107 protein-coding genes and 1 pseudogene (2 of these 108 only partly in view) are annotated in these 115,343 nt (G+C 49.5%); 40 read left to right on the forward strand and 68 right to left on the reverse strand.

Annotated features, from left to right (window positions below; genetic code table 11):
* The 5 genes from SIC45_RS13020 to SIC45_RS13040 form a co-directional block, all read left to right on the forward strand.
* A protein-coding gene (locus SIC45_RS13020; RefSeq protein ID WP_319632459.1) for an NAD(P)-dependent oxidoreductase crosses the window boundary here: on the forward strand, positions 1-1,207 show its 3' portion. It extends 167 nt beyond the left edge of the window; the window shows 1,207 of its 1,374 coding nt (coding positions 168-1,374); its start codon lies beyond the left edge, outside the window; it ends in the stop codon at positions 1,205-1,207.
* A gap of 25 nt (positions 1,208-1,232) precedes the next feature.
* A complete protein-coding gene (gene preA / locus SIC45_RS13025) occupies positions 1,233-2,510 on the forward strand; it encodes an NAD-dependent dihydropyrimidine dehydrogenase subunit PreA (RefSeq protein WP_319632460.1) in 1,278 nt (425 codons plus the stop codon).
* Positions 2,511-2,522: 12 nt separating this feature from the next.
* The gene (gene hydA / locus SIC45_RS13030) at positions 2,523-3,947 is read left to right on the forward strand and encodes a dihydropyrimidinase (RefSeq protein WP_413645950.1); all 1,425 of its coding nucleotides are present in this window, start codon (positions 2,523-2,525) and stop codon (positions 3,945-3,947) included.
* A 125-nt stretch (positions 3,948-4,072) separates the two neighbouring features.
* A complete protein-coding gene (locus tag SIC45_RS13035) occupies positions 4,073-5,542 on the forward strand; it encodes an NCS1 family transporter (protein ID WP_319632462.1) in 1,470 nt (489 codons plus the stop codon).
* Between the two features lie 14 nt (positions 5,543-5,556).
* A complete protein-coding gene (locus SIC45_RS13040) occupies positions 5,557-5,784 on the forward strand; it encodes a hypothetical protein (protein ID WP_319632463.1) in 228 nt (75 codons plus the stop codon).
* Positions 5,785-5,824: 40 nt separating this feature from the next.
* Here the strand turns inward: SIC45_RS13040 and SIC45_RS13045 are convergent, their stop codons facing one another.
* Complete coding sequence (locus tag SIC45_RS13045; RefSeq protein ID WP_319632464.1) at positions 5,825-7,447, reverse strand: PucR family transcriptional regulator; 1,623 nt, start codon at positions 7,445-7,447, stop codon at positions 5,825-5,827.
* A 220-nt stretch (positions 7,448-7,667) separates the two neighbouring features.
* Here SIC45_RS13045 and SIC45_RS13050 point away from each other — a divergent pair, with 220 nt between their 5' ends.
* From SIC45_RS13050 to SIC45_RS13060, 3 genes are read left to right on the forward strand one after another with little or no spacing between them, the layout of a single operon-like run.
* The gene (locus SIC45_RS13050) at positions 7,668-8,204 is read left to right on the forward strand and encodes a biotin transporter BioY (RefSeq protein WP_298787335.1); all 537 of its coding nucleotides are present in this window, start codon (positions 7,668-7,670) and stop codon (positions 8,202-8,204) included.
* A gap of 19 nt (positions 8,205-8,223) precedes the next feature.
* A complete protein-coding gene (locus tag SIC45_RS13055; RefSeq protein ID WP_319632465.1) occupies positions 8,224-9,642 on the forward strand; it encodes an AMP-binding protein in 1,419 nt (472 codons plus the stop codon).
* Positions 9,632-10,780 carry an acetyl-CoA C-acyltransferase gene (locus tag SIC45_RS13060; protein ID WP_319632466.1) on the forward strand — a complete coding sequence of 383 codons (1,149 nt, stop codon included), beginning with the start codon at positions 9,632-9,634 and terminating at the stop codon, positions 10,778-10,780. Before SIC45_RS13055 ends, SIC45_RS13060 begins: the two co-directional genes overlap by 11 nt.
* Before the next feature lie 44 nt (positions 10,781-10,824).
* On the opposite strand, the gene SIC45_RS13065 is transcribed toward SIC45_RS13060, so the two are convergent.
* From SIC45_RS13065 to SIC45_RS13100, 8 genes are all read right to left on the reverse strand, one after another.
* Entirely contained in the window at positions 10,825-11,991 is a 1,167-nt protein-coding gene (locus SIC45_RS13065) for a mandelate racemase/muconate lactonizing enzyme family protein (RefSeq protein WP_319632467.1), read from the reverse strand.
* Between the two features lie 12 nt (positions 11,992-12,003).
* Positions 12,004-13,710 (reverse strand): SLC13 family permease, encoded by a 1,707-nt coding sequence (locus SIC45_RS13070; RefSeq protein ID WP_319632468.1) that lies wholly within the window; start codon positions 13,708-13,710, stop codon positions 12,004-12,006.
* A gap of 134 nt (positions 13,711-13,844) precedes the next feature.
* On the reverse strand, positions 13,845-14,555 hold the full coding sequence (locus SIC45_RS13075; protein WP_319632469.1) for a response regulator: 711 nt from the start codon (positions 14,553-14,555) through the stop codon (positions 13,845-13,847).
* Position 14,556: 1 nt separating this feature from the next.
* Positions 14,557-16,158 carry a DcuS/MalK family sensor histidine kinase gene (gene dcuS / locus SIC45_RS13080; RefSeq protein ID WP_319632470.1) on the reverse strand — a complete coding sequence of 534 codons (1,602 nt, stop codon included), beginning with the start codon at positions 16,156-16,158 and terminating at the stop codon, positions 14,557-14,559.
* A 98-nt stretch (positions 16,159-16,256) separates the two neighbouring features.
* Entirely contained in the window at positions 16,257-17,078 is an 822-nt protein-coding gene (gene nei / locus SIC45_RS13085) for an endonuclease VIII (RefSeq protein WP_319632471.1), read from the reverse strand.
* Positions 17,079-17,093: 15 nt separating this feature from the next.
* Positions 17,094-18,368, reverse strand: a complete 1,275-nt coding sequence (locus tag SIC45_RS13090) for a PrsW family glutamic-type intramembrane protease (RefSeq protein WP_319632472.1) — start codon at positions 18,366-18,368, stop codon at positions 17,094-17,096.
* A 118-nt stretch (positions 18,369-18,486) separates the two neighbouring features.
* Positions 18,487-19,083, reverse strand: a complete 597-nt coding sequence (locus SIC45_RS13095) for a transglutaminase family protein (protein WP_319632473.1) — start codon at positions 19,081-19,083, stop codon at positions 18,487-18,489.
* Between the two features lie 89 nt (positions 19,084-19,172).
* Positions 19,173-20,567, reverse strand: coding sequence for an NCS1 family transporter (locus SIC45_RS13100; protein ID WP_319632474.1), 1,395 nt, complete (start codon positions 20,565-20,567; stop codon positions 19,173-19,175).
* Positions 20,568-20,873: 306 nt separating this feature from the next.
* On the opposite strand from SIC45_RS13100, the gene SIC45_RS13105 reads away from it, so the two are divergent.
* Both SIC45_RS13105 and SIC45_RS13110 read left to right on the forward strand, forming a co-directional pair.
* The gene (locus SIC45_RS13105; protein WP_319632475.1) at positions 20,874-21,641 is read left to right on the forward strand and encodes an SDR family NAD(P)-dependent oxidoreductase; all 768 of its coding nucleotides are present in this window, start codon (positions 20,874-20,876) and stop codon (positions 21,639-21,641) included.
* Positions 21,642-21,751: 110 nt separating this feature from the next.
* Positions 21,752-22,327 carry a UbiX family flavin prenyltransferase gene (locus tag SIC45_RS13110; protein WP_319632476.1) on the forward strand — a complete coding sequence of 192 codons (576 nt, stop codon included), beginning with the start codon at positions 21,752-21,754 and terminating at the stop codon, positions 22,325-22,327.
* 63 nt (positions 22,328-22,390) lie between these two features.
* Here SIC45_RS13110 and SIC45_RS13115 read toward each other — a convergent pair whose 3' ends face one another.
* From SIC45_RS13115 to SIC45_RS13140, 6 genes are all read right to left on the reverse strand, one after another.
* Positions 22,391-23,185 carry a PhzF family phenazine biosynthesis protein gene (locus SIC45_RS13115; protein ID WP_319632477.1) on the reverse strand — a complete coding sequence of 265 codons (795 nt, stop codon included), beginning with the start codon at positions 23,183-23,185 and terminating at the stop codon, positions 22,391-22,393.
* Positions 23,186-23,280: 95 nt separating this feature from the next.
* The gene (locus SIC45_RS13120) at positions 23,281-24,774 is read right to left on the reverse strand and encodes a tripartite tricarboxylate transporter permease (protein WP_319632478.1); all 1,494 of its coding nucleotides are present in this window, start codon (positions 24,772-24,774) and stop codon (positions 23,281-23,283) included.
* Between the two features lie 18 nt (positions 24,775-24,792).
* On the reverse strand, positions 24,793-25,251 hold the full coding sequence (locus SIC45_RS13125; RefSeq protein WP_319632479.1) for a tripartite tricarboxylate transporter TctB family protein: 459 nt from the start codon (positions 25,249-25,251) through the stop codon (positions 24,793-24,795).
* A gap of 15 nt (positions 25,252-25,266) precedes the next feature.
* Positions 25,267-26,244: a tripartite tricarboxylate transporter substrate binding protein gene (locus SIC45_RS13130; RefSeq protein WP_319632480.1), complete on the reverse strand. Its 978-nt coding sequence runs from the start codon at positions 26,242-26,244 to the stop codon at positions 25,267-25,269.
* A gap of 151 nt (positions 26,245-26,395) precedes the next feature.
* Complete coding sequence (locus SIC45_RS13135) at positions 26,396-27,076, reverse strand: response regulator (protein WP_298787372.1); 681 nt, start codon at positions 27,074-27,076, stop codon at positions 26,396-26,398.
* A complete protein-coding gene (locus SIC45_RS13140) occupies positions 27,069-28,670 on the reverse strand; it encodes a sensor histidine kinase (RefSeq protein ID WP_319632481.1) in 1,602 nt (533 codons plus the stop codon). Before SIC45_RS13140 ends, SIC45_RS13135 begins: the two co-directional genes overlap by 8 nt.
* A gap of 181 nt (positions 28,671-28,851) precedes the next feature.
* Here SIC45_RS13140 and SIC45_RS13145 point away from each other — a divergent pair, with 181 nt between their 5' ends.
* Together SIC45_RS13145 and SIC45_RS13150 are read left to right on the forward strand one after the other, a co-directional pair.
* The gene (locus tag SIC45_RS13145; RefSeq protein ID WP_319632482.1) at positions 28,852-30,345 is read left to right on the forward strand and encodes a UDP-N-acetylmuramoyl-L-alanyl-D-glutamate--2,6-diaminopimelate ligase; all 1,494 of its coding nucleotides are present in this window, start codon (positions 28,852-28,854) and stop codon (positions 30,343-30,345) included.
* 305 nt (positions 30,346-30,650) lie between these two features.
* On the forward strand, positions 30,651-31,868 hold the full coding sequence (locus tag SIC45_RS13150) for an AraC family transcriptional regulator (RefSeq protein WP_319632483.1): 1,218 nt from the start codon (positions 30,651-30,653) through the stop codon (positions 31,866-31,868).
* A 63-nt stretch (positions 31,869-31,931) separates the two neighbouring features.
* Here SIC45_RS13150 and SIC45_RS13155 read toward each other — a convergent pair whose 3' ends face one another.
* Together SIC45_RS13155 and SIC45_RS13160 are read right to left on the reverse strand one after the other, a co-directional pair.
* Positions 31,932-33,629 carry a hypothetical protein gene (locus SIC45_RS13155; RefSeq protein WP_319632484.1) on the reverse strand — a complete coding sequence of 566 codons (1,698 nt, stop codon included), beginning with the start codon at positions 33,627-33,629 and terminating at the stop codon, positions 31,932-31,934.
* Between the two features lie 73 nt (positions 33,630-33,702).
* A complete protein-coding gene (locus SIC45_RS13160; RefSeq protein ID WP_319632485.1) occupies positions 33,703-37,296 on the reverse strand; it encodes an Ig-like domain-containing protein in 3,594 nt (1,197 codons plus the stop codon).
* Positions 37,297-37,518: 222 nt separating this feature from the next.
* Here SIC45_RS13160 and SIC45_RS13165 point away from each other — a divergent pair, with 222 nt between their 5' ends.
* Positions 37,519-37,809 (forward strand): DUF3892 domain-containing protein, encoded by a 291-nt coding sequence (locus tag SIC45_RS13165; RefSeq protein ID WP_319632486.1) that lies wholly within the window; start codon positions 37,519-37,521, stop codon positions 37,807-37,809.
* 47 nt (positions 37,810-37,856) lie between these two features.
* Here the strand turns inward: SIC45_RS13165 and SIC45_RS13170 are convergent, their stop codons facing one another.
* The 5 genes from SIC45_RS13170 to SIC45_RS13190 form a co-directional block, all read right to left on the reverse strand.
* Positions 37,857-38,285, reverse strand: a complete 429-nt coding sequence (locus SIC45_RS13170) for a hypothetical protein (RefSeq protein WP_319632487.1) — start codon at positions 38,283-38,285, stop codon at positions 37,857-37,859.
* Positions 38,286-38,371: 86 nt separating this feature from the next.
* Complete coding sequence (locus SIC45_RS13175) at positions 38,372-39,847, reverse strand: ATP-binding protein (RefSeq protein ID WP_319632488.1); 1,476 nt, start codon at positions 39,845-39,847, stop codon at positions 38,372-38,374.
* Positions 39,831-40,529, reverse strand: a complete 699-nt coding sequence (locus SIC45_RS13180; RefSeq protein ID WP_298787383.1) for a response regulator transcription factor — start codon at positions 40,527-40,529, stop codon at positions 39,831-39,833. Before SIC45_RS13180 ends, SIC45_RS13175 begins: the two co-directional genes overlap by 17 nt.
* Positions 40,530-41,286: 757 nt before the next feature.
* The gene (locus SIC45_RS13185) at positions 41,287-42,117 is read right to left on the reverse strand and encodes an ABC transporter permease (protein WP_319632489.1); all 831 of its coding nucleotides are present in this window, start codon (positions 42,115-42,117) and stop codon (positions 41,287-41,289) included.
* The gene (locus SIC45_RS13190) at positions 42,114-43,097 is read right to left on the reverse strand and encodes an ATP-binding cassette domain-containing protein (protein WP_319632490.1); all 984 of its coding nucleotides are present in this window, start codon (positions 43,095-43,097) and stop codon (positions 42,114-42,116) included. The genes SIC45_RS13185 and SIC45_RS13190 overlap by 4 nt, the downstream gene beginning before the upstream one ends.
* Before the next feature lie 395 nt (positions 43,098-43,492).
* On the opposite strand from SIC45_RS13190, the gene manA reads away from it, so the two are divergent.
* Both manA and SIC45_RS13200 read left to right on the forward strand, forming a co-directional pair.
* On the forward strand, positions 43,493-44,461 hold the full coding sequence (manA, locus tag SIC45_RS13195; RefSeq protein ID WP_319632491.1) for a mannose-6-phosphate isomerase, class I: 969 nt from the start codon (positions 43,493-43,495) through the stop codon (positions 44,459-44,461).
* 77 nt (positions 44,462-44,538) lie between these two features.
* On the forward strand, positions 44,539-45,141 hold the full coding sequence (locus tag SIC45_RS13200) for a class I SAM-dependent methyltransferase (RefSeq protein WP_319632492.1): 603 nt from the start codon (positions 44,539-44,541) through the stop codon (positions 45,139-45,141).
* Here the strand turns inward: SIC45_RS13200 and SIC45_RS13205 are convergent.
* The 5 genes from SIC45_RS13205 to SIC45_RS13225 are packed head-to-tail and all read right to left on the reverse strand — an operon-like array spanning position 45,133 to position 49,720.
* On the reverse strand, positions 45,133-45,663 hold the full coding sequence (locus SIC45_RS13205; RefSeq protein ID WP_298787389.1) for a chromate transporter: 531 nt from the start codon (positions 45,661-45,663) through the stop codon (positions 45,133-45,135). The two genes, SIC45_RS13200 and SIC45_RS13205, sit on opposite strands and share 9 nt — an antisense overlap.
* Positions 45,660-46,217, reverse strand: coding sequence for a chromate transporter (locus tag SIC45_RS13210; RefSeq protein WP_319632493.1), 558 nt, complete (start codon positions 46,215-46,217; stop codon positions 45,660-45,662). Before SIC45_RS13210 ends, SIC45_RS13205 begins: the two co-directional genes overlap by 4 nt.
* Positions 46,218-46,240: 23 nt before the next feature.
* Positions 46,241-47,854 (reverse strand): gamma-glutamyltransferase family protein, encoded by a 1,614-nt coding sequence (locus tag SIC45_RS13215; RefSeq protein WP_319632494.1) that lies wholly within the window; start codon positions 47,852-47,854, stop codon positions 46,241-46,243.
* A gap of 14 nt (positions 47,855-47,868) precedes the next feature.
* The gene (locus tag SIC45_RS13220; protein ID WP_319632495.1) at positions 47,869-49,053 is read right to left on the reverse strand and encodes an amidase; all 1,185 of its coding nucleotides are present in this window, start codon (positions 49,051-49,053) and stop codon (positions 47,869-47,871) included.
* Positions 49,046-49,720 carry a GntR family transcriptional regulator gene (locus tag SIC45_RS13225; protein ID WP_319632496.1) on the reverse strand — a complete coding sequence of 225 codons (675 nt, stop codon included), beginning with the start codon at positions 49,718-49,720 and terminating at the stop codon, positions 49,046-49,048. The genes SIC45_RS13220 and SIC45_RS13225 overlap by 8 nt, the downstream gene beginning before the upstream one ends.
* Before the next feature lie 146 nt (positions 49,721-49,866).
* On the opposite strand from SIC45_RS13225, the gene SIC45_RS13230 reads away from it, so the two are divergent.
* A complete protein-coding gene (locus tag SIC45_RS13230) occupies positions 49,867-50,601 on the forward strand; it encodes an SDR family oxidoreductase (protein ID WP_319632497.1) in 735 nt (244 codons plus the stop codon).
* 17 nt (positions 50,602-50,618) lie between these two features.
* Here the strand turns inward: SIC45_RS13230 and SIC45_RS13235 are convergent, their stop codons facing one another.
* The gene (locus SIC45_RS13235) at positions 50,619-50,909 is read right to left on the reverse strand and encodes a hypothetical protein (RefSeq protein ID WP_319632498.1); all 291 of its coding nucleotides are present in this window, start codon (positions 50,907-50,909) and stop codon (positions 50,619-50,621) included.
* Between the two features lie 139 nt (positions 50,910-51,048).
* On the opposite strand from SIC45_RS13235, the gene SIC45_RS13240 reads away from it, so the two are divergent.
* Together SIC45_RS13240 and SIC45_RS13245 are read left to right on the forward strand one after the other, a co-directional pair.
* Positions 51,049-52,173, forward strand: coding sequence for a sn-glycerol-3-phosphate ABC transporter ATP-binding protein UgpC (locus tag SIC45_RS13240; RefSeq protein ID WP_319632499.1), 1,125 nt, complete (start codon positions 51,049-51,051; stop codon positions 52,171-52,173).
* A 175-nt stretch (positions 52,174-52,348) separates the two neighbouring features.
* Complete coding sequence (locus SIC45_RS13245) at positions 52,349-53,455, forward strand: AI-2E family transporter (RefSeq protein WP_319632500.1); 1,107 nt, start codon at positions 52,349-52,351, stop codon at positions 53,453-53,455.
* A gap of 62 nt (positions 53,456-53,517) precedes the next feature.
* Here the strand turns inward: SIC45_RS13245 and SIC45_RS13250 are convergent, their stop codons facing one another.
* Positions 53,518-53,946, reverse strand: coding sequence for a small multi-drug export protein (locus tag SIC45_RS13250; protein WP_319632501.1), 429 nt, complete (start codon positions 53,944-53,946; stop codon positions 53,518-53,520).
* 778 nt (positions 53,947-54,724) lie between these two features.
* Between SIC45_RS13250 and SIC45_RS13255 the strand changes: the two genes are divergently transcribed.
* Positions 54,725-54,931, forward strand: a complete 207-nt coding sequence (locus SIC45_RS13255) for a hypothetical protein (RefSeq protein WP_091612753.1) — start codon at positions 54,725-54,727, stop codon at positions 54,929-54,931.
* A gap of 113 nt (positions 54,932-55,044) precedes the next feature.
* On the opposite strand, the gene SIC45_RS13260 is transcribed toward SIC45_RS13255, so the two are convergent.
* The 6 genes from SIC45_RS13260 to SIC45_RS13285 form a co-directional block, all read right to left on the reverse strand.
* Positions 55,045-55,527 (reverse strand): (2Fe-2S)-binding protein, encoded by a 483-nt coding sequence (locus tag SIC45_RS13260; protein WP_413645952.1) that lies wholly within the window; start codon positions 55,525-55,527, stop codon positions 55,045-55,047.
* Positions 55,524-57,800 carry a xanthine dehydrogenase subunit D gene (gene pucD, locus SIC45_RS13265; RefSeq protein ID WP_319632503.1) on the reverse strand — a complete coding sequence of 759 codons (2,277 nt, stop codon included), beginning with the start codon at positions 57,798-57,800 and terminating at the stop codon, positions 55,524-55,526. The genes SIC45_RS13260 and pucD overlap by 4 nt, the downstream gene beginning before the upstream one ends.
* Positions 57,797-58,663 (reverse strand): FAD binding domain-containing protein, encoded by an 867-nt coding sequence (locus tag SIC45_RS13270; RefSeq protein WP_319632504.1) that lies wholly within the window; start codon positions 58,661-58,663, stop codon positions 57,797-57,799. The genes pucD and SIC45_RS13270 overlap by 4 nt, the downstream gene beginning before the upstream one ends.
* A complete protein-coding gene (locus SIC45_RS13275) occupies positions 58,639-59,241 on the reverse strand; it encodes a nucleotidyltransferase family protein (RefSeq protein WP_319632505.1) in 603 nt (200 codons plus the stop codon). Before SIC45_RS13275 ends, SIC45_RS13270 begins: the two co-directional genes overlap by 25 nt.
* Complete coding sequence (locus tag SIC45_RS13280) at positions 59,238-60,239, reverse strand: XdhC family protein (RefSeq protein ID WP_319632506.1); 1,002 nt, start codon at positions 60,237-60,239, stop codon at positions 59,238-59,240. The genes SIC45_RS13275 and SIC45_RS13280 overlap by 4 nt, the downstream gene beginning before the upstream one ends.
* Before the next feature lie 210 nt (positions 60,240-60,449).
* Positions 60,450-60,809 (reverse strand): Na-translocating system protein MpsC family protein, encoded by a 360-nt coding sequence (locus tag SIC45_RS13285; RefSeq protein ID WP_319632507.1) that lies wholly within the window; start codon positions 60,807-60,809, stop codon positions 60,450-60,452.
* Positions 60,810-61,102: 293 nt separating this feature from the next.
* Between SIC45_RS13285 and SIC45_RS13290 the strand changes: the two genes are divergently transcribed.
* Positions 61,103-61,471 carry a DUF485 domain-containing protein gene (locus tag SIC45_RS13290; RefSeq protein ID WP_413645797.1) on the forward strand — a complete coding sequence of 123 codons (369 nt, stop codon included), beginning with the start codon at positions 61,103-61,105 and terminating at the stop codon, positions 61,469-61,471.
* Positions 61,468-63,030 carry a sodium:solute symporter family transporter gene (locus tag SIC45_RS13295; protein ID WP_319632508.1) on the forward strand — a complete coding sequence of 521 codons (1,563 nt, stop codon included), beginning with the start codon at positions 61,468-61,470 and terminating at the stop codon, positions 63,028-63,030. The genes SIC45_RS13290 and SIC45_RS13295 overlap by 4 nt, the downstream gene beginning before the upstream one ends.
* A 58-nt stretch (positions 63,031-63,088) precedes the next feature.
* Here the strand turns inward: SIC45_RS13295 and SIC45_RS13300 are convergent, their stop codons facing one another.
* Together SIC45_RS13300 and SIC45_RS13305 are read right to left on the reverse strand one after the other, a co-directional pair.
* Entirely contained in the window at positions 63,089-64,150 is a 1,062-nt protein-coding gene (locus SIC45_RS13300; protein ID WP_319632509.1) for an AEC family transporter, read from the reverse strand.
* 59 nt (positions 64,151-64,209) lie between these two features.
* Positions 64,210-65,703 (reverse strand): potassium/proton antiporter, encoded by a 1,494-nt coding sequence (locus tag SIC45_RS13305; protein ID WP_413645800.1) that lies wholly within the window; start codon positions 65,701-65,703, stop codon positions 64,210-64,212.
* A 326-nt stretch (positions 65,704-66,029) separates the two neighbouring features.
* Here SIC45_RS13305 and SIC45_RS13310 point away from each other — a divergent pair, with 326 nt between their 5' ends.
* The 4 genes from SIC45_RS13310 to SIC45_RS13325 all read left to right on the forward strand — a co-directional run bounded on the left by SIC45_RS13310 (position 66,030) and on the right by SIC45_RS13325 (position 70,167).
* Positions 66,030-66,332, forward strand: coding sequence for a hypothetical protein (locus tag SIC45_RS13310; RefSeq protein ID WP_319632510.1), 303 nt, complete (start codon positions 66,030-66,032; stop codon positions 66,330-66,332).
* Between the two features lie 95 nt (positions 66,333-66,427).
* Positions 66,428-67,318, forward strand: a complete 891-nt coding sequence (locus SIC45_RS13315) for an alpha/beta hydrolase (protein WP_319632511.1) — start codon at positions 66,428-66,430, stop codon at positions 67,316-67,318.
* Between the two features lie 233 nt (positions 67,319-67,551).
* Complete coding sequence (locus SIC45_RS13320) at positions 67,552-68,895, forward strand: hypothetical protein (protein WP_319632512.1); 1,344 nt, start codon at positions 67,552-67,554, stop codon at positions 68,893-68,895.
* Positions 68,896-69,007: 112 nt separating this feature from the next.
* A protein-coding gene (locus tag SIC45_RS13325; protein ID WP_319632513.1) for an IS3 family transposase occupies positions 69,008-70,167 on the forward strand; the annotation gives its coding sequence in 2 pieces (ribosomal slippage) (positions 69,008-69,287 and positions 69,287-70,167; 1,161 coding nt in all).
* A 59-nt stretch (positions 70,168-70,226) separates the two neighbouring features.
* Here SIC45_RS13325 and SIC45_RS13330 read toward each other — a convergent pair.
* The 4 genes from SIC45_RS13330 to SIC45_RS13345 all read right to left on the reverse strand — a co-directional run bounded on the left by SIC45_RS13330 (position 70,227) and on the right by SIC45_RS13345 (position 75,145).
* Entirely contained in the window at positions 70,227-71,393 is a 1,167-nt protein-coding gene (locus SIC45_RS13330; protein WP_319632514.1) for a DnaJ domain-containing protein, read from the reverse strand.
* A gap of 21 nt (positions 71,394-71,414) precedes the next feature.
* Entirely contained in the window at positions 71,415-73,151 is a 1,737-nt protein-coding gene (locus tag SIC45_RS13335; protein WP_319632515.1) for an Hsp70 family protein, read from the reverse strand.
* Positions 73,152-73,164: 13 nt separating this feature from the next.
* On the reverse strand, positions 73,165-74,025 hold the full coding sequence (locus SIC45_RS13340; RefSeq protein ID WP_319632516.1) for a hypothetical protein: 861 nt from the start codon (positions 74,023-74,025) through the stop codon (positions 73,165-73,167).
* 217 nt (positions 74,026-74,242) lie between these two features.
* Positions 74,243-75,145: a cation diffusion facilitator family transporter gene (locus SIC45_RS13345; protein ID WP_319632517.1), complete on the reverse strand. Its 903-nt coding sequence runs from the start codon at positions 75,143-75,145 to the stop codon at positions 74,243-74,245.
* A 184-nt stretch (positions 75,146-75,329) separates the two neighbouring features.
* Between SIC45_RS13345 and SIC45_RS13350 the strand changes: the two genes are divergently transcribed.
* On the forward strand, positions 75,330-76,322 hold the full coding sequence (locus SIC45_RS13350) for an alpha/beta hydrolase (protein ID WP_298787430.1): 993 nt from the start codon (positions 75,330-75,332) through the stop codon (positions 76,320-76,322).
* 60 nt (positions 76,323-76,382) lie between these two features.
* On the opposite strand, the gene SIC45_RS13355 is transcribed toward SIC45_RS13350, so the two are convergent.
* Positions 76,383-77,474, reverse strand: a complete 1,092-nt coding sequence (locus SIC45_RS13355) for a Xaa-Pro peptidase family protein (protein ID WP_319632518.1) — start codon at positions 77,472-77,474, stop codon at positions 76,383-76,385.
* Between the two features lie 203 nt (positions 77,475-77,677).
* Between SIC45_RS13355 and SIC45_RS13360 the strand changes: the two genes are divergently transcribed.
* Both SIC45_RS13360 and SIC45_RS13365 read left to right on the forward strand, forming a co-directional pair.
* A complete protein-coding gene (locus tag SIC45_RS13360) occupies positions 77,678-78,238 on the forward strand; it encodes a hypothetical protein (protein ID WP_319632519.1) in 561 nt (186 codons plus the stop codon).
* A gap of 54 nt (positions 78,239-78,292) precedes the next feature.
* Positions 78,293-78,505, forward strand: a complete 213-nt coding sequence (locus tag SIC45_RS13365; RefSeq protein ID WP_319632520.1) for a KTSC domain-containing protein — start codon at positions 78,293-78,295, stop codon at positions 78,503-78,505.
* Positions 78,506-78,598: 93 nt separating this feature from the next.
* On the opposite strand, the gene SIC45_RS13370 is transcribed toward SIC45_RS13365, so the two are convergent.
* The 6 genes from SIC45_RS13370 to SIC45_RS13395 form a co-directional block, all read right to left on the reverse strand.
* The gene (locus tag SIC45_RS13370; protein ID WP_319632521.1) at positions 78,599-79,285 is read right to left on the reverse strand and encodes a peptidoglycan-binding protein; all 687 of its coding nucleotides are present in this window, start codon (positions 79,283-79,285) and stop codon (positions 78,599-78,601) included.
* A gap of 355 nt (positions 79,286-79,640) precedes the next feature.
* Positions 79,641-80,687, reverse strand: coding sequence for an HD-GYP domain-containing protein (locus SIC45_RS13375; RefSeq protein ID WP_319632522.1), 1,047 nt, complete (start codon positions 80,685-80,687; stop codon positions 79,641-79,643).
* A gap of 152 nt (positions 80,688-80,839) precedes the next feature.
* Positions 80,840-81,292, reverse strand: a complete 453-nt coding sequence (locus SIC45_RS13380) for a universal stress protein (RefSeq protein ID WP_319632523.1) — start codon at positions 81,290-81,292, stop codon at positions 80,840-80,842.
* A 72-nt stretch (positions 81,293-81,364) separates the two neighbouring features.
* Entirely contained in the window at positions 81,365-82,909 is a 1,545-nt protein-coding gene (locus SIC45_RS13385; RefSeq protein WP_319632524.1) for a CocE/NonD family hydrolase, read from the reverse strand.
* Between the two features lies 1 nt (position 82,910).
* On the reverse strand, positions 82,911-83,750 hold the full coding sequence (locus SIC45_RS13390) for a YitT family protein (RefSeq protein ID WP_298787444.1): 840 nt from the start codon (positions 83,748-83,750) through the stop codon (positions 82,911-82,913).
* Between the two features lie 91 nt (positions 83,751-83,841).
* The gene (locus SIC45_RS13395) at positions 83,842-85,323 is read right to left on the reverse strand and encodes a BCCT family transporter (RefSeq protein WP_319632525.1); all 1,482 of its coding nucleotides are present in this window, start codon (positions 85,321-85,323) and stop codon (positions 83,842-83,844) included.
* Between the two features lie 273 nt (positions 85,324-85,596).
* On the opposite strand from SIC45_RS13395, the gene SIC45_RS13400 reads away from it, so the two are divergent.
* The 5 genes from SIC45_RS13400 to SIC45_RS13420 all read left to right on the forward strand — a co-directional run bounded on the left by SIC45_RS13400 (position 85,597) and on the right by SIC45_RS13420 (position 89,514).
* A complete protein-coding gene (locus tag SIC45_RS13400) occupies positions 85,597-86,172 on the forward strand; it encodes a GbsR/MarR family transcriptional regulator (RefSeq protein ID WP_319632526.1) in 576 nt (191 codons plus the stop codon).
* Positions 86,172-87,053: a 3-keto-5-aminohexanoate cleavage protein gene (locus SIC45_RS13405; RefSeq protein ID WP_319632527.1), complete on the forward strand. Its 882-nt coding sequence runs from the start codon at positions 86,172-86,174 to the stop codon at positions 87,051-87,053. Before SIC45_RS13400 ends, SIC45_RS13405 begins: the two co-directional genes overlap by 1 nt.
* Positions 87,054-87,070: 17 nt before the next feature.
* Positions 87,071-88,042: a 3-hydroxyacyl-CoA dehydrogenase NAD-binding domain-containing protein gene (locus tag SIC45_RS13410; RefSeq protein WP_319632528.1), complete on the forward strand. Its 972-nt coding sequence runs from the start codon at positions 87,071-87,073 to the stop codon at positions 88,040-88,042.
* Complete coding sequence (locus SIC45_RS13415) at positions 88,032-88,502, forward strand: thioesterase family protein (RefSeq protein ID WP_319632529.1); 471 nt, start codon at positions 88,032-88,034, stop codon at positions 88,500-88,502. The genes SIC45_RS13410 and SIC45_RS13415 overlap by 11 nt, the downstream gene beginning before the upstream one ends.
* A gap of 121 nt (positions 88,503-88,623) precedes the next feature.
* Entirely contained in the window at positions 88,624-89,514 is an 891-nt protein-coding gene (locus SIC45_RS13420; RefSeq protein WP_319632530.1) for an alpha/beta hydrolase, read from the forward strand.
* A 13-nt stretch (positions 89,515-89,527) separates the two neighbouring features.
* On the opposite strand, the gene SIC45_RS13425 is transcribed toward SIC45_RS13420, so the two are convergent.
* Complete coding sequence (locus tag SIC45_RS13425; protein WP_319632531.1) at positions 89,528-89,908, reverse strand: DUF488 domain-containing protein; 381 nt, start codon at positions 89,906-89,908, stop codon at positions 89,528-89,530.
* Positions 89,909-90,100: 192 nt separating this feature from the next.
* Between SIC45_RS13425 and SIC45_RS13430 the strand changes: the two genes are divergently transcribed.
* Positions 90,101-90,259 (forward strand): hypothetical protein, encoded by a 159-nt coding sequence (locus tag SIC45_RS13430; protein WP_319632532.1) that lies wholly within the window; start codon positions 90,101-90,103, stop codon positions 90,257-90,259.
* 235 nt (positions 90,260-90,494) lie between these two features.
* Positions 90,495-90,719, forward strand: a complete 225-nt coding sequence (locus SIC45_RS13435; RefSeq protein ID WP_319632533.1) for a helix-turn-helix domain-containing protein — start codon at positions 90,495-90,497, stop codon at positions 90,717-90,719.
* Positions 90,720-90,901: 182 nt separating this feature from the next.
* Here SIC45_RS13435 and SIC45_RS13440 read toward each other — a convergent pair whose 3' ends face one another.
* The 4 genes from SIC45_RS13440 to SIC45_RS13455 all read right to left on the reverse strand — a co-directional run bounded on the left by SIC45_RS13440 (position 90,902) and on the right by SIC45_RS13455 (position 93,912).
* Positions 90,902-91,078, reverse strand: a complete 177-nt coding sequence (locus SIC45_RS13440) for a hypothetical protein (protein WP_319632534.1) — start codon at positions 91,076-91,078, stop codon at positions 90,902-90,904.
* A gap of 83 nt (positions 91,079-91,161) precedes the next feature.
* Positions 91,162-92,382: an NRAMP family divalent metal transporter gene (locus SIC45_RS13445; protein WP_413645805.1), complete on the reverse strand. Its 1,221-nt coding sequence runs from the start codon at positions 92,380-92,382 to the stop codon at positions 91,162-91,164.
* Positions 92,383-92,402: 20 nt separating this feature from the next.
* A complete protein-coding gene (locus SIC45_RS13450) occupies positions 92,403-93,092 on the reverse strand; it encodes a DUF2848 domain-containing protein (protein ID WP_319632536.1) in 690 nt (229 codons plus the stop codon).
* Positions 93,093-93,123: 31 nt separating this feature from the next.
* A complete protein-coding gene (locus SIC45_RS13455; RefSeq protein WP_319632537.1) occupies positions 93,124-93,912 on the reverse strand; it encodes a carbon-nitrogen family hydrolase in 789 nt (262 codons plus the stop codon).
* A 152-nt stretch (positions 93,913-94,064) separates the two neighbouring features.
* Here SIC45_RS13455 and SIC45_RS13460 point away from each other — a divergent pair, with 152 nt between their 5' ends.
* Positions 94,065-94,550, forward strand: a complete 486-nt coding sequence (locus SIC45_RS13460; protein ID WP_319632538.1) for a cupin domain-containing protein — start codon at positions 94,065-94,067, stop codon at positions 94,548-94,550.
* Positions 94,551-94,603: 53 nt separating this feature from the next.
* On the opposite strand, the gene SIC45_RS13465 is transcribed toward SIC45_RS13460, so the two are convergent.
* Positions 94,604-97,030 carry an EAL domain-containing protein gene (locus SIC45_RS13465; RefSeq protein ID WP_319632539.1) on the reverse strand — a complete coding sequence of 809 codons (2,427 nt, stop codon included), beginning with the start codon at positions 97,028-97,030 and terminating at the stop codon, positions 94,604-94,606.
* Between the two features lie 321 nt (positions 97,031-97,351).
* On the opposite strand from SIC45_RS13465, the gene SIC45_RS13470 reads away from it, so the two are divergent.
* Positions 97,352-98,455 carry a diguanylate cyclase gene (locus SIC45_RS13470; protein WP_319632540.1) on the forward strand — a complete coding sequence of 368 codons (1,104 nt, stop codon included), beginning with the start codon at positions 97,352-97,354 and terminating at the stop codon, positions 98,453-98,455.
* Here the strand turns inward: SIC45_RS13470 and SIC45_RS13475 are convergent.
* The 8 genes from SIC45_RS13475 to SIC45_RS13510 all read right to left on the reverse strand — a co-directional run bounded on the left by SIC45_RS13475 (position 98,452) and on the right by SIC45_RS13510 (position 105,568).
* Complete coding sequence (locus tag SIC45_RS13475; protein ID WP_319632541.1) at positions 98,452-98,640, reverse strand: hypothetical protein; 189 nt, start codon at positions 98,638-98,640, stop codon at positions 98,452-98,454. The two genes, SIC45_RS13470 and SIC45_RS13475, sit on opposite strands and share 4 nt — an antisense overlap.
* 170 nt (positions 98,641-98,810) lie before the next feature.
* Positions 98,811-99,662: a class II fructose-bisphosphate aldolase gene (locus SIC45_RS13480; RefSeq protein WP_319632542.1), complete on the reverse strand. Its 852-nt coding sequence runs from the start codon at positions 99,660-99,662 to the stop codon at positions 98,811-98,813.
* Between the two features lie 22 nt (positions 99,663-99,684).
* The gene (locus SIC45_RS13485) at positions 99,685-100,071 is read right to left on the reverse strand and encodes a hypothetical protein (RefSeq protein ID WP_319632543.1); all 387 of its coding nucleotides are present in this window, start codon (positions 100,069-100,071) and stop codon (positions 99,685-99,687) included.
* A 14-nt stretch (positions 100,072-100,085) separates the two neighbouring features.
* The gene (locus SIC45_RS13490) at positions 100,086-101,351 is read right to left on the reverse strand and encodes a PTS sugar transporter subunit IIC (protein WP_319632544.1); all 1,266 of its coding nucleotides are present in this window, start codon (positions 101,349-101,351) and stop codon (positions 100,086-100,088) included.
* 28 nt (positions 101,352-101,379) lie between these two features.
* A complete protein-coding gene (locus tag SIC45_RS13495; protein ID WP_319632545.1) occupies positions 101,380-101,670 on the reverse strand; it encodes a PTS sugar transporter subunit IIB in 291 nt (96 codons plus the stop codon).
* Positions 101,670-102,677 (reverse strand): 6-phosphofructokinase, encoded by a 1,008-nt coding sequence (locus SIC45_RS13500; RefSeq protein ID WP_319632546.1) that lies wholly within the window; start codon positions 102,675-102,677, stop codon positions 101,670-101,672. The genes SIC45_RS13495 and SIC45_RS13500 overlap by 1 nt, the downstream gene beginning before the upstream one ends.
* Positions 102,678-102,692: 15 nt before the next feature.
* Positions 102,693-104,621 carry a BglG family transcription antiterminator gene (locus SIC45_RS13505; protein WP_319632547.1) on the reverse strand — a complete coding sequence of 643 codons (1,929 nt, stop codon included), beginning with the start codon at positions 104,619-104,621 and terminating at the stop codon, positions 102,693-102,695.
* A gap of 254 nt (positions 104,622-104,875) precedes the next feature.
* Complete coding sequence (locus SIC45_RS13510) at positions 104,876-105,568, reverse strand: FadR/GntR family transcriptional regulator (protein ID WP_319632548.1); 693 nt, start codon at positions 105,566-105,568, stop codon at positions 104,876-104,878.
* Positions 105,569-105,727: 159 nt separating this feature from the next.
* On the opposite strand from SIC45_RS13510, the gene SIC45_RS13515 reads away from it, so the two are divergent.
* Together SIC45_RS13515 and nhaC are read left to right on the forward strand one after the other, a co-directional pair.
* A complete protein-coding gene (locus tag SIC45_RS13515) occupies positions 105,728-106,903 on the forward strand; it encodes an aminotransferase class I/II-fold pyridoxal phosphate-dependent enzyme (RefSeq protein ID WP_319632549.1) in 1,176 nt (391 codons plus the stop codon).
* 35 nt (positions 106,904-106,938) lie between these two features.
* Entirely contained in the window at positions 106,939-108,423 is a 1,485-nt protein-coding gene (nhaC, locus tag SIC45_RS13520) for a Na+/H+ antiporter NhaC (protein WP_319632550.1), read from the forward strand.
* Between the two features lie 68 nt (positions 108,424-108,491).
* Here the strand turns inward: nhaC and SIC45_RS13525 are convergent.
* A pseudogene (locus tag SIC45_RS13525) lies at positions 108,492-109,385 on the reverse strand (IS3 family transposase); the annotation flags it as partial.
* Entirely contained in the window at positions 109,385-109,813 is a 429-nt protein-coding gene (locus SIC45_RS13530; RefSeq protein WP_319632363.1) for an HTH domain-containing protein, read from the reverse strand. The gene SIC45_RS13530 and the pseudogene SIC45_RS13525, both read right to left, overlap by 1 nt.
* Positions 109,814-110,080: 267 nt before the next feature.
* Here SIC45_RS13530 and SIC45_RS13535 point away from each other — a divergent pair, with 267 nt between their 5' ends.
* The gene (locus SIC45_RS13535; protein ID WP_319632551.1) at positions 110,081-111,481 is read left to right on the forward strand and encodes a cell wall-binding repeat-containing protein; all 1,401 of its coding nucleotides are present in this window, start codon (positions 110,081-110,083) and stop codon (positions 111,479-111,481) included.
* 70 nt (positions 111,482-111,551) lie between these two features.
* Here the strand turns inward: SIC45_RS13535 and SIC45_RS13540 are convergent, their stop codons facing one another.
* From SIC45_RS13540 to SIC45_RS13555, 4 genes are all read right to left on the reverse strand, one after another.
* Entirely contained in the window at positions 111,552-112,715 is a 1,164-nt protein-coding gene (locus SIC45_RS13540) for an MFS transporter (protein ID WP_319632552.1), read from the reverse strand.
* 148 nt (positions 112,716-112,863) lie between these two features.
* Positions 112,864-113,217, reverse strand: a complete 354-nt coding sequence (locus tag SIC45_RS13545; RefSeq protein ID WP_319632553.1) for a hypothetical protein — start codon at positions 113,215-113,217, stop codon at positions 112,864-112,866.
* An 86-nt stretch (positions 113,218-113,303) separates the two neighbouring features.
* Positions 113,304-114,503, reverse strand: coding sequence for an ROK family transcriptional regulator (locus SIC45_RS13550; RefSeq protein ID WP_319632554.1), 1,200 nt, complete (start codon positions 114,501-114,503; stop codon positions 113,304-113,306).
* An 85-nt stretch (positions 114,504-114,588) separates the two neighbouring features.
* Positions 114,589-115,343, reverse strand: the end of a protein-coding gene (locus tag SIC45_RS13555) for a glycoside hydrolase family 2 TIM barrel-domain containing protein (RefSeq protein ID WP_319632555.1). Its footprint extends 2,290 nt past the window's final position; 755 of the gene's 3,045 nt are visible here — the last part of the coding sequence; its start codon lies beyond the right edge, outside the window; its stop codon occupies positions 114,589-114,591.

Here is a 115,343-nt window from a genome sequence, read left to right on the forward strand (position 1 = left end):
TCCTTCTTTTATTAAAAAAATAGCCTCCGGCAATTTAAAAGGCTCCGCAGTCACTATTATGGATGCAAATCCCGTCGGAGCGAGCTGTGCACGTGTCTGCCCGACCGAGGAATTATGCGAGGGAGCCTGTGTATTAAACGGCGAATCAGAGCCGATCATGATTGGCGATCTGCAGCGCTACGCCACGGATTGGGCTATCCGCAATGAGCAGGTGCTGTTTGAAGCAGGCCCTTCGACATCCAAACATGTCGCAATCGTCGGGAGCGGTCCCGCCGGTCTGGCAGCGGCCCGGGAGCTCGCCCGGTTTGGCCATCAGGTGACCATTTTTGAAGCCGACGACGAACCCGGGGGGTTGAACCGTTACGGTATTGTTTCCTTCCGCCTCCCGGTTGATATCGTGCAATGGGAAATCAACCAGATTGTGAATATGGGCGTAACCATCCGCACGAACACCGCAGTCGGAAAAGACATTTCCCCGGAAGAGCTCCGGGAGCAGTTTGATTCCATCATTATCGCTGTCGGTATGGGAAGCGTTCCGGAGCTTCATATGGAAGGAGAGGACGCTTCCGGCGTATATGACGCTGTTGATTTTGTACGCTCCACCAAGGACGGCACGTTTTCCAATAATCTTGCCGGTAAGCGGGTGGCCGTCATCGGTGCCGGCAACACGGCCGTTGACGCAGCCACCTGCTCCACCCGCCTCGGTGCTGAACACGTCAGTATCGTTTACAGACGGACGAAAAATGAAATGACCGCCTACCCGTTCGAATTTGAATTTGCCAAGCAGGACGGCATCGCCTTTCAATGGCTTACTTCCCCGGTGAAAATCGAAAAAAATGACCAGGGGGAAGTCAACGGTCTTGAATGCGTCCAGATGGAGCTTGGCGAAGCAGACCAGGACGGACGGCAGCGACCAGTACCCATCCAGAATTCCAATTTTATGATGGATGTGGATGTCGTTATACGAGCCATCGGCCAGGAGCGGCTGCAGGATACAATTGCCATGTTCGGCCTTGATCACACGGACGGCGTTGTGACTGTCGACGCCTCCTACGCCGCTTCTGAACCAAACCATTTTGCCGTCGGGGACGTCGTATTTGGCAGCGGCCAGGGAGAAGCGATGGTTGTCAGTGCCGCGGAGCAGGGAAAGCAGGCAGCCTATACGATTCACCAGCAGCTTTCGGCAGGCACTCAGGCAGCAGGCTGAACCATAATCTGAAAGGAGTGTTTTTATGGCAGATTTAACGACCAACGTCGCCGGCATCCGTTCCCCGAATCCCTTCTGGCTTGCCTCCGCGCCTCCAACCAACAGCGGGTACCAGGTACAGCGCGCTTTCGAAGCAGGCTGGGGCGGTGCTGTATGGAAAACGATGGGAGACCCTATCCTGAACGTTTCCTCCCGTTTTTCCGCTGTGTCCTTTGGCGGAAACCAGGTGGCCGGCTTCAACAATATTGAGTTGATTTCCGACCGGCCGCTTGAAGTGAACCTGCGGGAAATTGAAGAAACGAAACGACTTTACCCGGAGCATGCGATTATCGGTTCATTAATGGTGGAACCAGACCGGGACAAGTGGCATGAAATCGTCAAAAGAGTCGAAGCAGCTGGGATCGACGGCCTCGAGCTCAACTTTGGCTGTCCGCACGGGATGGCCGAGCGGGGAATGGGCTCAGCGTCCGGCCAGGTGCCGGAGCTCGTCCGCCAGCAGACGGCCTGGGTGAAGGAGGTGGCCCGGACGCCGGTGATTGTCAAATTAACGCCGAACATTACAGACATTACGTTCACGGCTAAAGCCGCCGTCGAGGGCGGAGCCGATGCCGTCAGCATGATCAATACAATTAACAGCCTTTCCGGCGTCGATCTTGATTCCTGGAATACTATTCCGAATGTGGATGGCAAGGGTGCCCACGGCGGCTACTGCGGTCCCGCCGTCAAGCCGATCGCTTTGAATATGGTCGGGGAATGCGCCAGAACACCCGGAATCGACGTGCCAATTTCCGGCATGGGCGGCGTGTCCAGCTGGCAGGAAGCCGCGGAGTTTATGCTGATGGGCGCTTCGAACGTCCAGGTTTGTACGGCGGCGATGCATCACGGCTTCCGTATTGTTGAAGATATGATCGACGGCCTCAGCAACTACATGGACGAAAAAGGTCTTGCCTCTCTCGACCAGCTGATCGGGCAGACCGTGCCGAAGTATTCCGACTGGGGCGACCTCGATCTTACCTACCGTGTTGCCGCTAAAATCAATAATGATGTCTGTATTAACTGCAACAAGTGCTACATTGCCTGTGAAGATACGTCCCATCAGTGCATCGATATGCTAAAGGATGAGGACGGCAACGATATACTGCGGGTGCGCGAGGATGACTGCGTTGGCTGTAATCTGTGCTCTATCGTCTGTCCGGTGGACGGCGCCATCGACATGGTCGAAGTCGCTAGAAAGGTCGGCGACGAACCGATGACATGGAACGAACGCCAGCAGCTGATGGCAGGTGCCGGATCTAATCAATAACAGGAGGAGATTATTTTGGCAAAAACGATTATCAAAAACGGAACCGTTGTAACAGCGAGCGATGAATACAAGGCAGATATTCTGATCGAAGATGAAAAAATCACAACTATCGGCAAGGATCTCCAGGAAGACGGGGCAGAAACTGTCGACGCCTCCGGCCAGTACATTTTCCCGGGAGGAGTGGATCCGCACACCCACCTCGAAATGCCGTTTGGGGGGACCGTCTCCAAGGATGATTTCGAAAGCGGATCCATCGCTGCCGCTTTTGGCGGGACAACGAGCGTGATCGACTTCTGCCTGACAAGCAAGGACAGGCCGCTCAGCTCCTCCATTCAGGAATGGCACGATAAATCCCAGGGACGTTCCGTGATTGATTACGGCTTTCATTTGATGATTACTCAAATGAATGACGACGTGCTTGATCAGCTTCCTTCAATCATTCAAAACGACGGCATTACTTCCTTCAAGGTATTTATGGCCTATAAAAATGTATTCCAGGCCGATGACGAAACGCTTTACCGCACGCTGCTTGCTGCCAAAGAGCTCGGGGCTCTCGTCATGGTCCATGCTGAAAACGGCGACGTGATTCAGCACTTAACAGAAGAAGCACTTGCTGCCGGAAACACCGAGCCTATTTACCACGCCCGCACCCGACCATCCGAAATCGAAGGGGAAGCGACCGGCCGCGCGGCCCGCTTTACCGGGCTTGCCGACTCTCAGCTGTATGTTGTGCATGTTTCCTGCGCCGATGCCGCGGAAGAAATCCGCAAAGCCCGCCGTAAAGGTGCCAACGTCTGGGGTGAAACGTGCCCGCAGTACCTCGTGCTTGATGAAAGCTACATGGACCAGCCTGGATTTGAAGGCGCCAAGTATGTATGGAGCCCGCCGCTTCGTGAAAAATGGAATCAGGAGGAGCTTTGGACGGCAATTAAAAACGGAGATCTTTCGACCATCGGATCCGATCAGTGCTCGTTTGACTTTAACGGCCAAAAGGACCTCGGCAAAGATGACTTCACAAAAATTCCAAACGGCGGCCCGATGATTGAAGACCGGATGAGTATTCTCTACTCGGAAGGAGTGGCCAAAGGAAGAATTTCGCGCCAGCAGTTTGTTGATATTACCTCGACGAAAAGCGCCAAGCTGTTCGGTCTCTATCCGGATAAAGGAACAATCTCCGTTGGCGCAGACGCCGACCTTGTGCTTTTCAATCCGGACGAAAGCCGGACCATTTCGGCTAAAACGCAGCACATGGCGGTTGACTATAACGCCTTTGAAGGCATGGAGGTGCAGGGCGTGATTGAGTCTACCATGGTACGCGGCCAGTTTGTTGTCCGCGACCGGAAGCTGGAGGCTGAACCTGGCTACGGGAAATACATGAAACGCAAGCCCTTCGCTTTAGGAAGCAGCCCTAAAACTGCTGCCTCCACGTCCGTTTAATGTAATCTGAGAACTCTTTTCCCTCTCGTCCTCTGTTTCTTTAGGACTGGTGATCGTCCATGACGCTGGTATGTTGTTTACCCGCAGGTAAAAATTTTAAGAAGCAGAAAGGATGACAATGACTCATGAAAGATAACAGCTACTTAAAATCTCCGGACCTGATGCCGGTGGGTCATGATAAACGAAAAATCAGCACCTTCGGCTTTGCCGTTATGTGGGTCGGGATGGCGGTCGTCCTGGCTGCCTTCGCCATTGGCGGAGAAGGCGTTTCCTCCCTTCCACTCGGCTGGGTCATCTTCGCTTCCCTGATCGGGTGTGTGGCTATCGGATTGTTTATTACAATCGTCGGGGATATTGGCATTGAACACGGGCTGTCCTTTCCTGTCTATATGAGGGCCCCCTTCGGTACGATCGGTACCCATCTGCCTTCTGTGACCAGGGGGATTGCCGCCTCCTTCTGGTTTGGTATCAACACATACTTCGGTTCTACCGCGATGAACGGCATTTTAAATATATTGACCGGCTTTGATAACTGGGCCGTCTGTTACGCTCTGTTTGCCGGCGCCCAGCTGGTCAATACGGCTATCGGCATTAAGGCCGTAGAACGATTTGCTGACTTTGCCGCTCCCGCGATCATCCTGATTTCGATATGGATGTACATTGTGCTTACCGGAGAGGCCTCCGCCCAGGGAACAAATGTATGGAACTGGGACGGCATCGAGGCCGGGGCCGGCTCTGCCGTAACTGCTTTTGTAATTGTTATTTTTGCCAACATGGGATTTTGGAGTACGCTCGCGACAGACATCCCTTCGCTGAGCCGTTTTATTAAAGCCCCGAAATATGAACGTAACTGGTTTAAAAGAAACCGCGGCACGATGGTTGGAAGCATGATCGCCCTTCCACTCGTGCAGACCTTCATGGTAGTCATCGGCGCCATCTGCTTTATTGCTCTCGGCAATTTTGATCCGGTCGTCGCTCTTCAACAGACAGCCGGCGGGCTCGTGCTCGCGGTGCTTCTGCTTATGATCGTGCTCGCCCAGTGGTCCACCAACACCAGTGCAAACGTTATTCCCGCAGCGACGATTTTTTCCAACGTCGGCGGGCCGAAAATTCCCTTCTTTGTTGGTGTGTTTATGGCAGGCATTATCGGGACTGCCGCTCAGCCGTGGCTGATTTTCAGTGTGCTTGATACCGTCCTTCTTGTAGTAGGCGGCGTCCTCTCCGCCGTCGTCGGTATTTTAGTATCAGACTACTATGTTCTGCGAAAACGCCGGGTGAACGTGCCGGACCTTTACAAGCATACCGGCCAGTATCGTTACTTTAAAGGAATCAACGCAGCCGGCCTGATTTCCTGGGCCGTCGGAGGTGCCGTCGCTATCTTCTTCATCAACTTTTCCTTTATTGCCGGGTTTGTTACCGGCGGTGTCTGCTATTACTTCCTCGCCAAATACTGGTGGTTCAAAAAGTATAAGCAGGTGGAAATTGAAGATCCAAGCGACGATAAATACCTCGGCATCACCGTTGGAAGAGACTGGGAGGTCCACGCAGACGAAGCAGAAGAAGAAGCCAGACCAGAAGTTGCCAGCATGAAATAGGAGGGGAGCTGCTCATGAAAGAACACGATCACTTTTTAATCGAAAAAGATCAGATTGACGGACTGCTGGACGACGGTTTTTCCATTGGAGGTGTAACGGAAAACCTTGAAGGCACGTTCGTCCGCTTTACAAAGGAAGCGGAAACCTTTACTCTTCATCTCGAAAGTCCGGATGCCCGCAAGTACTTTGCCTTTTTGTTAAAGCAGCGGGTCGCCAGTGCTTCATCGGAAAGTTTATCTTAGCAGGATCAAAAAGAAGGAAGCCGCGGCTTCCTTCTTTACGTTATTCAACACTTCCGTATTTGTATTCATACGCATGGATGGCCAGTTCAATCGACAGCCGCTTCGGTGCTTCCAGGATGTCCTCCCCGAGCAGCTCCTGAATTTTATCCAGCCGATGATACAGCGTCTGACGGACGACAAACAGCCGCTTCGCTGTCGCCTGCTTTGATCCGAAGCATTCCAGATATACTTTTAATGTCTGCAGCAGCCGAACATTTTTTTGAGCATCGTATGAGATCACCTCACCAAGATAATCCTGAATATAATCCTCAAGATCTCCCTGCTCCTCCATGTAATGTACTGTCCGGAGAAGATGAAGGTTTTCATAAAATGGCATCGGCAGCCGGCCGATTTTCCGCTGAATCGCCATCGTTTCCTTCGCCGTCTCAAAGCTCCGCCATATTTGAGATGTTTGTTTTAAACACTTCCCGAACGCTGCAAAATCATACAGCTGTTTTTCTTCCTGTGCCTCTGTTTTCCGCAGCTGCTCAAACGCTTTATACATCCGTTTGGAAAATGATTCCTGTTTTGATTTGGCGGTATCAAGCAGCACGTACACCGGCCCCTGCGGCAGAACGGTGGACAAAAACAATATCTGTTTTTCCTCAAAGGCCGCTCTTGCCACCATCGCTTTTTGGACGTACCAGGCTTCAAGTGCTGACGAAGAGAGTGACAGATGCGACGTTTCCATCACACATACACAGGCCTCGGAGAACTCTTCGCGGCCGTAATGGCTGATCAGATGACGGCGCAGCTTTTCCTCATGGTGATCGCCGCTCAGCCATTCGTGGATCCACATCTCATCGCGGTACCGCTTGCGCTCCTCCATATAAGCTGTACGCATTACCTCCTGGGCCACTGCTGTCGCACACCGGTCCACGGCCAGTTCTTCAAACGACGTAAGCTCCCGGCCGTTTCCGCACACAACAATATCAGCAAAATACTGATCGAGTACCATGATCGGCTTGTGTAAAACAAATTCCCTGTCCTCTGTTTTGCTCTCAAGCCAACGGCGGACGAACTGCTGCTCGCGTGCCGCTGTTACTTCCGGAACGAATTCACTTTCCCCCTGCACCGGAAGATAAAATAAATCCAGCCCGGTCTGGGCGCGAAGCTCCTGCAGAAGGGCCCTCACCCCGCGTCCATGCAAAAGCATCTGGTTAAATGTCTGGGACAATATTTCCAAGTCCCGCATCAGCGTATACTGCCTATGAATAAAAAATGCATGCAGTTCCTGCGTAATGTCTACATAACGCACCTGCTCATGAAATAAAATCAGGGGGAAATCCCAGGCCTTTGCTGTTTGGACCATCGCTTCCGGCAGCCGGTTCGTATATGTACCCAGCTCGATACAAAGTCCTGCAGCACCGCTTTCAATCAGCTGATTTAAAAAAGACAGGGAGAGCCCCTCATCGTTATGCCAGCCCACCCCAGTCGTTAAAATCAATTCCCTTCCGTTCAGCAGCTGCTCTACCTCAGCTACTTCAATGACATGTACCCAGTCAACTGTGCGTTTTAAAGCCTCTTCGCTTCCAATAAACGTAATATTCTGAAATATTGGCCGCTGCAATATTTCTTTTAACGTAATCTGTTTGGCGGCAGTCGCTTCATATACTTGCTGCACAGCGATTCCTCCTGCTAAAAGTGTATTTTTTCTTTATTATAATTGTTTTGCTGACACTACAACGGCTTAGTGTGACATTTTGTTACACTGTTTCTTCTTTCCTTCATCGCCTGCCAGTACCGATTTAACAAATTGACCATACTTCGTAAACCTTTTTTGAAATAAAGTTGACAAATAACTGATTTCTTTTTATTCTTAGAAATCAGTGAGGTGAACATTGATGCGTATACAAAAAATTATTTATACGGCTTTATTTGCAGCAATCATGGCAGCTTTAGGCATTGTTCCGCCCATCCCGCTTCCATTCAGTCCGGTCCCAATCACCCTGCAGACCCTGGGTGTTATGCTGGCGGGCTCTCTGCTCGGCGCGAGATACGGCGGTCTCAGCATACTTTTGTTTGTCGTGCTCGTGATGATAGGCCTTCCTCTGCTCGCCGGCGGACGCGGCGGAGCCGGTGTATTATTCGGCGCAGGCGGCGGCTACATTCTGAGCTGGCCGGTCGGGGCATTTATTATTGGCTGGATCGCCCATTCTTTTAAAAAACCATCGGTTCCAAAGTATCTGTTTGCTAATATTATCGGCGGAATTCTCGTCATTTATGCCGGCGGTGTTACTTATTTATCGTTTTTAATAAACATACCGTGGACCACTGCCGCTATTCAGGCACTCGCTTTTCTGCCGGGAGATATTTTTAAAGCGGTCGTTGCCGGCTTTGTAGCAGTCCGGCTGAACAAGCAGCACAAAATCAGGCTATAGCACCGAAAGGGGGATTTCCATGATCGGCCAGTCTATCGCCCGGTACGCTGCTTCCCGTCCAGCGCAGACGGCGGTCGAATACTCGGATCGTTCGATCAGCTGGCAGGAGCTGCATGAATCCATTAACCTCCGGCGGAAACAGCTGCATGCAGCTGCCGGTCCGTTTTTTCAAAAGCAGATTGCTTTAGCGCTTCAGGATCCCCTCGAGCAGCTGTATATGTTCTTTGCGGTCGTGTCTGGAGGCGGCATTGCTGTTCCGGTGGATGAAACGCTGGACAACGATTCGATAGCTTCTTTTCTTTTCTCTTCCAGGCCCGCGCTTTTTATCGCAGACACTGACGCAGCCGGACTAGCGGTGCCTTCATTGACGCTTGCAGATATTATCGGAGCTGGGGCGCAGGCGTCTGTGCCTGCGGCATTCTGCGAGGAAACCGAGTTGTTTTACGGGGCCTGCACGTCAGGCTCCTCCGGAACACCAAAGGCATGTCTGCGAAGCCACCGTTCCTGGCTGAAAAGCTTTGAGGCGGATAAGCAGCTTTTTCCATTTCAGGAGAAGGAACGCGTCCTGATCACCGGAAGGCTGTCCCACTCCCTCTTTTTATACGGGGCCGTCCGCATGCTCGAATACGGCCACACCGTTATTCTGCCCGTAAGGCACTCACCACGGGTGTTTGCCCGGATGGTGGTTAAACAGCAGGTCACCGTATTGTACGCTGTGCCTACAACGCTCCGCTGGCTTCTCCGCCACTCTTCTTCCCCCTCTCCCTCGGTCAGACTAATCATTACGGGAGGAGAAAAATGGTTCCCTGCTGATAACCAAAAAATATTCGCCCGTTTTCCCACGGCTGCGCTGTATGAATTTTATGGCAGTGCGGAAACCAGCTTTATCAGCGCCCTGAACCACCGCGCAGAACAGGTCAGCCCATCCTGCACCGGCCGCCTGTTTCCCATGGTAGAAGCCGAGAGCTCACCAGATACCGGGGAATTAGTCGTAACAAGTCCATTTTTATTCAGCGGCTATGCTGAAGACGAGTCTTTATCCTACCCGCGGTCGGTTGCCACCGGAGATATTGGCTTTGTCGATGAGGAAGGCTTCCTTTATATTACCGGCCGCCGGAGCGGAAAAATTGTCAGCCGCGGACGCAATATTTATTCCGAAGAAATTGAACAGGTGCTCATGAGCCATCCCAATGTTGAACAGGCAGTTGTATTTGGCGTGCCTGATGCTTTCGAGGGGGAAAAGATTGCTGCGCTTTATACTGGAAACGTTATTGCACACGACTTGCATGTACATTGCCGCCAATGGCTGCCCGCTTATAAACTACCTGTATGCCTGCAGATAGACCTTCTGCCGGTTCTTGGCAACGGAAAAATCAACCGGCTGCGCGTACAGAAGTATTACGAAGCCTTATCAAAGGAGAACGGTAATGATGACTGAGCCTGTCTATATCATTGATGCCAAAAGAAGTCCTGTCCACCATGTGAACGGGACATTTTCAAAGCTGGAGCCGGAACAGCTGACGGCGCCGCTGTACAAGCACTTTCAGCGCCATCACGGGATAAACGACCGGGTACCGGCTGACGAAGTATTTATGGGAAATGCAGTTGGCCCGGGCGGTAACCTCGCCCGCCTCAGCCTGCTTGAAGCCGGATATGATACATCTGTGCCCGGTGTAACGGTGGACCGCCAGTGCGGCTCCGGACTTGAAGCTGTGCATCAGGGGTTCCGGCACCTGCAGGCCGGCGCGGCGGAGACCGTTCTTGCCGGCGGGGTTGAAAGCATAAGCCGGACCCCGCAACGCTCCTTTTTCGCCTCGGAAGCCTACCCGGTTTCCTCCACGCAGGAAAGAGCCCGCTTTTCTCCAAGGTTTATCGGAGATCCTGATATGGGAGAAGCTGCGGAAACGGTGGCGAAAGCCTACAGCATATCCCGGGCAGATCAGGACGCCTTTGCCGAACGCAGCTACAGGCTTTCGTGGGAGGAAGCAGCAAAACCGGATATTTCCCGGGAAATTGTTCCGGTGAGCACCATCCAGGCAGACGCTGAGCTTCGTTCTCCAGATAAAATGAACAAAATCATCCGCCGGGCACCCTCTGTTTTCCAGGAGCATGGGACTGTCACCGCCGCCAACTCCTCCCGGATCAGCGATGGAGCGGCACTCACACTGATGGCCAGTCAATCCTCCTGCCGGCAGCACGGGTTCGTGCCTGTTCTTGAAATCGTCGATGCCGTATCCGTTGGCGTTGATCCGACGATGCCAGGGGTTGGCCCGGTGCCTGCTGTACGCCGGCTGCTTGCACGGAACCGCTTGTCTGTACAGGACATTTTCGTGTGGGAATGCAATGAAGCATTCGCCTCTCAGGTGCTTGCTTCGGCCTATCAGCTCGGCATTCCGCCGGAGCGGCTGAATACAGCCGGCGGCGCCATCGCCCAGGGGCATCCGTACGGTGCTTCGGGAGCAATTCTTTTAGCAAGGCTGATGCGGCTGATGCAAAACGGTGACCTGCCACTCGGCGTAGCCACGATCGAAATCGGGGGCGGGCTCGGGCTCGCCAGCCTGTACCGGCTCCTGTAATAGAAACAGCCTGCGCTCATCAAAGGATGAATGCAGGCTATTCTTTACTGCAGCACGGATCGCAGCAGCGTATAAAGATTATTTTTAGCTTCAAAGCCGATGCCGGGAACCTCCGGCAGCTGCACATAGCCGTTTTTCACCGGATAGTCATCGGCAAATCCGCCGAATGGCTCAAAGACACCCGGATAGGATTCATTGCCGCCAAGACCGAGTCCGGCTGCAATATTGAGTGACATCTGATGCCCGCCGTGCGGAATGCACCTTCTTGACGACCATCCGTTTGCTTCCAGCATATCAAGCGTACGCATATATTCCACCAGACCGTAGCTGAGGGCACAGTCAAACTGCAGGTAATCCCGGTCCGGCCGCATACCGCCATAGCTGATTAAATTCCGTGCATCCTGCATGGAAAACAGGTTTTCGCCAGTGGCCATCGGATGGGAATAGTAGCGGCTCAATGTATTTTGCAGCGCGTAATCAAGCGGGTCACCCGCTTCCTCGTACCAAAACAGCCCGTATGGTTCGAGCGCTTTCGCATAGGCAATCGCTTCATCCAGATCAAAGCGCCCGTTTGCATCCACTGCAAGCTTTCCAGGATCGCCGGTCACCTCAATGACTGCTTCAATGCGCTGAATGTCCTCCTCAATCGATGATCCTCCTATTTTCATCTTCACCACCGAATAGCCGGAGTCCAAATACGTGCGCATCTCCTGCTGAAGGGCATCGAGTCCTTTCCCGGGCTGGTAATAACCCCCGGCAGCATATACAAACACACTGCTGTCTGCACTCCCCTCTCTATACCTCTCGGCAAGCAGCTGATACAGCGGCTTTTCCTCAATTTTTGCCACCGCGTCCCATATCGCCATATCAATGACCCCGACAGCCACAGAGCGTTCCCCGTGACCGCCGGGTTTTTCACCGGTCATCAATATGCTCCAAATTTTAAAGGGATCCAGATTGGCGCCGTCATCACTTGTAATCTCCTGTTTAGATGCTTCAAGCAGACGCGGGATAAACCGCTCGCGCAAAAGCCCGCTCGGTGCATACCGGCCGTTGGAATTAAACCCATAGCCTACAACCGGTTTGCCGTTTTTTATGACATCGGTTTTGACCGCGACGACAGAGACATTCATTTTACTGAAATCAATAAACGCGTTACGGATGTCCGATTTGATCGGCACCGCCTGCTCTTCTACCTGTACAATTTTCACCACGGATCCTCCTTAGTTGTTACGGAACGAGTCGGGTACGGTAGTCAAATCGATGCCCCAAAGCGCCGGCAGAACCAGGTAGACTAATGCCGTAATTAGTATTATCGCAAATATATTCAGGAAGAAACCGTTTTTCACCATGTCGATGATCCGTATTTTCCCACTCCCGAAAATAATGGCGTTTGGCGGTGTACCAACCGGCAGCATAAACGCACAGTTTGCAGCCATGGCACATGGCACCATCAGTGCGAACGGGTGAACCTGAATCGCAAGTGCCAAAGAGGCCACCAGCGGAATAATCATGGTGCCTGTCGCTGTGTTGGACGTAATTTCCGTTAAGAACAATACGAGCGCAGCAGACACAAGAATCACAAGAATGATATTTACGCCTTCAAGTATAGTTAAGCTGTTACCGATCCATTCGGCAAGGTCGGTGTTACTAAAGCCGGCTGCAATCGCGAGACCGCCCCCGAACAACAGCAGAATGCCCCACGGAATTTCTCGGGAATCTTTCCAGACGAGTACCCGCGGGTCCTCCTGTTCTTTTGTGGCAGGTACCAAAAACAACAGCACGGTGGCGATCATGGCAATTCCTCCGTCACTGAGACCAGTAATCCCAACCACATTTTCCCAGAAGAAGGAACGTGTAATCCACATCACAGCGGCAAATACGAATACGGCCATTACAATTTTTTCTTCGTATTTCATCGCACCGAGCTTTGTTCTCTCGGACTGAATCATGTCCCGGCCGCCCGGTATAGTGGAAAAGCCGACATTATATACAAAACGGGTCAGATAGAACCATACAATCAGTAAGAAGACAGCTACAATCGGCGCACCGAACATAATCCACTGGGCAAAGGAAATCTGCTGTCCGAACAGCTCCTCCGACTGCGCGGCCAGAATACTGAGTGGCGGCGTTCCGATCAGTGTACCGAGCCCGCCGACCGTTCCGGCGTAACCAACACCGAAAATAAGCGCCTTTTCAAATTTTTTCACTTCTTTTTCGGAATCCTTTTCTTCCTTGAGGGCTTCCGATACCTGATACGTAATCGCAAGCGCAATTGGTAGCATCATCATGGTTGACGCTGTATTGGAGACCCACATGGATAAAAAGCCTGTGGCAACCATAAAGCCGAGGATAATCCGGTTCGTGCTTGTCCCGATAACCGCGATAATAAACAGCGCGATCCTCTTATGTAGGTTCCATTTTTCCATCGCATAGGCAATAAAGAAACCACCTAAGAACAAGAAGATAATATCGTTACCGTAGGAAGAAACGACCGTGTCGCCGTCCAGTGCCCCGGTAATAGGCAGAAGGACAATCGGCAAAAGCGAGGTCGCCGGAATTGGGATAGCTTCTGTAATCCACCAGGTGGCGATCCAAAGCGTGGTGGCAAGGACTGCTTTTCCTTCATAGCTGAGCCCCGAAGGATCCAAAAATAGCATGGTAATGAGAAATAATAATGGCCCTAAAATAAGTCCTACGAGCTGGGGACGTTTGTAGGCTGGGTCCTGCCCGCCACTGTCTCCTCCATTGTTTCCTCCCCCGTTGTCTCCGCCACGATTGGTCTTGCGTCCTGCAGTAGAAGGATCCTGGATCTCTTCTTCCGTATGACGCGTTGGTGACCGGTCCGTCTGGAACACATTCAGTAGTTTTTTGGTCTGCCTGTGGGAATTCCACAATGATTTCCAGCCGGAAGCAACCGTATTCTTCATCCTTCTCACCTCTTTTTTCAGATTATTGAAAGCGCTTGCTGATTAATATAATAGAGTTTTGATTCCTTGTATACATTTTGTAAGTGAGCACATACTTTTGTAAACAAAATAACCAAAACTTTCAGCCTTTTTCCTTACTTTTCCATCCAGTCTTTAAGTATTTCCACCTGCTCCGGAGGCATCGTGTACTGCTGCAGCGGCCTGCCGCTTCCCGCATAGTTCATCGTTATTTTAAGCACCCCTTCTCCCTCCAGAAAAGCGAGGTACTTCCGTACGGACACTCTCGATATGCCCGTGCTTTCTGCGAGCCCCTGCGTCGTAAAGGTACTTCCCGCATGCTGCAGAATTTCTTCGCCGACAATCCGGAAGGTTTCTGTCGTAAGACCCTTGGGCAGCTCGTGCTCCTCCTGTGTGCCCTTGTTGGCTAAAAACAGCTGATCCACATCCTCCTGACCCCATTCCTTTTTCGTCCCGGACGCCTTCTGCCATTCTTTGACATTGATTAACGCTTCCCGGAAACGCTCAAAATGAAACGGTTTAATCAGGTAATCTGTACAGCCAAGCCGTTTGGCCCGCTGCAGAGACGAGGTGTCGTTCGCCGACGTAATCGCAATCACGTCCACCGGGATCTGTTCTCTTCGCAGCTCCTCTAAAAGATCAAGGCCGTTTTCTTTATTTAAATATACGTCCAAAAGCACAATATCGACCGCTTCTGCATGAAGCATTTCTTTTGCCCTCGTCAGGTTTTCCGCATGCCCCGCTACGTCAAACCCGGGAACACGTTCGACATACATGCGGTTAAATTTAGCTACCATTGGGTCATCTTCGACCATTAATACTCTCATTTCAGTTCTCCTTCTTTATTGGTATCTGCACGTCAAAGGCCGTTCCTTCCCCTGGCTGGGAATCGATGAACACGTCTGCCTGCAGCGTCTCAAGCGATCGCTTCGTATTGTACATGCCAAAGCCCCGGCCCTCGCCCTTCGTCGAGTACCCCCGTTCAAACAGTTCTGCTTGGGTCTTCTCATCCATCCCCCGCCCATTATCTTCGATTTGAAAGCCGAGATAGCTATTTTCTACGTAAATATGCATAAACAAATGAGGGGACGGCGTTTGCTTCATCGCGTCACGGGCATTGTCGATCAGATTGCCGATAATTGTGATCATATGGTCGGTCCATTCAGGATCAGCCATCGCCGGCCACATCCCGCTTCCCGAGAGCTCCACTTCAATACCGTTTTCCTGCAGGTTGGATATTTTATTCATTAAATAGCCGGCAAGCACCGGATCCTTCACATAAGCGGTCACCCATCCGACCTCCTGGCGGTAGTTGCTTGAAATGCTCATCACATAGTCATCGAGCTCTTCATATGATTCTGTCTGAATCATGGCCGAAATGACGTGAAGCTTGTTCATAAACTCGTGGGACTGGGCCCTGAGCGTTTCCGCGTAGGTTCTGGCGCCGGACAGCTGCTCGACGAGCCGCGTCAGCTCATCTTTTTTGCGAAAGGTTGCCACAGCACCGAGCAGGGTTGTGTTTGAAACGACCGGCATGCAGCTCACGATAATTTCTACGTCGTTCAGCTGCTGGATCTGGTCGAGTTCCTGCTCTTTTGTCTGCAGCACTCTTTTCAGAAGGGAATCAGCAAAGAAATGAGATATATCCTTTCCCATCGGATCTTCTTCGGCGCCGGCTTCCGCGAACAGCTCCCTGGTCGCATCGTTGGCCAGAATTACTGTGCCGCTGCTGTTGACGGCAAGCACGCCTTCCCGTACAGAGGACATAATTGCCTCCCGCTGTTCAAGCACCTGCGATATTTCAAGCGGCTCGAGGCCGTGCATCGTTTTTTTGATCCGGCGGGCCAGCCAGAAGGCGCCAATTACGCCGGCGGCCAGACCGATACCACTGCCGAGCACCAGAGTTTTCTGGTCTGCCCAGATATCCTCCTGAATGCTGTCGGTCAGAATGCCCACGGAGGTGACGCCGATCTGCTCCCCTCCGGCCATCACCGGTACAAACGCCCGCATGGAAACACCGAGCGTTCCTTCAGCCGTGGATACATACGTACGGCCGTTCAAGGCCTCTGTCTCGTCTCCCCCGGCGAATCTCTTTCCGATCCGGTCCTCGCGCGGATGCGTATACCTCACGCTGTTCATATCCATAACGACAATGTATTCCATATTCGTTGCTTCCTGTACTTCTTTTGTATATTCCTGCAGGCTGCCTCCCTGGCCGCCTGCCTGCAGCGCTTGTGCTGCTTCCGGTGAACGGCTGACAGCCTGGGCAATATTCAGTGCTTTTTCTGCCTGCTGATCCCGGACATCGTCAGCTGTATCCACGGCAACGATAATGCCGGTAATGCAAAGCGCAATCAGCATCACTGCAGAAATTAACAAGGTAATCCATGTTACGAGCTTTAACGGTTTAGTTCGCTTTTTCCCCACCATATCCCCCATCACTGCTGCAAATACTTATGTTTAGTAACATGTTTATTATGCAGGGAGCTGTCCGTTTTTTCAAACGAAGGTGACAGGGGCTCTGGCGTTTATTTTGGCTGGCAGGTCGGGCAGTAGTAGCATCGTCTTGAACCGGCAGTGAAGCGGATAATTTCCGTGCCGTCCACCCGGCAGGGCTCGCCGCCGCGGTTAAACACCCAGTGCCGGTACTCGCTGTAAGTTTTCCCCTCTGCCCTTGCACGCTCGACGACTGACTCATCCGTTGTTATTCCTTTTTGTTTATAGGAACGCTCCATCAATACAAGCAGTACTTCAGCCATCTGCCGGACCTGTCCGTTATCCAGATCAGCGGGCCGTTGATCCGGATAAACGCCGGCAGCAAACAGTATTTCGCTGCGAAGGTAATTACCGATGCCCCCAATAAAATGCTGATCAAGCAAAAGTGATGTCAGGCGCCGGTTCCGGAACTTTTTATCCAGGGCGCGCTCCACAATCATATCCACTGTTACTTTCTCGCTGAGCGGATCCGGACCAACCTTGGAGACAAATGGGTGGTCCCAGATTTCTTCAGTCGGCATAATCTCCACATCCGAGGCGTTGTACAGCAGGGCGGATTTCTTTTCATTATGCAGGGCCAGACGGAGCTTGCGGTTTGTCTTCGGGTACGTGTAGCTGTTTTTAACATACCATCTTCCGTAAAGCTGATTATGGGAATAGATGGTATAGCCGCTATTCAAATGAATGAGCATCGCCTTGCCTTTTGTAGCCACCTCATTGACCTCTGAGCCCGAAAGCAGATTTTCGTAAGTCTTTAATCGCTCAAATGCCGTGTATATCTCGCTGATCGGCCCTTTTTGCAGGGCTTTTTCCACTTTATCGGCTTCCCGCCGTATTTCTGGTCCTTCAGGCATGTCGCTGTTCGCTCCTTATTCCTTGTTATCTTTCCGACCCATGCGTGACATCGTCTGTCCCCGCGAGACCGTTTGAACCTCCAGTTCGTCTTCGCCGGCCTGCTCCGGCTTCTTTCCATTTGTATGCAAAGCTGCAATCTGACGCAGACCAGCCTGGATCATCGTCAAAATCAAATACCAGGCCACAGCGATCAAAATCAGCTGCACGAAACGGCTGTCAGGAAACAATGCAATCGGCATATCCCATACTGCATGAAGCAGCACTGGAATAATAAAGATTTTCAAAAACTGCCGGTCCGTCAAATGCTTTTTCCGCAGCGGCCCGCCGCGCTTTACGAGCAGTAAAGCAGCACCTATGATGGCGCCCCATACAACGTGCCCGCCAATCGACAGCCAGCCGCGTTCGAAAATAACGTCGATCATTACGCCGGTTCCATACTGCAGACCGAAATTAAGCGCATAGCCGGCGGACTCAAAGGCAGCGAAGCCTGCGCCGACAGCAGCACCGATCAAGAGCCCGTTCAGAATATACTTCACCTGCGTTTTCTTTATTAAGTACGCAATAATAATCAGCTTTCCCACTTCTTCGACAACACCAATAACGATAGCGCTGAAGAACCCGATTTCACCGATGGGGATAAAGGAATACAAAATCAGCGTGACAAAAATTGATGCCACCCCGCCGACGAAAAACATCTGCAGCACGCGAAGCATACTGATATTTCTCGGGGCATTCAGTTCATAAAAAAACACCACAAGTGCAAACGGCGCAGCAAATGAACCGATGGCGATCATGCCGGGGATTGTCAGCACATTGCCGAAAAACAGCGTGCACCCGTATAAAATTAAATATGTTATCACAAGCACCAGAAGCACGCGCGAAAACAGCCATGGCTTGGGCCATGAAAGCGGAATCTCCTGCTCGTTTGGCGTAGTAAGAGATGTGCCGGAAATAAACACCAGCTCTGCTTCATCCCTCGTGTGACGCTTGAACACGTCAGAAAACAGATTTTTTAAATGAAAATCTGCTGACCCTTCCTCACCGACATATTGGTTAATCCGGGTCGAAGCACGGATAAAGGCACTTCTCGCCTGATCACCCGGATGCTCCTCTTCTATAAGCGCTTCGGCAAGGACGGTGCGGCTGAGCGAGAGCCAGCGCCCCCCGGTGGCTTCCGACCACACCAGTGTTTTAGCACCAATTTGCTTTTCATCGATTAACGCCCGCATCTGTGCACTCGACAGCGGACCATGCTCTTTTTCGTTCTGTCTGTAGTACCAGTAATCCATAGACTCTACCCCCCTGCTTCTCCAACTACTTTCATTTTACCCGAATGGCCGGAATCATAAGCCACCGCCTTCTCATAATACAAAAACCAGCCTGTTTTTTCCCAGGACTGGTTTCTCTTTAATTCACTTTAACAGACAGCGACTCCGGCAGCGCGTACCGGTACATATACACCGGATCCCCGTAACGATCCAGGATGTCCAGAAGCTCTGCCGGGGTCTCCGCGTATATCGCCGGGTAATTCCACTCGTCCTTTGCCTCCTCCACGTTAAAGGCCAGCTGCTCTTTATCGGTAAAAAATTGAGCATCAATGCCGGGCTTATTGCCCCTTGCGTCCAGCCGCACCCATCTGTCTTCCCCATTAAGATAGACGGCATTTAATGCGTGGATACAATAGCCGCCTGCCGGTTCCACGAAGAGCGTTAACCGCTGGTAGCAGAAGCCGCAGGGTATCCCTTCCGAGCGGAGAAGTGCCGCCAGAAGGTGCGATTTGGCCCAGCAGATCCCCTCGCGGTATTTCAGCACCTCAGAGGCTCTCCGGGTGACCGTCTCTCCCTGAATATCCCACGAGTGACTGACTTCATCACGCACAAATATATAGGCGGATTCTATTTTTTCTTTCTCATTCATTTCTGGAAAAAACAATTCCGTCGCTTTCTGCTGAATGCTCTCCGCTTCATAATTAACATCATAGGTTGCCTGTAAATATTTTTTCATACACTACTCCTCTCTATATTGTATAATTATACTAAAAAAAGCATTTAAATACAAAAAGAACAGGCGAGTGCCTGTTCTTTTTACACGTATTACGACTCCTTTATCCATTGAGGGACCGGTTTTTCTCCTCCCGTTCCTTCCTCGCTGAAGCTCTGATTCATCCCTTCCTGCACGTAAGGTTCGTGCTTTGCAATCCAGAATTTCATTAATACAGCATAAAGCAAAAGCGCTGGCACTCCGCCGATAAACCAGGACCCATCGATATTAATAAAGGAAACGGCAGTACCCACGGCAATGGAAATAATAGCGGCCGGATTCCATCCTTTAAAAGCCTGAAACAGCTTATTCTGTTCATACAGCGCTGCCACGTTGTAGTTGCGTTTATGCACAAAGAAGAAGTCTGCAATCATCACGCCGAAAACCGGCCCTAAAAAGGCGGAGACAATCGCAATAAAGGTGGTGAAATAAGCAGCGTTCATCAGCCACCACGGGCATGTGAACGTAGCGAGTATGCCGATAATAATACATGACTTTGCCCACGAAATTTTGAACAGGTCCATCGCCACGAGCGCCGGGGGCATGATATTGGCCATTAAGTTCGTGGTCACCTGGGCAATCGCGATAAAAACCAAAACAATAATGCTTGCGACAGTGGAAGGAATATACCCGGAAATCACATCAATCGGATTCCAGATGCCAACCGCGGCCGCCCCGAGCATCCCGATAAAGGGAAGCAGAATGCTTGGCGGCACCATGCCGATAAGATGGGCATTAATATAGGTGGAGGTCCTTGTCTTTTTCGGTAAGTACCTTGTGTAGTCCGAGACGTTGATCAAAAGAGCCGCAAACTGTCCCACCAGGACGGTCATTGCCAGCCAGAGCGGAATCCCCCAGGAGCCGTCCACGTTTGCGGCTGCCTGCACTTCAAATCCAAACGTCGTTAAAAACAGGAAAATTAAGTAGATGATACCGCCCATTATAATTACAGAGCCGACAATTTCGACCCATTTGATAGATTCAATGCCTTTAGCTGAAAGAAAAATCTGCAGGGCCTGAAAGCCGAAAAACCATACCCATACGTTTTCAAAGCCTATAAAGCCCGAGGCAATCTGATTCAACGCCTGCGCCCCGAGCCACGTCTGGATCCCGAACCAGAACAAAGCCGGAATGCTGCGTAAAAGGGCAGGAATTCTTGACCCGATCGGGCCGAAGGACGAACGAAGCTGGACCACCATCGGAATTCCGTGCTTCCATCCTACATATCCATTTAATGAAAACAACAGAGCAGCCATAATATTTGCGAGAAGCAGGGCCGCGCCCGCCTGGTAAAGATTCAGATCGCCAAACGGCGGAATCAGGCTTGAACCAAGCATAAAGGTACCGATCATGATCGTATCGCCCCACCACATCGCCACGTAAGCTTTCGGGCCGAGGATTCTTTCTTTTTCATTAGTGATTGGTCTTAGATCCTGCCGTGCCTGCATGATATTTCCCTCCTAAATAAAAAAACGAACAATTCACGATTACATAATTAATTCATTCGTTTTATGATTAATTTTATTTTATCGGAGAAGCACGCACCGGATCATTGTTTATCATCACACAAATTTATTATGTTCTCTGTGCATTATTGCTAAAAACGGCTGATTTATTTCTTTCGAAATGTATATTTTCTTACATTGGAATAATTTAGTCATTTGGTTTGATTTTTGGAAACGTTATCATTATACTGTAGGTATATCTTCTTACTTCACTACCGAACGTATTTTAATACTATTAGGAGGGTTTCGATGCTGGAGGGTAAAACAGCTTTAATCACAGGTGGCGCCGGCGGTATTGGCAAAGAGACAGCTCAGCTGTTTCTCGATAACGGAGCGGACGTTGTTCTTGTGGATGTGAATGAAGAAGCTTTAACGAACGCTAAAAATGATTTAACGAGCGGGGAAAAGACAATTACTGTTATCCAGGCAGACGTAACAAAGGTAGAGGACGTCGAAAATTATGTTAAACAAGCAGCAGAGACCTTCGGAAAAATAGACATTTTCTTTAATAATGCAGGTATTAACGGCCCTGTCACTCCTATCAGGGATCTGGATAAGGAACAATTTGACTTAATCATGAATATAAATACGACTGGCATTTTCCTTGGGCTGAAGCATATGATCCGGCAAATGGAAAAACAGCAATACGGGGTGATCATCAATACCGCTTCCAACGCTGCCTATATCGGGTCAGCGGGAATGGCTGGATATATTGCCTCCAAGCATGCTGTGGCCGGCCTGACGAAAACGGCCGCTTTGGAAGCCGCTTCAGCCAATATCCGGGTAAACGCTGTAGCACCGGCTGCCATTGACACACAAATGCTTACCAGTATTCAGCGCAACCTTTCGCCGGACGATCCGGAACAGGCGGCAGCGGCAATTCGCGAAGGAATACCGGCTGAACGCTTTGGCACTCCAAAAGAAGTCGCGGAAGTCGTACTTTTTCTCGCTTCCGACCGGGCCTCCTTCGTTACCGGTTCCTTGTATAACGTTGACGGAGGCATGCAGGCCGATTAATTTGCCCTCTCTGTATAACCTCCTCCTTCATGCGCGTTCGCTCTCACTCGTGATACAATCAAACGAGCGAACAGGGTCTTCCGACGGCCTGCATGAAGGAGGTTCTTTTTTTGAAATTAATTATTGGTATAACCGGCGCAACGGGCGCCATTTTTGGCATCCGCCTGCTCGAAATATTAAAATCCACCGACATCGAAACCCATCTGATTTTATCCTCCTGGGCAAAGGCTACGATTCCGCTTGAAACAGCGTACACCGTGGCCCAGGTGGAGGCGCTGGCCGACGTTTCGTATTCCTCGAAGGATCAGGCCGCCCGCATATCCAGTGGCTCCTTTCGTACCGAGGGCATGATTATCGCTCCGTGCAGCATGAAAACGACCGCCTCTATCCGTCACGGCTTTGCGGACAATCTTATTGCCCGCGCGGCGGATGTCGTTTTAAAAGAGCGCAAGCACCTGCTGCTGATGACACGGGAAACGCCTCTTAACACCATTCACCTGGAAAACATGCTCGCCCTTTCCAGACTCGGTGTAACTATTGCTCCGCCGATGCCTGCCTTTTACAATCAGCCGGCAGATATCAATGAACTGGTCGACCATATTGCCTACCGCACGCTCGACCAGTTCGGCATTCATATGGAAGAAGCTGATCGATGGGAAGGCATCCCATCTTCGAAACCCAAATAAAAGCGGACGCCCGGTCAAAAGGCGTCCGCTTTTATTTCTGAATTCGATTCTCTTAAGATACTATCAGGCGAGCCAGTCGCCCTTCATAACGGTCACTGCCCGCCCGCCGATATGACAGCGGCTGCGGTGCATTTCCACCTCCACAATCCCTTCCCGTTTACTGGCCTGTTTGGCCGTGAAGCTCTGCTTTGCCATCCGTTTTGCCCAATACGGGCCGAGGGCACAGTGCGCCGAGCCCGTCACCGGGTCCTCCTCCACACCAATGGCTGGAAAGAAGCAGCGTGACACAAAGTCGATTCCTTCCTCTTCCGATAAAGATGTAACTATGCATCCGCGTGTTGTATGCTCCGCTAATGCTTCCATATCCGGTACGATATTTCGAAGCGCCGCCTCGGAGTCGACCTCTACAACAACATCCATCCGATTCTGCTCCACGGCAGGCGCCTTTATCCCAAGAGCCTGCAGAAGCCCTTCATTTAAAGGCGCAGGCTCGGGCGGCTCTGACGGAAAATCAAGCCAGATGGATCCTTCTTTTAGAAAGGCAGCCAAAGGCCCGCTCGCGCTTTGAAACGTAATCGTCTGCGTTTTGGCCACTTCCTTCTCTTCCCACAGCACGTGTGCGGAGGCAAGTGTCGCATGACCGCATAAATCCACTTCAGCGGAAGGGGTAAACCAGCGTATGCCGTATTCGCCTTCTTCCTTTTTGAACAAAAAAGCCGTTTCGGAAAGATTCATTTCTGCAGCTGTCTGCTGCATCCACGCCTCGGACTTCTGCTCCGTTCCCTCCAGCAGGCACACGCCTGCCGGATTACCGTAAAAAGCCTCATTCGTAAAAGCGTCCACCGTATATATCTTCATGTTTTTTCTCCTTATCACTATTATTCTGCCTGCATTGTAGCACAGGTTGAAAAAAAGGGCATCGAACTCCTCTGAGTCCGTGCCCTTTACGTGAATTATGCCTGCTTTGCTTTATTATTTTTTACTGCGGTCAAAATGAACGGAACACTGATCGATAAAATAATCATAATAATCAACACGATACTGATCGGCGAAGAAAAGAACACCGAAGGACTGCCATCGGACACAATTAAACTCTTACGGAAATTCTGCTCCATATCGTGTCCGACAATCAACGCCAGAATTAAAGGAGCGATCGGGAAGCGCAGCAGTTTAAAGGCCAGTCCGAGCACGCCAAATGCCAGTAGGATGTAAAAATCGATCGTGCTGTAGCTGAGTGTATAGGCACCGACAAAGCCAAGCATCAGTATCAATGGATACAGAATATGGGACGGCGTATCAAGCACTTTAATTAATAGGCCGACTAAAAGGATGTTAATCACTACCAGAAACAGATTTCCGATAAACATACTGTTGATCAGTGTCCAAATAGTTGTTGGTTCACTTTCAAACAACAGCGGGCCGGGCTGGATGCCAAGCATAACCAATGCCCCCAGTAATACAGCTGTCGTTCCGGATCCGGGTATGCCCATGCTTAACAGCGGGATCAACGCCCCTACAGAAGCGCTGTTGTTTGCTGATTCAGGAGCAGCTACTCCTTCAGCCGTTCCCTGGCCGAATCTTTCCGGAGTCTTAGATAACTGCCGCTCCGTAGTATAGCCAAGCATCGAAGCGATAGATCCGCCAGCGCCAGGCAGTACTCCAATTAAAAAACCGAGCGGAGCACTTCGAATGATTGGCATTCTGGAGGCCTTCCACTGTTCTTTGGTAAACCACAGGCTTTCCACCTTGTTTTTCTTTTCCGGCGGCCGGTTAATAGCAATAAAATTATACAATACTTCCCCGACAGCATAGATGCCAATGATAACGATAAGAAAATCAATGCCCTCGGTCAGCTGCGGCAGTCCCATTGTAAAACGGTACACACTGCTTTGTGCGTCCACCCCGATCGTAATCAGCACTAAGCCGAACAGCATAGAAATAAACCCCTTCAGCATATCCCCCCGGGAGAGGGACACAATCGCTGAAAGCGTAAAAAGCATCAGCAGAAAGTATTCGGCCGGGCCAAAGCGTATGGCGAAATCAGCCAACGGCCCGGCAAGGAAAGTAAAGCCTACGACCGCTACTGTTCCTCCAACCAGGGAAGCTATTGTAGCTATCGCTAAGGCCTGGCCGGCCTGGCCGTTTTTGGCCATCGGATATCCATCAAACGAGGCAGCAATCGCTGATGCATCCCCAGGTGTATTTAAAAGAATAGAGCTTCTCGAGCCCCCATACATAGCTCCGTAATAAATGGCAATTAATAAAATCATCGCACTGATCGGTTCCATGCCGAAAGTAACCGGGATCAATACCGCTACGCCTGTAGCCGGCCCCAGTCCAGGAAGCATCCCCACAATCGTACCCAGCAGTCCTCCTAAAAAGACAAAAAGTAAATTAAGGGGGGTTATTGCATTCATTAAACCGTCTATAAAATATCCGTAATCCATTTTTCTTCCCCCTGTTCGTTATGGCAGACTGATATTCAGCATTTCCGCAAAAATGTACCAGGACATAAAAGTGAAAATAAGTGTTGTAAGTATATTGATGAGCCATCTGGATTTACCGTTAATAATGAACATAAGTACTCCCAAATACAGCAGAGTGGCAATAATGTAGCCGGCAAAGTCAAATATAAGCGCATAAACCACTCCGAAAACAAGCGTTCCCACGATAATATAAGGAGTACGGCCCTGAGCAATTGCCTGTATATCTTCGTCTTCCTTGTGCTCCTGATGACGCTCCTTGTAGGAGCGAATGAAATAAAAGACGCTCAAAACGAGAAGCAGCACGGAGGCTCCCATTGGAAAATAATGCGGCCCGAAAGCATTTCCAAGCTGGGCCTGAGCTAAATTTAATGTCGCAATGATAAAAACTACTGCCGTTAGTATAAACACCGCCGGCAGCGATAATTTAACCGCTGTCATGCAAAGCACCTCTTTCTATTCAGTCAAACCAGCGTTCGTCAGAAGCTCTTCATACGTTTGCTCCTGTTCGTCCATGAATTGTTCTGTCTCTTCTGCGTCCATGTAATAATCATCCCACTGGTTGTTTTCAAGGATGGTCTTCCATTCCTCTGTTTCAACCATCTGCTGCAGGCGTTCGTCCCAATAAGCAATCTCTTCCTCTGTCATATCAGGAGGACCCATAACCCCGCGCCAATGGGGGAAGACCAGATCTACACCCTGCTCCTTGAATGTCGGCACCTCCGGCAGTTCATCCAGGCGTTCCTCCGAAGAGACTCCCACAATATCCAGCCGGTCGGCTTTATACTGTTCACTTGCTTCCGAGACTGACATCGTCGCAACATCAATGTGACCACCCAGCAGAGCTGTAACTACTTCGCCACCGCTCTCGTAAACTAGAAAATCCAGCTTTGACGGGTCTATACCATATTCCTGGGCAGCCTGTATAAATGAAAGATGGTCATCGTTGCCAAGCCCGGGCGCCACTCCTATTTTTAATGATTCCGGATCCTTTTTCAGCTGCTCCATCACGGACTCTAAATCTTGATAGTCCGAGTCTGGTCCAACCGCGATGGACTGCCATTCTGTAGCTAAAATCGCCAGTGGTGTGAAATCTTCATGGGATAATTCACTTAGCCCTAACGCATTATTGGTGAATAAAAGGCTCGAGTTTACAGCCAGCGTGTTGCTGTCTCTGTTTTTTAAATACTGAAAACCCACTTCGCCTCCGCCTCCGGGTTTATTCACTACATTAATGTCGGATTCCACCAGATCATTATTATTCAGGGCTCTCTGCATTGACCGGGCCGTCAGATCCCAGCCGCCTCCAGGCGTAGCCGGAGCCACAAATTCAATTAAGTCCGGCGGATAATCACTTTCTTCACCCTGGGACTGCTCTGCGGAACAGCCGCTGATAAAAGCAATGGATAATAACAACAGCACTAATTTTTTCAATGATTCCCCTCCTCACGCTTTTCGTTATACTATCAACAATCTTATAGATTTTTCTGTAAATTGTAATCGTTTTCAAAATTACTCATTTTTAATTCTTTTGGTGCTTTTTGTTCATTTTGTGCACAAAAAAAGAGCTCGGAAAGGAACTCTTTTAAATTTCATAATAATGTCGCTCCGGCCGGCCTACAATGCCGTACTCCAGCCGGGCTTCTGCTTCTCCTTCAGAGATCATAAATTCTAAATATCTTCTCGCCGTGGTTCTGGAAGCACCTATTTTATTCGCCGCCTGCTCCGCAGTAAGTCCTCCGTGAGCCTCGCGTAAAACCTTTTCTACACTTTCAAGGGTCAAGTAGTCAATACCGGTCGGAAGCTTTCGTTTATCTGCAGCAGGCTTCGATTCAACCGGCTGGGACAGATAATCATCAATGAATTGCTGGTTCACATTTTGCACAGCATCCATGGAGTCTCTTTTCGATAAATAATCCTTTATTGTCTGTTCAAATTTTTCAATGGTCACCGGCTTAATCAGATAGTTAACAATACCGCCGCGCAGCGACTTCTCCAGGTATTCCCGGTCCGTGGCTGCCGTAATAATAATAATGTCTGTGCCGGGATAAAAGTGACGAAGGTCCTCAAGTAAATGTATTCCCATACTGTCCGGAAGATATATATCAAGCAGCAGCACGTCAGCTTGTCTTTCCTTGAGCAGCTCCCACATTTCCTTCGCATTCAGAGCGTGACCCGCGGATTCTATACCATTAATATTTTCCAGGTACTTCTCGTGCAGCATGCCTATCCGGTAATCATCCTCCACGATTAACGCCTTACGCATCACGTACCCCCTCCTTATTTCTTTCTTTGGGAATAAACACACTTACAACAGTTCCCTCCTCCGGGTTTGAATATACTTCAATCATTCCGCCCAGCTCGTCGACTTCATTTTTAACGTTTGCCATGCCATAGCCACGGCCCTCTCCCTTCGAAGAAGCACCCTGCTGGAAAAGGTCTGTTTGAAGATCCTCCGGCATCCCAGGCCCATTATCTCTTATCTCCATGACAATGTCATTGCCAATATCCGTTACAAAAAAGCTTACTTCCCGTTTCTTTTGGCCATTCACTGCTTCAATTGCATTATCGATTAAATTCCCGGCAATAATAATTAATGATGTTAAAGTCACATGCTTTGGCATACTGGATAGAAAAGATTCTGAATCAATAATAAAATTGGTTTTTTTCTCTGAAGCGGCGGCGGCTTTTCCGAGGAGCACAGCCTGAAGCTTTTCATCACGGATTTGGTCTACCACCTTCTTCGTATGCTTTTGCTGAGCGTTGGATTCATCCATCAGCATCTGTTCTGCCTCTGTATAATAACCGAGCTGCAAAAGACCCATTAACGCGTAAAGCTTATTCGTGAACTCATGGGACTGGGCCCGCAGATCATCAGAATATTTTTTTACATCAGAGAATGCTTCTATCATCTGCTTCATCTCCGTTTTGTCCCGGAACGTGAATACCCTTCCCACCCTCTGTCCATATTGGGCTATTGGACTTTCATTTACAATTAAGGTTTTTGAAGCCGTTATTATTTCTTCGTTTCGAATCACTGAGCTGTCCTTTAGCATCTTCCTTTCCCGGGAAGAGGGCAATACTTCTTCAATCAGCAGTCCTTCGCGGTTTCGGGGAAGCTGCAGAAGCTCCTCCGCAGCTTTATTAACCATCGTCACCCGATCATCATTATCCACCGCAATAATCCCTTCATGCACAGAGCCAATAATAGCCGCCCGGTCCCGGTACAGATCAGCAATCTGATAAGGCTCCAGTCCCAGCGTATCCGAGCGGATACTTCTGGAGAGCCATACGGTACAAACAGCTCCGATCAGCAGAACAATTAGTGAAATGGCAGCTGTCCGGCCCGTCTGCTTCCACACATCTGCCCTGATGGCAGCTTTGGAATATTCAACAACAGCCGCTCCTTCCACAGAGGTATAATCGCCGTAGTCTATTGAAACAGGCGCATGACTCCGGATGACTTCTTCATTATCTGTGCTGCCCTCTCTCACATAGCTTCCGCCGAATACTAAAGCTGTATACGCATCCCCCGAATCAGGATCAAGCTCTCTGCCATCCCCTGCAATTACCTCGCTGTTTCGATCAATTATGTATACCTGGTCTGCGTTCACCTGCATGCGTATCTGTTCACTAATCACATCTGCTTCCTGCTTTTCCCCATTCTCAAAAGCATCTTCCACTGCCGGGAACCCTGCCACGGATCGACTGGTCTGCAGGGCAAGCTGCCTGGCATCGTTGGTTTCCTGACGGAATTCATTCCAGGCGTAAACACTGTTTGCCAGAACAATCACCAGCAGCAAAAGCAGAAATACCAGGAATCCAATTTTTGTCTGCAACTTGTATTTTTTGCGATTCAATTTGGCCCTCCTTTCCGTCTGCAATTATTTTTTCCAAATGTGAAGTATCTTTTATCCTATCATAGAAAAACATGTATTTAGGAAACAAGGATTAATTATCCATTTGATAGGGAATGGGGTATGACACATACTTCCTGCCCCGGTAGTTGTGACTATAAGCAGAAAGGAGAGAAACTAATAGATGAAATGGAACTGGAAAAAAAATACTTCTCTGCCTTTTCAGGATGTTTTCGGCCCAATTGAATCGACAATCACTCACGTCACTTATGATTCCCGGAAAATCCAGGAAAATGGCTGCTTTGTCTCGATACCGGGCAAAAATATCGATGGGCATACGTTTATTCCGGATGCTGTCCGTAACGGAGCGTCCACCATCGTAGGAAGCGACCGTGATACACTGAGCCACTATGCTGCCTCATTTCCGGCCGTCACATTCGTTCTCGTGGAGGACAGCAAAACGGCGATGGCTGACTACGCAGCACATCTGCACCACCACATTCACAAAAAAATGAACCTCTTCGGCGTAACGGGTACCAACGGAAAAACTACCGTTACGGCTTATATACGGTCAATGCTGAACAATTTAGGAGAGCCTGCGGGCATTATAGGAACAGCTGGAGTATGGTCTAAAAACAACAAGCACCCGTTTAAGCCCACCACCCCTACTACGCCGGAAGCGGCAGACCTTCATGATATTTTCGCCTCCTTTTATGAAGAAGGCACGCGTACAGTAGCGATGGAGGCGACTTCTATTGCCATCGATTTAAAACGGCTGCACGGCCTCGAATTCGAGGTGGGCGTGCATACCAATCTCGTGTCCGAGCATATGGAGTTTCACGGCACGATGGAGAACTATAAACGGGCAAAATTAAAATTATTTCAGCAATCGCGCCAGGCCGTGGTGAACCTAGATGATGACGGCATGGCCGAGGACATTTTAAACATGTTCGACGGCCCGGTCTGGACATACGGTATCCGGCGCCCTGCAGACATTATGGCGAGCAACATCCGCACGGATGCAGGCGGCTCGAGCTTTCTGCTGACTGTGCAGGGACGCTCCTACTTAGCCAGAGCTCCGGTATTTGGTGAATATAATATCTCCAACACGCTGGCAGCGGTGGGATCGTGTCTTGCTGTCGGCTACACGGTATCCGAAATTCTGTCCTCTCTTCCAGGTATTCAGGGCGCGGAAGGACGTTTTCAGATTGTCTCCGATTATCCGGGTAAGCAGATTATCCTTGATTACGCCCATACGCCTGACGCGTTGGAGCTGGTCGTGGAGACGGTCAAAAGCCTTCCCCATAATAGGCTTATCCTCATGATTACCGGGATCGGTCTCCGGGACCCGGCCAAACGTCCGAAAATGGCAGCAGCGGTGGACGGAAAAGCAGATCACATCATTGTTTCCGTCGACCACCCCGGCCCGTATAACCGGCAGCGGATCGTCGATGACGTTGCCTCGGGCTTCCAGGATCCCGAAGCGGAAAATGTATACAAAAGAAAGCACCGCGAGGACGGCATTCATACGGCGCTCTCGCTGGCTGAAACTGGTGACCTGGTCGTGATTACCGGCCTTGGGTTCGGCGGCTATCAGGTGATCAACGATCAGCATGTGCCCTACGATGAACTTAAAGTGATTGATGCTTATTTTCAGGAAGACCGGCAATTATCATAAATATTTTTAAAAGGACCAGGAGAGCTGCAAACTCTCCTGGTCCTTCTTTCATAATAAATGTATTTTTTATCCATAAGTAGTAATTGATGTATTATATTTTCTTTGCTAGAATCGAACTATGTAAGAAAAAAAGCCTATATATATCCCAACTATATACAAGCTTTTTCCCTCTCTGTCTTCTGTTGATGAATAAGTCTTGTGTTCATTCTAATGTTTATAACCAAAAAAACTTTCATTTTCTTAACATTCTTTTCGTTATATTCATATGGCTTGAACAATTAAGCAGCATAGGGAGGAATGAAGGTATGGGAATTTCGAAGGGCAATAGGGATAGAATTATTCATCAGCTTACGCTTTTTTATCATACTACTGGTCTGCCTGCTTCATTTGCCTTTTCTGACGGATATTTATATTACAGCGTTCCCGCCGTTGAAGAAAGCGACAAGCCATGCTTGTACGAAGCGGTAACGCAGACTGCCATGTGGGCCTCGCTTCATGCAGACCAAAGCTTTCTCTTTCATGAGGATAAATATCACCGCTGTTATCTGATTGCCAGCCGGCTTTCATTTATCGAGGGCTTTATCATTGCCGGCCCTTTTGTTACAGAGGAGTTTTCTTCTCATTCTGTACGAAATCTATTAATTGAACTCGAGCTTCCGATGAAACAGGAATCGCATTGGCGCCAGCACCTGAATTCTCTTCCTAAACGAAACAGTCAGCAGATTCATTATTTAATGGAAAGCTTATCTCTTTCAGTTACTGCTTCTCCAGCAAGGGCTTCTTCTTTAGAAAAGCACGAGGAAGAATGGATACCTTCTGTGAATAATTCAGAAGCTTTTCCAGAAGAAATGCCGGTACATTACCCTTATGAGCTGGAGCAGGAATTCCTTTATCACTTAAAAAACGGAGATGAACGTGTTTTTACGCTGTTAACTGAGTTTGATTCATATTCTCCGTACAAGCTGGGTGCCACTTCTACCCGTGCCAATAAAAATTCATTAATTGTTCTGGTTTCCCTATTGGTCCGCGCCTGCATTGAAGCAGGCGCCAAAGCGTGCAAAATGATGAAAACCGGTGAACGGATCGTTCAGGAAATTGAGAGCAGTGCCCGTTTACAGTCTCCTTATATGCTAAAAGAGGAAACCATCGATATTGTCTCCATCTTTTTACGGGAAATTAAAGAAGTACTCGCTAACTCCCACTCTCCAGTAGTAAGACAGATTATCAGCTATATTGAAATGAATATTTGTGAAAATGTTACTTTAAATGACATTGCTGAACAGTGTGGGCGTCACCCTAATTACATTTCAGGCTTGTTTAAAAAAGAAACCGGCCAAACTCTCCAGGAATACCTATTGAATGAACGTATTAAACGTGCCAAATATTTTCTCGCCTATTCCGATCATTCACTTATAGATATAACCCATTACAGTGGGTTTCAGAGCCAGAGCTATTTTGCCTATCAGTTTAAAAAGTGGACGGGGACTACTCCCCGTATCTACCGCCATAAGTATCAGGGGTAACCATTTACTGGTTTTCCCGTGTAAAAAAACGATCCTTCGTCCGAGGATCGTTTTTTCTATTCCTTATACTTCCATTAAACGAACCGGAGCATATTGTTCAGCATAGTTCAAATAGCCGGAAATGTTATGCTCAATGTCATCAATTCGCACCCGGAAGGAATGATGGCGAATAAAGAAGGAGCCGAGAATCGCTTCCGGCTTCCGGAAATACATTGCAAGCTCCGGATAGAAAAACCCATTCAGCTGGTGCACAGCCCGGTGTTCAATTGTCCGGTACACTTTTTCTTCATCGAACCCTTCAAGCAGATACTCCTTTCCCTGGGCTTTCATGTTTTCAATCATTTGATAGCTTGCCATTAACAGCTCCAGGAATGTTGGATAAGCCGTAATGCGGTGATAGATAAAGTCCAGCTTTTTTTCTACGTTTTTCAGTCCGAATTGATAATATTTATCCTCTGGCCTGTATTTGGTCAGTTCGTTCGTACAATAGCTTAACCAGTGATCATGGTGCTTCCAGTGGCGATTTTCGATAAAGTAATCAAACGCACGGGTGACAGTCTGCAGCCATCGTTCATCAGGATCGAGAGCATACAGGCGCATGAGTGCAAAAGCCGCTTCTCCATCATAATATACGATACGGAAACGTTCCTTTTCTGATAAATTCCAGCCGTTCAGCACATGCATAAATTGACCGTTTTCCAGCTGCATCTCACATATTCCCCTGGCCAGACACCTCGCTTCTTCGATATACGTCTCATTATCGCAGACCAAGCTGTATTTCGTGATCGCAAGAATGGCAGCAGCGTTCGCGCCCAGCTTAATTTCTTCATCGTTTTCTTTATCCACCACGTAGAGACATTGCTCTCCCCGGCTATTTTCGCCTGGAACTACAGCTTCACGAAGCACATAGCGAAGCGCCCGTTCACAGCTGAGCTTTAAATCGTGATCTTTTGTGTGCGAATACGCTTCAAGCATCGAGTACAACGTACTGCAGTGGCGCAGAATATTATACCATTTAATTTCTTTATGAAAGCCGGCAAAATAACCATAAACAAATCGTCCGTTTCGTTTCACCTGCTGCTCTAAAAATCGGGAGGATTGCGAAACAACATCGAGCGCCGTTTCCTGATCCACATCATTTATTTTTCTTCTTCCATTATCGACGCCTCCACTTTCAAGCTCATACGTTTTCTCTTCATTTGAATCGTAAAACCAGCTGATGGTGTCAAATAAGATCATATGCTGCATATGGTTCGGGCGGACCGGATACCTTTGATCACGATAATTTTTAACATAGAGGTTTAAATTTTTCATGTTCCATTCATCGCCTTCTCCATTGTCGCTCTTATGAAGAAAACCGTTCGCATGAATTTCCTGTTCCAGAAACGCCAGGTGGAACTGATCATCAAAGGAGATGCCTTTACGCAGATAATTTTTCTTTGTCTCCGCCGAAAGGGCAAGCAGGTCGTTCCATGTACAGCGTTCCAGACGGATGGGCACGTCCACCTTCACCCACTCGATATTCTGCTGCTTTAGTACACTCATTCCTTTTTGATGAACTTTTTTCAAAGCAGTCTCCAGTGTATTTCCATGTAAAGGATACACACGCGCCCGCTGTTTTCGATGACCCAGGGTTAAAAATAAAGGCACAGGAGCTTCGGTCCCATAAAAAGAATTATGTGTTTTTTGAATGAAGGTTTCCTGCTTCGAAAGATATGTTCGTATATCCTGAACGGCCTGCTTCCATTGTTCTTTATTCATCGAAAGCTCCCCCTCTTTACTTAAGTATAGAAAGAAAAGCCCCCTGAAACGGGCACAGGGGGCTTTTCATCAATTATTGGTGACGTCTTCTTCTTGTGAAGAGCAGGAATCCAACACCAAGAGCTGCCGCGGCTGCGCCGGCAAGACCAATAGTCAGGGTATTCGTTGCTGTAACTGGAAGCATACCGCCATCTTCATCGCTGCTGCTTCCTTCACCCATACCATTCTGACTGGAATCGTCATCCATGCCGTCTTCACTGCCAGTGCTGTCTTCGTCAGAAGCCTCCTGCACTGTAATTGTTTCTGGATTGCTTTCGTTGCCTTCATCGTCCTCAAGCACTGCGGTGATTTCCGTTCCTGCCGCCTGAGGTGTAATAGCAACGGACCATGATCCATCTTGATTAACCGTTCCAGTGCCAATCATTTCTTCGTCTACCATGAGCATTACTGTCGCTCCTGGAGTTCCACTTCCGCTTACTGACTGACTTTCGTCTGTTACAGGATCGATAGACGGAGCATCCAGAGTCATATCGCTGTCAGCGTCAGCGTCTCCATCAGCATCCGCGTCTCCATCAGCATCCGCGTCTCCATCAGCGTCCGCATCGCCATCAGCATCCGCATCTCCGTCGGCATCCGCGTCTCCATCAGCATCCGCATCTCCATCAGCATCCGCATCTCCGTCGGCATCCGCGTCTCCGTCAGCATCCGCGTCTCCGTCAGCATCCGCGTCTCCATCAGCATCCGCGTCTCCGTCAGCATCCGCGTCTCCATCGGCATCCGCATCTCCGTCGGCATCCGCATCTCCATCAGCATCCGCGTCTCCATCAGCATCCGCGTCTCCATCGGCGTCCGCATCTCCATCGGCGTCCGCATCTCCATCGGCATCCGCGTCTCCGTCAGCATCCGCATCTCCATCGGCATCCGCATCTCCGTCGGCGTCCGTATCTCCATCGGCATCCGCATCTCCATCGGCATCCGCATCTCCGTCAGCATCCGCATCTCCGTCAGCATCCGCATCGCCATCGGCATCCGCATCTCCATCGGCATCCGCATCTCCATCGGCATCCGCATCTCCATCGGCATCCGCGTCTCCGTCCGCATCCGCATCGCCATCGGCATCCGCGTCTCCATCGGCATCCGCATCTCCATCCGCGTCCGCGTCTCCGTCTCCATCATCAAGAGCTGGAACGGTTACATCTACCGAAGCTTCTGAATTTGCGAGAACGTCCGCATCTACTAGAGCCTCCTCCAGCTGTACTCCATTGATCGTGTAATCACCAGCTTCTGGACGCTCGTTATAAGCGACGGAAACATTAATGCTTTCTTCACCAAGCACGCCAAGGTTTAACAGACTTTCTGTCGAAACAAAGATACTGTCACCTTCGACAAAAGCGTTCCCGTCCTGCTCATTGAGATCTAATGAAATAGTGTCTCCGCCTTCAGCGCTGATCGTGATTTCCTGAACATCTGCTTCTGATAGAAGCTCCGGCGGGAGATCAAATCTGTAATAATCTTCATCGAGCAGTCCAAGATCTGCGGCGTAATCAACTGTATACTCGAAATCCAATGCTTCAGGATCGGCTGTTTCGTCATAAGCACCGGTCATTGCTGCATCTTCGATGACGTCAACATCAACATCTGCATCGCCGTCGGCATCCGCATCTCCGTCACCCTCATCAACAGCTGTGACTGTAACAGTCTCAGGATCACTTTCGTTCCCGGCTTCATCCGTCTGGGTGGCAGTGATATCAGTGCCTGCTTCCTGCGGATCAATATCTACTGTCCAGGTGCCATCTTCATTTACCGTTCCTGTACCGATCGTTTCATCATCAACAGTTAAATTAACCTCTGCTCCTGCTTCCCCGTCACCTGTAACTTCCGTATCGTCACTATCCACCGGATCAACCTCAGGTGCCGGCGGTGCTTCCTCATCTACTTCATCAGCGGCAGTTACGGTCACACTGTCCGGATCGCTGGTGTTACCATCGTCATCAGTTTGTACGGCAGTAATTTGCGTGCCTTCATCCTGTGGATCAATATCAAGGGACCAGTTCCCTTCTTCATCCACCGTTGTTTCCCCTAATTCTTCATCATCGGCAGAAACCGTTACATCGTTACCAGGGTCTCCGGTGCCCGTGACTTCTTCGTCATCACTGTCCACAGGATCGATCTCTGGAGCATCCGGCACCACTGCCTCTTCTGCAGGAATACTGACGGAAGTTGTTGCTTCAGAGTCTGCCAGCACTTCAGCATCTGCCAGATCACCGTCGAGCTGCGAGCCGGTGATCTCATAATCTCCTGCTGCCGGCCGTTCGTTGTAAACTACTTCAACACCTATAGATTCACTGCCAAGTACATCAACGTCTAAAAGGCTCGAGGATGAAACGTAAATGGAATCGCCGCTGACAAATGCGTCTCCGCTTTCATCATTCAAATTGACCTCTACGAGATTTCCATCTGCACCCGTTACATTAATTGCTGAATAATTTGCTTCTGACAAAAGCTCTGATGGCAGTTCAAACTGGTAATACCCATCTTCAAAAAGAGCTGCTTCAGCCAAGTATTCTACATCGTAGTTAAAGTTCAGTGTTTCTTCTTCTTCCGAATAGCTGCTTCCCATTGAAGCCTCGGAAATGACGTCTGCATCGACATCTGCATCTCCGTCATCCGCAGCCGTAACTTCTACGTTCTCTTCCGGACTTTCAACGCCGTCATCATTCGTTTGTACAGCACTGATGACTGTGCCTTCGTCCTGTGGATCAATATCAAAACTCCAGTTTCCATCGTCATCAACGGTAGTTCCTCCTAATTCTTCTCCATTAGCGGAAATTGTTACGTCGTTACCCGGATCGCCGGTGCCTGTTACAACTGTGTCATCGCTGTCAATGCCATCAATACCCGGGGCTCCCGGAGCCTCTGCTTCAGCATCATCTACTGTAATTTCAGCATTTCCTGAATCACTTATTTCCAGTAACTCTAGATCAACTAAGTTATCTGTGTCTACAGCTGCTGCGGATAAAGGATAAGTTCCAGGCTCTAAAGGTTCGTCAAAGGCAAGGTCAAAACTGACATTAAGACTGTCAGTAATACCTAAATCATCAAGTAATTCATTCAACCCTACTAATCCGGTTATGCCATCCAGCCCGCTTAACAGTTCAGCATTCACTAAACTTGTATAATCTACAATAATTTTATTACCATCAACAACAGCACTTGCAGAGCCTTCATTCACTTCCAATAGCCCGCCATCTACAGAGAGCCCAGATATATTATCTTCACTTAATTGCCCCGCTAATTCCTCCGGAAAAGCAAATACTACTCTTCCATCTTCAAGCAGATCCACATCAGCGATATTATCTGCCGTATAGTTCAAACTCAGGCTTTGATTATCTTCAGAAAGTTCAGCGTCCAGTTCATTGTTTTCAAATACCCCGACTTCAGCAACCGCCGCCTCCGCAGTCTGTGCCGCAAATGGATTGCTGAGTGTATTTATATAGGATGATATGCCTTCCTTAGTGGAGTCAGAGACACTGCTTCCAAAGGTTGGTACTGTAGTTCCTAAGAGTAGAGCAGCCGCTGCCACCATGCTTCTTGTACGATAGTTTCTCCGCCTTCTGTTGCGGTTCATTTTCGCCGCATAGTCGATCGGCTTCCTATGTTTGCGCATATATTCACCCTCCTAGATTAAGGCCTTCTCGGCCCTTACTACTTGTAGTCTAGGAGGTATTAAAATCAGAAAATTTCAATATTTTAACATTTTTATCAACATATAAACACATATTAAATATAAACATTTCTTTCGTACTAACCCTGAAGAAAACACCACTGGATTAAAAATTTATATTTCGGGAAACACGCATAATATACGAATAATATAAGGAGGCTTTTCATGGATTATCAAATTACTGCCATTCATATAGGCGGCAGCCGGGAAAAGGAAGAGCACATTACGCATATACAGCTGGTGGACGGTACCGAGGAAACAATTGAAAAAGCGATCGCAAGCATTGATGAAGGCAAGGATTACTATTACCGCGTAGACGGCGGGGATAAAGTACGCGTGGATACCATCCATCCGGAAGATCCAAACACTCCGGCCTATCTCCGGACCCATCCGGATCAGTCAACAACAGACAATTTGTTAAAGCTTCCGACGTTTGACCCAACGTACACCCCGTAACCGCATTAAAGCAGCGTCCTCCTTCGGGAGAACGCTGCTTTTTACATTTATAGCTCCTGTTCAAACGGATACAGTCCCTCTGCTTCAGCTTCATCGGCATAGTTGTTTAAAATTTCTTCAAGTATATCCTCTGCATCTTTTCCTTCTGCATCAATACCGAGCGCCTGAGCGGCCTGGGTAATTTCTACTTCCCTTACGTCCGCCATCATCTGCGACACATCTTCAGTAACATCCACGCCGTAAGCGGCTGCTTTTTCCTTCCATTCCGACAGAAGCACTTCATCAATTACGGTCTGTTCATCCTTATCCTTAATAGCTATGCCATAACGCTCTGCTTTTTCCATTAAATCATTCTCCCGGATATCTGTGCCCATCCGTTCTATTTCGGCTTCACTTTTTTGCGCCGATACATTGGCCGGCAGGGCCACACTCGACAGTATACAGGCGGTAATGATGGCATACATCCATTTTTTCATCAGTTCAACCTCTTTTTTATCCATAGAGTGAATTCTCACTTCATCTTATAAGTGAAACATGTCAGGAAGAAGTCAGGCAGAGGATTTTACATTACATCTGTTTGTTGTTCATGATTCGTTTCCTCGTCCGGGAAGTCCTGCGGCAGTTCAAATACAAACACTGTTTCTTCCGGCCTGCTCGACTGCAGATACAGATCACCGCCAAGCCCCTGGGCGATGAGTTTACTGAAAGGCAGCCCGAGTCCGAGGCCGTGCACGCTGTATTTTTTATTTTCTCCCCGGTAGAAGCGCTCAAACACCAGCAGCTGTTCCTCCTCGTCAATCCCCATACCGCTGTCTATTACTTCAATTGCCACCATGTGATCGTCTTTTTCTCTACACTGAATAGTTAAAGTCCCTTCTTTATTCATTGCCTGGTTTGCGTTATTTAAAAGATTGACCATAATCTGCTGAAAGCGCATGGGATCAGTATAAACCGCATGTGTCTGTTCGCCGTACAGCTTTTGGATATCCAGCCGGTCTGTGTCATTTGAAATCGACCACTGGTGAATAACTTCGTTCAACAGCGACTCCAGCGTCAACGGCTGCATGTCTGTGGGCACACCCTGAGAGGAAAAGGTATTAAATTCCAGCAGGTCAGCGATCATATTGCGCATTCTGCCCGTTTCAGCCAGCGTCACGCTCAGGAATTCCTTTGCCTCATCTCCCGTCACTACATCGTCTTTGACTGCCTGGACCATCCCGCTGATGGAAGTGACCGGCGTTTTCAACTCATGCGTAACACCGGCAAGCAGCTCCGTCCGCATGCTCTCGAGCTGGCCCAGCCTCGTAGTCATATCATTAAAGCCGGTAACCAGTTCATCAACCTCCCGTTCCTTCGCTTCAGTATCGATGCGTATCGCGTACTTTTCTTCTTTCACACGCTGAAAGGCTTCAGCAATCTGCTTGATCGGGCGCAGCATCCGCTTGGAAAGGATGTAAATCGTAAGCCATCCCAATATGGCCAGGCTCACCAGCAGAATGCCGACCAATTGGTACTGGCCGCCAACTTTAATTAATGAATCAGCCGGCTGGACAATGACCACCCATCCTTCAAAGGAACCGTTGTCGTTCTGGATACGTGATTTTACCAGGTACTGCTCCAGACTCCCCTGCTGCACCTTCACCGTCTGCGGGCCGGACTCGAGAAATGAATCCGGAAATACAACAGGATCCTGATAGAGGGAATTTCCGAACAACGAGTTGGACACGATGTTTCCGTTATTATCCACGACATAAACAAGCGGCTCTGTTTCAATATCGAATGCCTGCTGGCGCTCGCGCACGTAGGCGGCAAGGTCGGCATTTAAGCCAATCGAATTATCTTCTGCACCTGCTAAATCCTCTGAAATTTCATCCGCCAGAAACGAGGTAACATTCAGTCCCCGTTCAAGATTGTAGGAGCGGAGCCAGAAAAATGAAATCAGGCCGATAATAATTAAACCGATGCACAGCGTAATAAAATAGCGTGTCGTCCAGTAGCGGAGCAGCGAAACTTTTTTATCTTTATTCCTCTTTAACACTGAGCTGATACCCCACTCCCCGGAGCGTTCTGATTTCTCCTTCTTCCACCGGCCAGTTTTTCAGCGACCGGCGGATCCGCTTGATGGCCAGGTCCACTGCGCGGTCGCTCCCTTCGTAATCGATGCCCCATACATGGGAAATTAGCTGCTCCCGGTCAAAGAACTGATTTGGATGATTGCCCAGAAAAATAAGCAATGAGAGGTCCCGCGGTGTCAGGTCCAGCTGCAGGCCGTTCAGTGTCACGGCGTACGCCTTTTCATCAATGACCAGGCTTCCGAACCGTTTAAGGTACTGCTCCTCTTCCGCTGAAGAAGCTGTTTTACCGCTGCGCCGAAGTACAGCCTGGACGCGGGCCACCACTTCATCTCCTTCAAACGGCTTCGGAATGTAGTCATCCGCCCCGCCGTCGAATCCTTTTAAACGATAGTCCACATCTCCGAGAGCAGTCAGCATTATACACGGGCAGTCGCTCGTGTTCCGGATATGTTCAAGCACCGCCCAGCCGTCCCGGCCCGGAAGCATGACATCAATTAAGGCCAAATCAAATGCTCCACGGTCGAACGTCTCCACGGCTTCGTTTCCCTCATATATTTGAGTCACTTCAAAGCCCGCCTTCTGAAGATAGGCCCGAAGCACCTGACTGATTGATGTTTCGTCTTCAATTACAAGAATCGAGCTCATAGATGCTCTCTCCTTTCTCTATGTACTTTCATTATAAATCAACGAAGCGCAGGAACAAACGGGTTTTCCCTGCGGTCCGGTACAAAAAAAAGACCCTCGCGGGGGAACGAGGGCGTACAGCTATATGAATCTAGGGGGTAATTCCATGAAGAGTGCACTACCCGAGTGAGTGCAGCTCTTAAGCCGAGCAATAATACCCAGCTAAAACACAATTGGATTGTTTGCATAGGGCCATCGTATCCACATGGCTTTTCGACTTATTCTGCAGTTACAGGACGATCAATCGTTGTTCTAGGGGGGTCAACATATTTAAGGTCCTGGTAACCAGTAAGCTGCATATCCTCACCTTTTCTTCAAGTGTGCCAGCCATTTGTTGCACTTTCCCTTTCGACAATGCAGCAAATATAGGGCGGAAGAAAATGATGATTCGATGCCGTTTACGTGGCAACTGTATCAGAAGCCGGCTTTCACTCCGCTTTCTAAGAAGTTAATCATGGTGCGGCGCGGAAGTGTTATAAGCCGTGGCGGCCTCTACATTTATTACTATAAGTGGTTTGTGTGTCAGCAAAATGTCAAAAGAAATTTTTTTAAAAGAAAAGCGTAGAATGTTTGATCAACGGCTCGGACGGCTCGAAATTCAGCCTGGCTTGAGACGAAGTCGCAAACGGGATGAATCTTGAACGGACCGCAGCCGGTAACATTTGGAGCTGAACAATAAAAAGTGCAGACAAACGTTACTGAGTCAGGAAAAGTTCAATTATTTCCTATAGTACAAATACATAGTCAGCGGCGCAAACACAAGCACTAATAAAAATGAACCGAAGAGCACCCACCCGACCTCAGCGAAGGCCGGTTCTCCACCCATAAATCCGCGGACAGCTACTACAAGAAACGATACCGGGTTGATCTCCACAATCGGCTGAAGCCAGCTGGGCATTGTTTCAGGATCGACAAATACGTTGCTGATAAACGTTAACGGAAACAAAACCATCATGCTTGCTCCCATTAGTGACTTTTCCGACCTCATCACAATGCCAAGTGTCGTCCAAATCCAGGAAATACTGAAGGCAAACACGAGCAGTAAGCCTACTCCCAGCAGCACACCGACCAGCCCTCCCTCCGGCCGGAATCCAAGAATAAAGCCAAGTGTAATCATAATCACAGAAGCAATCGAATACCTGACAAGATCCACGAGCAGCGCCCCGACAAGAACAGAGGGTCTCCAGACCGGCAGTGTCCGGAAGCGGTCGAATACTCCCTTGGTAATATCGTTGTTTAATTCAATACCTGTATACATCGTAATACTAACCACGGTCAATACCAGTACCCCCGGCAGCACAAACTGCAAATAGGCTTCTGTGGATCCGGCAAGGGCGCCGCCAAATAAATAGGTGAACATAAGCAGAAAGATAATTGGAAAAGCAGTAATATCAAAAAGCTGCTCGGGCACATATTTGATTTTCAGAAGCATTCTGCCTCCAAAGGTAAGGGACGCTGAGACCGGGCCTGCGTTTTTCGGACGTTCGCTGGACGACACTGCGGCTCTTAGTGCATCCTGCTGACTGAGGGGAACCTGTTTTTTGTTCATGCTTCCGCCTCCATTTCTTCCTCTTCGGCTGAACGTCCAGTCAGCGTAAGAAATACTTCATCCAGGCTCGGTTTGCCTACAGAAAAGTCTGAAACAGCGATACCGGCTTTATTTAATTCATCGAGTATTTGTACCGCCAGGTCGTTCTCTGCCACCTGGGCCGTCAATCCCGTCGCGTTAGAGGAATAATTCACAGCTGTTCCCAGCTTTTGCTGCAGCAGCCGGGCAGCGAGCGGCCGCTGCCCGGGATCCTGAAGACGGACATGCAGCTTGCCCACACCCACCGACGCTTTCAGTTCGCCGCTTGTGCCTTCTGCAATCACTTTTCCCTGGTCAATTACTGCGATCCGGTCTGCCAGCTGGTCTGCTTCATCTAAATATTGAGTCGTTAAAAGCACCGTTGTGCCTGTATCCACCAGCATCCGTATAATATCCCACACCTGGTTGCGGCTTCTTGGATCAAGGCCTGTGGTCGGCTCATCCAGAAACAGCAGATCCGGCGTTACCACAATGCTTGACGCGATGTCGAGCCGGCGCTGCATCCCACCGGAATACTGCTTCACCTGTTTTTTTGCGGATTCTTCCAGCCCAAAGGCGTAAAGCAGCTCGTGCGCTCTGGCTTTTGCCTGGGCCCTCGTGAAGCCCATCAGGCGACCAATTAAATGAAGATTTTCCAACCCTGACAAGTCTTTATCCACGGAAGCAAACTGTCCCGTCATACTGATCCGCTTTCGTATGAACGCCGCCCCTTCCACCACGTCATGTCCAAATACACTTGCCTGGCCTTCGCTTGGCTTTAGAAGAGTCGCAAGTATGCGAAGAACCGTCGTCTTGCCCGCTCCGTTTGGACCGAGCACGCCACATACCGTGCCTGCCGGCATCTCCAGGTCAATGCCATCTACTGCCCGGGTCGTTCCAAATGTTTTTACCAGACCTTTAACGACCACGGCCGGTCTCTGTTCCTCCGCATTGTCAGCCATCGCTTGAGCCCTCCTTATTTATTTTATACCAGCCGTTCCCTTTCTTTTTATCATAGCACTGCCATGCGGCCCGGACTTCTTCTCGATTGCTATAAAAACATACGTTCGTATTTTTGCGGCTGATTCTTTAAAAAAACTTAACACTGCTATGGTATATTCCATCTGTATACCGTCTTTCTGGTTCCACATGCCAAGTCTCAGATTCACGCGCTGCCCCTTCCCGTTTTCTATACCTTAACTATATCCTATAATAGGGTGGTCCGCCGGTCGTATTTCCGCTGAAACCGGAAAAAATTTACGTACGGATTTTCATAAACATTCACACAGGAATTGCAAAGCATTCTGCTCTTTGTCATATTAAATAAGAGAGACACAACTATAAACGGAGGCTGAACATGGATCAATTTATCTTTTTTAAACCAATCTTTCAGGAACGCATCTGGGGAGGCGATAAACTACATACTCATTTTCATTACGATATCCCGTCGGCCTCGACTGGAGAGGCCTGGGTCTTTGCCGCCCACCAGAACGGTTCAAGCGTCGTAGCGAATGGCTCTTATGCGGGCAAAACGCTCATGGACCTCTGGCAGGATAAACGGGAGTGGTTCGGTTCGTTAAAAGGCGACCGTTTCCCGCTGCTGACCAAAATTCTTGATGCGGCCAGGGATCTTTCGGTACAGGTGCATCCGGACAATCAGTACGCCGCCGCTAACGAAAACGGCGAATACGGCAAGACCGAATGCTGGTACGTGATTGACTGCGATGAAGACGCGGAGCTCGTAATCGGGCACAACGCCGACAGCCGGTCGGAGGCTACAGAGCTTATTGCTGCCGGCGAATGGGACGCCTTTTTACGGAAAGTACCGGTAAAACCAGGCGACTTTGTTTACGTACCTAGCGGCACGATGCACGCCATTGGCGAGAGCGTGCTCATTCTGGAAACCCAGCAGAACTCGGACGTCACCTACCGAGTATATGACTACGACCGGACCGATAATGAAGGGAACAAGCGGGAGCTTCATCTGCAGCAGGCCCTCGACGTGACTCATTTCCCTCATGAAGATGCGAAAGTGGAACCCTCCGTCGAATCCGACGGTGAGGCAGAAGTCACCACCTTTGTGGAGGAAGACTACTTTTCCGTCTACAAATGGGAGGTGCACGGCACAGCTTCGTTTACGTGCGAAGCACCGTTTCTGCTCTGCAGCGTTATTGAGGGCAGCGGAACGGTCGATAATCTGACCGACAGCGCCCCAATTCAAAAAGGGGACCATTTTCTCGTCCCGAATCACGTAACCGATTTTACGATCGATGGCCATGTGACCTGCATTGTGTCCCATCCGAATGCTTCCCTTCACTCCTCCTAAATACAGAAAACCACCTTCTGCACGGCAGAGGGTGGTTTTGTTATACTATAAAAAAAACAAAGATTGGCGGCGGTACGATGAACATCTTTCCTCTATTGTATACTCCGATCATGCAGCCAGTGGAAAATCAGTTTCTTTATGCCCTCCGGCAGAAGCATATTCCCTCTCTCTCCGGCCATGTTCTCGAGATCGGCTCCGGCCCCGGCGCAAATTTTCCTTACTACAGGGCAGCCACCAAAGTAACTGCCATCGAGCCAAATGACCGAATGCGCCTGCTGTCTCTGCCGGCGCAGCTGCACGCACAGGTTCCTATCCGTACGCTCGGCTCTTCGGCTGAACGGCTGCCCTTCGAGGACAATACCTTTGACAGTCTTGCCTGTACACTCGTGCTCTGTTCTGTAGACGATCCTCTCCGGGTGCTGGAGGAGTTAAAACGAGTATGTAAACCAGGCGCCGAAGCCTATTTTCTCGAGCACGTCCAGATGCCACAACCCGCCGCAGCCAAGCTGCAGCACAATATAACGCCGGTGTGGAAGCATTTTTGCGACGGCTGCCACCTCGACCGGCCCACCCGTTCATACATTGAACAGGCCGGATGGAGCGTCACCCGGACAGACGCATATTTTCAGGGGTTTTTATTATCCATGCAGGCTGTTCTTCCTTCAGATCCCTCATCCTAAAAACAAAATGCCGTAAATGATAGCAAGCACAATAACCAGGGCCGGATGCAGTTTTGTTTTTTCAAGCAGCAGATAGCTTGCCACCAGCATGCCGGCTGTCTGCCAGCCGCCCGCGCCCTCCCAGGCACTGGTGAAAAACTGCAGCGTTAAAATGCCGAGCAGCACCCCGATGACCGGACGTACGTAAGCCGTAAGTCGTTTTACCTTCGGAGAGTTCCGGTATTTGTATAAAAAGCCCATAAGGACAATCATTAAAATTAACGACGGGGCAACGGTCGCAAACAGACCGGCAGCAAGCCCCGGCCAGCCGGCAACTTCATACCCGATGTAGCCGGCCATTTTTGTGGCAATCGGCCCCGGCAGGGCGTTGCTGATGGCCAGCACTTCACTGAATTCACTCACGCTCATCCATTCGTACCGGTTCACAACTTCGTGCTGAATAAGCGGAATAGACGCCGGCCCGCCGCCATAACCGAGAATCCCCGGGATAAAAAATGCCATAAAAACCTCTAAGTAAATCACGTGGAGGTCTCCTCCTCTCGTTTAGCCGGATCCTTCTGCACCAGTGCTGCAATCAGAAGCACGGCAATAACGATTGCGGGATGCACTCCGAGCACACCAAGCACCACAGCGGCTCCAATGATAAATGCGATCGTCTTTACCCATCCCAGGTCGCCGCCGGATTTTTTAATAAACCCCCAGGTCAGCACTCCCATCAGCACCGTCACTACGGGCAGCACTCCGTTTGCCAGGCCGCTCACCCATGAAGCGTCCCGGTACTGGGACAGGATGCTGAAAAACAAAATCATTAACAGTGCCGTCGGGGCGACGATCGCCGTCACTCCGTTCAGTGCCCCAAGAATGCCGCCGCGGCTGTAGCCGATATAGCCGGCAAGCTTGGTGACGATCGGTCCCGGCAGCGTATTGGCAATCGCGAGTGTATCGCCGAACTCCTCGTCGGTCATCCAGTTATAGTGCTCCACCACTTCTTTTTGCACAAGTGGAATCGACGCCGGGCCTCCCCCATAGCCAAAAATGCCAACCCGGAAGAAGGCCAGAAAAATTTTCCACTGCATCACTTCCACCTCTTTTTTCTTTATTACCAGGCAGCTACATTGCCGTCTGTGCGGGATTCGCTGCCCCCGCAGAGCACTCCGGTTTCCGGGTCTCTCCATATAATCTGTCCGCGGCCAAAGCTCGAGGACTCTGTTTCTATTTTTATCGTGTGGCCCTTCCGGCTCAGCGCCTGAGCGGCTGCCCTGGAGAAGTCGGGCTCCACCGTAATCAGGGTATCCCGCTTCCACTGCCACCTCGGTGCATCCAGGGCGGCCTGCGGATGAAGGCCGAAATCAATCGTATTCATGATCATCTGCATGTGGCCCTGGGGCTGCATGAATTCTCCCATCACCCCGAACGGGCCGACAGGGTTGCTCCCCTTTGTCAAAAAGCCGGGAATGATCGTATGGTACGGACGCTTGCCGGGCATCAGCCCATTGGCGTGCTTTTCATCCATGGAAAAGTTGTGCGCCCGGTTATGCAGGGCAATTCCGGTCTCCGGCACGACCATTCCTGAGCCGAAGCCCATGTAATTGCTCTGGATAAACGACACCATGTTGCCTTCCCCGTCAGCCGTGGCAAGATATACCGTGCCGCCGCCGTATGGATCCCCTGCTTCGGGGACCTTCGCTTCGTTTCCAATTTCACCGCGCCGGGCCTCTCCGTATGCATCCGAGAGCAGTTCTTCGGTGCTCCGGGTCATGGCATCCGACTGGGCCACATATTCCTCTCCGTCCACAAACGCAAGCTTCATCGCCTCCATTTGATAATGAAGGGTGTTAATGCTGTCGCGCTCCTGAAAATCATGCCCTTTTAATATGTTCAGTGCCATTAACGCCACAATCCCCTGACCGTTCGGTGGAATCTCCCATACGTCATAGCCTTTGTAATGCACCGAAATCGGATTCACCCACTCCGGCTTATACAGCGCCAGATCCTTGGCGCGCAGATAGCCTCCCTGCTCTCTCATGTAGGTATCTATTTTTTTTGCCAGATCTCCGCGGTAAAACGATTCTGCCTTTGTGTCAGCGATTTCCTTTAACGTTTCCGCATGCCCGCTGGATCTCCACAGCTCCCCTGCTGTCGGTGTGCGGCCGTCCGGGGCGAACACCCGGCTCCAGTCGGCAAACACTGTTGGATCAAGTTCCTTTTCCAGCGTCTCAAAGGCAGAATCCCACAGCGTTGCGAGCGTCGAAGCTACCGGATAGCCTTCCTCGGCGTAAGCCACAGCCGGGGCGATCAATTCGGAAAATGGAAGCTTTCCGAAAGCACGTGAGAGCTCTGCCCATGCGGCCGGAGCCCCGGGCACGGTGATCGGTACCGGCCCCCGCTTTGGCATTTCATCGTAGCCGTCTTTATACAGCCCGTTGATGGAAAGCGCCTCCGGCGCATAGCCGCTGGCATTCAGGCCGTGAAGCTCACCATCCATCCAGACGAGTGCAAAGGCGTCCCCTCCAATGCCGTTGGAGGTCGGTTCGAGCACAGTCAGGCTTGCTGCCACAGCGACGGCTGCATCCACAGCGTTGCCTCCTTTTTTTAAAATGTCGAGACCTATCTGGGAAGCAAGCGGCTGTGATGTGGCGACCATGCCTTTTTTGCCGTACGTTGGCGTGCGGTAGGAGGCGTAGGGATGATGGTGCGGATCAAATGAAATCATGACAATCGCTCCTTTTATAATTCAGAATGTTGAAGATGCCGGACGACATGCTGGACAAAGGACAGCAGCCGGCGGTCATCGTGCCGGCCTGCAATAATCGAAATCGAGATCGGGGCTCCACCCGGTCCTTCCACCGGAATGGTCACCTGCGGCAGCCCGCCAATACCTGCAATACAGGTCAGCTGCATCGTACGCTTCCGCACCGCCTGGATTTCACTCTCTCCGGTCTGAATTTTCGGCGCCGGCCCGGGAACAGTCGGGATCACCATCACCGTGTCATTCCCAAGTCGTTGCTGCACCTCGTGCTGCAGCTGCTTTCGTTTTTCAAATATATGGGGATAATCCTCCCGCCGGGTGTCGGTGGCAAATGCAAAACGGTCCCGGACTCCGGGCCCAAATGACGGTTTATGCTCTTCGATCCATTTCCGGTGCACCTCTCCAATTTCCACGGCCTGCTGCAGCCGGAAGACTTCGGCCCATTCGGCAAGCGAATCCTCAGCCAGCCTGTTTTCATTTAGTGTTTCTGCCTGCGCCTGCACTGCAGAAAATACTTTTCCAAGCGCCTGCTTATGTTCATCGGCATAATCAGCCCAGGCCTCTTCCTCCCACCAGATCGTCCGGTACGGTGTTTCTGCTTCCCCTGATGGAAGCAGTGCCTCCCCGACCTGCTGTAAAACCTTGGGGTTCCTGCTCATCCACCCGACGGTATCAAAGCTTGGAGCGAGTGGAACGACACCCTCAAGGGAGACGGCTCCGTGTGTCGGACGTATGCCGTACAGGCCGCAATAGGACGATGGCACGCGCACCGAGCCACCTGTATCGGTGCCAAGGGCAAAATCGACGCTGCCGGACGCCGCCGCTGACGCCGATCCGCTCGAGGAACCGCCTGGTATTGCTTCCGGATCGGCCGGATTGACCGGCATGCCGTAATGGACGTTATCACCGTGCAGGCTGTACATTAATTCGTCGCTGATGGTCGTTCCAGCCAGTGCCGCCCCGCTCCGGAGCAGGCGTTCAATCGACGGCGCAGTAGCTGTGTTTTCCGGATGGGTTCGAAGCCATTCCGGATGGCCCGCCGACGTTTTTTCGCCGTGAATCGCGAATACGTCTTTCACGGCAAACGTATAGTCGGAAAGGTTACCGCTTCTCGTAGGTTCGAGCCGCAGCTTTTTATTCATAAACGCTTCCTGTTTATTCATTTGTTGAATCCTCCTCGGAAATGGCCTGAATAATGGCTTCCGCCGTTTTTTCCGCGTGCTCTTTGTTTAAACGGAGCAGTTCTTCGCGTTTATTCTCCTGCAGCAGAGCCAGCATCTGTTTATGCTCTTCCTGGGACATGTGGATCGAATGCACGTCTGATTCAATATTTGTATAGATGTTCATGTACGCTTCAATCCGGCTCCATACGTATTCGAGCGATTTTATCAGCGGCTCCGAACGGGAAGCCTCATACCATATCTGATGAAACAAACGATTCTGCTTTCTCCACTCCACCGGTTCCGAAGCGTGCTGGTCCATCTCCGCGATTCGCTTCTTCAGCCTGTGCAGGTTTTCTTCATTCATCTGTTCAAAGGCCCATGCCACCGCCAGTTCTTCGAGCTTATTACGGATAGCAAACAGCTCACGGACTTCGCTGGCAGACAGTCGGATTACATAAACACTTCGTTTTTCTTCAAACAGAAATCCTTCAGTTTTCAGCGTCGTGATCGCTTCCCGGACCGGCATCGTGCTCACCCCGAAATCCTCAGCAATCTTCCGGATGGTTACCTTCTCTCCCGGACGCCGCTCTCCCTGAATAATTTGCTGCTTCAGCAGATTGTATACTTCTGTACGTAACGTTGAGACGTGCAAAGACGGTTGATTCACATCACTCGCTCCTTTGTGATCTGTGATCACAAACATTTTTTATTATTTTAGCAGAAAAATCCTCTTCTGCAAACTAGTTTTTAGTTTACTTTATCGGCGCTTTTCCTTCATATTTAAATGAAGAGAAGCTCAAGGAGGACGATACAATGACAACACTAGTAACCGGAGTGAGCCATGATCAGGGAATAGGTGCTGCCGTCTGCCGTCTGCTTGCCGAGCGGGGGGAAAATATTATTTTCACTACCTGGGGCTCAGATATCGACTGGGCTGCAGAATTTAAACTGCATCTCGAAAACCGTGGCATCGAAATTTATTATATCGAAGCCGATTTCTCGAACCCGGGCGCACCGGATGAACTCATCGACCAGCTGAACGAACTGCCGCTGTTTCCGACCGCGCTCGTCAACAACGCTGCCTACTCGGCCAACGACAGCTACGAGCGTCTGAACGGGGAATCGCTTGACGAGCATTATTACGTTAATATGCGTACTCCTTTTCTGCTTAGTACGAAAATCGCCCAGCGGTGGATTGATTTTGGCATCAGCGGAAAAATTGTAAACCTGACCTCCGGGCAGGACCTCGGCCCGATGGTAAACGAAATCGCCTATGTATCGACGAAGGCAGCGGTTCGGGCATTTACCGAATCCCTTGCCGCCGAGCTCGCCCCGTATGATATCAACGTTAACGCCGTCAATCCGGGCCCGACTAACACCGGGTGGATGGACCCGGCCATGGAAAAAGAGCTGTCGAAAAAATTCAGCAAAGGCCGGATTGGACAGCCGGAAGACGCGGCCAAAGCTATTGCCTTTCTGCTGTCGGACGAGTCAGACTGGATCGTCGGACAGGTGATTCACTCCGAAGGCGGATTTTTGCGCAGCTAAGGCCGGCACGATGCGGGTCAGTTCGATGTTGCTACAGGATGTAGCGATTTTAATCGAACAGCCCTAAAAAACCTAAGCTTTTCTATGTCCAGCTCCGGAAGCCAGCGGCAGCCGGTCTCTTCAGACCTTTGGTAAAGGGAAAAAGCCCCTTTATCCAAAGCTCCTCCAGAGCCTATGCCGCTGAACGGCTTCCTACGCTTTTCTATTCTGTCCAGCTTCGGAGCCTGACCGCTCGGGGTTACCTTCCAGCCGACTTCGGGCAGCAGGCTGCCCTGCACGTCTGGGAAGTACCTGTCGCGGTTGGACAAGGCTCCTACGCTTTTCTATTCACGTTGCACAATGTTTCTTATGTTAACTTTGTTCAGGTTGTCTATATTAATATGAAAGCGTTTTCTTTAATATAAACAACAGATAACATAAACCTTCTTCAAAAGGAGCGAACTTATTATGGCTGGTATCCGCATGAATCACATTACAAAAACATACGATGGTGACGTTACTGCAGTAGATGACTTTAATCTTGATGTTGAGGATAAGGAATTTATCGTTTTCGTCGGTCCTTCCGGTTGCGGGAAATCGACTACCCTCCGCATGATTGCCGGCCTCGAGGATATTACGGGCGGCGATTTATACATCGGGGATGAGCGCGTCAACGACGTTTCTCCAAAAGACCGCGATATCGCGATGGTGTTCCAGAACTACGCCCTGTACCCGCACATGAACGTATACAACAATATGGCTTTTGGCTTGAAGCTCCGTAAGTTCAAAAAAGATGACATTGATCAGCGTGTGAAAAACGCAGCCGATATTCTCGGGCTGACAGACTATCTTGACCGTAAACCAAAAGCCCTCTCCGGTGGTCAGCGTCAGCGTGTTGCTCTTGGCCGTGCCATTGTGCGTGACCCGAAAGTATTCCTGATGGATGAGCCGCTTTCCAACCTGGATGCGAAGCTCCGTGTGCAGATGCGTACAGAAATCATTAAGCTTCACCGCCGCTTAAACAGTACGACAGTTTATGTAACGCACGACCAGACAGAGGCTATGACCATGGCGACCCGTATCGTTATTATGAAGGACGGCGTCGTGCAGCAGGTCGGCTCTCCTAAAGAAGTATACGACCACCCTGCGAACGTTTTTGTAGGCGGTTTCATTGGATCTCCGGCGATGAACTTCCTGGAAGGTCAAATTAACGGCACCACCCTTGAACTCGGTGAACACAAGCTCGAAATTCCGGAGAGCAAAATGCAGATTCTCCGTAACCAGGGCTTTGAAAATGAAAAAATAACCTTCGGCATTCGTCCGGAAGATATTCACCACGTGATGAGTGGAACCACTTCATCGAAAAACAAACTGAACCTCGATATTGAAGTATCTGAAATGAACGGGGCTGAATCGATTCTTTACACAAGCGTCAACGGCAAGCAGGTCATCGCCCGGGTAGATGCGAACAGCAGCATCCATGCCGGTGATAAACTTGATCTTTTCTTCAACATGGACCGCTGCCACTTCTTTAATCCGGATACTGAAGAAGTGCTTACGAAGGAATTAACAGATTTTGCTGCCACCCAGTAAAATAGTCTTTGGCACCTGTCCCTATTCGGGGCGGGTGCTTTTATGCTTTAACGGTTTTTTGTAAAATCATGAACCAGTTTTATGTTTCCGCCTGTATAATGAAGGGAAGGTGTACAAACGTCCTGATATTCGTTTATTCTTTATTTATTTAAGAAAAGAGTGGTGATTGTAAAACATGTATCAATACAAATGGTTTCGTGTTTCTTTAGGTATTTTAGTCGTTTTAGCCATTGCCTTTATGGCCCGTCAGGTGGATTACATTTTCCAGCCATTATTCGTATTAGTAGGAACACTTGCCGCTCCCGTTATCATTTCGGGCATTTTAAGCTATCTGTTCCGCCCGTTTGTGGTTTTGCTCTCCAAGTACATACCCCGTTCCCTGTCTATTCTACTGTTGTACGGCGTGCTTGCTGGTATCATAACTTTGATTGTAAATCTGGTCGGCCCGATTATTGCCAGCCAGTTTAATCAGCTGATCAACCAGATTCCAAGGTACTTTGAACAGGTACAGTCCTTTATCATGAACAACCAGAACCATCCGGCGATACAGCCAATTATGCAGGGAAATAATATTTCCATGGATTCCATCGGCTCCCAGCTCCAGAATTCAGCGAGTACGATTACGGATTCTCTTGTTTCCACACTTGTTTCAATCGGAAGCGCCGTTTTCAGTTTCTTTGTTATCCTGTTTGTTATTCCGTTTGTCCTTTTCTATATTCTGCGCGAAGGTCACAAGCTGCCAGGCTTTATGCTGAAATTTGTGGACCGTGAGCACCGTCCGGAGGTTCATAAAATCCTTCAGGACATGGACCGCGCACTTGCTAACTATATCCAGGGACAAATTACCGTCAGCTTTATCGTAGGTATTCTGTCCATGATCCTTTTTTGGATTATCGGTCTCGACTATGTGCTCATTCTCGGTATTATCTGCATGCTGACGAATCTCGTTCCGTTCGTTGGTCCGTTTATCGGTACCATACCAGCTGTTATAGTAGCTTTATTCGATGCTCCAATTACTGCCCTGTTTGTTATTATTGGTGTAATAGTCATCCAACAGCTCGAATCCAACCTGATCTCGCCGCAGGTTATGGGACGGGTACTGCAGGTACACCCCGTCACCGTCATTTTCGTCCTGCTTTTTGCAAGCGGCATGTTCGGGCTGCTCGGGTTGATTCTCGCAATACCGGCGTACGCCCTTATAAAAGTAGTCGTCACCAATCTGTACCGTATTTGGCAGGTCAACCGCCGCGGGAACAAACACCGCCGCGAAGAAATTATTTAACTATAAAAAAGCCGGCAGCCGCATCATTTTGCGTGCTGCCGGCTTTTTTGCGCCGTCATATATTAAAACCAGCCGAGTCCAAGCTGTATCGACCCGGCAATGGCAATACCGTAAATTAGAATACTCGTACCGGTGGAGAGAAATAATGTCCGCTTTGACATACCGATGGCTTTGGCAATCACGGATATGGCCCAGACACCCGCAATCGGCGTAAGCAGCAGGATAACCCAGCCTCCGTACTGCTCAATTTTATTACGGAACCGGTTGGCAGCCAGTTTTTCCATCCAGTTGGAGAAGAAGCTGATTCTCTCGAGCTGGCGGTAAAAAAGTGTCACGGTCGGTACCGCCATGAAGTTTCCTACAGCTGCCCACAAAACAGCTGATACAGGATCAAATCCCGCTCCCATCGCTACAGGTACTGCAATATAAATTTCAAATAGTGGGAAAAATCCCATAAACCAAGCCAGCGAAGCCATCGAAATGTATTCCATTATTCCTCCCCCTTCCCTACCAAAAATTTCGCACAAAAAATATTTTAGCACTCGTTATTTCGGTTGGGAAGCGAAAAAACCTATTAAGATAAAATTAACTCTTTATATGTATTCATATGTTTTGATTACTAAGTATAGCTGTATATATCTTTCATATGAATGCTTTCGTTGAAGGGTTTTGCTTCCGGATTTATCCTTTGATGGCTTTCTCTTCTAAAGCACTAATACATGTAATTTTTTTACACGTTTTAACTAAAGAGTTCTTTTTTAGACAAAATCCGGTAAAAAATCTCCCTCTAATGATTTTTTCGATAAAAGAAAAAACAAAAACAGGTAAATAGTCCTTCAAAATACATATTTAAAACTTTTCTCGCAATATTTTATTACGATGGCTAACAATCACTTACATGGCAACACTTTCACCCTTTATCTACACTTCGAAGTTCTTTTTAGAGAGATCGTTAAAAGATAGGTCTTTATTCTTGAAAGCGGGACCTAGCTCCCGGCCCCCATTTTTTATCATTACCGCGTTCCATTTTCTTCTAAAACAGTGAAGTGTTGATACTAAAGCATTTAAAGCATGTATTTTATTGTAAATTCCAAATTTGTGATGTATTTGCTATCTTTCTTATCAGACTGTAAACCTCTCAGGTGCGGTATCTGTAATTAGAATTGTTACTTATTTAGGATTTCTTCCAAATTTGTATCGTGGTACGGTAGTTGTAACGAACTTTTCCTTTCGACAATGGTGTAAAAAGTGTTAAGGGGGCGAATCGCAGTGTCGGAGAAAAACGAGACGCTTTATGTGGAATTGCTTGAATCTTCTGATGATCCGCATCAGAGCTTCATGGATTTATCCCGTACGATTCTGGATCAGGGCGTCGACTCAGAGAAGAAAGTGGAAGTGATGCGAAGACTTTTGCAGGCGTATGATACAGTATCACGCAGGTACAAAACCGTCATACCACTCCGGAAAGTAACATAAATAGAGATATAACAGGGGGAAGCCGGCAAGCTTGAGAGCGCCGGCTTTTTGTATGGTGTTTAAGCCGCCGTCCGTTATGCAAAAAGCCCGGGCTGAATGCCCGGGCCTGCTGATTACTGAAGATTGGCGGCTGCTGCTTTCACCGCCCGTATAATACTACTGTAGCCGGTACACCTGCAGATGTTGCCGGCCAGCCCTTCCCGGATTTCTTCATCATCCGGGTCCGGTGTGTGCCTGAGAAGCGACTCCGCGGCCATAATCATGCCCGGCGTACAGTAGCCGCACTGAAAGCCTCCTTCGTTCATAAATGCTTCCTGTACTATACTGCAGCGCTCCTCTGTACCCATGCCCTCGATGGTCGTTACTTCTTTGCCTTCCACCTGGTAGGCAAGCAGCAGACAGGAGCTTGTAAGCCGGCCATCCACCCAGATCGAACAAGCTCCGCACCGGCCGATACCGCAGGAAATTTTCGTGCCTGTTTCATGCAGCTGGTCTCTTAAAAGATCGACAACCCGGTCCATGGGAGAAGCAGCGACAGTCACCTCTTCCCCGTTGACGCGGAAGGTGCACGCATACCTGCCCTCCCGGTGCTCTATGCCCCGGGAATCTTTTCTGGTTTGTTCCAAGGCAGAAGCCCCCTTTGCTGAATCTGTTGCAGTACCCATTCTCTGGAAACAGGAAGCTTTGCCGGCCGGGCCCCAATGGCCTGGTAAACTGCTTCCGCAATGGCCGGCGCCACCGCAATTGTCCCTATTTCCCCAACACCCCTCGGTCCGTGAATATCCCCTTCCATCACTTCTTCACGCGGCTTGACCGTCACATGATCCGGCAGGTCCTTTATTCCCGGCATCAGATACGTATCGAAATTTTCCGTCTGATAGTGACCTCCGTCCATTACAGCATCCTCCATCAACGTATACCCAAGCGCCATGATGCCGCCGCCTTCAATCTGTCCTCTGTACCCCTGCGGATACATGACTGGACCGGCAGACACAGACTGTTTCAAATCAAGCACCCGTATGGTGCCGGTTAAAAGATTCACCTCCACCTCTGCGCTTACGCCGCCGAAGGAATACAAATAATGACCGGAGTCAATTTCATCCGGCGTCACCGGAAAATCAAACGACGTGTGCGTTTCAATGTCCCCGTCCTGTACATATTCCGCCAGCGCCCTGTAGCTTAAAAAGAGCGAGGGCTCTGTTCCTCTTTTATGGACACCACCTGCCCCCAGATATAAATCCGCTGAGGGCGTCCCGGTCACTCTCGATGCTTCTGCCAGCAGCTGTCTGCGAAAGGATGCCTTCATATTTTCCACAGCTGTCCAAACCATGCTCGTTCCGCGTGAAGCGGTCGTTGACCCCGAGACCGGCACTTTGTTCGTGTCACCGATCGTAATTTCTATATCTTCTTTGTTGCAGGAAAATGTGTCCTTCATCACCTTTACAATTACCGCTACAATGCCCTGGCCGCATTCTTCAAATCCGAAAGCAGCTTCAAGCTTTCCTTCCTTTGTGAGGGCAAGCCGCCCGCCGGAAGGATCCAGCCGTCCGTAGCCAAGACCGCCTCCATGCATCGAGACCGCGCCTCCCCGGCCATTTTTCACCCACGGAGTTTCTTCTGTGTTACTCAGCGGCAGCTGCTGCCAGGCGGTGACATCTTCAAGTATCATCTGTCCGCCATCCGTCGGAGCAATTCCCTGGCCGAGCGGACCGGCATCGGAAGGCTTTCTCATATTTTTGGCACGCAGCTCCGTTCCCTTCATTTCAAGCTTTTCAGCCAGCCGGTCCATCTGCCCCTCAAGCGCAAACGTGACCTGATTGCCGCCAAACCCGCGAAACTCACCGGCAACACCGTTATTGGTGAACACGGAAACTCCGGTGGTCGTAATATTTGGGATCGGATACAGCCCGCTTGCATGCTCAACAGCAAATTCCAGAATCGCCGGACCAAGTGTGGCATAAGCCCCAGTATCCGCATGAATTGTCGTTTCGTGCGCCAGGACGCGGCCGCCTGCATCTGCTCCGGTCCGCATCGTAATCGCCATCGGGTGTCGCTTCAATCCTGCCAGCACCGACTCCTCCCGGGTGTTGTGCAGCCGGACAGGACGGCCTGTTTTCAGTGCCAGCATTGCTCCGTAAGGCTGCAGATTCAGCTCATCCTTGCCGCCAAATGATCCGCCGATCGGACTCGAAATGATGCGTATTTTCTCTTCCGGGACGTCCAGAATTCTCGACAGCTGAAAGCGGTCTTTAAATCCGTGCTGCGTAGCCATGTATACGGAAATGCCTCCGTCTTTTTCCGGGACAACCAGCCCGCCTTCTGTTTCCATGTAGCCGTGCATTTGACGGGGGAGCTGGTACGTTTCTTCGACAATACAGGTGCATTCCGCAAAGCCCTCCTGCAGATCCCCGCGTGTATAGGAAGCTTCATGCAGGATGTTCCCAGCTTCATGCAGCTGCTCCGCTTCGGGAGCCAGCGCTTTGTCGACCGCATCAAGCACAGACAGCGGCTCGTATTCCACTGCTACAGCGGCCAGCGCCTGATCTGCCGCTTCCGCTGATTCTGCTGCCACCGCAGCCACTGCATCCCCTGTATAGCGTACTTTGTCCTCACAAAATACGGGCTGGTCCGGTATAACTATACCAAAGCGATTTAACCCCGGTATGTCATGATGGGTCAGCACCGCATGAACTCCCGGCACCGATTCAGCCGCTGACGTATCGATATTTTTGATACGGGCATGCGGGTATTCGCTTCGCAGCACCTTTCCGATCAGCATATTTTCTTCAAAGCGGTCGGTTAAATATTTTAAGGATCCGGTTACTTTCGGTGCAGCGTCCGGCCGGCGCTGATGTTCTGGCTGTTTCATGTTTTATGCACGCCTCCTTTTTCTGCCTTACCGTCGAGCCACAGGTGGGATAAAAATAAATGAGCGGCTGCCTGCAGACGGTAGTTCCCTGAAGAAAATGGTTCATCCTCCGGCTGATAATCAGCTGCAAGCGCTTCGAAGAACGCTTCCGGAGTCCACCCTGGTTCAGCCACGCATGCTTCTGCACGGCGAAGCCGCACCGGGGCGTCTTTTCCGCCTACTAACGCCAGCCTCGCCCCCGCGCTTTTGTCCCCCTGCCTGCGGACGCAGCCGCTCACAGCAAGAAGCGATGCGGTGAAGGCTTCCCGGCGGCCGATTTTTTCAAAAAAATGCAATTCCTCCGGCCCGGCTTCCGACGTTTTTGGCAGCAGCACAGCCGTTAATAAAAACACACCGTCATAGGAAGCTGCTTCCTCCACCGGAATACGGGCATATGATTCCCCGTTCCAGATTTCAAGCTCCGCCTGCAGCGCAATCAGTGCTGGCAGGGTGTCTCCGTGTCCGTACATAATGTTGCCGCCGATGGTGCCTCGCGTACGCACCGCCGGAGCAGCAATCCGCCGCATCGTTTCCCCCAGTATTTCCCGGGAAATAATTGGCTCCTGGATTAACTTTTCGAGCGTCATACAGGCACCGATACGCACGTACTTTTCTTCTTCCTGCCAGGACGAAAGCCCGAAAATACGCTCAAGTACAATCACGTTACCGGCGAATGCTTTTCCCTTTTCCCGTTCGACCTGCCGCCATGTGCCTCCGGCAATCCATTCCGCATCCGGGGAATGCTCCTGATAAAGTGCAAACGCTTCCTGTACCGTTTCGGGCATCCATACCACCGGTGTTACTGGTTTTTGTGCAGCATCCATCTATATTCCTCCTCGGTGTCAACGTCAAGCTGTTCGAGCTGCCGAAAGCCCACATACGGACTTCCTGTCCACGTGTGCTCCGTCCGCAGAATAGAAGCGGCCCCGCGGTCACCCTCCACGCTCTGCAGAGCAGCAAACATCTGTTTTTTAAACAGCATAGGCGGCTGATAATGATGCCCGGTCCACATACCGGTGAAATCGCACGTCTGTGCTTTGGCCTGCGCTATTAACCGGTCAATGGTCTCCGCTCTCAGGCCGGGCTGGTCAGCGAGTACGACGAGAACCGCTTCCGCACCGATACGAACCGCTTCGTTCACTCCAGTACGGAGGGAATAAGCCTGCCCTTTCACTGCCTGCGGACTGGCCGCCAGACGTACCGTTCGCTTATTTTGTTCGAATATTCTGTTATCTATCCATACAGACTGATTCGTCACGACGATAACTTCCTCTGCCCTGCTCTTTAGCACCTGCTGCAGCGCACTGCTTCCGAGCGTCGTATTTTTCCACGGTTTTTCGAGTTTATTGTGGCCCATGCGGGAGCTTGTCCCGGCTGCTAAATAAATCACTGCTGTTTTCATGTCATCACCTCTCCGGTTTTTGCGGCGTTTTGAAGAGCTATCAGCTGGCTGACCACGCTCACCGCAATTTCTTCAGGCCCTTCTGCTCCAATGGACAAACCAATCGGAGTTGTAATCATCTCCGGCAGCGTCTCTGTCTGCAGCAGGCGTTTTGTTCTCGCTTTTGAACCGAGCACACCGATATATGCCATTGGCTGCTGCAAAAGATGCGTCAGCGCCTCCCTGTCCCTTTCAAAATGATGAGTCATAATCACCGCCATGTCTCCGGAGCGGAACGCTGTTTCTGCCCACCATTCATGAGGGAATCCGAGTGTCCTTTTGGTCTCCGGAATCTCATTTTTTACTTTTTCAAGAGCGGCCGGGCGCCAGTCAAGAGCCGTAACCTCGTATCGGCAGCGCGCCGCCATTTGCATGAGCGGACGAGCATCCGGTCCGGCGCCGAAAACAAACAGTCTTGGCCTCGGGCGGATCGTCTGGACAAATATTTTTTCACCCCGGCTGTCTGAAATGGAAGAACGGCCGCTTCCGCGCTTCATGGCAGCTGCCTGCCCGGCCAGCTGCACTGTCTGTCCGTCCGGTTCCCCGCCGCGGATGAACCACCCGCTGCCTTCGGTCGTGGCCCACCTCAGCACTGTTTCTCCCTGGTTTACGGCCTCGTGCATTCTACGCATAGACGCAGCCAGCTCTTCTGTCACCGGCTCCAGCAGTACTTCAATCACTCCGTTGCACCCTGTGCCTTCTCCCCAGGAAAGCTCTCCGTAGCCCCTCATGTCATACGAAACCACCTGCGCACCTTCAGCATGCACGTCGTCAATCCGGTGATGGAGGTCCCCTTCAAGGCAGCCGGAACTCAGCATGCCGATAGAATCTCCATCTGTTTGCAGCAGCATGGCCGTGCCTTCCTTGCGGTACGCCGATCCTTCCACATTCGTAATCGTCGCCATTATTTGTTTTTCATCTGCAGAAAGCTGCGGAATAATATCATGCAAATGATCCATGCATCTCGCTCCTTTTATAAAAAAAGCCGGAGAAAGGCACAGGTATCTGCTCCTGCGTTTCTCCGGCCTCTTCATTCCCGTCTAACAGGAATCAAGCCTCCGTCTGGATGGAAAGAGAAGAGCTGCCGGTCTACAGCAGATCCTCTTCTTAACTGTTTGTATTTATTTTACTTATATCCAGGCTGCTTGTAAGGAAGAATGTCATATAATCTAACGCTTTTTTTCTTCCAGGTAAATGACGGTCGCCGCAGCCCCGGAGACAGGATCAAAATCCTTCAGTACAGTACGCACCGGAAGGCCCAGCTCCTGGACAAGCAACTGATGCAGCCGCTTCTTAAATTCGTCCACCAGCGCCGCGTCCACCTGACTGGTCAGGGCTTCATTGCGCTGTTCGAGCGCCCGCAGCGCGGGCACTCTTTTGTGTTCCCCAAAAATAATGCACTTGTGCTGTAACAGCTCCACCTTTAACGTTTTCACTCCAACATCATACATCTCCTGGTTCACGCTGTTGTACAACTGAGCGATTTGCTGCTTGATCCATTTTTCACTCCCAAACTGTTCTTCCCACACACTTACCCCGTCCTTTCGTTCATGACTTATTATAACGAATAACGCGGTCCTAGCCTATTTTCATGAAAGATTTTTTATCACCCGAATTATTAACTAGTAGTTTTGAACTAATTTGTCTTCCTCATCTACTGTTATGCAACAATTTTGGATTTTTTCTGACATTTTCGATTGACGGAAGCGCTTTCATATTATAAGTTTAATTTGTCTCCTTCCTTTCTGCTGCATGTCGTTGTTGCCGATACTTTTATCTTACTTGCGCTGACTGAACTTTATTTGAAAAAGGAGGAAAAAATGTGGCTGTCAAAAAAGAATCTGATACGACTAACGAAACCTTTACCTCTGGCGGAGGAGTGAAATATTCCGAGGCCGTGGAAAACCCTGCTTTTAAAAACCTCATGTCGAAAAAAAGAAAATTCATCGCACCGTTAACGGTGTTTTTCCTGCTATTTTACCTGGCTCTTCCGGTTTTAATTCTTACGTCGGACGTGCTGAACAACTCGGCGATCGGACCAATCACCTGGGCATGGGTACTTGCGTTTGCGCAGTTTGCCATGACCTGGACGCTTTGTATTCTTTACGTACGTAAATCCTCAAAATTTGATAAAGATGCCGAAGCAATCATCGAAGAAGAAGAACGCAAGGCGAAGGGGGATCATTCATGAATGCAACAGTCATTACACTATTTCTTATAATTGTCAGCCTTACCCTCGTTATTACGTACTTTTCAGCGAAAAAAACCAGCTCAGCCAGTGACTTTTACACCGCCGGTGGCGGCCTGACCGGCTGGCAGAACGGCCTCGCGATTTCAGGGGACTACTTATCAGCCGCTTCCTTTTTAGGGATTGCCGGCGCCATTGCCCTATACGGCTTTGACGGTTTTCTTTTCAGCATTGGTTACTTAGTAGCTTACCTCGTTGTTATGTTTGTGGTCGCTGAACCGCTTCGTAACCTCGGCCAGTACACACTTGCTGATATGCTGAACGCCCGCTTTGATGCTAAAAAAATTCGCGGTGCCGCAGCCTTCAGTACCATCACCATCGTTATTTTTTATATGATCGCCCAGCTCGTCGGGGCGGGGGCATTAATCCAGCTTCTGTTCGGGCTTCCATACACATGGGCCGTTATTCTCGTCGGCATTATGATGACCATTTATGTACTGTTTGGCGGCATGACCGCCACCAGCTGGGTGCAGATTACCAAAGCTGTACTACTGATGATTGGTACACTGATCATTTCCATTATGGTTTTATGGCAGTTCAACTTTAACGTCATTGCCATGTTCCGGGAAGCTGGCCAGGCAACACCTGCCGGAACTAATTTCCTGAACCCGGGACAGCAGGATAAGCTTCCGCTTGACTCCTTATCCCTCATGATTGCACTCGTACTTGGTACAGCCGGTCTTCCACATATTCTGATGCGCTTTTTCACTGTTAAAGATGCAAAAACGGCCCGGAGCTCGGTTGTTACGGCTACATGGATTGTTGGTATCTTTTACGTCTTAACGGTCTGCTTAGGCTTTGGCGCTGCCATTTTTGTCGGCCGCTCCGATATTATCGCTGCCAACCCGGCCGGAAACATGGCTGCACCGCTTCTTGCCCAGGCTCTCGGCGGCGATCTGCTGTTCTCCTTTGTCTGTGCCGTAGCCTTCGCGACGATTCTCGCCGTTGTGGCAGGCCTCGTTCTTTCCGGAGCCAGTGCCTTTGCTCACGACCTGTACGGGCAGATTGTTAAAAAAGGGAAGGTGACCGAGCGTGAGGAGGTAGTTGCAGCCCGTACTGCTTCACTGACAGTGGCCGTGCTTTCCATTGCACTTGCGATTTTCGCGCAGAACTTAAACGTTGCCTTTCTCGTGGCACTTGCCTTCTGTGTAGCCGCCAGCGCGAATCTGCCGGTTATTGTGTACACGATTTACTGGAGACGCTTTAACACGAATGGAGCGATTACCGCGATTGCAGTCGGTCTGATCAGCTCCGTCGGACTGGTAATTATCAGCCCGAACGTCATGAACCCTGACGGCAGCGCATTCATTGCCGCCCAGGCAATCTTTCCGCTCACAAACCCGGCGATCGTATCCGTACCGCTCGGCTTTCTTGGCGGCTGGATCGGTACGCTTGTTTCCAAAGAAGCGGAATCCGGACGTTACGACAAGGTACTATTTAAAGCCAACACCGGCTACCGCGAATACGACCTTCAGGGTCGCGCCATAAAAAAAGACGAATAGCATGCATACAAAAAACACCGGATCTGCTCCGGTGTTTTTTTGCGTTCTTCAATTTTACTCAGGCAATCTGCTGGGCGATGAATACGGTTAGTGGAAGCATCAGCAGGCTGAAGATGGTCGTTGCGATTAATGCGACAATCCCGAGCTGATTAGACCTTCCATGCACGTAGCGTTCAAACAGCACAGCTGCCAGCGTGATGGTCGGCATGGATGACTGTACAATAATAATTTTTCCGAGAAGCTCCGGAATGGGAAGCAGCCATACTAGCAGGCAGGCGACCGCTGGAACGGCAAGCACCTTTACGATTACAGCGGAGCCAATGAAACGCTTGTACCCTGTTTTCACCATCTTCCAATTGGCTGAAGTAATGGTTGGTATGAGCAGGCCAATCAAAATCATCGCAAGCGGAGCCGCTAGTCCGGAGATGGTATTTACCGTTTCAAGAAATATCATTGGCAGAACCAATCCCGCAGATGCAAGCAGCACAGAGCATACAAGTGTTAGAAACGGCGTGTTTAAAATCGATGTAAGCTGTTTGAACGAAAACCGCCCCGGCTTTAACAGCAGGATGCCAATAGTAAATACGCTTGTCGTCGTGCCGGCATCATAGACTGCTGCATAGGACCCTGCTTCGGGACCAAACAAAATCGTAATGAGCGGAATGCCGATAAAGCCCGAATTACTGCAGCCCGCAACAATTGCCAGCTGCCGCGCTTCTATGTCTGTATAATGAAAAAAACGGCCAACGCCGTAGCCGACAGCCATGCCTGTCCACGTGAGCCCGAGCGCACATGCGTAGATCATTGCAAATGACGACCATGTGGAGCTGTTGAACTCGAGCTGAAAGATGCTGTACATAATCACGGCCGGAAGCGCGAAATTAATAGCTACAAAGGAAATAAAACGGCGCGTTTCCACCGACACATCAATCATTTTAGAGGTGATCGCGCCGATTGCTATCAATACAGTCATCATAAACACCGGCGTAATTATATCAATAATAGACATTTGTCTCGCCTCGGTTCTTTCATAATTTTCCTGAATCTGCACGTGTTCTATCTTAATATAAATCGACTGGAATGAAAACGAATGAAAGCTTGCTGTATTAATAAATTTCATGCAAACGCTTCCTCATTTCCCGCAAAAAAGCCGCCCTCCATCTGGAAGGCAGCAGGCCGTTACGAGGTCGTCTTAGGCTCCGGGTGCTTCTTGCGATTCAACAGGCGACGCAGATCGTCCTTTTGCTGTCTGGATACGAGAATGTACAGAAAGTCCCCTTCCTGGATCTCGGTGTTTCCGCCTGGCGTTACGAGTTCATCGTTACGCACCATGGCGCTTACAGTCGCGTCATTTGGAAAATTGATCTCATACAGCTGTTTTCCGACAATCGCCGATTCCTCGCTCGCTTCAAACTGCACCATTTCCGCATTTGCCGACCCCATGCTGACGAGCTCGATGGAGTGGTACGGTATTTCTTTTTTCGGGCCAACCAGATGCAGCAGCTTCGCCACGTAGGAAATGCTTGAGCCCTGAATGAGCGCAGACGTCAATACGATAAAAAATACGAGGTTAAAAATCAGCTGGGCATTGTCGAGATCAGCGACGACAGGGAATGTTGCGAGCACGATCGGTACCGCCCCGCGAAGCCCCGCCCAGGATAAAAAGGTCCGCTCCTTCATTGTATAGCCGAGAAACGCCGTAGATATAAAGACAGCAAGCGGCCGTGCGACAAACATAAGGACAAAGGAAAGTGCAATACCGGCAAGCATCACATCTGACGTAAATACCTGGCCCGGAAAAGCAAGCAGCCCGAGAATAATAAACATCAGAATCTGGCTCATCCAGGCGAACCCTTCATTAAACTGAAAGATCGAGTAGCGGAACGTAAGCTCAGAGTTGCCGATTACAAGCGCGGCTATGTATACAGCCAAAAATCCGCTCGCTCCAACAGCTGCCGTCACACTGTAGGCCAGAAGCGCAAAGGCCACCGAAAAGATCGGGTACAGACCACTTGATTCAAGGCCGATATGGTTAATTGCAAACGAAGCGAAGCGGCCGAACAGCAGACCCAGAATAATGCCGGCGCCGATCTGCCAGAAAAATGACGGGATAAGCATCCAGATGTTGGCATCTGCGTTAGTCAGCAGTTCAATAAAAGAAATCGTTAAAAAAACAGCCATCGGGTCGTTCGTCCCCGACTCTGCTTCAAGCGTGGCCCCGAGCTTGGCTTTAATATTTCTCTCCTTCAGGGCAGCAAACACGGCTGCCGCGTCGGTGGATCCGACAATGGACCCGAGAAGAAGTGCTTCATACCAGGTAAAGTCGAGCAGCAGGTACGCCGCACCCCCCACACACAAGGAAGTAATTACCACGCCTGCGGTCGCAAGCGAAATGGACGGCACCGCCACCCGGCGCACCGTTGACCATTTTGTCTGAAGGCCGCCCTCAAACAGGATAATCACCAGGGCGAATATACCAACCAGCTGGGCTACTTCGGCATTATCAAAATAAACGATTTCCAGGCCGTCGCTTCCGATCAGCATACCGATCAGAATAAACAGCACAAGGGCCGGCAGCCCGAGCCGGTTCGAAAATTTAGCCACAACAATGCCGGCCACCAGCAGTAAACCGACAAGCAGAACGACTCCATCGTTTGCTTCCAAAAAATCCAATATGTTTCGTTCCTTTCATGACACATGCCTTTGCATGCGTTATGTTTTATAGTTTTACGGTGTTCTGATAGGAGAGCATACGCGCCGGCTGCGGAAAAGAAAACCGCTGCTTCAGAAAGCGCGCGTCGGGAATTGATACTGAAGAACGCAGAACACTTCCTGCGTCTAACGGGGAAAATGGTACATAATAATATACTCTTTTTATTTTAACATTGATTTTTTATTATCCATAGCAATCAGCCCTTTTACGTTTGTATGCGTAACGAAACCTTTTACAGGGAAAGGACGTATAGTAGTATACGCACACCAAAAGGAGGCAGCTATTCATGGAAACGTCCCGGATACTCAAATGGGTCACCGGCGGGATTGAACTGTTTCTCGGTATACCGATTATCGGCGGGCTCATCATTGTCGGCACAGGGTACCTGCCGCTGCAGATTATGCTTGTTGCCCATATTATCGCTCTTATTGCGTCTATCTATGATAAGCAAAAGAAAACCGGCAACATCCTGGGCATTATCACTTCCGTCGTCGCCTATATTCCAATTGTTGGTATGTTTATGCACATTCTCACCGGCATCTGGCTGCTTGTTGAAGCCTTCGGATATCAGCGCGAAAAAGAAATTTAAAGCGGGGCACGCCTCACATAGGCGTGTCTTGTTTATTTCTGCCTGAAAACAGGAATATGATTTTTAATACTTTTCAGGAAAGGAAGCAGTTACTTATGGCCAAATGGAAAACGTCTACGCAGGCAGCAATGCTGCGCTCTTTTCAAAAACGCGTCAGCCAGCAGTCCCAGTCGTATATTACCCCGCCGCCGGCTGATTCGGTCAGCACCTTCTCCTATCTGGTCGAAACGACCCCTGGAGCCACGCCGGTACATATTTATTACCCGATCGCGGACGTTTCCAAAAAGCTTCCGGTGTATATCAATCTGCACGGAGGGGGCTTTGTGATGGGCAGCTCCGGTGAAGATGCGGGCTGGTGCAGATACATCGCCGCTGAGGTCTCCTGCGTAGTGGTAAACATTGACTACCACCTGGCGCCAAAGACCCGCTTCCCGGCTTCGGTGCTTGAGGTGTTTGAAATTGTCGAATGGCTGACCGCGCATGCCGGGCGCCTTTCGCTGCAGATGGACAACTACGTGCTTGGCGGCCACAGCGCCGGGGGCAATCTTGCCGCCACGGCGAGCATGATGCTGCGTGATACCGGCCACAGGCTGCCGAAGCTGCAGATTCTTGACTATCCCGTCCTCGACCTGCAGACGGATCCCTACGAAAAGCCGTCGTATTCCACTGCCATTCCGCCTTATATTGCGCAGATTTTTAACGACAGCTACCTGCAGACACCACAGGACGCCCGTCACCCTTACGTTTCACCGTTATATGCTGAACAACTCGAAGGCCTGCCCCCGGCGCTCGTCATTACTGCTGAATACGATTCGCTCGCAAGAGAAGCGGCCCAGTACGTGAGCCGCCTGGAAAAAGCCGGCGTCGCGGTGCATCATTATCCATTTTCTGCGACCAGCCACGGATTTACGCATATGGGGAACGAAGAAACCGCGCTCGAAGCGTGGGCTACGATTATCCACGCGCTCAAGCGTGCCTTTAAATAATAGAAACCGCCCGTTTGATAACGGCCGGTTCATGCGCCGCCCTTCACCGGGGCGGCTTTTTTAGTTACAGATCGTATCCTCACAGATGTCGCGGTTTTTAACGTATGTTTTTTGACACGTGAGATCATAAGAATAAAAAATCGATTTCCTAATTATTTTCTATTTATTCAAAACTTTTATAATAGTAAAATAGAACTAATTAAGTCTATTTTAAAACAAAGGAGCCATTATTTATGAAAAAACTTTCATTAGGGTTTGTGTTTTTATTAGCTGCCTGTAGTCCTCAGGAGGAAAGTTCTTCATCAAAAGAGATAGAGGAACTAGAAAAAGAAAATGCACAATTAGAAGACGAGCTCGAAGAAAACGAAACAGAAGCGTCTGAGGGAGACACTAATCCTGGAGATACAAAAGAAGAAGACACTACGACAAATCAGGATAAATTAGAAGAACCATCCACAGACACCGAGAATGAAGAAAAAGAATGGTGGGCCCCAGCAGTGGAAAACAAAGCCCAAGCTGTACATAAAGATGAGGGAGAAGAGGGGGAAATTACCACTATATGGGGAAGCGGCGAAAGTAAACAAACTGCTACTGCCATGAATAACATACAGTTTATCGCCCCGGACGCTGAAAACACCTATTATTTTCTTGATGGCACAGAAGGAAACAAAAAAATCCGTTATTTTAATGGGCAGGAAAATGAAGTCATCTTTAATTTAACCGAGGATTCTATTGCGGATCGCTTTGAAGCAACCGGTCTCATTAATGATAGCGAAAACCTGCTTGTTGCTGATCAAAAAAATATTTTTAAGATAGAGAACGAAGAACTAACTCCGTATGATGATTCCTGGGAAAAATACTTCGAGGAAAAAGAATATACTTCAATTGAAAGAATCAAAAAATATGGAGAGCTTATCTATGTCTCTATATACTCTGAGAAAAATCAATCTACAAGTATAGTTACCATTGATTCTGAAGGCAAGATGAGTGAATTATACGAACACGAAGAGGAAGGCCCCATAAATGATTTTTACGTTCATGATAAAAATCACTTTTTCTTACTAAAAAAATCTAAAATAATGTCTATCGCTTCCTCCCAAGACGAACAGACAGATGGAGAACTAGTAGGAGATAAAACTTATTTCCTTCCTGACGAGGGAGTGTATTATAATGAAACGGCAGGAGAAGTCACGACTCCTCGCTTTTTCTGGATTAACACCGATCAACAAATTAATGTAGTTACAAACGATAAAAAAGAAACAAGTTCTTCTATGGAGGAAATGACTTTTGAGTGGATTTCTTTTCCTTACTCTATTGAAGCTTCCGAATCTGCTGGTTACAAAGTGAGCCAAGACGCTTCTGAAACTATTAACTTACATGACAATGAAGAAATAAATACTCTTTTAACCCTTGATGAATTTGGTTACAAAGACGATGAATTAAGTGAAGCAGAGTTAAGCTACACTAATGACTTTGTTTGGGATGGTACAGGGTATCTGTTTGCTGACCAAGCGAGCAATTCCATACGTAAATATTGGACCGATAACGCTCCTGCAAATGTGAAAAATAACGAGTAATTAATAAAAGCCAGGCCCTCTTTAAAATGAAGTGACCTAAATAAATGAGACAGATAAAAGCACCTCTCACGTCGTATTCGTAGTAGGATCGACAGATGGAGGTGTTTTTCTTATGGGAGAAAGTAAACGACGGTATCCAGCAGAAGTGAAACGGGAAGTTCTCCGGCTTAAATGGGAGGAAGGATGGAGCAACCGGTCACTCATGGATTCCTTCGGCATTAAGAATGTATCGCAAATCAAGCAATGGGCCAGGTGGGTCCAGAATGGAGAAGAGCATCGTCTTCGCCAGCCGGTTGGCAAGCAGTACACGTACGGCAAAGGCCCGCAGGACAGCGAAATTGACCGGTTGCGGCAGCAGGTGGAGTACTACGAAATGAAGGAGGCGTTGCTGGGAAAGTACCAGGAACTGGAAAGGAGGTGGTCCCGGAAGTCTTCCTCGCCTTCGTCGACCAGCACCGGCAAACGTATACGGTAACGTTCCTTTGTCACATTTTTGGGGTGCCCCGGGCCGCCTATTACCGTTGGTGCCGGAAGTCGTGGGAGCCCTCCGGGCTCGACCAACAGATCATCGACCTCTGCCGCTTCCTGCAGTTTCGGGCGGGACACCGGACCATCCGGGGACTGTTGGGAAAAGATCATGGGATTCATGTCCATCGGTGCACCGTCCAGCGCATCATGCAGAAGTACGGCCTCCAGTGCCAAATCAAACCTAAACGGGCCCGGAAACCCGCCGGCCTCTCCGATATGGTGGTGCCGAATCGGTTGAATCAACAGTTTCAGGCCCAGCAGCCGAATGAAAAATGGGTCACGGATATCACGTACCTGCCGTACGGGCCAACCATGTGGTATTTATCCACCGTGATGGACCTGTACAACAATGAAGTGCTGGCGTATACGATCCGCGATCGGCAGGATACCACCCTGGTGCTCGACACCCTGGAACGGGCCTGCGCGGGCCGGGAAACCAGCGGTACGATCCTCCACAGCGATCAGGGCTGCCAGTACACGTCTTATGCCTTTCAGGAAGCAGCTCACAAAAAAGGCATTATCACAAGCATGTCGCGCCGAGGCAACTGCTTTGATAATGCCGTCATTGAATCCTTCCATTCCTCGCTAAAGTCGGAAGGATTCCGCACCCCACGAGGGGTGCCCCTAACGTCTACCATTATACTAGAAAACGTGCAGACGTACATGTATTATTACAATTATCAGCGACCCTTTACGAAATTAGCCTTCCACACGCCGGTGGAATACCGAACGGCAGAAGGCTAGGTGCTTTATCTTGTCTCATATTTCTAGGTCAGTGCAAAACCAAGAGCCTGGCTTTTTTATTACGGAAAGTACATCAACCACTGGAAAAATATTATAACTCCTGCTGCAATAGCTGCGTACTTCAATACTTGCTTTCCGTTTCCAACAAAAAAATATACCGCACCGGCAATGAAACCCAGCCATCCTAAACCAAATATCGAAAATAATATAAAAATCCCAAACGATATTAAAAGCATCTTTACCGTTTCTTTTTTTATAAAGAAAGCTTCTTCTGTAGCTCCAGCACGTTTGTTTTCATTGCTGTGTGAGCTATTGCTCTTTTTTTGATAGTTATTATTTTCTACATCATTCTCTTCTAACCACTTTTCAATGTCCTGTTCCTGATCCTGATTCAAATAAGAAACAATCTCGTATATATTAATGTACAAAGGATGGTTCTTACGCAAATTATTTTCTTCATAGAGAGCTATCATCCAATAAGCTACCTGAAGACGTTCAACAGACCCTTCCGGCACTGTTTTCAGTTTTTCAACAGCTTCCGCTTTTGCTTCCGGATCACCAAGGTTAAAAGCTAATAATAAAATTTCTTTATACATCATCGCTTTCTCTATTGATTCAAATCTTAACGCATTAGTTCGCAATGATTGAAGAGCCTGTTCCGATCGTCCAATTTCATTTAAAAGTCGAGATTCTTTCAAGCACCAGTCAATATCACCCGTAAGTTCAATTAATTTCCGCACAAGATTTATCGCTTCTTTATGTTCTTTTATACTTTCTTTAACATCAACACCCAATATTAAACAGTCAATATTATTTGGCGTTTCGCGTAATAGTTTTTCGGAAATAATATTTGCTTCTATGCCATCCCCCTTATGAAGGAAAGCATAAGCCTTACACTGTAAAGCTTCTCTATTTCCCGGAGACTCTTTTAAAATCTGGTTGGTAATCGAAATAGCTTTATTGAAATCGCCCTGTTTAAGACTTCTCCAAGCGTCCTCCAATCTCTTACTATCATTTGAATTATTACTCCCTTGTTCGTCATATTCCCTGCGTTTATTATTATCCTTAAGTGTTTTAAAAGCCTCTGTGAGCAATTGAAACTCTTTTGGGTGCGTTTCATTAGAGTACTCACGGATTAAAGTAAAATAAGCTTGCTTTATTTCTGCTTCAGAAGCATTTGGTGCCAGATTCAACCTCTCGTAATAACTCATTGTATCTTTAACCATCTTTTACCCCTCTTTAGTTGTTTACACGTACTCAATTAATAAATCAGTAACCTCCCCCTGACGCTGACGAACTTTTTCAGTTTTTCCTTCTTTCAAGGCAGCATGGAGCATCTCAATTTTCTTTTCCATTTTTTGTTTTTGGTCTCCCTCTAATTGTTCGGCACGTTTTTCTGCTTTATAAATAGTGCTTTTCGCTCTGGAAAACAAATCTGAATGATCCCATTCATCGGCAATTTTAATCTGAGATTGAGATACTTCCACGTCACTCATTACGCCTTTTTGCGATTGAATGGCCTGTTGAATTTTTTTACCGGTACTGTTAATTACGGCTTCAACCTGCAATATACCATTGATATCGTATTCAAAAGTAACATTAATAGTTTCTTCACCTGCAGGAGCTTCAGGCACTCCTTTGAGGATCATATCATCAGCCAGTAGAATATTATCCTTCACGTACGGATTTTCTCCTTGATAAATATTAATTTTCACTTCTGTTTGGTTGTCTTCCATAGTGTAGTACGGCTTCGTTTCAGTTACTGGAATTGTTTCGTTTCTTGGAATAATTTCATCAAAGTACCCGTGAACTATCGTATCATTTACATATTTGCTAACTTCTACGCCAAGGGTGTAAGGGCAGACATCAATGACTACCAACCCTTTTGCTTTATCAACAGTCCCCTCTTTAATTCCGCCTTGAATAGCGGCTCCCAATGCTACAGCTTCGTCCGGGTTTACTGTTTTCAAAGGTGTTCTATTAAATTTATTTTCTACTGTTTCTTGAACGCATGGGATTCTGGTGGAGCCGCCGACTAAGAGAATCTCACTTACATCGGAAACATCAAGTCCAGCGTCAGTTAAAGCTTTTTCTACTTCTTTCATCGAAAGCTTTACTAATGGATCAATTAACTTTTCAAATTCAGCACGGCTAAGCTCTAAATCAATACTAATGGGAGCATTTTCATGAATACCCAAAAATGGAATTTGAATTTTAGCTACAGTTTGTGCAGATAAAGTTTTCTTTGCCTTCTCTGCTGCTTCTTTAAGAAGTGCTTCCCGTCTTAATTGTTCGCTTTCGTCAGCATCGACGTAAACATTGAAGCCTTTCTCCTTCTCAAATGTTTCAGTTATCCAATCAACAATTTTTTTATCAAAATCCATGCCGCCTAACTCATTATTACCAGCACTTGATTTTACTTGAAGAACACCATTGAACATTTCTACTATTGAGACGTCAAAGGTGCCGCCGCCCAGATCATAAACTAGCAAGTGCTGATTTTTATCAACATTCTCAAATCCAAAAGCCATTGCAGCTGCTGTAGGCTCGTTGATAAGACGATCCACTTTAAAACCAGCCAGTTCCCCAGCTTTTTGAGTAGCTTTTCTTTGAGCGTCACTAAAATATGCCGGCACTGTAACTACAGCTTCCGTTACTTCTTCTGCAAGCATTTCTTCTGCACTTTTCTTTAAATACGTTAAAATATGGGCAGAAATTTCTTCTGCTCTATATGATTCTTCTCCCATGGAGACCTTTTCTTCTGAGCCCATCAACCGTTTCACTTCAAGTACTGTTTGACTTGTTAAACTTGGGTATGAATCCTTTGCTTCCTGCCCTACAATAATTTCTCCGTTGAAATTCATTTGTACAATAGAAGGAGTCACCCTGCCTCCTTCTTTATTTGGAATTATTTCTGGGTGACCATTCTTTAAAACTGATACTGCTGAATTTGTTGTTCCTAAATCAATTCCGATAATAGCCATACTACGTTTCCCCCTAATTGTTTTCTTCTACTGTTACTACGATTGCTTTTTTCAATATTTTTTTTGTTGTTTTGTCTTTAAATCCCCGACCTTGGGTAGCATATACATAGTACGGCTCTAAATCAGGAGCCTGCTCTTGGGAAACAGTGCCTCTGCTCACCATTTCCCGCCCTTCAATTCTAGTGTTTTGAGTATTGATTGACTCGAGCCCGAACTCATTTAATATTTCGAGTACTTTTACTTCAAGCGCTTTAATTTTTTCCCGGAAGTCTATTTCGAATTGAGCCTGAAGAAGAGCATTAGTAAGTATTTCGATAGATTCGTACGTTTTTAATAAATAATTAGTGTAAGTACTTCTTAATTCTTCCCATTTTTCAATATAAGGTTTTAACTGCTCTTCCAACTCTAAATTTTCATTTGCGCCTTGCTTAGCGATATCGGGGAAATTAGGAAGAATATTTAAACAATCCCTATTTTTGAGGTCTCTTTTTTCTTTCGCTTCTTCTAAGGCTTGATTTAAATATAAAATTAAATTTTCGTACTGAAATTCCCGCTCTTCGTTTTCTTCAATGAATATTAACGGAGGCTCTCCATTTTTGCTCATTCTTTCATTAATGAAGTTGGCTTCGAGGTAACTACGGGTTAAGTCATTCAACTGTTCTTTTGATAATTCAAAAATACTTTTCCAATTATCGTATTGCTCTCCCATATGCATTTCTACTTCTTTCAACTCATCAATTAAATACTCATACCATTCCCACATTAAAACGCTTGTGGCTAGTTGGTACTGTTCATGAATTTTTATTAAGGAAGTTTCTAAATCTTCTTCTCTTGAAATTTCAATTAGAGGGTTATCATCACTCGTATTTTCCAATTCTCCTCCACCTCCATTAAATAGTATTAGTGGTTCTATTCTACCACTTTTAATGGAATATTTTTAGTTTTTTTGTATAATTATATCCATTTATTAATTCCTTTTACTCAATAAAAAAGTCTCTTCAATTCTAACATGGGTAAAAATACTGGAAACATAAAAACGGCCAGCAAAATAATGCTGACCGGCAGAACCTATTCTTTTTCTAATTTTTCCTTTAGTTACAGATCGTATCCTCACAGATGTCGCGGTTTTCCATGTCGATCTGGATCGTCGTGTGATGAATGCCGTGCTCCCTGTGCAGCAGCTCGTTGGCATTTTTCAGCGCCTCCTGCTGGCTCGTTCCTTCTTTAACGACCAGATGGCAGCTGAGAGCCGGGAAGTCTGACGTGATCGACCAGACGTGCAGATCGTGGATATCCTTCACATGATCGACGGCCAGCAGCTGTTCTTTTATCTGCTTCGTATCGATTCCCTCCGGCGTCCCTTCCATGAGTACGTGCACCGAGTCCCGCAGCACACGCAGACCACTGATGAAGACAAGCAACGCAACAATCATGCTTGCGATCGGGTCAGCGAGGCTCCAGCCAAACAGCATGATTAAAATCGCCGCTATAATGGCACCGACGGAGCCGAGCAGATCTCCAAGCACGTGCAAAAACGCGCTCCGGACGTTTAAATTTTCATGATTGTCTCCGCTGTGAAGAATGCGGGCCACCACAATATTGACGATCAGACCGATGGTGGCCACGATGAGCATTCCCGTGCTCACCACAGACGGCGGATCCATTAAACGCTGAATGCCCTCGTACGTAATATAAACGGCAATCACCATCAGCGCGAGACCGTTAATAAATGCAGCCAGCACTTCAAATCGGCGGTAGCCATAAGTTTTCGACGAGGTCGCACTGCGGCTGCCGTACCATATGGCTGCAAAGCTGAGGCCGAGCGCCGCTGAATCACTCAGCATATGCCCCGCGTCAGAAAGCAGTGCCAGACTGTTCGTCCACAGGCCCCCGATCACTTCGACGACCATAAAAACAGTAATTAAAATAAATGACCACTTCAGGGCCGTTTGGTTTGTTGTTCCGTGATCATGGCTGTGCCCTTCATGCGACATAGTGTCTCCTCCCTGTTTCTTTCCTTCTATATTCAAATCATCTTTTGATTAAATTATACCACTTTCACTCTTTTATTCAAACATTCTTTTGAATAATAAAATGTCTAAATTTTTCTTTAGAAGGGAATACAGTAACGTACGTAGAAGTTAACGTTTATAAAACCTACACAAGGAGAAGATGTTTATGCACAAACTAGTCAAACAGGCAGGCCTTGGCGCCTGCGGGCTGATCGCTGCAGCCGCTGCCTATGCATTCTTTTCACCGCGGCCGGCCGCCTGGTACGTAAAGCAGGCCTTTAAGGGCGGGCTTGAAACTGAAGCCCCCGACTTTGCCGAAGCAGCCGAACAAACGGTCCAGTACCAGGATATTGACTACGAATCCCAATACCGTAACGGTCGGCTGGATGTCATTTTAACGACGAAAAAAGAAGAAAAAACGCCGGTCGTTTTTTGGATGCACGGCGGCGCTTACGTCGCAGGCGACAAGCAGGATGCTTCCAAATACGCCACCTATCTGGCTGCCTCCGGCTACAATGTGATCAATATTAATTACGCACTCGCCCCGGCCGCTGCCTATCCGGCGCCATTAATCCAGCTGGATGAAGCGTACCGCTATATTAAACGGCACGCTGATGACTACGGCATCGACCTGACCAATATTTTTTTCGCCGGCGACTCTGCGGGCGCACAGATCGTTTCCCAGTATGCGGCCATCCAGCTGAACGAGGGGTACTCCCCCTGGGTGCCGGTAAGACGGCATATTGATCCAATTTATATCAAAGGAGTGCTGCTCTTCTGCGGTCCATATGACCTGCGTCAGATCGCCGGCGCACCGCTCGGCTGGTTCAACCGCTTCCTGTTCAAGCGTATCGGCTGGTCGTACATTGGTACGTACAACTGGGAGGACGCTCCAGCACTGACGGAAATATCGATGCTGCAGCGCCCGCCGGAAAAATTCGCGCCGACCTTTATTACAGATGGCAATAAAAACTCCTTCGATACCCAGGGACGCCGGCTCGCCGCACTGTTAAGCCGCCGCGTACCCGTCCGGGACATTTTTTACGATAAGGATGAAACACCGGTCGAACACGAATATCAATTTAAAATGGATCAGCCTGCCGCCCGGCAGACGTTCCGTTCCCTGACTGCTTTTATTGATACGTACAGTCGTACGTAAACGATGAAAGGGGCCTGCTGCGCATAAATAGCGCTCAGGCCCCTTTTTGTGTATCGAGTGCTACATGTTTAACAGCGTCCCGAGGCGGTTCATGATTTCCCCGCCGTGTTCGCTGACAACCACATCGTCCTCCAGACGGATGCCGCCCCAGCCTTCAATATAAATGCCCGGCTCAATGGTAAGCACCATCCCCGCTTCAAGCAGTTCGTCGTTGCCGCCGTGAATCGACGGTGCCTCGTGCACATCCATACCGAGGCCGTGACCGACACGGGTGATAAAATGATCGCCGAAGCCGGCTTCTGTCAGCACGTCCCGGGCGGCTTTGTCCACGTCCCCAATTCTTCCGCCGTGATAGCATGCCTTTATCGCCGCTGCTTTCGCTTCCGACACGAGCTCCAGGCGTTCCTGCGTCACTTCATCAGCTCCGCCGAACACCCACGTTCGTGTCATGTCGGCGCAGAATCGTCCGTACCGCGCACCGAGATCCACCAGAATCAGGTCCCCTTTTTGCAGCCGGGCTTCTGAAGGAACACCGTGCGGATAGGCGCTTTTTTCTCCGAACAGGACGATCGTATCAAACGCTGCCCCGTCTGCTCCCTGCTTTTTCATCACCTCTTCAAGCTGATGAACGACCTCCCGTTCGGTCACTCCTTCCCAAAGTCCTTCCGCAACGGTTTCAAGCGCCCGTTCAGTAATATCCACTGCGTGCTGAATCTGCTTCAGCTCCTCCGGCGATTTCACCTGGCGGCTCTGCACCACCACGTGCTCAAAGTCTGTGTAGTGGACGCCCGGATAAATCTGCTGCAGCCTTTCGAACCTGGCCACGGACAAATGATTTTTTTGTAATGCAATCCGGACAGGATTCGGCATCTGTGTATGAAGTGCTTTTTTCACAATTTTCCACGGGTCCTCGCTATCCGTGTAGGTAACAATGCTTCCGTGCCACCCGCTTTTCTCCACCAGCGCCCTTTCCATTTCCGGACAGACGAGCACTGGCTCTCCCTCCTGAAAAAGGACAAGCAGCAACAGCCGTTCATGCGGATCCGAATAAAAGCCGCTCGCATAGTAAATATCAACTGGATTCGTGATTACGGCTGCGTCCTCCTCCCGTGCTGCTAACGCCCGGGTCCATGCTTTAACTGCCGTTTTCATTTTTTCAGCCTCCTTTTTCTTTAGTATCGCATAATTTTTTAGATGCTTTCCAGTCGTTTCCTTTATCAGGGTTTTCCCAAAGGCAAAAAAGGGAAATAGTGATAACTGAAACGACTTCCTTTTTGGCTGGGTACACATACATAGATAAAACAGCGGGGTGGTTTCGCGCATGCCGCGCAAACCATAAAGGGGGGACAGCATCTATGCAGAACCAGGAATGGATCTTTAACGATATACTTTTCTTCTCCTCCCGCAATTCAGTTCCAGTTTATAACCACGGGGGGGAAACAGTCGGCCTGCTCGAGCGTGCCGATGCCAAATCCATCGAAGTTAACACAGATCATATGCGTACCGGGGATGCCTATCGGTTTAAAGATACGCACGGCCGTACGCGGATGGCCATGGGCGTAAAAAAAGGCAAGATGCACCGGCGCCTCCGCTATCATTATATGTTTCAGCCCTGCAGCGGGGCAAATGAAATTGAGCTGCGTGACCAGATATTTTTCCCTTACTTTCGTTTTCACGTAAAAGGGCGCATTAACGATGAACAGCTCGAAATATACCAGACCCGCCATGAGCAGCTGATCGTACGGTGCGAAAAAGTAACCGTCGCTACGATTACATTTAAAAACTCCGGCTGGAAGGTTTCAGCCTCCGTCAATAAAATTCAGGATTCCTGCGTGACAACGCCGGAATTTCTCACCCTCGCCTACTGTATGTTCCGCCTGAACGATTTTGAATCCTCCGATATTAAAACGCTGTAAGCAAAGTCTGTCGCCGGGAGTTTTCTTCACCTCCTCCGAAAGGAGCACAAAACTATGGATATGTACCGCATTCATTCGAGCCATTTGGCCCTGGCTGGCTACGACCCCTTCAGTGAACTGCTTCGCATTGAATTTACCGATGGCAGCGTCTATGACTACCGCGGCGTACCCGAGCATATTTTCCCCGGCCTGATGGCCTCAGATTCCGCAGGTGAATACCACTACCAGCGCATACGTGATGTTTATCCGTACACGAAAGCTGATTAACAGGAGCACTGCCCGGTGCTCTTTTTTTATGGCCTAAGACAGTAAAAAACCCGCCTACCTTTTTAGGTAAGACGGGTGCTGCTTATCTATTGATTAGTCGACTACTGTTACTTCTACGTCCTGACGGCCAAACGCGAATGCGTCGGATTTCGTCGGCACGTGGATGTCGATGCGGTCGTCATTGATCGCTCCGCCTGTGTCTGCTGCTTCATACGTGCCCATGCCTTCGACCTTCACGGTGGAGCCAAGCGGAATCACGTCCGGGTCTACGGCGATGACGTTCGCGTCACGGTCGTTGTTCAGGTTAACGCCTGTTGCCGTGATGCCGCTGCAGCCTGCACATTCAGCTGTATAAGCAGTAGCTTCCATCGTCATGGTGTCGCCGCTGCTGTCTGCGTCACTGCTGGTGGATGCTTCTGAAGAGCTGCTGCTTTCGCTTCCAGATGATTCGGATGTGGAGGCTGCCTTCACTGCTTCGCCGCCGTCCACGTCATCGAGCGCTGCACGGGTGTTCGGTCCGATAATGCCGTCCACTACGAGTCCCTGATCACGCTGGAAGCTGCGTACGGCGCTGTCCGTGATCGGTCCGTAGATGCCGTCTACGGCGTAGTCGTAATAGCCTTCATCCTCGAGAACAGACTGTGCTTCGGACACGTCGTCCCCGCGGTCTCCTTTGTTTAATAGGTCTGCTGCGTCCGACACGGCCGGTGCTGCTGCCATAAGTCCTGTTCCGAGTGCGAAACCACCGGCCCACTTCATCGATTGACGTACAGAAAACATATATGAATACCCCCAACTGTTTGAATTTCTCTCACAGCAAGAACTATAACGAACCAGCATGGGGGACTTCAAGCTTATTAGTTAATTGTAATTACATTGTAATTTCTATGTAATTATTACTAATGATTGATAAATTCCCGTAACAATTCCTCTGTTTTTTCTTATTTTCATCAACTCCCCATGACTGGGGACTTACAGCTGCTTTATTCCGCCCATTCATACGCTCAGGCTTGGTTCTGAATTTTTTCTTCTATTACAAAGCCTTTTTGGCAACTATTACAGAAGTTTTGCTTTTTTCACGATAACAGTGGCCGGGAGCTTTGAAATAAAAAAGCTGCCCCTGAAAAAGGAGCAGCTAATCCCCTTCCTTCTGCCTGACCAGCATGCGCCTGATGCGGAGCTTGCGGTTTGTCGGCACGTAAAACACCTTTGATGTGCCTTCTTCCTTAAGAAGAGGAAAGGTTGGGAGTTTATCATCAATTTTAATAACTGTGGCAATACGGTCGTCTGACAGCTCCACCGTGGCTCCTGACGGGAAAATCTCCAGGCTTTCACACAGCCGGGCCACATAATTCATATCCACACTCTCTTCGTTCACAATAATGCGCAGGGCTTTATGGGGACTCAGCGCTTCTCTGTACGGACGATCGAGGGATAATGCTGAAAAAATGTCCACCACACCAATCAATCTGGCCAGCTCCTGTATCTTCTCCTCATCAAGAGCACGGGGATAACCCCTGCCATTCAAGCGCTCATGATGATCAAGAGCCATCAGCGCTACGCGTTCTGAAAATTCCCACTCTTTAAGCAGCGTGTATCCATGCAGCGTATGTGCCTGGACGATCCCCATTTCCTGGCCGTTTAAAGCTCCATTTTTCCATAGTATTTCCTGCGGCACCTTCAGCTTGCCCACATCATGCAGCAGACAGCCCACCGCTATCTCTCTCATGTTCGGAAAGTCCAACTCATATGCCAGAAGAGTTCCTAATATAAACACGTCAAATGAGTGCTGGTACGTATACAGGTCCCACTCCTTTATTTTGTCCATCAGCGTTTTTACTTTTGGCATTTTCATTACCGAGCAGAACATATTTTCCAGCCATTCATAGCGGCGCAGATCATTCAGTGCGAAACCAAACCGATATTCATTGCCAAGGCCAATCACGTTGTCCAAAAACAGACGCTTTAATTCCTGATCACTTAACTGCTTTCCTTCCTGATTGTGTTCGGCCGCTTCACCAGCCTGATGAACTTCTACTTTTTCAATCCCCCACCTTTGCAGCTTATCGATCCGTTCCTTCGTTAATACCATTCCCTTTTTCAACGCCAGCGCGTTTCCTTTATATACATCCTCCCCCAACACGTCCTCCGGCCTTAAGTCTTTGATCAGTCTCTCCGTCATGATCTCCACCGCCCGTTATCGTATTATTATTCGAGTATTCGATTTTATATTAGGTATATGTTCACAGTACTTTAGTTGTTTATTAAAATCAATATACAATATGCAAATTATTATAAGAAAAGCCGGAAGCCCCTGGCTTCCGGCGGATACTTTTATTCTTCCTTGTTGTCTACGATCAATATATCGCAGCTGGCCGAACGCACGACCGCTTCCGAGAAGCTGCCCATCAGCGTACGGTCCATTTTATTCTTGCCCGTCTGCGGAAGCAGCACCAGATCAATCTGATAATCCGGCACTACCCGCTGCAGAAGCGTCTGCGTCGGAGCTCCGTGCTCGACAATCAGCTTCGCATCGAGCTTTCCGTGCACGTGAGACTCTGCCTTCTCCTTCACGGTGTTAAGTGTTTCGGTTGCCTCTTCTTCAGCTTTTTTTAAAACGTCTTCTTCGTAGCGGGCAAACGGCCCATAGCCCTTTTCCTCAACCATTGCAGCCAGATGAAGATCTGCGCCATGAAGTTCAGCCAGAGCACAGCCCTTTTTCACCACATGCTCCGGCACGCCTGCCGTTGGGTGTACGCCGATTAAAATGTTTTTGTATAGTTCCATATTTATACGCCTCCTTATTAAGTATATGGAATGCGTATTATGCCTATTCCCAACTACCGGAAAATGTATGCATCAATCCTTGAAAACAGGTGGCGTTTCAGCGAACACATGCAGCTGCGACGCCCCATGGATTTGCGCCCAGACGGGATGCTGCCGGTTCTCCATGCGCGGAAAGCTGCTCAAATATATTTCCATACGCAGCCGGCTTCCCGCCGAAAACCGGTACGCTGTCCGGCCAATATCGATGGTGTGCTCTTCGGCCTGCACGGTATCCACCACATTCCAGGCAGACCCGTCCGGCTTTACCTCGCTCACCCGCAGACCGATTGGAAGGTCCGGGCGGCTCAAAGTCATCCGCAGATGCGCCTGCACAGTACCGAGTATTTCCCAATCGCTTTGGAGCGGTGCGCCCGTATACACGAGCACGTCGTTTCGCGCCTGGATCTCCTGCTGATCAAAGCTTCCCGCCGGAAATCCGCTCATTAAAATATTTCCACCGCTCGTCGGCACCGGGTCACCCGGGTCGTGCGTCACCTGGCGGCCGGGCTGCTCCAGCTTCGGCATTTCCGCAGAAAGCAGGCCGTCTGGATGCAGATTAAACACCGCCCCGGCCTGTCCCTCCGGCATTTCCGCACCGCTCCACCATTCACCAGCGTGCATGACGTAATAATGCACCGGGTCCCGGAGCGGCGCCGTTCCATCCTTCAGCCAGCGGTCAAACCACTGCAGAAACAGCCCGGTCCGGTCCACCTGCGCGCCAGGAAAAAAGACGTCCCCCGCCTGGCCGCTCTGGTCCTCGTGCGTCCACGGGCCGATCCAAAGCTCCGCCAGCCCGGCCGATCTTTGATACAAATCCATTGTTTCTTCAAGAAAGCAGTCGTACCATCCGGCGAGAAACAGGGCCGGTACTTTAATGCTCTCCGGAGTGGCCTGCATGCGCTGCCTGGCTTCTGCTGAAACGTCTCCAAGCAGAAAATCTCTGTAGTACGAGGGTAGACCGGCCGCTGTAACCGGAGGCCACGTGAGCGGATCTCCTTTCCCGAGCCAGGACGGAAGATGTTTAAGATATGCGCTGATACGTGCCGGACCTTCGGGACCCTCTGCCCGCTCCAGGTGATCGGGAAGCATGGACTCTGCTACCCATGACTGCCATTTGCCGAGCTCAAGCACGCCCCGGCTTCCCCGCATCGTGCCCCAGCCGTCCGCAAAGGTCATCATCGGTGCGATTGCCTGCAGCGACGGTGGCTGCACCGCTGCCGCTGCCACCTGGGTGAAGCCGTGATACGACATGCCAATCATGCCGACGTCCCCGTTCACCTCCGGAAGACGCGCTGCCCATTCCACCGCATCATAGCCGTCAGAGGCTTCGTCTATAAATGGATAAAATTCTCCCCCGGAGGCAAACCGGCCGCGCACGTCCTGAATCACAACCACGTACCCGGCCGCTGTCAGGCGTTCGATATCAACGAGCGTTTCCCGGTAATGACGGGTCGTTTTGTCGTATGGCAGCCGGAGCAAAAGAGCCGGCCAGCTGCCGGCCCTGTCCGGACGGTACACGTCTGCGCGCAGCACGGTGCCGTCACGCATCCGTTCTTCCACCTGCTTTTCGATACGCATGTTACGAACGCACTTCCTCGTGGCCGATCGAAAACGTTCCGCCCGACACGTCCTTCACGTTATGCACCACAATGAACGCATTCGGATCCACTTCCTTAATCACCCGTTTCAGGCGAAGCAGACGGTGCGAGTGAATCACAATATACAGCACGCGGCGCTGCTCCTTCATATACTCCCCACGGCCGTCAAAAACGGTCGCACTCGAGGCAAGCTCCTTCGTAATACGCTCGGAGATCTGCTCCGAGTACGGAGACACCACGTTGAGCGCTTTTTTTGAGTCAAAGCCGCCGAGCACAAAGTCGGTGACAACCTTTCCAATGTAGAGCGTAATCAAGGTATACATCGTAGACACCGGCCCAATAATGAAAATCCCTGCAATAACGACGAGTGCGTCCAGAACGAGCGTCATGCCGGTCAGATCCCAGCCGAGCTGCTGGTTAAAGGCACGGGCAATAATGGATGTCCCTCCGACGGAGCTTCCTGCCTGATAAATAAAGCCGAAGCCGACCCCGGTAATGGCACCGGCAAAAATCGCCGCAAGCAGCGGATCCTCCATCGGTTGGGCGTACACTCCTTCAAAAATCCAGATGAAAAACGAAAACAGCGCCACGTTAAAAATCGTTTTATACACCATGTGGCGCGGCAGATAGCGAATTCCAATACCAAGCAGCAGAATGAAGATGATTGGTGTCGAAATACTCGGCGAGATGTCGAGCCCGTAATAGATTAAAAGCGACATCCCGACAATGCCGCCCTCGGCAATGGAATTGGGCATCGCAAGCTGTGTCACCGCTAGCGCAAACAGCAGCGTGCCGATAATAATATACATTATATTTTTCATACGTTCTTTTCCCCCCACATATATTTTTTCAGACAAAACTATATTATAACGCAAAAAAGAGCAGGAACGCAGCCTGCGTTCCTGCCCGCGCTTATTGTCCGCGTTTTTGGTCGAGGTTTAAGGTCTTGACAATGCCTACGCACATTAAAATGACAATGACTGAGAGCGGCAGTGCGCTGACCACAATCGCGGTCTGGAAGGCACTCAGGCCGCCGACTACTAATAGTATCGCAGTGACAGAGACAAAGAAGACGCCCCACATAATTTTAATCGTCACCGGCGGGTTCAGACTGCCCCCGGTCGTCTGCATCCCGAGCACAAATGTCGCAGAGTCCGCGGTAGTCACGAAGAATATCGTCACCACAATAATGGCAAATACGGACATAATGCCCCCGAGCGGATACGTTTCAAGCACATAAAACAGCGCCGTTTCGAGCGACTGCGATGACACCTCGCGTCCTTCAAACAGCTCGAGGAAAATCGCGCTTCCGCCAAGCGTGCTGAACCAGAAGAACGAAACGATCGATGGCACAAGCAGCACCCCGGCCATAAATTCACGAATTGTCCGGCCTCTTGAAATCCGGGCTACAAACATCCCGACAAATGGTGTCCAAGAAATCCACCAGGCCCAGTAGAAGACGGTCCAGTTCTGCGTCCAGGAGGCTTCCTGCTCATCGATCGGATCCATCCGCAGTCCCCAGCCAAGGAAGTTCTGTACGTAATCCGACAGGCCGGAAGCAAACATGTTAATTAAAAAGAGCGTCGGTCCGGCAATCAGCATAAACAACAGCAGGATGCCGGTCAGGCTCAGGTTGATGTTACTTAAATACTTGATGCCGCGCTGAATCCCCGTGCTTGCTGATGTTACGAAGATAATCGTCACAATCGTCATGATAATGAACTGCACGCCGAGATTATACGGCACGTCGAAAATAAACTGCAGGCCGGCGTTAATCTGCTGGGATCCGAGCCCGAGCGAGGCGGCGACCCCGAATAATGTAGCAAATACGGCAATAATATCAACCACGTTTGCAACCGGGCCGTACGCATATTTGCCGAGCACCGGCCGGAGCGTCGTACTCATCAGTCCCGGTGCCTGGTAGCGGAACTGCTGCAGAGCGAGCGCCAGCGCTACCAGCGCATAGATCGCCCAGGCATGCAGTCCCCAGTGAAGCCACGTCGAGGAAACACCCCGGATGGCATCACCTTCTGCACCGCCCTCACCGTTTGGCGGGCTCGAAAAGTGCCCGATCGGCTCGGACACCCCGTAAAAGAGCAGCCCGATCCCGATACCGGCAGAAAACAGCATCGTAAACCAGGTGAGCCGGTTAAACTCCGGCTTTTCATCCGGTTTGCCGAGCCGCACCTTTCCGTATTTACTGAATCCCAGGTAGACGGCGAAAATTAACAGAAGCGTCACTAAAATCTGAAAATACCAGCCGAAATGCACAAATACAAACGCCTGGGCAGCACTCATTGCTGCTTCAAGCTGCGCAGTAAAAAATACGCCGAACGCTAAGAATAATAGGATAAGAACGATCGACACTTTTAAAACCGTCGTCATTTTTCTCATTATGTATGTACCTCCTCCATAGTCTTTCCGCTGCACTCGTTCACAACGTCCTTCATTATAGAGAAAGCCCTTTGAAAAGGAAAAACGCGTAAGCCCGCAAAAATCGCCGTAAAATCTATGCAATTTTTATTGCACAGAGTTTATAGTTCATTATCTTATATTTCCTTCCTTTTTCGCCATTAGTGAGCCCAACCTGCGTTTTTGTCTTTTTTTTGAAACATGATACAGTTAGACGCGTGGAAAACAGAGAAGGAATGATAAAGGGGGAGCGCCATGAGTGCCTCAGGGGATAAAAGCCAGCTGCTTGAACAATTGAATGAAACCGAACGGCAGATTGCCGACCGCATTTCCGACAATATGAATACGTTTGGCGTGTCATCAACGATCGGCCGGCTGCTCGGCATTATTTACATGAACCGCGAGCCGATGACGCTCGATGACCTGGCCGAAGCAACCGGAATGAGCAAGACCCGGATGAGCCAGGTGATGCGGCAGATGATTTCATTAAACATTGCGGAAAAAGAGCATGTCAAAGGCAGCCGCAAGGAGCATTACAATGTGGAAAACGATTATGTGCAGACGTTTGTGTCCCTGTTTACGACAAACTGGCGGGAAGTGATCAGCAAAAACCGCCAGTTTGCCAACAAGCTGCAGCGCGAAATCAATGAGGTCGCTGCTGCAAGCGACGGTTCAGCTGAGGTAGACCAGAAAATTACCGAGCTCCGTAAAGAGCTCGACGAATGGGTCGCATATTATAACTGGATCAGCCGTCTCGTCGAATTTTTCGAAAGCGGAGATATTTTCGACGCTGTTCCAATAGAGAGAAATGATAAAGGAGAAGATAAATAATGGGCCAGAAAACAATTATTACAAGCGCCGTTACAGGCGCCGGAGAAACGACAGACAAAAGCCAGCATGTTCCCGTAACACCGGAAGCTATCGCCCGTGACGCCATCGAAGCAGCCAAAGCAGGAGCCGCAGTCGCCCACATTCACGTGCGCGATCCAAAAACAGGAGCCTACAGCTTTGACCCCGCCCTCTTCCAGGAGGTCGTAGAGCGCGTCCGCGAAAGCGACATCGACGTCGTGCTGAACCTTACAGCCGGAGGCGGCGGCGATTTTGTTCCCGACCAGAAGCACCCTGCCACCGGCGGCGGCGGCACCTTTATACAGACACCGGAGGAGCGCCACCTTCCGGTCGGAAAATATCTTCCGGAAATATGCACCCTCGACTGCGGCAGCCTGAACTTCGGCGACCAGGTGTACCTCGGCCCGGCCGGCTGGCTGCGTGAGCAGGCATCGCTGATTCAGCAGAGCGGCGTGAAGGCAGAAATGGAGTGCTTTGATACCGGCCACGTCCGCTTTGCCAACCAGCTTGTCCGCGAAGGCCTCGTGGACGGCGATCCGCTCTACCAGTTCTGCCTCGGCATTCCGTGGGGCGCAGAAGCTGATGCGGAAACGATGCTTCATATGAGGCATCACCTGCCGGAGGGCGCCAACTGGTCCGCTTTCGGTATCGGCCGCATGCAGATTCCGATGGTTGCCCAGGCAGCTCTTCTTGGCGGCAACGTCCGTGTCGGCCTCGAGGACAACCTTTACCTTGAAAAAGGCGTGCTCGGCACAAACGCCCAGCTCGTCGATAAAGCCGTGCAGCTGCTGCAAACGCTGAACGTAGAACCAATGACCCCGCAGGAAGCACGCGATACGCTCGGCCTAACGAAACAATCTTAAATCTTTAGGAGGACCTCATGAATCCAACAACAACTACTATTGCCGTCATCGGAACCGGTGTGATCGGAAACGGATGGATCGCCCGTTTCCTCGCGCACGGCTTTCACGTTATCGCCTGTGATCCGGCGGACGGCGCCGAAGAAAAAACCCACAGCACCGTCGCGTCGCTTTGGCCGAAGCTGAAGGAAAATGGCATGCACGACGATGCTTCCATCGATAAGCTTACATTTACGACTGATATTACAGATGCTGTCTCGAACGCTGCCCTTGTTCAGGAAAACGTACCCGAGCGCGAGGACATCAAACGAAGCGTGCTCGCCCAGATTGATGAACACGCGCCGGCCGAAGCCATCATTGCCTCAAGCACATCCGGCTACAAGCCGACAACACTGCAGACCGACTGCACCCGCCATCCGGAGCGCGTCATCGTTGCCCACCCGTTCCATCCCGTCTACCTGCTCCCGCTTGTGGAGCTCTCCGGCGGTGAGCAGACCACGAGTGCCGAAATGGAGCATGCGCAGGCGATATATGAACTTGCCGGCATGAAGCCGCTTGTGATGAAGGGCGAGGTGGACGGCCATATTGCCGACCGCCTGATGGAAGCCCTCTGGCGGGAAGCCCTTCACATCGTTAATGACGGCCACGCCACCACCGAGGAAGTCGACAAAGCGATCGTCTACGGCGCCGGTCTCCGCTGGGCGCTGATGGGACCGTTTTTGACCTTTCATCTGGCCGGAGGGGACAAAGGTATGACCCACATGCTCGAGCAGTTCGGCCCGGCTCTGAAAGCGCCGTGGACCAAGCTGGAAGCACCAGAGCTCACTCCGGAGCTGAGCGAAAAAGTGATCGAGGGCACGAAGGAGCAGTCCGGGGATAAAAGCGTCGCCGAGCTTGAAGAGCGCCGCGATGAATTTCTTTTAAAGCTGATGAACCTGCTGCACGAAGGCAGCTACTGGCCGGCTGAAAAGGTGGAGAGCCATGACAGATAACCATACCGTATGGAACGGGCGCGTGGAAAAGGAATGGGTGGATTACAACGGGCACATGAACGATGCGGCCTACGCTGTTGTTTTCAGCCGCGCGCTGGACGCGCTGCTTGAAGACGCCGGCCTGACCGCCCGCTTTATCGAACAGGAGAAGTACACCGTATTCACCCTCGAGACGCACCTGATGTATCTGGCGGAGGCCCACCAGGACCAGCCGCTCGCTGTGTCAGCGATGATCCTCGACCAGGACGCCAAGCGGCTGCATCTGTGGTTTGAGATGCAGAATAAGCAGAACGAAACGATTGCCACGAGCGAACAAATGGTCATGGGAATGGATCAGGCCGCCGGCCGCCCTGCCCCATTCCCCAAAACGCTTCAGCAGAGCTTTGCCGGCCTTCCGGTTCTTACTCCGGAAAGCTGGCCCGCCAAAGCCGGTCGCTCGATTGGAATTAAACGAAAATAACACAGCATCAGCCGGTACTCTTGATGAGAGCGCCGGCTGATTTTTTACATTGTCCAATTTTTAGCTTAACAACCGCCCGCGGCAGGAATAGGCACATAGAGAGAAGAAAGGAGTGGCGCCGATGCCTGCATGGAGAACCTATCTGTTGACCGCGCTTCTACGCGCGTTTCAAATACGAATGCGCCGCTATTCGCCGACCCACATTACCCCGCCCGCGGCATATACGGTCCGCACGGATTCCTACATCGTGGAAACGGCGGCTGGCGCGACGCCCGTACACATTTATTATCCCGAAGCAGCCGAAGGCCAGGCTCTTCCGGTATTTGTAAACCTGCACGGCGGTGGCTTTTTCATGGGCAGCTATGCCGATGATGAAGGCTGGGGCCGGCACGTGGCCGAGCTCACGCCCTGTGTGGTTGTAAATATTGATTATCATCTGGCCCCGCGCAGCCGGTTTCCGTTCTCTATATTTGAAGTCCGGGACGTGCTCATGTGGCTGCAAGCCCAGGAGGAGCGGCTCGGGCTGAATATGGAGCGCTTTGCCCTTGGCGGGCACAGTGCCGGCGGCAACATTGCCGCATCAACGCTGCTGCTTTTACGCGACACCGGCGCACCGATGCCGGCAGTTCAAATTTTGGACTCGCCAATTCTTGACCTCGCGACCGATCCCCGCGAAAAACCGTCCTTTCCCGGAGCGATTCCCATTTTTGTCGCGGATCTGTTCACGGCAAGCTACCTGGAAACGAGCCAGAACGCTGCGCACCCGTATATTTCCCCGCTCCATGCGGAATCACTCGAAGGGCTGCCACCGACGCTTGTGTTCACCCCGGAATATGATTCCCTCGCCCGGGAAGCCTTCCGGTACGCGGAGCGCTTAAAACGGGAGGGCGTGCCCGCAGAGTATCAGATGTTCCCAAAAACCATTCATGCGTTTACCCATGTCGGACGAAAAAGCACCGCAAAAAAAGCGTGGGGACTTGTCGTCTCCACGCTTCAGGCCCGCCTGCTGTAGGCGGGCTTTCGTATTACTCTCTCGGATGCGCCGGCTGCTGATCGAGAATTTCCTTCAGCACCCAGGCGTGATTTCGCTTTACGTCCTCCGACGAAAATACGAGCGTCACGTCCTTGTCCTGCATCCGTACAATTTCTTTCAGGCGCTGCAATTCCTCGCGCTTGAGCTCATCCTGCTCAAGCTCTGCCTTGTATGCTTCCTTGAAGCTCTCAAACTTTTTCGGCTCGTCTTCAAGCGCCTTCTGGAGCTCCTTCGACGGAGCAACGCCATCCACCCATTCATGAATATCAGCGCGCACCTCTTCGACTTCATTCGGCCATTCCTTCTCGACAAAAATCCGGTAGCCGTCGTCCGTATCTGCTTTCTTATGGAGCCGTTTGCAGTATATTGGCATTGGTATCATCCTTCTTTTGTATAGTATGAAACGTCTCTTCCCGGCTCTTTCCTTTCCAAGGAGGCGGGCAAACGTGCAAATGAACCAAAATACTCGCCCATCCTCCTATCACCGCTATTATTTTTTTCTTCTTCTCATATTTATTTTTATAAATACCTATAGTATATTAGTAAGCAGAAAGGAGGGAAAATAGTGGTTAAGGATATCGTGGAGAATGTATTCACTCTCATTCTCACCTTCTTGTTCACGATGAGCCTGTACTACGATGTGCAACTGAAACGTCAGCAGGCAAAACACGAGCAGGAAACACAAAAAAAGCACCGCTCTCGCTCTACGAGAAGACGGCGCTAGTAACCAAGGGGGAGTACGCTCCCCCATCCTTAATCACAGTATACAATGAAAAACTGGTTCCGACAAGCCTGGCGTAACGAGCTGGCGCTACTGCTTCTAACCGTTTGGTATGTTTCCCGTTCGGACTTTCCGCAGCTCGGTGTATTCGAGGCGGCAGGCCTTGCGATGCTTGGCACTGCCTACCTTCTCTACATTGTAAAGCTCTATTATACCTGGCAATTAAGGAAGATGACCTATGAATAAGAACGAACTGTCCGAATTGCTCGATGATTACTGTTATACGAAACAGGAAGCGGCCGACATTCTCGGCATCAGCATGCAGCGCCTTGGCACGCTAATCCAAAACGGCAAACTCACTCCCGTTCCACACCCTGGGACCAAACTTTTTTTAAAAACCGATGTGCATGCCCGTCTGGAAGACCAAGAAGAGCTGCGGAAACGATACTATCATCGTCCTTAAACTAAAGAGCCCTTGCATAGGGGCTCTTTTTTCAGTTAAAACGGATCGATCTAATTAACCACCGGTTCCATATCCAGTTCTGGAATGTTAATCTCCTCTATTATGCTTCCATAATACATCTAGGTCCGTTTCCCGATATCGGCTATTTACCTATTCGCTTTCCTCATACGAAACCGCAGTCATTAGAACAACCCCCGTTCTTTCTTTATTCGTGCCAGGGCTTCCGCTTCTTCAGGGAGTCTCGGACGGTTTCGCTGCATCATTTCCTCGGGATAGGAACGCGCCTGCTCCACGGCGGAAACGAGATATTCATTCCGCTTTATCGTATCGCGAACCTGCTGCGTGGATCTATACCGCATGCGGTTCCCTCCTTTCTTCTTGCTTCATTATATTATAGCATGAGTATGCCCAACCCTCTCTGCAGTATGCTTCTTTTAACATTCTACTGCCACAGGTCTGCAATTCCCTGAAGCGATAGAAACCCTGCGACCAAGGTGACCAGCACTGCGACAATTCCGAATATGAGCATCCATGCCGGGTGCCTGTAGTCCCCGACAATGGATTTTTTCCTGGATGCCAAAAGCACCGATCCAAGGGTTAATGGAAGAATTAACCCGTTTAATGCGCCGGCCACGATTAGCAATGTGACCGGTTCGCCAACAATAGCGAACACGATCGTTGAAAAAGCAATAAAGCCGACGATCAGCCATTTATAATACTTTTCAAGCTGCGGATGAAAGGAACGGATAAATGAAACGCTCGTATATGCCGAGCCGATCACGGAGCTGATCGCAGCCGACCACAGCACCACGCCGAATATTTTATACCCAACGTCGCCGAGAGCGATCTGAAACACAGAAGCTGCCGGGTTACCTTCATCAAGCGTATACCCTGCGGATACGACACCCAGCACGGCGAGAAATAAAAGCACTCTCATAATCCCGGTCGTTAAGATACCGAAGTTTGCGGCTTTTGTCACGAGCGGCAGGGCTTCTCTTCCCTGAAATCCACGGTCGATCAGCCGGTGGGCACCGGCGAAGGTAATATAGCCGCCCACAGTACCGCCGACAAGCGTTACGACCGGAAGCACGAGCGCTGCGTAATCCTCCGGGAACACGCTGCGAACCACGGCTTCCCCAACCGGCGGATTCGTCGTGATCATGACGTAGCCTACCATGACGATCATCACTACACCCAGAATCGGAATCAAAATATCAATGACTTTTTCTGCGCTCTTCACGGTAAAAATGATAATCGCTATCACGCCGGTGATCACCGCCCCCACCTCCGGGGAAATGCCGAACAGCACGTTAATGCCAAGACCTGCACCGGCTACGTTTCCGATGTTAAAGGCAATACCGCCGAGCACGATGAGGGCTGCGACCAAGTAGCCGAGGCCCGGAAACACCATGTTTGCCACATCCTGTCCCCGTTTCCCTGAGACAACCAGCACCCGCCAGATATTCAACTGAGCGCCTATATCAATAATAATCGATGCTAAAATGGCAAAAGCAAAACTCGCCAGAAACTGAGATGTGAATTGGGTCGTCTGCGTTAAGAATGCCGGGCCGATGGAGGAGGTCGCCATTAAAAAAATAGCTCCCCACAACACCCGCCGCTGGACGCCTTTTTTCAACAGATCGCTTTGGTTTTGGTCCATCATTCACCGCCGCCTTTCTTCTATCATTCAATTGGCTGCTGCAGCTGCTCCACTTGGTACGCATGGCGAATTGTCTGATTCAGGACTGGATCGTGCAGTTCAAATTCATAGTAATCGGCAAACGCCAGGGATTTAGCTACCGTGTTAATTGTCGCTGAAAAAAAGAAATTTCCCTGCGAATTTACATGCATTGATTCAAACTGCGGCTCCCATTCCTCAGGCCTCATTAGATCGGTCAACTTCCCCTGCTGGTACAGCTCCCTTTCTTCTCCAGAGGAAGCCCAGCAGGTAAAGGTGATCTGGTCCCAGTGGTCCTTCACGTCGGAATACTTCCATACGTCCCGTGCAATAATATTAGGATACGCCTGCTTGGACATCGGCACACTGAACGTTTCCAGCCTGCGGTCGGTGTGGTCGCTCCCTACGGTGACGTAAAGCCCGCCTTCTGCCCAAATCAATACGTACTCGATTTCCCCACTCGTTTCTCCGTGCTGAACCTGGATCGTATCATCCGTGGTCGGGTTGTTGTTGGCAATCGGATAAAGGGTCGGAGTCGTTTCAGGTGTCGGCACGCCAAGCTTGGCGAGTTCATCAATATGCTCCTGCACCTTCTCCTGATCGCTCCCTGCATACCCGGCGTTAAATACCCGGTTTACATCCACACTGATTTCTTTTCCGGAGGACTGCTCACGTAACGTCAGATGATTTTTCATAGGCTGATCCCTCTCCTTTACATAAACATGGTTATTCGTACAAGTCCGGCACCCGGCTGTCGAAAACAGGAACGTTTTTGCGGACGTCTGCCACATTGGACAGGTGCAGAGTTTCCCGGAGCGTTTCTTCGTGCTCTACGCTGCCCTTCTGCAGCACGTTGCCCCACGGGTCAATAAACGCTGAGGAGCCGGCAAACGTGATGCCGTCGTACGAGCCCGGACGATTGCACGTCACGACATACATCTGATTTTCCACCGCTCGCGCCGTACTCAGCACGTCCCAGTGACTCCGGCGGCTGTCCGGCCATTCTGCCGGGATAAACAGCAGCTCGCATCCCTGCAGGGCGAGACTGCGGATGATTTCCGGAAAACGAAGGTCATAGCAAATCACCACTCCCATTTTCACACCATCCAGCTCAAACACCTTCACCGGGTCGTGCCCGCCACTTAAATAGGCCGGCTCGTTCAGCATCGGCACGAGATGTATTTTGTCATAGTCGTATACAAGTTCGCCGATGTTATTTATCACAACGGCCCGGTTGTATACCTTTCCGTTTTCTTTTACTGCCATCGATCCTCCCATGATATGAACGTGATAGCGCTTCGCTGCGTCCTTTAAAAAGCGGATCGTTTCGCTGTCCACGGGATCCTCGGCAATGTCCCAGAGCTCCGGGAGCGTATATGCCGTCGTCCACATTTCCGGAAGCATGACCAGGTCCACGTTCTCAAGCTCCTGCTCCCCGAGCCAATGGCTTACCTTTTGCCGGTTCACCTCCGGGTCTCCGGCCACAATATCCATTTGATAAACTGCAATGTTCATCGTTTTCCTCCTCATGGTGGTGTATCCTATTACGTTTCAATATACCACCGGGCGCGGCGGGAAAAACAGAGGCAATTTCCCGGCACTCATTTCATTTCCCGTCCCCAGCCTTTATGCTTAAAAACATATAATAAATAAAGGAGGCACCTGTTTTGCATAATGCTGATGATTGGATCACCCAGCTGCAGCTCGAGCCGCATCCGGAGGGCGGCTTTTTCCGGCAGACAATGAAATCAGATGAAGCTGTTACTACAGCGGACGGAAGGAACCGTGCCCAGTACACGAGCATTCATTTTCTCGTCCGCTCCGGCGAGCCATCGCGACTGCACCGGCTGGAGTCGGACGAAATGTGGTACTACCATACCGGCGCTCCGCTTGACGTGCATATGATTCACCCGGAGAGCGGGCACCGTGAAATCATGACGCTTGGACCGAATGCCGCAAATGGCGAGGTGCTTCAGGGCGTGGTACCGAAGGGCACCATTTTCGGCGCTGAAGTCCGAACCTCGGAGCAGTTCGCGCTGGTCAGCTGTGTCGTGGTTCCCGGCTTTGATTTTGCCGACTTTGAGCTCCTTACGCGCGACGAGCTCACCGCCGCTTATCCCGAGCACCGGGAGGTCATTGAGCGGCTGACGTGATAAAGCACAAAAAAACCCGGGCAGCTTCTATCTGCTCGGGCTTTCCTACGTTATTAAGATGTGCGTTCTTCATCTCTTTGCTCCCTGTGCACTTCAATCGCTTCGGCCGGGAGCGGTGGGCTGAAGTAATAGCCCTGATACTCCTGGCAGGATTTCTCCGACAGCAAACGCAGCTGCGAGCACTTTTCGATACCTTCTGCGATCACGTTAAAGCCGAGGCGCTGGGCCATATGAATAATGGTTTCCACGATGGCCTCCTCGCGCTGGCCGTCTTCGATGCTGTCCATAAAGGTTTTATCAATTTTTAGCGTATTAATCGGAAAGTCCTTCAGATAGCTAAGCGACGAATAGCCGGTGCCAAAGTCGTCCAGGGAAATGCGAATGCCCTTGGCCCGTATTTGCTCCATGAGCGGCACTGATCGTTCCGGATCCTGCACGATGCTCTCGGTCAGCTCAATCTCCAGGTATTCCGGAGGCAGGCCGGTTGTTTCCAGAATTTGCGTCACCATCTTCAAAAAGTCCGGCTGCTGAAACTGCAGGGTCGAAATGTTCACCGACATTCTGTCCACCGTGCTTCCGGCCGCTTTCCATTCTGCCATCTGCCGGCACGCCTCCTGAAGGATCCAGCGCCCGAGCGGAATAATCAGTCCCGTTTCTTCGGCAAGCGGAATAAACTCTCCCGGAGGCACCATCCCGAGCTCCGGGTGTCTCCAGCGCACAAGCGCTTCATAGCCCTTGATCTCTCCGCTCCCAACATCCACCTGCGGCTGATAATACAGCAGGAATTCTTCGCTGAGAATACCCTTGCGCAGCCCGGACTCAAGCAGCATTTTTTTGGATACCTCTTCGTTCATATCCAAGGTAAAAAAGCAGTATTGGTTTGCGCCGCTGCTTTTCGCTTTGTACATCGCTGTATCGGCATGCTTTAACAGATCCTCTGCCGTTTCTCCGTCCTCCGGATACACACTGATGCCGATCGAGGCGGAAATAAACAATTCGTTTTTCTCTATAGTAATCAGCTCATTCAATTTCTCCACCAGCGAATGAGCCGTGTTTCCGGCCCGGTAGCCGGTCGACTCCGGTAGAATAATGACAAATTCATCTCCGCTCTGCCTGGCCAGAAAATCTGTCTCCCGCAGAAGCTTTTTCATCCGGTCAGCTGCAATGATTAAAAGTTCATCACCAATACGGTGACCGTAGACATCGTTTACATTTTTAAACCGGTCCAGGTCGACAAAAAGTACAGCCAGGTTCTCCTGGTTCCGCTGCTCAAGCATATGGGTGAGGTGTTCATTCAGCATACGCCGGTTCGGGAGCCGAGTTAAATCGTCCCGGTAAATCAGCTCCTGGATACGCTCGTTCTGCCTGGTCCGCTCCGAAATGTCGCGGACAATCCCGGTATATACCTTTTGCTCTCCAGTGCCCTGCCGGGAAAAGGATAGCTCGAGCGGAAATGTGTGGCCTTCGCGGTGCAGCCCTTCAAGCTCCACAAGTGAAGCATGCTCCACCTCCTCGCCGGTTTTATGAAAATACTCCACCCTTCTCTGATACGCACTTGGAATAATTGTCGAAAGGGGTTCGCCGATAATATCCGCCCGCCGATGCCCGAAAATACGCTCAGCGGCAGCATTCCAAGAAACAATCATCATGTCCATATTGGACGTAATAATCGCATCATTGGCCGTATGAATAATGCCCCGGTACAAATCATCGATATAATCCAGCTGATTCTTTTTAAATTCGATCTGACGGTCAAAAACGGCCACAATAATCGTAATAATTAAAATCGTCATAATGCCGATACCGATAAAAATGGACAAAATCTCTGTGTGAACAGTGCCGCTGTCCATTGCCATCCCGGCGCTTCCATGTTCAAACGTCGCTCCGGCCATACCCGTATAGTGCATTCCGGAAATAGCGGCCCCCATTAAAAGGGAGCTCCCGATAAAGCCGAATTCCTGCCACAGGCGTTTCCGGATAGAAGGTACAGCTGAAAGAAGCCGCAGAGCGGTGAACGAAGCCAGATAAGCAATAACGACTGACAGCGCTACAAGCAGCGGATTGTACTGAATCTCGGCATTCATCTGCATGGCAGCCATACCGATATAGTGCATCGATACAATACCGCTTCCGATAAACACAGCCCCAAGCAGATGCCATTGAACACTCGGCTTAAAAAATAAAAGAATGAAAAAGGCAAGCCAGCTGGCAGCTACCGCAAACACGATGCTCAGAACGAGCAGCAGCGAGTCATATGTAACCGTCATTCCCATATCGAGCGCTAGCATAGCGATAAAATGCATCGACCAGATGCCACCGCCAAGACAAAGCCCTCCGCTCATCGCCCAGACAGCTTTATGCTTCGAACTGGACGTTTTTAAGCGTCCGGCTGCATGAAAGGATGTATAGGAAGCAAGCACTGCAATTAATACAGACAGCACCACCAGCCATGGGCTGTACGATTCATAAGTAAGGTCCACCACATTCACCTCTTCAAAAATTCCATTTTCCAGGCATTCAGTATTTCAATATCTATATCTTTTATCGGACGGAAAGCCAATTTACTTAAACAGCAAGGCTAATCTTCTTTTATTTAATAAACATCTTTGGATAATTTAGTTCTAAATAACTAATTGAAGCATCTTTGCTAAAATGCCATTTTTACTTAATTGATGCTGGATTACTTACACAAAGTGGTTTTGTGTAAAAATGGTGGTATGATTAGGATCAAGTCAGCCTGCCCGGCAGATAGAGTTTTCAGCTTACTGTCTGCGGAAAAACGAGTAGTCGTGGAGGATTTTATGCTATCCGGATTCTTTATTAATATTACTATTCTTATATCTTTTATTTTTTTGTTTCACCGCTTGTTTTACAAAGCACCTCTCAGTTCATCCTCTTCATTTAAGCAAAAAGCTGCAGCTGGAGCCGCCAGCGGTCTGCTCGGTGTGATTTTGCTTGTGTACAGTATTCCGCTGGATGGCAATACTATTATTGACCTCCGCGTAATTCCTATTATTCTCATGGCTGTATTTGGCGGCTGGATTCCCACAATTATAGCCGGTGCCATTATTATGGCCGGCCGGCTGATGTTTGATCTCAGCATTTCTTCAGTAGCCGCTTTAGTATTCATCGCTGCCAGTGTGCTTGCCGGCGGAGTTTTACATATGTATGTACGAAGCGTATGGATCCGGTCTGCCTGGCTCGTTCTGCTTACAAATATTTATATGGCTGTCCTGCTCTCTTTATTACTGCCATTCAACAGTTGGGCTTCAGCCTCTGCAATATATTCAATCGCTACCCTGATAGGAACATTGATCGCTGTTTACATGTTTCTTCACCTTACCAGAGTAAGCCGGATGTTCAGTCACTATCAGTACCAAGCCTCCAGAGACAACCTGACCGGCCTTTACAATCAGCGTGCCTTTCAGGATATGCTTCAACAGGCAGAGAGAGAATACACCAACAGCTCCCGCCCTCTTTCGCTGCTCGTACTCGATATCGATTATTTTAAAAGCATTAACGATACACACGGTCACCTTGAAGGAGATGCCGTATTAAAGCAGCTCAGCCAAGTGCTTATTGCTTCTATCCGTCCTGACGATCAGGCCTTTCGCATCGGCGGTGAAGAATTCGGAATCCTTCTTTATGACTGCGACGAGACCCACGCCTTAACAATCGCTGAACGTGTACGTAGCGACGTGGCACAAACACCATTCAGGGTCGCTAATCATCCCAGCTCTCTATCTATCACCATCTCGATTGGCACTGCCACGTATCCAGCCCCCGGGCAGGATATATCCGCTTTATACAGCGCTGCGGACGACGCTTTATATCAGGCGAAGCATCTTGGCCGCAACCGCACCTGCTCCTACCGGCCATCCGGGCAGGGGCAGGAAATGCTTTAACCTCCTGCTTTTGCTTTCTTCCGGGCCAGCCTCTGATACCCGGGAATAGAATCTTCTTTTTCAGACGTTAAAGCGACCGGCCGGATAATATTTCCCGCCTTCATAAAAACAATAGTTTTCCCGATTCTTAAGATTTGATACACACGCTGATCAATAGAGCACCGATACAAATCTCCTGTTCTCAACTTATTCCCTCCTGCAATTTAAAGTATTAACAATTTTCTCGCCTTTGATATTTCTAATATTATACAATTTTTACGCAGCTTTGGACAGTTAATCGTACTGCTTATTTCCCATATAAAGAATCACTCTCCTTTAAATGGGAAAGTGATTCTTTATTATCTGCCAGCATTTTTTATTGTTGAGAAGTAACTTTACTGAATTTTTCGATTTTTTCTTTGACAATTTCTTTTATTCTATTGTTGCATGGGATTAATACCTTTCGTAAAGAATTATCCAGCTTTGATTCCGTAAACGTCTTTTTACCTTCTTCGATGTATCGAACGTTTAACTCTGTTCCTATATTAATTTTGGCGATACCATATTTAATTAAATTTTGTATATCATCGTAGGAGACTCCCGTCCCCCCGTGCAACACTAACGGGGCGTCTATCATTTTATTAACGCTCTCAAGCACTTCAAAGTTTAAGGTTGATTTCGACCGGTACTGGCCATGAGAAGAGCCTATAGAAATAGCTAGAGAATCTACCTGCGTTTGTTTGTAAAAATATGCTGCCTCTTCAGGATCAGTAAAATCAACTTCACCTTCTACACTTACTCCGTCCTCGGTCCCGCCGATCGCGCCTACTTCCGCTTCTACCGAGACATTATATTTACGGGCAAACTCGACCACTTCTTTAGTTACAGCAATATTCTCTTCAATAGGCAGATCCGCCCCATCGATCATTACTGAAGTAAATCCTGCTTCAATCGCTTGTTTAATAAAAGCAACATCGCTATTATGGTCCAGATGAAGAGCCACTTTCACACTTGCTTTTTCAGCCAGGGTGCGTACCATAGCCACAATCAGATCCAATCCAATGTATTTAGCCGTACCATCAGAGATCTGAATACTAATAGGTGATTTCGTTTCCTCAGCTGCTTCGATAAAAGATGGGAGCATTTCCATACAGTGCAGATTAAATGAACCGACAGCATACCCTTTTTGTTTCGCTTCCTCTAAAATTTCATGCAATGGTACTAACATATCATCCACTCCTCTATTTTTATTAATTGTACCGAATTGAATCTTTATTCTTTTTCATTAAGGCATCAATTTTTTCCGCATATCTTTCACTTGCCTGATCATCTCCGTGTTTCCACGCTTCTGTCTGCTTCTTTGTATATGCTTCCATTAGCTTTCCGTGCGGGTATCCGGGTTTATCATAATATTCCAGGCTTTTTTCCCAGGAATCGATAGCTTCTGAAATATTTTCAATTTCAAAATGAATTTTTCCCAGCTGATTAAGATGCTCTTTTATCATTTCTGTGTCTTCCGTATTTACTAACACTTCGTTCAAATTTTCAATCTCCTGCTTCTTTTCTTCCACATTGATTTCAGTCTTTGTGCTATCCGTTGTTTCTGATTTTCCTTTCAGCCAATCAAACAGACCCATAGTTTTTCACCCCTTTAATTAAACAGTTCCAGTATCCAGCCTAATAAGATTCCTATCGTAATAACATCAGAATCACTGAACGTCACGTTGTCGATGCCATATCCTCCAAGCACCGTAACGAAAATGGCCGGAAGAAGTGTAATGAATAATCCGTGGGCAATTCCCCCGATCACCGTTCCTCGGATGCCGCCAACGGCATTCGCAAAGATACCAGCGGTTCCTCCGGCAAAAAAGTTCGTCATCATACCAGGAATAATTAAAGCCAGTCCCACCACTGGGAAGAAAAGCAGGCCGACAATCGTTCCTGCTGTGGTGGCCAAGAAACCAATGATCACAGCATTTGGGGCGTAAGGAAATAACACCGGGCAGTCGAGCGCTGGTTTTGCGTTCGGGACAATTTTAATAGCAATACCACGAAACGCCGGCACGATTTCTGCTAATAAAAGACGAACCCCGGATAGTATTACATAAACCCCTGCTACAAATTGGATAGACTGCAGAAATGCATAAACGATATAGTTTGTGCCATCCGTGAATTCTGCTGCAGTCGCCGGCCCAGCTACAAAAGTCGGTATTAGATAAACAGGCACCATCACTACCATCATCGAAAGATAAGTATCCTGCATGAATTCAAAGCTTTTTGGCAGGTTAAAATTCTCTGTAGAGCTATTTTTGTTACCAACGACTTTTGCCACCCCAGCTTGAACAATATATCCAAAGGTACAATAGTGAGCCAGGGCTAAATCATCTGTGCCTGTGATTTTGCGTACAATTGGCTGAGCTATAGCCGGCATAAGCACTGCCATAATGCCGGCTACCAGACCGCCGGAAATAATAAGCAATGAGCCTCTTAGTCCTCCCATATAACCTACTAATGCAAAGACGGTGGCCATCCACAACGATGCCTGGCCAGTCAGGAAAATATACTTAAACCGGGTAAATCTTGCGATAATAATATTTATCACAAATGCCAGCACCATAATGAGAGCTGTTTCCCGGCCGACAATTTGTTGGGCAATACCGGCAATGGCATTCACATCTGTTACAGTACCTTGAATATTAAAGCCCTCTTGAAACACATTTCCTAAAAAGCCAAGTGTACCTACTAATATTTCCGTTCCTGCAATCAGCACCAAAAAACCTAAAAGCGTTTTCATAGTACCGGTAATAATTTGACCTACTGATTTTTTTAATGCTATTAAACCCACCATAGCGACCAAAGCTACGATGATCGAGGCCTGGCCTAATATGTCATTAACAATAAACTGTAGTACCTGCATGCTGAACCTCCCCCTTGTCCTGCACTTATTATAATTTTTCTAATTCAGGAAGCAGCTTTTCACGTATTTCGTTTTTATCCACCATGCGTTTTAAATAAATAATAGGTGTTTGAATGTCATACTGCTTAAATTGCGATTCAAAATTGGCACCTGTCAGAATCACGTCCGCCGGAGTTGAAGTGGCTGTGGAAATATCACAGTGGGAAAGCTTTGCTTCAATATTTTCTTCTTTTAATACATCCTCTACACTCATCTCGCAAGCGAAGCTGCTCCCAAGACCTGCACCGCATACCATTAAAATTTCTGGTTTTTTTGCCATCATTTATTCCTTCTTTCTCCAAGTATTAGTTTTTTATTTTCTGCTATTTCTACAAATTCCTGAATTAATAATGGGGCCTCTCCTTTACCTGAAACCGTTAACGGAAGCATTACAGGAATTCCTTTCTTCATTCCGGCCATAAAATTGAATTCGTGTTGTAATACGCTTTTTTTCACAAAATCCCCCAATATTCCAGCCAATAGAATATCCTCTATATTCGGGTTCCCAGATCGTTGCGTATAGCCTAAAATTGATTGCCGTATTCGCACTTTCAGCTTCTTTTCCAACAAGTGACTGATTTTTGCCACAACGCCCTGGTCACCATTGTTATACTGTTCGGGCTCAAAAGCTGATTCTGTACACAAAATGATAATCGTCTGTTGCCCGGCCTCCTGCAGTTCGGTAATTCGCTGGGCGATGGTTTCTATATCCATTTGATATTCCGGCAGCAATACGATATCCGCTCCACTTGCTATCCCTGCTGCTAATGTCAGCTGGCCTGACATCCCTCCGAACGTTTCTACAATAAAAATGCGTCCCTCCAGATTCCGCCCGGTCTGCTTTAAATGCCCAATTTGGTGATAAACATTTTCGATAGCCGTTTTATGACCGATGGTATAGTCCGTACCTGGAATGTCATTGTCTATCGTCATTGGAATGTGTATGACATTTACTCCATGCGCTATCAGCAGTTTAGCTCCCTGGGCAGAGCCGTCACCGCCGAATACCACCAACACCTCGACATTTTGGCTTTTAAGAGCTGCTTTTACTTGTTCTATTCCATCCGCTGTTTTTAAAACATCACTCCTCCCACTCTTAATCAAAAGCTCCCCGCTATGCATCACCGGCTCTATATCCTCTTGAGTGATTGGTATTGGCTTATTTCTCACAATACCTTCAAAACCGGAATGATAGCCGATATATTCGTGCTCCCGGCTGATTAAATGATACAGGGCTGCGTTGACGCCAGAGGCGTCGCCTCCGCTCGTGATTACTGCGATTTTCATGTTTTCTCCCTCCTTTTACTGCAGGCTGGCTTCGTTGATAACCTGCCAGATTTCTTCTTTGCTCCCCTTTAAAAAGATTTCTTTGGATTTTTCTTCGTTAAGAGCCGTCACCAGCTGCCTCAAAGCCCGTAAGTGCGTCTCAGCATCCGTACTTCCTAAGCAGAAGATCAGCTTCACGGGATCATTGGATTCGTGGCCAAAATTAACCGAGTTGGACAGACGAAGAAAGCTTAAACATAATTCATTCACCCCTTCTTCCGGTCTTGCATGCGGCATAGCCACCCCCTCATCGAGAACTACATATGGGCCATTATCTGTAACCATCTGAATCATCGCTTCTATATATTTTGGCTCGATCAATTGATTTTCTACTAATGGAGTGCTGCCGATTCTTATCGCTTCCTTCCAGTTTTCGGCTGGAATATCCAATTGGATGTATTCAGGTTTTAAGACTTTTTCAAGCACTGGACCAGACTTCCTTTCTTGTTTTTTTATTAGAACGTCGGTTATTTTTTGCTGATCTGTTTCATTGATCATTGGGTTAATCATTATTGAAGGAAGGTCGATGTTTTCTATGGGCATAGTAGAAAAGATATAATCAACTTCTGAAAGTTCTCTGTCCTGATGAAGCTGAAAGTAGGAAATAACTCTATCAACAATAATTTCCGGAAATAATCGTTTGAGACGACTTTTCATCAATTGAACAGTTCCGATCCCGCTTCCACATACAAGCAGCACCCTCATTCTGCTTCTAGACTCCATCCGCTCAGTAGCAGCCCCAAAATGCAGTGTTAAAAAGCAAACTTCGTCTATATTGAAAGCAACATTATATTCCTCTTCAATTTCATTTAGATTCTGCTCCACCCATTGCGAAAGCCTGCTGTATTCTTCCATGATTTGGTCCGTCATCGGATTATTTAAGCCAAGCTGAAACTGGAGCCGATAAATAGCTGGCTTCAAATGTACAAGCAGCCCCTGCTCCAGCTGCACGTCATCCATGAAGTCAATCCCGCTTTGAAAGCTGATTTTTGCCACCATTTTTTTTATCAGCGCAAGCAGTCTGTGATCTTCATCGGTTTCAATAGACTGCAGGGTTTTTGAACTAAGTAGATGGAGTGTAATGAAGGCAGCTTCGTCTTCACACAGACTTTTATCCAACTTTGCTTCCAGCAGCTTTACAATTTTTTTGCCAATCTCAAATTCTTTATACGTTCTAATATTCCATTGATCGATATCTGGAAATGTAATCGTTTTTTCCTGCTTTAAGCGCTGCATAGCCAAAACAACATGAATGATAATCCCCTGCATAGCTAAATCCGTTAATTCCGGCATTGATTGCTGTAAAAGAGAAAGCAGTTCTTTTCTGAGCTGCTCGATATCTTCGGAGGAATCCTCCATATGCTGGGTCAGCCACTCAAGAGTTTTTTCATCTCCAAACTGATTGGAGAGCTGCTTGTAGGAACGACGAATATTCAGCTCTGTGCCCTTCAAAAGAAATCCTTTATTATTTTCGTATTCAACATCCACATGAAAAGGCTGAAGAAATTCCGAAAGCTTTTTAACATCTTCAAGTACGGTTCTTCTTGTCACATGCATCAATGCAGCCATTTCTTTAGAATTAACGGGCCTTCCTGTTTGAAAGAGCATGCCGAGAATCGTCATCATCCGCTCTAAAGGAGAGAGTCTTACGTGAAATTCGTCTATATCCTGAACCGAGTGAAAAATCTTGTGCTTGTCGGCTTCTTTTAAATTGATTAGTATACCCTGGGATTTATCACGATGAATGTCAGCCTGGAAGCTGCTCACAAAATACTCTACTTCATTCACGTCATTGCGCATCGTCCTTTCACTTACATTGTAGAAGTCTGCCAGTTCACCCATCTTTGTCGGCGTGCTTTTTTTAATTAAAAATTGTAGTAAATTACGTTGTCTTTCATTTAGCATGGTGACCTCTCCTCTGGTTAAAATCATAAGACAAAAACTCTCACAATAGATAAGAAACCGTTTACAAAATAAAAACGGAAATTCTTCTTCTCTTTTCTTTTTCTATTATATAGATCATTAGTTACACACAAACACTTAGTGTTTTCAAAAGAAAAAGCGCCTGGATTCTGATACCATCCAGGCGCTTTTTCTTGTCTTACTATTTTTTAGAGTATGTTAAACAGAACGCTTTCTATTGAAAATTTGATTAGTTCTTAATCCACCTGCACATTTTTAATCGCACGGCGCACCGATTGAATCAGCAGGTCAAAGGCTTTCTGGGCTTTTTCAATATCCTGCTCTGCCAGCCCCTCCAGTAACGTATGATGGTACGGGTAGCTTTCATCAAAGATATGTTCAATGCCAAAGGGCTCGTTCCAGAATTGTTCAAACTGGTCACCCACGGAATTAATGATGCTGTTAAGAAAATCGTTATCTGCCAGCTGATAGATGTATTCATGAAAGGATGCATCCGCCTGGTTCGCCGTTTTCCGGTCATTGTGGCTGATGGCTTCTTCATATTCCGTTAAATACGCTTGCAGCTGCTTAATATCCTTTTCTTGAATATTTGAAATCGCCAGGTCAATCGCCTTTTTCTCCAGCGCCTCCCGCACCTCAAGAATTTCCAGCAGAAACCGCTGTTCGTTCTCGATATCAAACATCGTATGAATATAAAACGGGCGCAGCTCGTTCACGAAAATGCCCTTGCCGTTAATCACCTGAATGGCACCCCGGGACTCGAGGATCTGCAGTGCCTCCCGCAGCGTCGAGCGGCCGATCTGCAGCTTATCCGACATATCGCTGACGCTTGGCAGGCGGTCCCCCTCCTTTAATTTTTCTGATTTGATAAACGCATATATTTCATCCACCACCTGGGCAGACAGCTTTTGTTTTTTTATAGCCTTCACTAAGGAATACCACCCTTCAGCGTTGTTCTTCTTTTTATTATAACTTGAATTGCCGTATGAAAGGAAATGTGCCGGGAAATAAAAAAACCTTGCTTAATTTATCAGAATATTTTAACCTATATGATAGGTAGACAGCATGACTCATTGGAGGGTTGCATAATGGAATTAACGGACGAAGAAATTTGCATGGGGGACGGCGACAATGAAGGAAATCCCTACCACGCCGTGGCGCCACCGATTTATCAGACGAGTCTTTTCACCAAACCGACATTTGAAGCATTCGCCGAGGATCAGGTGCATGAAAACGAGCGCCACGTGTACAGCCGGGGCACCAACCCTACGGTCGAGGTGCTCGAGCAGAAGCTCGCTGCCCTGGAGCGCGGCGGGGCCTGCAAGTGCTTTGGCTCCGGCATGGGAGCAATCAGCAGCACCTGGATGACGATTCTCCGCCCCGGCGATCACGTGCTGTTTTTGAATCACACCTATGGGCCGGCCCTGCAGCTGATCGAGCACCTGTCTTCCTTTGATATTGCCTATACGGTCTGGACGAAGGACTCGGACAGAAGCATGGAGGACTGCATTCAGCGAAATACCGTCCTCATTTATATGGAAAACCCCGGAACAATGACAATGGAGATCATCGACATAGAACAGGCCGTCGCCATGGCCAGAGAACATAGCATTACCACGATGATGGACAATACATGGGCAACCCCGCTTTTTCAAAAGCCTTTAACCATGGGCGTGGATATTGTCGTGCATTCGTTAACCAAGTATATCGGCGGCCACAGTGACGTGCTCGGCGGGGCCGTAATCGCAAGCCGGGCGTTTATTAAAAAGTTATTTTTTCACGGCTATCAGCTGTTCGGATCGGTGCTGTCTGCGATGGAGGCCTCTATGGTCATCCGGGGGCTGCGTACACTGCCGCTCCGGATGAGAAATCATGAAAGCAACGCCGCAGAGGTTATTTCTTTTCTGCAGACCCGCCCCGAAGTAAAAGCGATTCACCATCCGTCGGTGAACAAGGAAGCCAGTGCCCTGGTCGACCAGCAGTTTTACGGCTTGTCCGGGCTGCTCAGCTTTGAATTAAAGGACGGCGGCTTTGAAAACGTGGCACGCTTCATCAACGAGCTGCGCCTGTTTCGCATCGGCACGAGCTGGGGGGGATTTGAAAGTCTCGTTACCTCCCCGGTCAAACCGGGCAACGAAGAAACTCTTCGCCACCAGGGATTTGACACCGGCCTGATCCGGCTGTCGGTCGGCCTCGAGGGAGCTCCGCAGCAGATTAAGGACCTCGAAGGCGCGTTTGAACGAACCAGGCATTATGTACAGTAGCAGTTAAACTTAAGTATGTATGAGGAGGAAATAGTATGTCTGAACATACAGAACAGCAGCACCGGCCGCAGCCGGGTATAGGGATCGCCCTTATTCCGGTGTTTCTCGCCGTAGCCATTCTCGTAGGCGGCATCGGCATCCTGCAGTATCCCGCCGAACTGATGCTCGTTTTTGCCGCGGTCGTTTTCGTCATCTTTGCGGTCATTTACGGGGCCAAATGGGACAATATCATTCTGGAAATGGGAGAGAAGATCAAGCGCGCGCTTCCGGCCATTCTGATTCTGCTCAGCATCGGCATCATCATCGGCTCCTGGATGATTTCAGGAACAATCCCGCTGATGGTGTACTACGGCCTGCAGCTGATCAATCCGGCGCATTTATTTGTGCTCGCCTTTATTGTTACCGCTATCACATCCACCTTTACCGGTACAAGCTGGGGCTCGGCCGGAACGATTGGTGTCGCCCTGATCAGCATCGCCCAGACGATGGACGTATCTCTTGCGATCACAGCGGGCGCGGTCGTTTCCGGGGCGTATTTCGGGGATAAGCTCTCCCCGCTCTCAGACACGACCAACATGAGCGCTATCGCCGCGGGTTCCGACCTGTATGAGCACATCCGCCATATGCTGTATACCGCCGTGCCTTCGTCGATTCTGGCGCTCATCGTTTTCTGGATTGCCGGTACGACGATTCCAACATCCTCCGGCCAGATCGCCGAGGTGGAGAGCATGACCGCGTCGCTGGAAAATTTATTTTCACTGAATCCCCTGCTTTTGATTCCGCCGCTGATTGTGCTGATCGGCTCGATAATGAAAAAGCCGCCGCTGATTATTTTGTTTGTTTCCTCGCTTACGGCTTTGCTGCTCGCGTGGATTCTTCAGGGTGCCGCGTTCAGTAATATTTTTGCCTCTGTGGTGTCCGGGTTTACGACCGATATGCTCCCGGAGAATGTGGAATTATCGGAGGACCTGTCATCACTGTTAAACCGGGGCGGCCTGTATTCGATGTATAACGCCACCTTCTTCATCTTTTGTGCGTTTTTCTTCGCCTCGGCCCTCGAAGCCTCCAACGTGCTGCGCGTGCTGCTTGAAGGAATCATTCAAAAGCTCCGTTCGACGGGCAGCATCGTTTTCACGACGCTCGTATCCGGCTTTGTCGTGATTAACGGAACGTCCAACGCGCTCGTCACCTATTTTCTGATTAAGGATATTTACGGCGATGTGTTTCGAAAGCACCGCCTGCATCCGGTCAACCTGTCGAGAAGCATGGAGGATTCGGTCACCATCACCGAGGTGCTGATGCCATGGACCGTGTCCGGCGTGTTTATGGCCACCACGCTCGGCGTAGGCAACTTTGAATTCCTGCCGTGGGCCGTATTTAACTGGGGCGGCTTTATCTTTTCCGCATTGCTCGCGTTTCTGGCGCCGTGGACCAATAACTTCGGCATCCGCACGCTGCCGGAGGCTTCCGCCCAGTACGGCGATCCTTCCGAGGAAGAGCCTAAATCTCTTTATAAATAGATCAGGATGAAAAAGCTGCCTCTTCACATGAACTGTAACCTATAAAATGGACAGGAAATAAAAAGAGTCTAGGCTGTTAACAGATGATCCCGGTATTGGACCGGGGTCATTTTTTTTAGTCCCCACTGGTAGCGGCGGTGATTATATCTGTCGATATAATCGTGAACAATCTGCTTCAGTTGAGCGAAGGTGGCACAGAGACGGGGGTCCACCATATCTTTAAAGTGTCCAAAGAAGGATTCCATGGGAGCATTATCCCAACAATTGCCGCGCCGGGACATGGATTGGCAGAGACCCGCCTGCTTCACCTTGGCCTGAAAGGCCGGGTGTGTATAGTGCGTCCCCTGGTCGGAATGAAGCATCGCTCCGGGATGGAGGGACTGATGCTGCAGTTGGTCCAGGGTCTCATGGGCGAGATCCATCGCTAGCGAGGTGGAAACGACATGAGCCAGAATTTCTTTGGTGGCGCTGTCTTTGATACACGACAAGTACGCTTTTTGCCCCTGGCCGTAATACAGATACGTGATATCTGTCAGAAGAATTTTTCCAGGTTCCTGGGCGTCAAAAGCCCGGTTCAACAGGTTGGGGCAGGTCTGGTGCTCCTGGGTGGCCTTCATGAGCTTTTTATAGGGGGTCGCCCGGCGGATTTTCGTTACCATCTGAAATTTGGCCATTAACCGTCGAATTTTTTTATGATTCATGATGATGCCCTGATCGTTTTCAAGCATCATTTTGATCTGCAGGGCGCCTGCTTTTTCATGATGACGCTCAAACAGCTCCCGAATCCGTTCGGCCTCCCGGGCATCGTGGTCGTCCTGCCGCTGCCTCTCCGGTTCATTCTTCCGCCAGGCGTAATACCCGCTCCGGCTGACCCCGGTCAGGTGACATAAATACGACACGTGACCGAGGAGCTCATGTGTATCAATGACCGCCTGAATCAATCCGTACACCTCGTGGGGGGTTAACGGTGTTTCTTCTTCGACACCTGCCTTTCGAGCTCTTCGAGCTTTTTTAAGAAGTCGATTTCAGCCTCCAGATACTGTATGCGTGTTTCGGCTCGCTGAAGCTTGTCGTCCGTGGAACGCGAACGGGACGAGGGCCGGCCCGCAGCTCCTTTCCCCCGGCGTTCCTGTTCGAGGCCCAGGTCCCCATAACGCTCGTGGGTTTGTCGCCATCGCTGCAGGCATCGTTTCGGCTGTTCCTTGCCAATGACCGTCAGGTCAAGGTCGTGCTCGACAAAAATCTGCGCTGGTCCAGCTCCCTGATGATAAGCATGGACGGCCTTCTTCTTAAAATCCGGATGATACGAAATCGTCCGGTCGGATACCTTTCGAATGCACGGATGAGCTTCTAACTGCTTTTGTTCGCTCGCCGAATACCTTCTTTTCATCGCTGTTCCTCCGTTCGTTCTCTTTTCGTTTAGTATACACGGCAATTGGGGATGGAAAATAGAAAAAACCCGAATGATGGGCACTTTTTTATCGTGTCCATCATTCGGGTTATAGTTCAACATAGGGGGCAGTTTTTACTTCTTTGTTTCGCGACGTTAGCTAAGACCTAATACCTAAAGTAGTACTATTAAATTTATCTTTATGCCTTTATGCTTAGAATACAGTTTGTTTTGAAAAATATGTATTCTGACTATAAGGAGCGTTTTATGCATACTTCTATTAAAATGATGTTCGCCATAACGATTGTCACGGCGTTTTTTTTGAGTCTTTCCATCAGCGTGAAAGCAGAAGCAGCAGAACGAATTTCAGGAGAAGACCGCATTGGCACCGCTATTGAAATTTCCCAGTACGGGTGGGAACACAGTGATGCCGTAGTCATCGCCAGGTCGGACCACCCTGCAGACGCTCTCGCTTCGGCGGGAATTGTGGAAATGGCTGATGCACCCATCCTGCTGTCCAGAACTAATTCATTGGATCCCCGCATCATGGAGGAGGTTCTCCGGCTTGATGCCCAGACTGTCTACCTGCTCGGCGGAGAGGCAGCTCTTTCTTCCAACGTGGAACAGGAGCTTCGAAGCGCAGGGGTCAACGTGGAACGCGTATCGGGGAGCACCAGATACGAAACAGCGGAGGAAGTAAATGACACTGCCGGCTATGCCAGTGCCTCCTCGGCCATTCTGGTCAGCGGAGAAGTCGCTGCCGACGCTTTAAGTGCATCCGGCATGGCGGTGGATGACCGTCTGCCTATTTATTTAACGAAAAAAGACAGCCTGTCTACGGACCTGCCTTCTTCAGTCAATTATGTCACTATTTTTGGCGGCACTAACGCCGTCAGCTCCGAGGTCGTCGAGCAGCTGGAGGCCCAGGGGGTTAAAGTACGAAGAATTAAAGGCGACACCCGTTACGAAACAAGCGTCAAAGCCGCCGCGTCTTATTCTCCCGGCAATTACAACCTGCTGGTTCGCGGCACTTCCGTAAAAAGCGATGAGGAAGATTATCCTGATGCCGTAGCTGCCGCCGGCCTGGCAAATAAAATCGGAGCTTCCATTGTTCTCTCTCATCCTTCCCAGGCGCAGGCTTCCACCACCAATTATTTAAGCAGCTCGTATAATACTAATATTATTCTAGGCGGAACTGCCGCTATCTCCGATCAGGTAAAAGCTTCCTATGAAGAAGCTGCACCGGGGGATTCACCCGATAGTGTGGAATTAGTGGAAGGCATATCCACCTACACGATCGATAATATTATTGCATCCGGCGAAAAATATATTGGTACCCCGTATCAATTCGGGGCACCGCCTTACACCACGGAAACCTTTGACTGTTCCTCCTTTCTGCAGCTTATCTTTGCAGAAAACGGGGTTACACTGCCCCGAACATCACGCCAGCAGTACCAAGAAGGTGTAGAGGTTCCGGAAGACCAGCTGGAAAAGGGCGATCTTGTCTTTTTTGACACTACCAATGATGGCTCCATCAACCACGTTTCGATGTACATTGATGAAGAAACGCTATTTCACGCGACCCTAAGCAGAGGCGTCGACTATACTGGATTTACCAACTACTGGAGAAGCCATATGGTCGGTGCGAAGCGTATTACCGAGGAATAAAGAAAAGCCCAGCAGTCTCTCTTTAAAGAGTAACTGCTGGGCTTTTTGCGCTCAAAAAAGCGCACACCCGTTACGTTTTTGCTTCACTTTCCCGCACCCGCGGCGCCCGGTATGCCATCAGCGCAATCGCCATGGCGACCACAACAAGCGCACTTCCGGCCCAGGAGGTGGCCGCGACCACGGACTGCTCCACAACGATGCCGCCGAGAATGGAGCCAATTGCAATGCCGACCTGAAGGGCCGAGGTGTTCACGCTCTGCTGGATGTCCGACGTTTCCGGAGCGACGGCAATCAAATAACTCTGCTGTGCCGGTGCGATCGACCAGCTGAGGATGCCCCAGATGATGACGGCTGTGATGAAGAGGGCCATCGAGTTCGTGGCAAACGGCAGGATGAATAGGATGACCGCAAACGATGCGATGAACGTGAGCGACATTTTTTTTGAGCCGAACTGGTCGGTCAGCCAGCCGCCGACGCCACCGCCGGAGACCGCAGCCGCCCCGAAAATGAAGAACATAGCGCTGATCCAGAACGAGTTCAGTCCCATCGTTTCCTGCATGAACGGGTTAAAGTAGCCGTACAGTGTGTAGTGGCCTGCAAGCACGAGCAGCGTCACGCTGTGAATGCCGACGATCTTAATATCCTTGAGCGAGCGGATCTGCTGGCCGACGGTCACCACCTGCTCCGGCTGCATGCGCGGCAGAAAGCGGACCATGAGCGCACCGATCAACACCGTGAGCACCGCAATCATGACAAAGATGATCCGCCAGCCGAACGCCTCTCCGATAAGCACGCCGAGCGGCACCCCGAGCACGAGCGCCGAGCTCACGCCCATCGTGACGAGGCCGATACTGCGGGAACGGTATTTGGCCTCCACGAGCTTCGGCGCCATCGTGAGCGCGAGCACAATAATGAGCGCGGCGCTGGCCGCCGTTACAAACCGGGCGGCCATCAGCACCGCAAACGTCGGAGCAAAGCTTGCGCCGATATTCGCGATGGCAAACACGGCGAGCGCCCACATGTAGACGGTTTTGCGCTCCACGTTGGACGTAAATGACAACAACAGCGGCCCGGCCACCGCAAATACGAGGGCAAAAATCGTAATCAGCTGACCGGCAATCGCAATAGAGACCCCTAAATCGTCCGAAATGAGCGGAAGAATGCCGCTGATAATCAGTTCGACCATGCCGACGATAAACGCCGACACCGCCAGTAAGTATACACGTGAATTCATAACACAATGACCTCGGAAGACTGCTGCGTCCTCCGTTCCTTTCTATCCTAAAATCTTCTATTTCATTCTAACACGAACCTCACACCGAAAACGATATGCTGCCTGCACGAAAAAAGCAGCACCCGAACCGGGCCCTGCCTTCTCTCATTTATATCAGCTGCACATTTGGTGTCGTTTTTTCGTGATTCTGGTACTGCCTGGCCATGATGCCTTCCGGGGTAATCTCCCAATCGGTGATCGAAAGCACCAATTCGTGCCGAAAACCGGTCAAACGGCAGGAGGCCAGCTCCTCTATGTGTACCGGGCGCCCCTGCAGTTCCTCCAGCAGCTCGTACGTTTCCGGCTTCCACATCATATATTCGTCGTAAAAGAAAGGAATAAGTAATCCTTCCTCTCGCTGCTTTGCCTGTTCGAAGTTAACAATTGCACTATCACGAAAAAGAGAGCCTATGTCCTCCCAGCGATCCGAACGGACCTGGGCTGCAATGAATGTGTTTCTCATCAGTGACAACTCCTTTCCTCCCTCTATTCCCAAAAGAAAGGAAAGTTAGTCATGAATGATGAATGTTTTGTAAGAAACGCTTTCATTCACTGTGGCTGAAACAGCTCCACGAGCAGCAGCGCCACCGCCCCAAGCATGGTTGCCCTGCTGCCAAATTCGGTAAGAACGACTTTGGTCTGCTTGGCCTGCTGGGTAAGGCCGCGCTCCTGAATAATACGCCTGAGCGGCTCGAGCACGTACTTTCCGGACTCCGAGACCCCGCCGCCGATAATAACCTTGGTCGGGTTGATGATATGGATCAGATTGGTGAGGCCGATGCCAAGGTATTCCCCGGTCTGCCGGAGAATATCGATGGCAAGCTGATCACCTGCTTCAGCAGCGGCAAACACGACCTCCCCGCTCACCCGTTCGAGATCTCCTTCAATCAGCTCCCAAATACGGCTGTCGGGATGCTCTTTCAGGCTTTCCACGGTTCGCTCGGCGACCGCCGGCCCGGAGGCGACCGTCTGCAGACAGCCGTTGCTTCCGCACGCACAGCGGCGGCCGTGTACATCAATCGCCATATGGCCGAGCTCCCCGGCGATATCGTACTCCCCGTGATACAGCTCGCCGTTGATGATAATGCCGGAGCCGATCCCACGGCCGACGTTGACCGCGACCATGCTTGTAACGTTTTCTCCGCTTCCAAACCAGGCTTCGCCGAGCGCCATCGCGCGCGCATCGTTTTCTACTTTCACAAGAAAACCGAATTCCTTTTCCAGCTCTTCCTTAATGGGAATATTTCGAAGGTGCAGGTTCGGGGCAAACAGCGACGTTCCCGTTGCCACATCGACCACCCCGTGCATCGCCACGCCAATACCGACGACTTTATCCCGCATGAGCGGAATTTCATTTAATAAATCATGAATGCCTTTTTTTACGACATCCAAAAATTCCGATTCCTCCGTCAGGCTGATGCTTTCCCTCAGGTGATGAATCACCGTGCCGGACAGATCGGCGAGGCCAAACTCCACCTCTGTCGGGCCGGCGTCGAGACCGATAATATAAAAGTCACTGCTGTTGATCACAAGCATCGTCGGCTTCCGGCCGCCCTGTGAATCGCCGAGGCGGCTTTCCTTCACAATTCCCTGCTCGATCAGCTCGCGCACATTCGCGCTCACCGTCGGCGGGGTCAGGTTGGTTTCTTTCGCAATCTGGGCACGTGAGATCGGGCCCTCGCTACGGATTTTGTTTAATACAATTGATTTGTTAATGGACTTCATCCATTGAAAACTGCCGGTTTGCATAACTGTTCCCCCGTTTCGCGGCCCCTGGTTCCTCATCCACGTGCCCTAATGCTGTAAATATCATCCGCGTGAATCTTCTATATCGTTATTCTCCGCGCAGGCGAAGCTGAAAATGAAAAGGCTTCATGTGCAGCTGGTACGGCTCCAGTACGTCCGGACCGCAGCTGGCTGAGCCGAGGCCGTGCTGCTGGTGGTCCACCTGCACCGTCACGTAGTCCGCTTTCACCAGCTCATGACGGTGACGGGCCTGTTCCATATTTTCGCGGGTATACTCCTGAATTGTAAAGTCAAAGCGCTCACCGCGAGCTTCAGCCGTTAATGACACCGCTCCGCCTTTGATCGTCACTTCGCGCACGTGGTGGCGATTCCCGTTTTCCTGTGGATAAATGTACGGGGTCATCAGCTCCGGCACCGGAAGCGACCACTGGCCGCGCCGCACGGACTGCCGGCTGTCGCGGTAGGCTTCTCCCGGCCCGAGACCGAGCCAGTCCACCTGCTGCATGGATTGGGGCACGGTCCATTCGATGCCGACCCGCGGCAGGGTTTCCGGATAGTCGCCATTCGGCACAACAGAAACATCTATGTCCACTGTTCCCGAAGGTGCAACCACATACGTCCACTCGACGTCCATCCTCCACGCCACCCCCGGAGGCGCGACGCTTTCCTGAACAGTCACATGCACCGCTTCGCCGTGTTCGGCCACTTCGACTTTTCTCGTCCGGGTAAGCAGGTAATGAAGTCCAAAGGCCTTCCATGTTTCTTCGGATGGCACAGGCTTCCATTCCTTCTGCCCCCAGCGGTCATTATCAATCGGCGCCCGCCACAGGTTCAGCTTCGGCC

Origin of the sequence: Marinococcus sp. PL1-022, from assembly GCF_033845285.1 — a bacterium.
Taxonomy (GTDB): Bacteria; Bacillota; Bacilli; order Bacillales; family Marinococcaceae; genus Marinococcus.

Excerpts from the sequence above, each read along its gene's own strand:
- preA (WP_319632460.1), top strand. The coding sequence starts at position 1,233 with ATGGCAGATTTAACGACCAACGTCGCCGGCATCCGTTCCCCGAATCCC.
- SIC45_RS13035 (WP_319632462.1), top strand. The coding sequence starts at position 4,073 with ATGAAAGATAACAGCTACTTAAAATCTCCGGACCTGATGCCGGTGGGT.
- SIC45_RS13040 (WP_319632463.1), top strand. The coding sequence starts at position 5,557 with ATGAAAGAACACGATCACTTTTTAATCGAAAAAGATCAGATTGACGGA.
- SIC45_RS13050 (WP_298787335.1), top strand. The coding sequence starts at position 7,668 with ATGCGTATACAAAAAATTATTTATACGGCTTTATTTGCAGCAATCATG.
- SIC45_RS13055 (WP_319632465.1), top strand. The coding sequence starts at position 8,224 with ATGATCGGCCAGTCTATCGCCCGGTACGCTGCTTCCCGTCCAGCGCAG.
- SIC45_RS13060 (WP_319632466.1), top strand. The coding sequence starts at position 9,632 with ATGATGACTGAGCCTGTCTATATCATTGATGCCAAAAGAAGTCCTGTC.
- SIC45_RS13070 (WP_319632468.1), bottom strand. The coding sequence starts at position 13,710 with ATGAAGAATACGGTTGCTTCCGGCTGGAAATCATTGTGGAATTCCCAC.
- SIC45_RS13075 (WP_319632469.1), bottom strand. The coding sequence starts at position 14,555 with ATGAGAGTATTAATGGTCGAAGATGACCCAATGGTAGCTAAATTTAAC.
- dcuS (WP_319632470.1), bottom strand. The coding sequence starts at position 16,158 with ATGGTGGGGAAAAAGCGAACTAAACCGTTAAAGCTCGTAACATGGATT.
- nei (WP_319632471.1), bottom strand. The coding sequence starts at position 17,078 with ATGCCTGAAGGACCAGAAATACGGCGGGAAGCCGATAAAGTGGAAAAA.
- SIC45_RS13090 (WP_319632472.1), bottom strand. The coding sequence starts at position 18,368 with ATGGATTACTGGTACTACAGACAGAACGAAAAAGAGCATGGTCCGCTG.
- SIC45_RS13095 (WP_319632473.1), bottom strand. The coding sequence starts at position 19,083 with ATGAAAAAATATTTACAGGCAACCTATGATGTTAATTATGAAGCGGAG.
- SIC45_RS13100 (WP_319632474.1), bottom strand. The coding sequence starts at position 20,567 with ATGCAGGCACGGCAGGATCTAAGACCAATCACTAATGAAAAAGAAAGA.
- SIC45_RS13105 (WP_319632475.1), top strand. The coding sequence starts at position 20,874 with ATGCTGGAGGGTAAAACAGCTTTAATCACAGGTGGCGCCGGCGGTATT.
- SIC45_RS13115 (WP_319632477.1), bottom strand. The coding sequence starts at position 23,185 with ATGAAGATATATACGGTGGACGCTTTTACGAATGAGGCTTTTTACGGT.
- SIC45_RS13120 (WP_319632478.1), bottom strand. The coding sequence starts at position 24,774 with ATGGATTACGGATATTTTATAGACGGTTTAATGAATGCAATAACCCCC.
- SIC45_RS13125 (WP_319632479.1), bottom strand. The coding sequence starts at position 25,251 with ATGACAGCGGTTAAATTATCGCTGCCGGCGGTGTTTATACTAACGGCA.
- SIC45_RS13135 (WP_298787372.1), bottom strand. The coding sequence starts at position 27,076 with ATGCGTAAGGCGTTAATCGTGGAGGATGATTACCGGATAGGCATGCTG.
- SIC45_RS13145 (WP_319632482.1), top strand. The coding sequence starts at position 28,852 with ATGAAATGGAACTGGAAAAAAAATACTTCTCTGCCTTTTCAGGATGTT.
- SIC45_RS13150 (WP_319632483.1), top strand. The coding sequence starts at position 30,651 with ATGGGAATTTCGAAGGGCAATAGGGATAGAATTATTCATCAGCTTACG.
- SIC45_RS13155 (WP_319632484.1), bottom strand. The coding sequence starts at position 33,629 with ATGAATAAAGAACAATGGAAGCAGGCCGTTCAGGATATACGAACATAT.
- SIC45_RS13160 (WP_319632485.1), bottom strand. The coding sequence starts at position 37,296 with ATGCGCAAACATAGGAAGCCGATCGACTATGCGGCGAAAATGAACCGC.
- SIC45_RS13165 (WP_319632486.1), top strand. The coding sequence starts at position 37,519 with ATGGATTATCAAATTACTGCCATTCATATAGGCGGCAGCCGGGAAAAG.
- SIC45_RS13170 (WP_319632487.1), bottom strand. The coding sequence starts at position 38,285 with ATGAAAAAATGGATGTATGCCATCATTACCGCCTGTATACTGTCGAGT.
- SIC45_RS13180 (WP_298787383.1), bottom strand. The coding sequence starts at position 40,529 with ATGAGCTCGATTCTTGTAATTGAAGACGAAACATCAATCAGTCAGGTG.
- SIC45_RS13185 (WP_319632489.1), bottom strand. The coding sequence starts at position 42,117 with ATGAACAAAAAACAGGTTCCCCTCAGTCAGCAGGATGCACTAAGAGCC.
- SIC45_RS13190 (WP_319632490.1), bottom strand. The coding sequence starts at position 43,097 with ATGGCTGACAATGCGGAGGAACAGAGACCGGCCGTGGTCGTTAAAGGT.
- manA (WP_319632491.1), top strand. The coding sequence starts at position 43,493 with ATGGATCAATTTATCTTTTTTAAACCAATCTTTCAGGAACGCATCTGG.
- SIC45_RS13200 (WP_319632492.1), top strand. The coding sequence starts at position 44,539 with ATGAACATCTTTCCTCTATTGTATACTCCGATCATGCAGCCAGTGGAA.
- SIC45_RS13210 (WP_319632493.1), bottom strand. The coding sequence starts at position 46,217 with ATGCAGTGGAAAATTTTTCTGGCCTTCTTCCGGGTTGGCATTTTTGGC.
- SIC45_RS13215 (WP_319632494.1), bottom strand. The coding sequence starts at position 47,854 with ATGATTTCATTTGATCCGCACCATCATCCCTACGCCTCCTACCGCACG.
- SIC45_RS13220 (WP_319632495.1), bottom strand. The coding sequence starts at position 49,053 with ATGAATAAACAGGAAGCGTTTATGAATAAAAAGCTGCGGCTCGAACCT.
- SIC45_RS13230 (WP_319632497.1), top strand. The coding sequence starts at position 49,867 with ATGACAACACTAGTAACCGGAGTGAGCCATGATCAGGGAATAGGTGCT.
- SIC45_RS13240 (WP_319632499.1), top strand. The coding sequence starts at position 51,049 with ATGGCTGGTATCCGCATGAATCACATTACAAAAACATACGATGGTGAC.
- SIC45_RS13245 (WP_319632500.1), top strand. The coding sequence starts at position 52,349 with ATGTATCAATACAAATGGTTTCGTGTTTCTTTAGGTATTTTAGTCGTT.
- SIC45_RS13250 (WP_319632501.1), bottom strand. The coding sequence starts at position 53,946 with ATGGAATACATTTCGATGGCTTCGCTGGCTTGGTTTATGGGATTTTTC.
- pucD (WP_319632503.1), bottom strand. The coding sequence starts at position 57,800 with ATGAAACAGCCAGAACATCAGCGCCGGCCGGACGCTGCACCGAAAGTA.
- SIC45_RS13270 (WP_319632504.1), bottom strand. The coding sequence starts at position 58,663 with ATGGATGCTGCACAAAAACCAGTAACACCGGTGGTATGGATGCCCGAA.
- SIC45_RS13275 (WP_319632505.1), bottom strand. The coding sequence starts at position 59,241 with ATGAAAACAGCAGTGATTTATTTAGCAGCCGGGACAAGCTCCCGCATG.
- SIC45_RS13280 (WP_319632506.1), bottom strand. The coding sequence starts at position 60,239 with ATGGATCATTTGCATGATATTATTCCGCAGCTTTCTGCAGATGAAAAA.
- SIC45_RS13295 (WP_319632508.1), top strand. The coding sequence starts at position 61,468 with ATGAATGCAACAGTCATTACACTATTTCTTATAATTGTCAGCCTTACC.
- SIC45_RS13300 (WP_319632509.1), bottom strand. The coding sequence starts at position 64,150 with ATGAAATTTATTAATACAGCAAGCTTTCATTCGTTTTCATTCCAGTCG.
- SIC45_RS13310 (WP_319632510.1), top strand. The coding sequence starts at position 66,030 with ATGGAAACGTCCCGGATACTCAAATGGGTCACCGGCGGGATTGAACTG.
- SIC45_RS13315 (WP_319632511.1), top strand. The coding sequence starts at position 66,428 with ATGGCCAAATGGAAAACGTCTACGCAGGCAGCAATGCTGCGCTCTTTT.
- SIC45_RS13320 (WP_319632512.1), top strand. The coding sequence starts at position 67,552 with ATGAAAAAACTTTCATTAGGGTTTGTGTTTTTATTAGCTGCCTGTAGT.
- SIC45_RS13330 (WP_319632514.1), bottom strand. The coding sequence starts at position 71,393 with ATGGTTAAAGATACAATGAGTTATTACGAGAGGTTGAATCTGGCACCA.
- SIC45_RS13335 (WP_319632515.1), bottom strand. The coding sequence starts at position 73,151 with ATGGCTATTATCGGAATTGATTTAGGAACAACAAATTCAGCAGTATCA.
- SIC45_RS13345 (WP_319632517.1), bottom strand. The coding sequence starts at position 75,145 with ATGTCGCATGAAGGGCACAGCCATGATCACGGAACAACAAACCAAACG.
- SIC45_RS13350 (WP_298787430.1), top strand. The coding sequence starts at position 75,330 with ATGCACAAACTAGTCAAACAGGCAGGCCTTGGCGCCTGCGGGCTGATC.
- SIC45_RS13355 (WP_319632518.1), bottom strand. The coding sequence starts at position 77,474 with ATGAAAACGGCAGTTAAAGCATGGACCCGGGCGTTAGCAGCACGGGAG.
- SIC45_RS13360 (WP_319632519.1), top strand. The coding sequence starts at position 77,678 with ATGCAGAACCAGGAATGGATCTTTAACGATATACTTTTCTTCTCCTCC.
- SIC45_RS13365 (WP_319632520.1), top strand. The coding sequence starts at position 78,293 with ATGGATATGTACCGCATTCATTCGAGCCATTTGGCCCTGGCTGGCTAC.
- SIC45_RS13370 (WP_319632521.1), bottom strand. The coding sequence starts at position 79,285 with ATGTTTTCTGTACGTCAATCGATGAAGTGGGCCGGTGGTTTCGCACTC.
- SIC45_RS13375 (WP_319632522.1), bottom strand. The coding sequence starts at position 80,687 with ATGACGGAGAGACTGATCAAAGACTTAAGGCCGGAGGACGTGTTGGGG.
- SIC45_RS13380 (WP_319632523.1), bottom strand. The coding sequence starts at position 81,292 with ATGGAACTATACAAAAACATTTTAATCGGCGTACACCCAACGGCAGGC.
- SIC45_RS13385 (WP_319632524.1), bottom strand. The coding sequence starts at position 82,909 with ATGCGTATCGAAAAGCAGGTGGAAGAACGGATGCGTGACGGCACCGTG.
- SIC45_RS13390 (WP_298787444.1), bottom strand. The coding sequence starts at position 83,750 with ATGAAAAATATAATGTATATTATTATCGGCACGCTGCTGTTTGCGCTA.
- SIC45_RS13395 (WP_319632525.1), bottom strand. The coding sequence starts at position 85,323 with ATGAGAAAAATGACGACGGTTTTAAAAGTGTCGATCGTTCTTATCCTA.
- SIC45_RS13400 (WP_319632526.1), top strand. The coding sequence starts at position 85,597 with ATGAGTGCCTCAGGGGATAAAAGCCAGCTGCTTGAACAATTGAATGAA.
- SIC45_RS13405 (WP_319632527.1), top strand. The coding sequence starts at position 86,172 with ATGGGCCAGAAAACAATTATTACAAGCGCCGTTACAGGCGCCGGAGAA.
- SIC45_RS13410 (WP_319632528.1), top strand. The coding sequence starts at position 87,071 with ATGAATCCAACAACAACTACTATTGCCGTCATCGGAACCGGTGTGATC.
- SIC45_RS13415 (WP_319632529.1), top strand. The coding sequence starts at position 88,032 with ATGACAGATAACCATACCGTATGGAACGGGCGCGTGGAAAAGGAATGG.
- SIC45_RS13420 (WP_319632530.1), top strand. The coding sequence starts at position 88,624 with ATGCCTGCATGGAGAACCTATCTGTTGACCGCGCTTCTACGCGCGTTT.
- SIC45_RS13425 (WP_319632531.1), bottom strand. The coding sequence starts at position 89,908 with ATGCCAATATACTGCAAACGGCTCCATAAGAAAGCAGATACGGACGAC.
- SIC45_RS13435 (WP_319632533.1), top strand. The coding sequence starts at position 90,495 with ATGAATAAGAACGAACTGTCCGAATTGCTCGATGATTACTGTTATACG.
- SIC45_RS13440 (WP_319632534.1), bottom strand. The coding sequence starts at position 91,078 with ATGCGGTATAGATCCACGCAGCAGGTTCGCGATACGATAAAGCGGAAT.
- SIC45_RS13445 (WP_413645805.1), bottom strand. The coding sequence starts at position 92,382 with ATGATGGACCAAAACCAAAGCGATCTGTTGAAAAAAGGCGTCCAGCGG.
- SIC45_RS13450 (WP_319632536.1), bottom strand. The coding sequence starts at position 93,092 with ATGAAAAATCATCTGACGTTACGTGAGCAGTCCTCCGGAAAAGAAATC.
- SIC45_RS13455 (WP_319632537.1), bottom strand. The coding sequence starts at position 93,912 with ATGAACATTGCAGTTTATCAAATGGATATTGTGGCCGGAGACCCGGAG.
- SIC45_RS13470 (WP_319632540.1), top strand. The coding sequence starts at position 97,352 with ATGCTATCCGGATTCTTTATTAATATTACTATTCTTATATCTTTTATT.
- SIC45_RS13480 (WP_319632542.1), bottom strand. The coding sequence starts at position 99,662 with ATGTTAGTACCATTGCATGAAATTTTAGAGGAAGCGAAACAAAAAGGG.
- SIC45_RS13485 (WP_319632543.1), bottom strand. The coding sequence starts at position 100,071 with ATGGGTCTGTTTGATTGGCTGAAAGGAAAATCAGAAACAACGGATAGC.
- SIC45_RS13490 (WP_319632544.1), bottom strand. The coding sequence starts at position 101,351 with ATGCAGGTACTACAGTTTATTGTTAATGACATATTAGGCCAGGCCTCG.
- SIC45_RS13495 (WP_319632545.1), bottom strand. The coding sequence starts at position 101,670 with ATGGCAAAAAAACCAGAAATTTTAATGGTATGCGGTGCAGGTCTTGGG.
- SIC45_RS13500 (WP_319632546.1), bottom strand. The coding sequence starts at position 102,677 with ATGAAAATCGCAGTAATCACGAGCGGAGGCGACGCCTCTGGCGTCAAC.
- SIC45_RS13505 (WP_319632547.1), bottom strand. The coding sequence starts at position 104,621 with ATGCTAAATGAAAGACAACGTAATTTACTACAATTTTTAATTAAAAAA.
- SIC45_RS13515 (WP_319632549.1), top strand. The coding sequence starts at position 105,728 with ATGGAATTAACGGACGAAGAAATTTGCATGGGGGACGGCGACAATGAA.
- nhaC (WP_319632550.1), top strand. The coding sequence starts at position 106,939 with ATGTCTGAACATACAGAACAGCAGCACCGGCCGCAGCCGGGTATAGGG.
- SIC45_RS13530 (WP_319632363.1), bottom strand. The coding sequence starts at position 109,813 with ATGAAAAGAAGGTATTCGGCGAGCGAACAAAAGCAGTTAGAAGCTCAT.
- SIC45_RS13535 (WP_319632551.1), top strand. The coding sequence starts at position 110,081 with ATGCATACTTCTATTAAAATGATGTTCGCCATAACGATTGTCACGGCG.
- SIC45_RS13540 (WP_319632552.1), bottom strand. The coding sequence starts at position 112,715 with ATGAATTCACGTGTATACTTACTGGCGGTGTCGGCGTTTATCGTCGGC.
- SIC45_RS13545 (WP_319632553.1), bottom strand. The coding sequence starts at position 113,217 with ATGAGAAACACATTCATTGCAGCCCAGGTCCGTTCGGATCGCTGGGAG.
- SIC45_RS13550 (WP_319632554.1), bottom strand. The coding sequence starts at position 114,503 with ATGCAAACCGGCAGTTTTCAATGGATGAAGTCCATTAACAAATCAATT.